This window comes from Streptomyces sp. CA-250714, from assembly GCF_050936705.1.
Lineage (GTDB): Bacteria > Actinomycetota > Actinomycetes > Streptomycetales > Streptomycetaceae > Streptomyces.
Genome location: NZ_JBNJMI010000002.1, coordinates 2152751 through 2265052 on the forward strand (window position 1 = coordinate 2152751; position 112302 = coordinate 2265052).

General features: G+C 72.0%; 106 protein-coding genes, 1 other RNA gene and 1 pseudogene (2 of these 108 only partly in view). 54 read left to right on the forward strand and 54 right to left on the reverse strand.

Annotation, left to right across the window (positions count from 1 at the left end):
* The 9 genes from ACQEU8_RS28490 to ACQEU8_RS28530 all read left to right on the forward strand — a co-directional run.
* Positions 1–558 carry the 3' portion of a GNAT family N-acetyltransferase gene (locus ACQEU8_RS28490; RefSeq protein ID WP_433106048.1) on the forward strand. 195 nt of this gene lie to the left of the window's left edge, so only the last 558 of its 753 coding nucleotides appear in the window; its start codon lies off the left edge, out of view; it ends in the stop codon at positions 556–558.
* A complete protein-coding gene (locus ACQEU8_RS28495; RefSeq protein WP_433106050.1) occupies positions 555–1352 on the forward strand; it encodes a lysophospholipid acyltransferase family protein in 798 nt (265 codons plus the stop codon). Before ACQEU8_RS28490 ends, ACQEU8_RS28495 begins: the two co-directional genes overlap by 4 nt.
* 60 nt (positions 1353–1412) lie before the next feature.
* On the forward strand, positions 1413–2501 hold the full coding sequence (locus ACQEU8_RS28500) for a substrate-binding domain-containing protein (RefSeq protein ID WP_433106052.1): 1089 nt from the start codon (positions 1413–1415) through the stop codon (positions 2499–2501).
* Between the two features lie 250 nt (positions 2502–2751).
* On the forward strand, positions 2752–4095 hold the full coding sequence (locus tag ACQEU8_RS28505; protein WP_433106054.1) for an ABC transporter substrate-binding protein: 1344 nt from the start codon (positions 2752–2754) through the stop codon (positions 4093–4095).
* Positions 4092–5105 (forward strand): carbohydrate ABC transporter permease, encoded by a 1014-nt coding sequence (locus ACQEU8_RS28510; RefSeq protein ID WP_433106056.1) that lies wholly within the window; start codon positions 4092–4094, stop codon positions 5103–5105. The genes ACQEU8_RS28505 and ACQEU8_RS28510 overlap by 4 nt, the downstream gene beginning before the upstream one ends.
* Positions 5105–5971: a carbohydrate ABC transporter permease gene (locus ACQEU8_RS28515; RefSeq protein WP_433106058.1), complete on the forward strand. Its 867-nt coding sequence runs from the start codon at positions 5105–5107 to the stop codon at positions 5969–5971. The genes ACQEU8_RS28510 and ACQEU8_RS28515 overlap by 1 nt, the downstream gene beginning before the upstream one ends.
* Positions 5972–6009: 38 nt before the next feature.
* Positions 6010–7020, forward strand: coding sequence for a hydroxyacid dehydrogenase (locus tag ACQEU8_RS28520; protein WP_433106060.1), 1011 nt, complete (start codon positions 6010–6012; stop codon positions 7018–7020).
* On the forward strand, positions 7017–8936 hold the full coding sequence (locus ACQEU8_RS28525) for a DUF2264 domain-containing protein (protein ID WP_433106062.1): 1920 nt from the start codon (positions 7017–7019) through the stop codon (positions 8934–8936). Before ACQEU8_RS28520 ends, ACQEU8_RS28525 begins: the two co-directional genes overlap by 4 nt.
* 62 nt (positions 8937–8998) lie before the next feature.
* Entirely contained in the window at positions 8999–10270 is a 1272-nt protein-coding gene (locus tag ACQEU8_RS28530) for an MFS transporter (protein ID WP_433106064.1), read from the forward strand.
* Between the two features lie 12 nt (positions 10271–10282).
* Here the strand turns inward: ACQEU8_RS28530 and ACQEU8_RS28535 are convergent, their stop codons facing one another.
* The gene (locus ACQEU8_RS28535) at positions 10283–10510 is read right to left on the reverse strand and encodes a hypothetical protein (protein ID WP_433106066.1); all 228 of its coding nucleotides are present in this window, start codon (positions 10508–10510) and stop codon (positions 10283–10285) included.
* Positions 10511–10655: 145 nt separating this feature from the next.
* On the opposite strand from ACQEU8_RS28535, the gene map reads away from it, so the two are divergent.
* Positions 10656–11513, forward strand: coding sequence for a type I methionyl aminopeptidase (gene map / locus ACQEU8_RS28540; protein ID WP_433106068.1), 858 nt, complete (start codon positions 10656–10658; stop codon positions 11511–11513).
* A gap of 123 nt (positions 11514–11636) precedes the next feature.
* A complete protein-coding gene (locus ACQEU8_RS28545) occupies positions 11637–12335 on the forward strand; it encodes a heme oxygenase (biliverdin-producing) (RefSeq protein ID WP_433106070.1) in 699 nt (232 codons plus the stop codon).
* Positions 12336–12359: 24 nt separating this feature from the next.
* Here the strand turns inward: ACQEU8_RS28545 and ACQEU8_RS28550 are convergent, their stop codons facing one another.
* From ACQEU8_RS28550 to ACQEU8_RS28560, 3 genes are read right to left on the reverse strand one after another with little or no spacing between them, the layout of a single operon-like run.
* Complete coding sequence (locus ACQEU8_RS28550; protein ID WP_433106072.1) at positions 12360–12911, reverse strand: hypothetical protein; 552 nt, start codon at positions 12909–12911, stop codon at positions 12360–12362.
* Positions 12908–15079: a hypothetical protein gene (locus ACQEU8_RS28555; protein WP_433106074.1), complete on the reverse strand. Its 2172-nt coding sequence runs from the start codon at positions 15077–15079 to the stop codon at positions 12908–12910. Before ACQEU8_RS28555 ends, ACQEU8_RS28550 begins: the two co-directional genes overlap by 4 nt.
* 26 nt (positions 15080–15105) lie before the next feature.
* Entirely contained in the window at positions 15106–15597 is a 492-nt protein-coding gene (locus ACQEU8_RS28560) for a hypothetical protein (protein ID WP_433106076.1), read from the reverse strand.
* Between the two features lie 235 nt (positions 15598–15832).
* Between ACQEU8_RS28560 and ACQEU8_RS28565 the strand changes: the two genes are divergently transcribed.
* Positions 15833–17026, forward strand: coding sequence for an RtcB family protein (locus tag ACQEU8_RS28565; protein WP_433106078.1), 1194 nt, complete (start codon positions 15833–15835; stop codon positions 17024–17026).
* 158 nt (positions 17027–17184) lie between these two features.
* Here the strand turns inward: ACQEU8_RS28565 and ACQEU8_RS28570 are convergent, their stop codons facing one another.
* Positions 17185–17547: a MerR family transcriptional regulator gene (locus tag ACQEU8_RS28570; protein WP_433106080.1), complete on the reverse strand. Its 363-nt coding sequence runs from the start codon at positions 17545–17547 to the stop codon at positions 17185–17187.
* Between the two features lie 62 nt (positions 17548–17609).
* Positions 17610–18383 carry an SDR family NAD(P)-dependent oxidoreductase gene (locus tag ACQEU8_RS28575; protein ID WP_433106082.1) on the reverse strand — a complete coding sequence of 258 codons (774 nt, stop codon included), beginning with the start codon at positions 18381–18383 and terminating at the stop codon, positions 17610–17612.
* Between the two features lie 413 nt (positions 18384–18796).
* Here ACQEU8_RS28575 and ACQEU8_RS28580 point away from each other — a divergent pair, with 413 nt between their 5' ends.
* Positions 18797–20275 carry a sugar transferase gene (locus ACQEU8_RS28580; protein WP_433108791.1) on the forward strand — a complete coding sequence of 493 codons (1479 nt, stop codon included), beginning with the start codon at positions 18797–18799 and terminating at the stop codon, positions 20273–20275.
* A 110-nt stretch (positions 20276–20385) separates the two neighbouring features.
* On the opposite strand, the gene ACQEU8_RS28585 is transcribed toward ACQEU8_RS28580, so the two are convergent.
* Entirely contained in the window at positions 20386–21375 is a 990-nt protein-coding gene (locus tag ACQEU8_RS28585; RefSeq protein ID WP_433106084.1) for a GDP-L-fucose synthase family protein, read from the reverse strand.
* Positions 21376–21503: 128 nt separating this feature from the next.
* On the opposite strand from ACQEU8_RS28585, the gene gmd reads away from it, so the two are divergent.
* The 4 genes from gmd to ACQEU8_RS28605 all read left to right on the forward strand — a co-directional run bounded on the left by gmd (position 21504) and on the right by ACQEU8_RS28605 (position 26171).
* Positions 21504–22520: a GDP-mannose 4,6-dehydratase gene (gene gmd, locus ACQEU8_RS28590; RefSeq protein ID WP_433106086.1), complete on the forward strand. Its 1017-nt coding sequence runs from the start codon at positions 21504–21506 to the stop codon at positions 22518–22520.
* Positions 22521–22694: 174 nt separating this feature from the next.
* On the forward strand, positions 22695–24779 hold the full coding sequence (locus ACQEU8_RS28595) for a CBM96 family carbohydrate-binding protein (RefSeq protein ID WP_433106088.1): 2085 nt from the start codon (positions 22695–22697) through the stop codon (positions 24777–24779).
* Positions 24776–25267 carry a hypothetical protein gene (locus ACQEU8_RS28600; protein WP_433106090.1) on the forward strand — a complete coding sequence of 164 codons (492 nt, stop codon included), beginning with the start codon at positions 24776–24778 and terminating at the stop codon, positions 25265–25267. The genes ACQEU8_RS28595 and ACQEU8_RS28600 overlap by 4 nt, the downstream gene beginning before the upstream one ends.
* A 55-nt stretch (positions 25268–25322) precedes the next feature.
* The gene (locus tag ACQEU8_RS28605) at positions 25323–26171 is read left to right on the forward strand and encodes a glycosyltransferase family 2 protein (RefSeq protein WP_433106092.1); all 849 of its coding nucleotides are present in this window, start codon (positions 25323–25325) and stop codon (positions 26169–26171) included.
* On the opposite strand, the gene ACQEU8_RS28610 is transcribed toward ACQEU8_RS28605, so the two are convergent.
* Positions 26128–27330, reverse strand: a complete 1203-nt coding sequence (locus ACQEU8_RS28610; protein ID WP_433106094.1) for a glycosyltransferase — start codon at positions 27328–27330, stop codon at positions 26128–26130. The two genes, ACQEU8_RS28605 and ACQEU8_RS28610, sit on opposite strands and share 44 nt — an antisense overlap.
* 222 nt (positions 27331–27552) lie before the next feature.
* Here ACQEU8_RS28610 and ACQEU8_RS28615 point away from each other — a divergent pair, with 222 nt between their 5' ends.
* On the forward strand, positions 27553–29076 hold the full coding sequence (locus ACQEU8_RS28615; RefSeq protein ID WP_433106096.1) for an O-antigen polymerase: 1524 nt from the start codon (positions 27553–27555) through the stop codon (positions 29074–29076).
* A gap of 14 nt (positions 29077–29090) precedes the next feature.
* Here ACQEU8_RS28615 and ACQEU8_RS28620 read toward each other — a convergent pair whose 3' ends face one another.
* From ACQEU8_RS28620 to ACQEU8_RS28630, 3 genes are all read right to left on the reverse strand, one after another.
* Positions 29091–30392: a hypothetical protein gene (locus ACQEU8_RS28620; RefSeq protein WP_433106098.1), complete on the reverse strand. Its 1302-nt coding sequence runs from the start codon at positions 30390–30392 to the stop codon at positions 29091–29093.
* A gap of 231 nt (positions 30393–30623) precedes the next feature.
* The gene (locus tag ACQEU8_RS28625) at positions 30624–32312 is read right to left on the reverse strand and encodes a lipopolysaccharide biosynthesis protein (protein WP_433106100.1); all 1689 of its coding nucleotides are present in this window, start codon (positions 32310–32312) and stop codon (positions 30624–30626) included.
* Positions 32309–33667 carry a glycosyltransferase family 4 protein gene (locus ACQEU8_RS28630; RefSeq protein WP_433106102.1) on the reverse strand — a complete coding sequence of 453 codons (1359 nt, stop codon included), beginning with the start codon at positions 33665–33667 and terminating at the stop codon, positions 32309–32311. Before ACQEU8_RS28630 ends, ACQEU8_RS28625 begins: the two co-directional genes overlap by 4 nt.
* A gap of 171 nt (positions 33668–33838) precedes the next feature.
* Here ACQEU8_RS28630 and ACQEU8_RS28635 point away from each other — a divergent pair, with 171 nt between their 5' ends.
* On the forward strand, positions 33839–34321 hold the full coding sequence (locus tag ACQEU8_RS28635; RefSeq protein WP_433106104.1) for an adenylyltransferase/cytidyltransferase family protein: 483 nt from the start codon (positions 33839–33841) through the stop codon (positions 34319–34321).
* Here the strand turns inward: ACQEU8_RS28635 and ACQEU8_RS28640 are convergent.
* Positions 34281–35030: a CDP-alcohol phosphatidyltransferase family protein gene (locus ACQEU8_RS28640; RefSeq protein ID WP_433106106.1), complete on the reverse strand. Its 750-nt coding sequence runs from the start codon at positions 35028–35030 to the stop codon at positions 34281–34283. The two genes, ACQEU8_RS28635 and ACQEU8_RS28640, sit on opposite strands and share 41 nt — an antisense overlap.
* A 122-nt stretch (positions 35031–35152) precedes the next feature.
* Here ACQEU8_RS28640 and ACQEU8_RS28645 point away from each other — a divergent pair, with 122 nt between their 5' ends.
* Positions 35153–36151, forward strand: a complete 999-nt coding sequence (locus ACQEU8_RS28645; RefSeq protein ID WP_433106108.1) for a hypothetical protein — start codon at positions 35153–35155, stop codon at positions 36149–36151.
* A gap of 149 nt (positions 36152–36300) precedes the next feature.
* Here ACQEU8_RS28645 and ACQEU8_RS28650 read toward each other — a convergent pair whose 3' ends face one another.
* Positions 36301–37155, reverse strand: coding sequence for a bifunctional DNA primase/polymerase (locus ACQEU8_RS28650; protein WP_433106110.1), 855 nt, complete (start codon positions 37153–37155; stop codon positions 36301–36303).
* Between the two features lie 242 nt (positions 37156–37397).
* On the opposite strand from ACQEU8_RS28650, the gene ACQEU8_RS28655 reads away from it, so the two are divergent.
* Complete coding sequence (locus ACQEU8_RS28655; protein WP_433106112.1) at positions 37398–38282, forward strand: glycerophosphodiester phosphodiesterase; 885 nt, start codon at positions 37398–37400, stop codon at positions 38280–38282.
* A 68-nt stretch (positions 38283–38350) separates the two neighbouring features.
* Here the strand turns inward: ACQEU8_RS28655 and ACQEU8_RS28660 are convergent, their stop codons facing one another.
* Complete coding sequence (locus tag ACQEU8_RS28660) at positions 38351–38956, reverse strand: TetR/AcrR family transcriptional regulator (RefSeq protein ID WP_433106114.1); 606 nt, start codon at positions 38954–38956, stop codon at positions 38351–38353.
* Positions 38957–39135: 179 nt separating this feature from the next.
* On the opposite strand from ACQEU8_RS28660, the gene ACQEU8_RS28665 reads away from it, so the two are divergent.
* Both ACQEU8_RS28665 and ddaH read left to right on the forward strand, forming a co-directional pair.
* Entirely contained in the window at positions 39136–39309 is a 174-nt protein-coding gene (locus ACQEU8_RS28665; protein ID WP_433106116.1) for a DUF6243 family protein, read from the forward strand.
* Positions 39310–39420: 111 nt separating this feature from the next.
* Positions 39421–40227 (forward strand): dimethylargininase, encoded by an 807-nt coding sequence (gene ddaH / locus ACQEU8_RS28670; RefSeq protein WP_433106118.1) that lies wholly within the window; start codon positions 39421–39423, stop codon positions 40225–40227.
* A gap of 325 nt (positions 40228–40552) precedes the next feature.
* Here ddaH and ACQEU8_RS28675 read toward each other — a convergent pair whose 3' ends face one another.
* From ACQEU8_RS28675 to ACQEU8_RS28685, 3 genes are read right to left on the reverse strand one after another with little or no spacing between them, the layout of a single operon-like run.
* Entirely contained in the window at positions 40553–41548 is a 996-nt protein-coding gene (locus tag ACQEU8_RS28675) for a small ribosomal subunit Rsm22 family protein (RefSeq protein ID WP_433106120.1), read from the reverse strand.
* Positions 41549–41591: 43 nt separating this feature from the next.
* Positions 41592–42764, reverse strand: a complete 1173-nt coding sequence (locus ACQEU8_RS28680) for a serine hydrolase domain-containing protein (RefSeq protein ID WP_433106122.1) — start codon at positions 42762–42764, stop codon at positions 41592–41594.
* On the reverse strand, positions 42746–44059 hold the full coding sequence (locus ACQEU8_RS28685) for a Bcr/CflA family multidrug efflux MFS transporter (protein WP_433106124.1): 1314 nt from the start codon (positions 44057–44059) through the stop codon (positions 42746–42748). Before ACQEU8_RS28685 ends, ACQEU8_RS28680 begins: the two co-directional genes overlap by 19 nt.
* Positions 44060–44215: 156 nt before the next feature.
* On the opposite strand from ACQEU8_RS28685, the gene ACQEU8_RS28690 reads away from it, so the two are divergent.
* Positions 44216–45091 carry an SDR family oxidoreductase gene (locus ACQEU8_RS28690; RefSeq protein WP_433106126.1) on the forward strand — a complete coding sequence of 292 codons (876 nt, stop codon included), beginning with the start codon at positions 44216–44218 and terminating at the stop codon, positions 45089–45091.
* 138 nt (positions 45092–45229) lie between these two features.
* Positions 45230–45648, forward strand: an RNA gene (gene rnpB / locus ACQEU8_RS28695) — RNase P RNA component class A.
* A gap of 173 nt (positions 45649–45821) precedes the next feature.
* On the opposite strand, the gene ACQEU8_RS28700 is transcribed toward rnpB, so the two are convergent.
* The 5 genes from ACQEU8_RS28700 to ACQEU8_RS28720 all read right to left on the reverse strand — a co-directional run bounded on the left by ACQEU8_RS28700 (position 45822) and on the right by ACQEU8_RS28720 (position 49715).
* Positions 45822–46463, reverse strand: coding sequence for a GNAT family N-acetyltransferase (locus tag ACQEU8_RS28700; RefSeq protein WP_433106128.1), 642 nt, complete (start codon positions 46461–46463; stop codon positions 45822–45824).
* A gap of 142 nt (positions 46464–46605) precedes the next feature.
* A complete protein-coding gene (locus ACQEU8_RS28705; protein WP_433106130.1) occupies positions 46606–47160 on the reverse strand; it encodes a hypothetical protein in 555 nt (184 codons plus the stop codon).
* A 301-nt stretch (positions 47161–47461) separates the two neighbouring features.
* Positions 47462–47869, reverse strand: a complete 408-nt coding sequence (locus tag ACQEU8_RS28710) for a nitroreductase/quinone reductase family protein (RefSeq protein ID WP_433106132.1) — start codon at positions 47867–47869, stop codon at positions 47462–47464.
* Positions 47870–48012: 143 nt separating this feature from the next.
* Positions 48013–48867, reverse strand: coding sequence for a 23S ribosomal RNA methyltransferase Erm (erm, locus tag ACQEU8_RS28715; RefSeq protein ID WP_433106134.1), 855 nt, complete (start codon positions 48865–48867; stop codon positions 48013–48015).
* 338 nt (positions 48868–49205) lie between these two features.
* Positions 49206–49715, reverse strand: a complete 510-nt coding sequence (locus ACQEU8_RS28720; RefSeq protein ID WP_433106136.1) for a hypothetical protein — start codon at positions 49713–49715, stop codon at positions 49206–49208.
* A gap of 195 nt (positions 49716–49910) precedes the next feature.
* On the opposite strand from ACQEU8_RS28720, the gene ACQEU8_RS28725 reads away from it, so the two are divergent.
* The 3 genes from ACQEU8_RS28725 to ACQEU8_RS28735 all read left to right on the forward strand — a co-directional run bounded on the left by ACQEU8_RS28725 (position 49911) and on the right by ACQEU8_RS28735 (position 52361).
* Complete coding sequence (locus ACQEU8_RS28725; protein ID WP_433106138.1) at positions 49911–50114, forward strand: hypothetical protein; 204 nt, start codon at positions 49911–49913, stop codon at positions 50112–50114.
* 237 nt (positions 50115–50351) lie between these two features.
* Positions 50352–51650, forward strand: a complete 1299-nt coding sequence (locus tag ACQEU8_RS28730) for a radical SAM protein (protein WP_433108793.1) — start codon at positions 50352–50354, stop codon at positions 51648–51650.
* A 99-nt stretch (positions 51651–51749) separates the two neighbouring features.
* On the forward strand, positions 51750–52361 hold the full coding sequence (locus tag ACQEU8_RS28735) for a dihydrofolate reductase family protein (protein WP_433106140.1): 612 nt from the start codon (positions 51750–51752) through the stop codon (positions 52359–52361).
* An 8-nt stretch (positions 52362–52369) separates the two neighbouring features.
* On the opposite strand, the gene ACQEU8_RS28740 is transcribed toward ACQEU8_RS28735, so the two are convergent.
* A complete protein-coding gene (locus ACQEU8_RS28740) occupies positions 52370–52879 on the reverse strand; it encodes a DinB family protein (protein ID WP_433106142.1) in 510 nt (169 codons plus the stop codon).
* Between the two features lie 90 nt (positions 52880–52969).
* Positions 52970–53539 carry a Uma2 family endonuclease gene (locus ACQEU8_RS28745; RefSeq protein WP_433108795.1) on the reverse strand — a complete coding sequence of 190 codons (570 nt, stop codon included), beginning with the start codon at positions 53537–53539 and terminating at the stop codon, positions 52970–52972.
* A gap of 308 nt (positions 53540–53847) precedes the next feature.
* On the opposite strand from ACQEU8_RS28745, the gene ACQEU8_RS28750 reads away from it, so the two are divergent.
* The 4 genes from ACQEU8_RS28750 to ACQEU8_RS28765 all read left to right on the forward strand — a co-directional run bounded on the left by ACQEU8_RS28750 (position 53848) and on the right by ACQEU8_RS28765 (position 57459).
* Positions 53848–55311 carry an FAD-binding oxidoreductase gene (locus ACQEU8_RS28750; protein ID WP_433106144.1) on the forward strand — a complete coding sequence of 488 codons (1464 nt, stop codon included), beginning with the start codon at positions 53848–53850 and terminating at the stop codon, positions 55309–55311.
* 106 nt (positions 55312–55417) lie between these two features.
* The gene (yaaA, locus tag ACQEU8_RS28755) at positions 55418–56215 is read left to right on the forward strand and encodes a peroxide stress protein YaaA (RefSeq protein ID WP_433106146.1); all 798 of its coding nucleotides are present in this window, start codon (positions 55418–55420) and stop codon (positions 56213–56215) included.
* A 77-nt stretch (positions 56216–56292) separates the two neighbouring features.
* Entirely contained in the window at positions 56293–56925 is a 633-nt protein-coding gene (gene eda, locus ACQEU8_RS28760) for a bifunctional 4-hydroxy-2-oxoglutarate aldolase/2-dehydro-3-deoxy-phosphogluconate aldolase (RefSeq protein ID WP_433106148.1), read from the forward strand.
* Between the two features lie 9 nt (positions 56926–56934).
* Positions 56935–57459, forward strand: a complete 525-nt coding sequence (locus ACQEU8_RS28765) for a hypothetical protein (protein ID WP_433106150.1) — start codon at positions 56935–56937, stop codon at positions 57457–57459.
* A gap of 53 nt (positions 57460–57512) precedes the next feature.
* Here the strand turns inward: ACQEU8_RS28765 and ACQEU8_RS28770 are convergent, their stop codons facing one another.
* The 3 genes from ACQEU8_RS28770 to ACQEU8_RS28780 all read right to left on the reverse strand — a co-directional run bounded on the left by ACQEU8_RS28770 (position 57513) and on the right by ACQEU8_RS28780 (position 60494).
* Positions 57513–58712, reverse strand: coding sequence for a bifunctional RNase H/acid phosphatase (locus ACQEU8_RS28770; RefSeq protein WP_433106152.1), 1200 nt, complete (start codon positions 58710–58712; stop codon positions 57513–57515).
* Between the two features lie 112 nt (positions 58713–58824).
* On the reverse strand, positions 58825–59568 hold the full coding sequence (locus ACQEU8_RS28775; protein WP_433108797.1) for a zinc ribbon domain-containing protein: 744 nt from the start codon (positions 59566–59568) through the stop codon (positions 58825–58827).
* A complete protein-coding gene (locus ACQEU8_RS28780) occupies positions 59565–60494 on the reverse strand; it encodes a Nif3-like dinuclear metal center hexameric protein (protein WP_433106154.1) in 930 nt (309 codons plus the stop codon). The genes ACQEU8_RS28775 and ACQEU8_RS28780 overlap by 4 nt, the downstream gene beginning before the upstream one ends.
* Positions 60495–60720: 226 nt before the next feature.
* Between ACQEU8_RS28780 and ACQEU8_RS28785 the strand changes: the two genes are divergently transcribed.
* Positions 60721–62193 carry a hypothetical protein gene (locus ACQEU8_RS28785; protein ID WP_433106156.1) on the forward strand — a complete coding sequence of 491 codons (1473 nt, stop codon included), beginning with the start codon at positions 60721–60723 and terminating at the stop codon, positions 62191–62193.
* A gap of 351 nt (positions 62194–62544) precedes the next feature.
* On the opposite strand, the gene ACQEU8_RS28790 is transcribed toward ACQEU8_RS28785, so the two are convergent.
* The 7 genes from ACQEU8_RS28790 to ACQEU8_RS28820 all read right to left on the reverse strand — a co-directional run bounded on the left by ACQEU8_RS28790 (position 62545) and on the right by ACQEU8_RS28820 (position 72137).
* Positions 62545–63489, reverse strand: a complete 945-nt coding sequence (locus ACQEU8_RS28790) for a 3-oxoacyl-ACP reductase (protein ID WP_433106158.1) — start codon at positions 63487–63489, stop codon at positions 62545–62547.
* A gap of 52 nt (positions 63490–63541) precedes the next feature.
* Complete coding sequence (locus ACQEU8_RS28795; RefSeq protein WP_433106160.1) at positions 63542–64624, reverse strand: Zn-dependent alcohol dehydrogenase; 1083 nt, start codon at positions 64622–64624, stop codon at positions 63542–63544.
* A gap of 68 nt (positions 64625–64692) precedes the next feature.
* Positions 64693–65550: a MaoC/PaaZ C-terminal domain-containing protein gene (locus tag ACQEU8_RS28800; RefSeq protein ID WP_433106162.1), complete on the reverse strand. Its 858-nt coding sequence runs from the start codon at positions 65548–65550 to the stop codon at positions 64693–64695.
* A gap of 335 nt (positions 65551–65885) precedes the next feature.
* On the reverse strand, positions 65886–67322 hold the full coding sequence (locus ACQEU8_RS28805) for an MFS transporter (RefSeq protein ID WP_433106164.1): 1437 nt from the start codon (positions 67320–67322) through the stop codon (positions 65886–65888).
* Positions 67323–67396: 74 nt separating this feature from the next.
* The gene (locus tag ACQEU8_RS28810; RefSeq protein WP_433106166.1) at positions 67397–69604 is read right to left on the reverse strand and encodes an acyl-CoA dehydrogenase; all 2208 of its coding nucleotides are present in this window, start codon (positions 69602–69604) and stop codon (positions 67397–67399) included.
* Between the two features lie 62 nt (positions 69605–69666).
* On the reverse strand, positions 69667–70947 hold the full coding sequence (locus tag ACQEU8_RS28815; protein WP_433106168.1) for a hypothetical protein: 1281 nt from the start codon (positions 70945–70947) through the stop codon (positions 69667–69669).
* Positions 70948–70976: 29 nt separating this feature from the next.
* Positions 70977–72137 carry a hypothetical protein gene (locus tag ACQEU8_RS28820; RefSeq protein WP_433106170.1) on the reverse strand — a complete coding sequence of 387 codons (1161 nt, stop codon included), beginning with the start codon at positions 72135–72137 and terminating at the stop codon, positions 70977–70979.
* A gap of 153 nt (positions 72138–72290) precedes the next feature.
* Here ACQEU8_RS28820 and ACQEU8_RS28825 point away from each other — a divergent pair, with 153 nt between their 5' ends.
* The 4 genes from ACQEU8_RS28825 (at position 72291) to ACQEU8_RS28840 (ending at position 76049) form a co-directional block, all read left to right on the forward strand.
* Entirely contained in the window at positions 72291–72926 is a 636-nt protein-coding gene (locus ACQEU8_RS28825) for a class I SAM-dependent methyltransferase (RefSeq protein WP_433106172.1), read from the forward strand.
* Between the two features lie 112 nt (positions 72927–73038).
* Positions 73039–73923: an N-acetylmuramoyl-L-alanine amidase gene (locus ACQEU8_RS28830; RefSeq protein WP_433108798.1), complete on the forward strand. Its 885-nt coding sequence runs from the start codon at positions 73039–73041 to the stop codon at positions 73921–73923.
* 121 nt (positions 73924–74044) lie between these two features.
* Complete coding sequence (locus ACQEU8_RS28835) at positions 74045–74917, forward strand: DUF5336 domain-containing protein (RefSeq protein WP_433106174.1); 873 nt, start codon at positions 74045–74047, stop codon at positions 74915–74917.
* Positions 74918–75041: 124 nt separating this feature from the next.
* On the forward strand, positions 75042–76049 hold the full coding sequence (locus ACQEU8_RS28840) for an LLM class F420-dependent oxidoreductase (protein ID WP_433106176.1): 1008 nt from the start codon (positions 75042–75044) through the stop codon (positions 76047–76049).
* A 197-nt stretch (positions 76050–76246) separates the two neighbouring features.
* Here ACQEU8_RS28840 and ACQEU8_RS28845 read toward each other — a convergent pair whose 3' ends face one another.
* The 6 genes from ACQEU8_RS28845 to ACQEU8_RS28870 form a co-directional block, all read right to left on the reverse strand.
* Complete coding sequence (locus tag ACQEU8_RS28845) at positions 76247–77227, reverse strand: protein-L-isoaspartate O-methyltransferase family protein (protein WP_433106178.1); 981 nt, start codon at positions 77225–77227, stop codon at positions 76247–76249.
* An 18-nt stretch (positions 77228–77245) separates the two neighbouring features.
* Positions 77246–77665 (reverse strand): lasso peptide biosynthesis B2 protein, encoded by a 420-nt coding sequence (locus tag ACQEU8_RS28850; protein WP_433106180.1) that lies wholly within the window; start codon positions 77663–77665, stop codon positions 77246–77248.
* Positions 77662–77973 (reverse strand): PqqD family protein, encoded by a 312-nt coding sequence (locus ACQEU8_RS28855; RefSeq protein WP_433106182.1) that lies wholly within the window; start codon positions 77971–77973, stop codon positions 77662–77664. The genes ACQEU8_RS28850 and ACQEU8_RS28855 overlap by 4 nt, the downstream gene beginning before the upstream one ends.
* Positions 77960–79741 (reverse strand): albusnodin/ikarugamycin family macrolactam cyclase, encoded by a 1782-nt coding sequence (locus ACQEU8_RS28860; protein WP_433106184.1) that lies wholly within the window; start codon positions 79739–79741, stop codon positions 77960–77962. The genes ACQEU8_RS28855 and ACQEU8_RS28860 overlap by 14 nt, the downstream gene beginning before the upstream one ends.
* 63 nt (positions 79742–79804) lie before the next feature.
* Positions 79805–79942 (reverse strand): hypothetical protein, encoded by a 138-nt coding sequence (locus tag ACQEU8_RS28865; RefSeq protein ID WP_433106186.1) that lies wholly within the window; start codon positions 79940–79942, stop codon positions 79805–79807.
* 108 nt (positions 79943–80050) lie between these two features.
* Positions 80051–80473: an ATP-binding protein gene (locus tag ACQEU8_RS28870; protein ID WP_433106188.1), complete on the reverse strand. Its 423-nt coding sequence runs from the start codon at positions 80471–80473 to the stop codon at positions 80051–80053.
* Between the two features lie 229 nt (positions 80474–80702).
* On the opposite strand from ACQEU8_RS28870, the gene ACQEU8_RS28875 reads away from it, so the two are divergent.
* Together ACQEU8_RS28875 and ACQEU8_RS28880 are read left to right on the forward strand one after the other, a co-directional pair.
* Positions 80703–81980: a helix-turn-helix domain-containing protein gene (locus ACQEU8_RS28875; RefSeq protein ID WP_433106190.1), complete on the forward strand. Its 1278-nt coding sequence runs from the start codon at positions 80703–80705 to the stop codon at positions 81978–81980.
* A complete protein-coding gene (locus ACQEU8_RS28880; RefSeq protein ID WP_433106192.1) occupies positions 81938–82531 on the forward strand; it encodes a GNAT family N-acetyltransferase in 594 nt (197 codons plus the stop codon). The genes ACQEU8_RS28875 and ACQEU8_RS28880 overlap by 43 nt, the downstream gene beginning before the upstream one ends.
* Positions 82532–82572: 41 nt before the next feature.
* Here ACQEU8_RS28880 and ACQEU8_RS28885 read toward each other — a convergent pair whose 3' ends face one another.
* From ACQEU8_RS28885 to ACQEU8_RS28895, 3 genes are read right to left on the reverse strand one after another with little or no spacing between them, the layout of a single operon-like run.
* On the reverse strand, positions 82573–83640 hold the full coding sequence (locus tag ACQEU8_RS28885; protein ID WP_433106194.1) for a prenyltransferase/squalene oxidase repeat-containing protein: 1068 nt from the start codon (positions 83638–83640) through the stop codon (positions 82573–82575).
* The gene (locus tag ACQEU8_RS28890; protein WP_433106196.1) at positions 83637–84416 is read right to left on the reverse strand and encodes a methyltransferase domain-containing protein; all 780 of its coding nucleotides are present in this window, start codon (positions 84414–84416) and stop codon (positions 83637–83639) included. The genes ACQEU8_RS28885 and ACQEU8_RS28890 overlap by 4 nt, the downstream gene beginning before the upstream one ends.
* A 58-nt stretch (positions 84417–84474) precedes the next feature.
* Positions 84475–85839 (reverse strand): glycosyltransferase family 4 protein, encoded by a 1365-nt coding sequence (locus ACQEU8_RS28895; protein WP_433106198.1) that lies wholly within the window; start codon positions 85837–85839, stop codon positions 84475–84477.
* A 263-nt stretch (positions 85840–86102) separates the two neighbouring features.
* On the opposite strand from ACQEU8_RS28895, the gene ACQEU8_RS28900 reads away from it, so the two are divergent.
* Positions 86103–86882 (forward strand): TetR family transcriptional regulator, encoded by a 780-nt coding sequence (locus ACQEU8_RS28900; protein WP_433106200.1) that lies wholly within the window; start codon positions 86103–86105, stop codon positions 86880–86882.
* Between the two features lie 138 nt (positions 86883–87020).
* On the opposite strand, the gene ACQEU8_RS28905 is transcribed toward ACQEU8_RS28900, so the two are convergent.
* Positions 87021–87995, reverse strand: a complete 975-nt coding sequence (locus ACQEU8_RS28905) for an ArsR family transcriptional regulator (protein ID WP_433106202.1) — start codon at positions 87993–87995, stop codon at positions 87021–87023.
* Positions 87996–88042: 47 nt separating this feature from the next.
* On the opposite strand from ACQEU8_RS28905, the gene ACQEU8_RS28910 reads away from it, so the two are divergent.
* Positions 88043–88669 carry an isochorismatase family protein gene (locus tag ACQEU8_RS28910; protein WP_433106204.1) on the forward strand — a complete coding sequence of 209 codons (627 nt, stop codon included), beginning with the start codon at positions 88043–88045 and terminating at the stop codon, positions 88667–88669.
* Between the two features lie 79 nt (positions 88670–88748).
* On the opposite strand, the gene ACQEU8_RS28915 is transcribed toward ACQEU8_RS28910, so the two are convergent.
* The 4 genes from ACQEU8_RS28915 to ACQEU8_RS28930 are packed head-to-tail and all read right to left on the reverse strand — an operon-like array spanning position 88749 to position 91865.
* Positions 88749–89327 (reverse strand): suppressor of fused domain protein, encoded by a 579-nt coding sequence (locus ACQEU8_RS28915; protein WP_433106206.1) that lies wholly within the window; start codon positions 89325–89327, stop codon positions 88749–88751.
* A 23-nt stretch (positions 89328–89350) separates the two neighbouring features.
* Entirely contained in the window at positions 89351–90235 is an 885-nt protein-coding gene (locus ACQEU8_RS28920) for a biotin-dependent carboxyltransferase family protein (RefSeq protein ID WP_433106208.1), read from the reverse strand.
* Complete coding sequence (locus ACQEU8_RS28925) at positions 90235–91044, reverse strand: 5-oxoprolinase subunit B family protein (protein ID WP_433108800.1); 810 nt, start codon at positions 91042–91044, stop codon at positions 90235–90237. The genes ACQEU8_RS28920 and ACQEU8_RS28925 overlap by 1 nt, the downstream gene beginning before the upstream one ends.
* 41 nt (positions 91045–91085) lie before the next feature.
* Positions 91086–91865: a LamB/YcsF family protein gene (locus tag ACQEU8_RS28930; RefSeq protein ID WP_433106210.1), complete on the reverse strand. Its 780-nt coding sequence runs from the start codon at positions 91863–91865 to the stop codon at positions 91086–91088.
* A 124-nt stretch (positions 91866–91989) separates the two neighbouring features.
* Between ACQEU8_RS28930 and ACQEU8_RS28935 the strand changes: the two genes are divergently transcribed.
* From ACQEU8_RS28935 to ACQEU8_RS28960, 6 genes and pseudogenes are all read left to right on the forward strand, one after another.
* A complete protein-coding gene (locus ACQEU8_RS28935; protein ID WP_433106212.1) occupies positions 91990–92694 on the forward strand; it encodes a GntR family transcriptional regulator in 705 nt (234 codons plus the stop codon).
* Between the two features lie 99 nt (positions 92695–92793).
* Positions 92794–93585, forward strand: coding sequence for a DUF969 domain-containing protein (locus ACQEU8_RS28940; protein WP_433106214.1), 792 nt, complete (start codon positions 92794–92796; stop codon positions 93583–93585).
* Positions 93582–94550, forward strand: a complete 969-nt coding sequence (locus ACQEU8_RS28945; RefSeq protein ID WP_433106216.1) for a DUF979 domain-containing protein — start codon at positions 93582–93584, stop codon at positions 94548–94550. Before ACQEU8_RS28940 ends, ACQEU8_RS28945 begins: the two co-directional genes overlap by 4 nt.
* Before the next feature lie 68 nt (positions 94551–94618).
* On the forward strand, positions 94619–95353 hold the full coding sequence (pcp, locus tag ACQEU8_RS28950; protein ID WP_433106218.1) for a pyroglutamyl-peptidase I: 735 nt from the start codon (positions 94619–94621) through the stop codon (positions 95351–95353).
* A gap of 419 nt (positions 95354–95772) precedes the next feature.
* Positions 95773–96273: pseudogene (locus ACQEU8_RS28955) on the forward strand (DUF2891 family protein); the annotation flags it as partial.
* A 63-nt stretch (positions 96274–96336) separates the two neighbouring features.
* Entirely contained in the window at positions 96337–97353 is a 1017-nt protein-coding gene (locus ACQEU8_RS28960; RefSeq protein WP_433108802.1) for a DUF2891 family protein, read from the forward strand.
* Positions 97354–97411: 58 nt separating this feature from the next.
* Here the strand turns inward: ACQEU8_RS28960 and ACQEU8_RS28965 are convergent, their stop codons facing one another.
* The 6 genes from ACQEU8_RS28965 to ACQEU8_RS28990 form a co-directional block, all read right to left on the reverse strand.
* Positions 97412–98362 carry an LLM class flavin-dependent oxidoreductase gene (locus ACQEU8_RS28965; protein WP_433106220.1) on the reverse strand — a complete coding sequence of 317 codons (951 nt, stop codon included), beginning with the start codon at positions 98360–98362 and terminating at the stop codon, positions 97412–97414.
* 139 nt (positions 98363–98501) lie between these two features.
* Complete coding sequence (locus ACQEU8_RS28970; protein WP_433106222.1) at positions 98502–98915, reverse strand: hypothetical protein; 414 nt, start codon at positions 98913–98915, stop codon at positions 98502–98504.
* 60 nt (positions 98916–98975) lie between these two features.
* Positions 98976–99287, reverse strand: a complete 312-nt coding sequence (locus ACQEU8_RS28975) for a hypothetical protein (protein WP_433106224.1) — start codon at positions 99285–99287, stop codon at positions 98976–98978.
* 487 nt (positions 99288–99774) lie between these two features.
* On the reverse strand, positions 99775–101322 hold the full coding sequence (locus tag ACQEU8_RS28980; protein WP_433106226.1) for a helix-turn-helix domain-containing protein: 1548 nt from the start codon (positions 101320–101322) through the stop codon (positions 99775–99777).
* Positions 101323–101496: 174 nt separating this feature from the next.
* Positions 101497–101730, reverse strand: a complete 234-nt coding sequence (locus ACQEU8_RS28985; RefSeq protein ID WP_433106228.1) for a ferredoxin — start codon at positions 101728–101730, stop codon at positions 101497–101499.
* A gap of 81 nt (positions 101731–101811) precedes the next feature.
* A complete protein-coding gene (locus ACQEU8_RS28990) occupies positions 101812–103329 on the reverse strand; it encodes an aldehyde dehydrogenase (RefSeq protein WP_433106230.1) in 1518 nt (505 codons plus the stop codon).
* A 169-nt stretch (positions 103330–103498) separates the two neighbouring features.
* On the opposite strand from ACQEU8_RS28990, the gene ACQEU8_RS28995 reads away from it, so the two are divergent.
* The 7 genes from ACQEU8_RS28995 to ACQEU8_RS29025 form a co-directional block, all read left to right on the forward strand.
* Positions 103499–104572 carry an MBL fold metallo-hydrolase gene (locus ACQEU8_RS28995; RefSeq protein ID WP_433106232.1) on the forward strand — a complete coding sequence of 358 codons (1074 nt, stop codon included), beginning with the start codon at positions 103499–103501 and terminating at the stop codon, positions 104570–104572.
* A gap of 413 nt (positions 104573–104985) precedes the next feature.
* The gene (locus ACQEU8_RS29000) at positions 104986–106380 is read left to right on the forward strand and encodes a prenyltransferase/squalene oxidase repeat-containing protein (RefSeq protein ID WP_433106234.1); all 1395 of its coding nucleotides are present in this window, start codon (positions 104986–104988) and stop codon (positions 106378–106380) included.
* Positions 106381–106448: 68 nt separating this feature from the next.
* Complete coding sequence (locus ACQEU8_RS29005; RefSeq protein WP_433106236.1) at positions 106449–107216, forward strand: SCO2322 family protein; 768 nt, start codon at positions 106449–106451, stop codon at positions 107214–107216.
* A 3-nt stretch (positions 107217–107219) separates the two neighbouring features.
* Positions 107220–108683 carry a CbiQ family ECF transporter T component gene (locus tag ACQEU8_RS29010; RefSeq protein WP_433106238.1) on the forward strand — a complete coding sequence of 488 codons (1464 nt, stop codon included), beginning with the start codon at positions 107220–107222 and terminating at the stop codon, positions 108681–108683.
* A complete protein-coding gene (locus ACQEU8_RS29015; protein ID WP_433106240.1) occupies positions 108680–110383 on the forward strand; it encodes an ABC transporter ATP-binding protein in 1704 nt (567 codons plus the stop codon). Before ACQEU8_RS29010 ends, ACQEU8_RS29015 begins: the two co-directional genes overlap by 4 nt.
* The gene (locus ACQEU8_RS29020; protein ID WP_433106242.1) at positions 110380–111252 is read left to right on the forward strand and encodes an ECF transporter S component; all 873 of its coding nucleotides are present in this window, start codon (positions 110380–110382) and stop codon (positions 111250–111252) included. Before ACQEU8_RS29015 ends, ACQEU8_RS29020 begins: the two co-directional genes overlap by 4 nt.
* A 517-nt stretch (positions 111253–111769) precedes the next feature.
* Positions 111770–112302 carry the 5' portion of a TetR/AcrR family transcriptional regulator gene (locus ACQEU8_RS29025; RefSeq protein ID WP_433106244.1) on the forward strand. It continues 43 nt past the right edge of the window, so only the first 533 of its 576 coding nucleotides appear in the window; its start codon is at positions 111770–111772; its stop codon lies beyond the right edge, outside the window.

A 112302-nucleotide genomic window follows, 5' to 3' on the forward strand; every position in this document is an offset into this window, starting at 1 on the left:
ACCCTGACCGGCGACGTCGTCGGAACCTACCGCCTCCTGCCTCCGGGACGGGTCGAGCGCTCGTACTCGGACGCCGAGTTCGAGCTGAGCGCGCTGGACGGTATCCGCCCGTCGCTGATCGAGGCGGGACGCTCGTGCGTGCACCCCGACCACCGCTCCGGGGCCGTGATCAACCTGATGTGGTCGGCACTCGCCCGCTATGTGCTCCTCTCGGGGCACCGCTACCTCGCGGGCTGTGCGTCGGTGCCCCTGGCCGACGGCGGCCGGGCGGCGGCGAGCGTGTGGTCGCTGTGTGCAGCGCGGCACACGCCGCCTGACGGTATGGCGGTATCCCCCAGGCGCCCGTGGGTCCCGACGGCGCACGCGACGGCCGGGCCCGCGGCCGCGTCGTACGCCCAGCTTCCGCCGCTGCTTCGCGGATATCTGCGGCTGGGTGCCTGGGTGTGCGGTCCGCCCGCCCACGACCCGGACTTCGGCGTCGCGGACTTCTTCGTCGTCCTCGACATGGAAAACCTCGACGACCGCTACTACCGCTACTTCCTCGGCGAGTCGCGGTGAGCGCCTGGATGGTCTCCTCGCCCTGCACAGCAGCGTGCGCCGGGCACCGGCTGCCGCCGGTCGCCGCGGTTGTCCGGGCGCGCCGGTACGCGGCTGTGGCCCGCGCGCTGACCCGCGGACTGGCAACGGGCCGGCGGCTGGCACGGGGGGAGGTGCTGCGCGCCCACGCCGGCGCGATGATCCGCGCGCTCGGACTGGAACTGGAGGCGTCGACGTCCGCCTTCAGCCGGCCATATGACCCCGACGGGCCGGGATCGCTGATCGTCTCGGACCACATCTCCTGGCTCGACGCCATCGCCCTGTTCGCGGTGGAACCGGCGACCGCGCTCGCCAAGCGGGAGGTGGCGCAGTGGCCGCTGTTCGGCGCACTGGCCGCGCGTGCAGGCGTGCAGTTCATCGACCGGGACCGGTTGCGCGGCCTTCCCGGCGCCGTGGCGCAGGTGGCGGCAACTCTGCGGAGCGGACGCTCGGTCGTGGTCTTTCCGCAGGGGACGACCTGGTGCACCGAGTCCGGCAGCGGTTTCCGGCGTGCGATGTTCCAGGCCGCGATCGACTCGGGCGCCCCCGTCCTGCCGGTGACGGTCAGCTACCGGCAGCGGGGCCTGCCCAGCACCGTGGCGGCGTTCCTCGGCGAGGACACCTTCCCCTCTTCCCTGCACCGGGTGATCAGTGCCCGGGATCTGGCCGTGCGCGTCACGGCCCATCCAGCGCTGCGCCCCCTCCCCGACCGCCGCGCGCTCGCCGCCCTGGCCCAGGCGACGATCCGCGGCACGGAGACACCCGCGCATCTGTGAAACGCGCGGCGCGAGTTTCCGTATCGTAGGGAGAAACGGTCAAACGAAAGGGATACCGCCGTGCGTGAGGGGGCCGCTGGAAGGCGGGAGAGGGTGCTGGAGGCGGTCCGTACGAGGGGCGAGGTGCGGGTGGCGCAGCTGGCCGCCGAGCTGGATGTTTCCGTGGTCACCCTGCGGCGGGACGTGGAAGAGCTGGCGCGACTGGGGCAGTTGCGGCGGGGACACGGGGTGGCGCGCTCCCTGTCGCCGGTGCCCGCGCAGCGCGACGCCTCGGGGCCGGCCGTGGGGCTGATCGTTCCGGAGAACCACTCGTATCTTTTCGAGGCGGTGCGCGGCGCCCGTACCGCACTGGAGGCGGCCGGCGTGCGGATGGCCCTGCACATCGCCCCGCACCAGCCCGGTGCGGAACAGGCGATGGCCCAGCAGGCGGTGCAGCAGGGGGTGAGCGGACTGCTCGTCTCGCCGCGCTGGCACACCGCCGACTCCGCCGCGCGGGACGAGGAGTGGCTGGCCGAACTCGCCGTGCCCGCCGTCCTGATGGAGCGCCGCCCGGCGCCCGGCTCGCCGCTGCACGCCCACGACTCGGTCCGCAGCGACCACTGGTACGGCGCCCATCTGGCGGTGGACCACCTGGTGTCGCTGGGGCACCGCCGTATCGTGCTGGCGGCGCGGGACGACAGCCCCACAGGGCGCACACTGCGCGCGGCGTTCGCGCAGATCGCGGGCGAGCGCGAGGAGGTGGCCCGGTGGGCGGTGGTGCTCAGCGCGGGACCCGGCGACGGTGCGGAGCGCCCTGCGTCGCTGGTCGATCTGCCCGCGGTGCTGCGTGAGCACGGGGCGACGGCCGCCGTGCTGCACGCGGACGTGGACGCGTTGATGCTGGTGCAGCAGTTGCGCGAGCAGGGTGTACGGGTGCCGGAGGACTGCTCGGTGGTGGCGTACGACGATGTGGTGGCGGCGCTGGGAAGTCCGCCGCTGACGGCTGTCGCGCCGCCGAAGGAGGAGATCGGCCGGGCGGCTGCCGAGCTGCTGCTGCGCCGGCTGCACCACCCGCGGGGTGCGGCGCCGGAGGCGGTACGGCGGATCGAGCTGTTGCCCGAGCTGAAGGTGCGGGGGTCCACGGCCCGGGTCGCCGCGGCCGGCGGATGAGGGCCGGCCGGGGGATGAGCGCCGGTCGGCGGATGAGGACCGCCCGGTGGATGAGGGCCGCCCGGCGGTGGTTCCCGGGGGCGTGAGCTGCCTCTGCGGGCGGACAACTCCCGGTTTCCGGGCGGGGTCAACTCCCGGGCTCGCACGATCGTTTGACCGCTTTATTTTCCCCTGATCGATCCATTGACCCTCTTCGTTCGAGCGATCAGGATGCGGATGTCCCCCTCCTCCCGCGAAGGAGGCATCCACCGTGCACGGCCGCCGTATTCCACGGTTCACCCGCACCGCGCTGACCGCTCTCGCCGCCCTCCCCCTGCTGCTGACCGCCGCCTGCACCGGCGGCGGCACGGCCACCGGAGCGGACGCGGCGGGCGAGGGCCCCGTCCACATCACCTTCTGGTCCGCGCTGCGCGGCAGCCAGGAAGTGGTGGACGCCTACAACAAGAGCCAGCGCCGCGTCCACGTCGACTTCCAGCAGATCCCCGCCGGCAACCAGGGCGGGTACGCCAAGCTGAGCAACGCGGCCCGGGCCGGCAACGCGCCCGACGTCGCCACCCTCGAATACCCGCAGGTCCCCGGCTTCGCCATCGACGGGGTGGCCCGCGACATCACGCCCCTGGTCAGCGAGCGGCTGCGGAAGAAGCTGCTGCCGCAGGCGCTGGCCCTGACCACGTTCGAGGGGCGCACGTTCAGCGTGCCGCTGGACGTGGAGCCGATGGTCTTCCTCTACCGGCGCGATCTGTTCGCCAAGCACGGCATCGAAGTGCCGCGCACCTGGTCCCAGTTCGAGAAGGCGGCGCGGCAGATCAAGCGCGCGGCGCCCGGCTCGCGGATCGCCACCTTCCCCACCGACGGCGGCACCCAACTGGCGGCCTGGGCCTGGCAGGCGGGTGCGCGGTGGTTCGACACCAGGGAGGGGACCTGGACCGTCTCCATGACGGACAAGCCCACCCGGAAGGTGGCCGCCTACTGGCAGCGGCTGATCGACGAGAAGCTGGTCTTCCTCAACCCCGTGGACACCCAGGCCGGTTCGGCGCAGGTCGGCAGGGGCGAGGTGTTCGGCAAGCTGGCCGGCGCCTGGGACGCGGGCGGGACGATGTCCGCCCAGCCGGGCCAGAAGGGCAAATGGCGGGTGGCCCCGATGCCCCAGTGGGACCCGGAACGTCCGCGCGTCGGCACCCACGGCGGCTCCACGTTCGCCGTCACCAAGGACAGCCGGCACCCGAAGGAGGCCATGGACTTCATCGAGTGGCAGGTCTCCAGCCCCGAAGCCCTCAAGGCCCGGCTGTCCAGCGGCATCAGCAGCCAGTACCCGGCCGCCACCGGGCTGGTCCGGGTCGCCCGGACGGAGATGGACACCAGCTACTTCGCCGGGCAGGACATCTACCAGCTGTTCCGGCGCGAGGCCCGCCACATCTCGGGGCAGTGGAAGTGGGGCCCGCGGATGACGGCCACCCTCAAGACGGTCCAGGACCGGGTGGCCCGCGTCGGTGCGGGGGAGGACACCGTGCTCGGCGCGCTGCGCGCCGGCCAGCGCGCGACGATGCCCGACCTGGAGTCCCTCGGGCTGAACGCACGGGAGGGGTCACGATGAGCGCGACCGCCGTTCCGGGAACCGGTACGGAGACGGCCGTCGGCGCCGACAGCCGCCCGGCCGCCGCCCCGGAGAGCCGGGCGCGGCGCACTGCGCGGCGGCGCCGGCTGGGGGCGTGCGCGGCGCTGATGACGCCGTTCTTCGTGCTGCTGGTCGTCGTCTTCCTGGTGCCGGTGTGCGGTGCGCTGTGGCTCAGCTTCTTCAGCGACGACCACCCCGGGCTCGGATTCGGTCCCGAGCGCACCGTCTTCGCCGGGCTGCGCAGCTACCGGGCCGTACTGTCCGACCCCACGTTCCTCGCGGGCCTGGGTACGACCGCGCTCTACTGTCTCGTCTACATCCCGCTGATGGTGCTGCTGGCGCTCGCGCTGGCGCTGCTGTTGGACTCGGGCGCGGTGCGGCTGCGGCGCACCGCGCAGCTGGCGCTGTTCCTGCCGCACGCGGTGCCCGGCATCATCGCCGCCGTCATCTGGCTGTATCTGTACACGCCTGGACTCAGCCCGGTCGTCGAGGCGCTGAGCAAGGCCGACATCACGGTCGACTTCCTCGGCGTGGACACCGTCCTGCCGTCCATCGTGAACATCGCGCTGTGGAGCAACCTCGGCTACAACACCGTCATCTTCTACGCCGCGCTCCAGGCCGTGCCGCGTGAGCTGACGGAGGCGGCGCTGGTGGACGGCGCCGGACCGGTCCGTACCGCACTGGGGATCAAGGTGCCGCTGGTGCGTGCTTCGGGTGTGATGGTCGCGATGTTCACGCTGATCTGGTCGCTCCAGCTGTTCACCGAACCGATGCTGATCAGCCAGGCGACGCAGGTGGTCGGCAGCCGCTACACGCCGAACATGTACATCTACGACGCCGCCTTCAACCGGAACAACTACGGCCTGGCAGCCGCCGCCTCGGTGGTACTGCTGGCCGTCACCGTCGCGCTGTCGTACGGGCTGAGCCGGTGGAGCAACCGTACGGGGACGGGCGGCGGGGGCGGCGGCGCGGCACAGGAGGGTTCTTGATGAGCACCCAGGTTTCCCCGCGTGCGGCGCGGCCGCGGCTGCTGGGGCGGACCGCCGTCAACGCCGTCGTCGGCCTGTCCGTCCTCTACACCCTGCTGCCGGTGCTGTGGCTGCTGCTGGCCGCCGCCAAGAACCGGGACGCGCTCTTCCGCAGCGACGTGCTCTCAGCGGGCGACTTCTCCCTCGCCGACAACCTCTCCGCGCTCTTCGCCATGGAGGACGGCGTCTACGGGCGCTGGTACGTCAACAGCCTGCTGTACGCGGTGCTGGGCGCGGCGCTGGGCTCCATGATCAGCGTCGCGTGCGGCTACGCCTTCGACAAGTACCGCTTCCGCGGCAAGGAGAAGCTGTTCGGGCTGGTGCTGGCCGGCGTCATGGTGCCGCCCACCGTGCTGGCGCTCCCGCTGTATCTGATGGCGTCGAAGGTGGGGGTGGTCAACACCTTCTGGTCGGTGTTCGTCCCCGTGCTGTTCAACCCCTTCGGGGTGTATCTGGGGCGGGTCTTCAGCCAGGGATACGTTCCCGACGAGGTGCTGGAGGCGGCCCGGGTGGACGGCGCGGGCGAGCTGGCGTCCTATTTCCGGGTCGCGTTGCGGATGCTGGGGCCCGGTGTGGTGACGGTATTCCTGTTCCAGCTCACCGCCATCTGGAACAACTTCTTCCTGCCCATGGTGATGCTGTCCGATCACTCGCTCTTCCCGGTGAGCCTCGGGCTCTACGTCTGGAACAGCTCAGCCGTGGTGACGCCCGACTACTACCCCGTCGTCATAACGGGCTCCCTGCTGGCCGTCCTCCCCCTGATCGCCGCCTTCGTACTGCTCCAGCGCTACTGGAAGTCCGGCCTCACGGCGGGCAGCGTCAAATGAACCCGTGTCCGTAAGCTCACCGACATCCCAGGAGCAGAATGCCCGGCACCAAACCAGTCGCCGCCCTCGCCATGGACGAGAGGGCGGCGGGGGCCGTACTGAAGCCCGCCGTCCGGCACCGGCTCGGCGAGGTGGTGGACCTCGCCGAGCCCGTGCTGACCGACTTCACCACGGACACGGCCCGCAGGGTGCTCCCTGCGGTGGAGCTCCTGATCACCGGCTGGGGCTGCCCCCCGCTGGACGCCGAAGTGCTCGCGCACGCCCCGAAGTTGCGTGCCGTGGCGCACACGGCGGGCAGCGTCCGTGGCCACCTCACCCCGGCGTGCTGGGCCCGCGGGATCGAGGTCTCCACGGCGGCGGCGGCGAACGCGGCACCTGTCGCCGAGTACACGCTCGCCATGATCCTGCTGGCGAACAAGCAGGTGCTGCCCGCGGCCCGCGCCTACCGCGCACAGCGCGACCGTGCCGACTGGCTCTTCCCCGACCCGGCGCTGGGGAACTACCGCCGCACCGTGGGCATTCTGAGCGCCTCCCTCGTCGGCCGCCGCGTCATCGAGCTGCTGCGCCCGCACGATCTGCGTGTCCTCCTCTACGACCCGTACGTCGGCGAAGCCGAGGCGGCGGCGCTCGGCGCGGCCAAGGCGGAGCCGGCCGAACTGTTCGCGGCGTCCGACGTGGTCAGCGTGCACACCCCACTGCTGCCCGCGACCCGCGGACTGGTGAGCGGTGAACTCCTCGGTCTGCTGCGGGACGGCGCAACGCTGATCAACACCGCGCGCGGCGCGGTCGTCGACCAGGAGGCGCTCACCAGGGAACTGCTCAGCGGCCGTATCCGCGCCGTACTGGATGTCACCGAGCCCGAGGTGCTGCCCCCGGACCATCCGCTGTGGGAGTGCGACAACACGCTGCTCACCCCGCACCTGGCCGGCTCGCAGGGCAACGAGCTGGACCGGCTGGCGGAATCGGCCCTCCAGGAGGTGCGCCGCTGGGCGGCCGGCGAGGGCTTCGCGCACCCCGTGAGCCCCGACCGGAAGGAGCTTCTGGCGTGACAGCGCAACCAACCGGCGCGCCCGGCATACTCGGCCTGCCGCCGCTCGACCACTCCCTCAGCCCCCGTACCGGCTACACCCGCGCCCACTGGGAGGCCGCGGCGGATGGACTGGTGCGGGCCGCGTGGCGGTGGGCCACCCCGCGGGGGGCGCTGCTGGATCTGCCGGGCCGGCCCTCCCGTTCCGGCACGCGCTCGGACGGGCTCGAGGGCTACGCCCGTACGTTCCTGGCGGCTGCCTTCCGCACCGCGGGCGGGGACGGCGCCGACCCCGCGGGGCTGCTGGAGCGCTACGCCGAGGGCCTGGCGGCGGGCACCCGTACCCCGGGCCGGGACGACACCGAGTCATGGCCGCTGATCCTCGACCACACCACGGCGGGCCAGCCGATGGTGGAGGCAGCGTCGGTCGCGCTGGGGCTGCGGCTGACCAGGCCGTGGCTGTGGGACCGGCTGGACGACGCCACCCGGGACCGGGCCGAGGAGTGGCTGCGGGGCGCGCTGCGGCACACCCCGGCGCCGAACAACTGGTATCTGTTCCCGCTCTGTGTCGCCGGGTTCCTGGAGTCGGCGGGGCGCGGCGACGCGGAGACGGGTGCGGCGATCGCACGGGGGCTGGAGCTGCTGGAGGGCTGGTGGCGCGGCGAGGGCTGGTACGCGGACGGTGACGGCCGCGCCTTCGACCACTACAACGGCTGGGCGCTGCACCTGTATCCGCTGCTGCACGCCCATCTCGCGGGCGACGAGGCGCTGCTGGCCCGCTACGGTCCGCGGCTGCGCGACCATCTGTCGAGCTTCGCGCTGATGTTCGGCGGCGACGGCGCCCCGCTGCACTTCGGCCGCTCCCTCACCTACCGCTTCGCCGCCTGCGCCGCCGTCGGGCTCGGCGCGCTGACCGGGAACACGCCGCTGGCCCCCGGTGTCTCCCGGCGGCTGCTGAGCGGCGCGCTGCGCTACTTCCTCGACCGGGGCGCGGTCGACGCCGACGGGCTGCTGACCCTGGGCTGGCACGGCCCGCACGACGCGACGTTGCAGACGTACTCGGGTCCGGCGTCCCCGTACTGGGCGTCGAAGGGGTTCGTGGCGCTGCTCGTACCGCCCGGCGATCCGCTGTGGACGGCGACCGAGGAGGCCGCGCCGAGCGAGGGCGCCGACCGGGCACTGGCGGTGGCGGCACCGGGGCTGCTCCTCCAGTCGACCGGCAGCGACGGGCTGGTCCGGCTGCACAACCACGGCAGCGACACCGTACGGCCCTGGCAGGGCGAGGTGTTCGAGGAGGAGGACCCGCTGTACGCGCGCTTCGCGTACTCCACAGCGACGGGCCCGACAGCCCGCGACAACCCGCCCGACAACCATCTGGCGCTCCGCCTCCCGGCGGGTCCCGGCGCGTGGAGCGTACGGCGGCGGGTCCATCCGCTGGGCGCCGCATCGGCTGCGGACGGGGAGTGGGGCTGGGCGGCGTCCTGGCACCGGCCCGCCTTCCCGGCCGACGTACCGGCGCCGCCGTCCCTGCGGGTGGAGAGCGTGACGGTGGTACGCGGCCGCTGGGAGGTACGGGCGCACCGGGTGGTGGGCGCACCCGCCGGCACCCGGGTACGGCTGACGGGCTGGGCGGCCGACGAACCGCTGGCCACGGATCTGCTCCCCCTGCACGGTCTTACGCCCGCCGCCCCGCTGCGGGCCCCGCACGGGACCGCGTACACGCGGTGGGTGCGGATGCCGGTGGTGGAGGGAGAGGTGAGCGGTACGGGGCTTTGTGTGGCGGCGGCCGCGCTGGGCGACAGCGCGGGGAGCGCTGCCGCACCACGGGCTTCCGTGGCCGGAGGGGCGGAGAGCCTGGAGATCGCGTGGGGCGACGGCGGGGGGCGGGTGCGGGTCGGCTTCGATCCGCTGACGGTCGAGGAGGCCGGGACCGGCTGAGGGTTGCGAGCGGGCGAAATCCGGTTGCTGCCCCTCATGCAGGGCCGGAAGGATGCCCCCTCGTGCTTCCGGACCTCTCCCCTTGGCGGGAGTCACGCGACTTCCGCACCCTGTGGACCGCGGGCCTGATCACCACCTTCGGCAGCTTCCTCACGTTCGTCGCGCTGCCCCTCCAGGTGAAGGAGCTGACGGGCTCCGCGGCCGCGGTGGGTGCGCTGGGGGCCGTGGAGCTGGTGCCGCTGATCGTGTTCGGGCTGTACGGCGGGGCGCTCGCCGACGCCTTCGACCGGCGCACCCTGATCCTGGGCAGCGAGGCCGCGCTGGGCGCCGTGGCGCTGGGGCTGCTGCTCAACACGCTGCTACCGCACCCGATGGTGTGGCCGCTGTACGTCGCGGCGGCGCTCAGCAGCGCGCTGACCGGTGTGCAGCGGCCCGCGCTGGACGCGGTGCTGCCCCGGATCGTCGCGCATACGCAGCTCAGCGCGGCGGCGGCGCTCAACTCGCTGCGCTGGCAGGTGGGCGGCGTCGCCGGACCCGCGGTCGCGGGCATCCTGATCGCCTACGCGGGGCTCGCGACCGCGTACGCCATCGATCTGGCGACGTATGTGCTGTCTCTGCTGCTGGCGCTGCGGCTGGCCCCCTCGCCGCCCGCGCACGACGCGGCGAAGCCGTCGCTGCGCGGGATCTGGGAGGGCGCGCGGTACGCGTGGGGCCGCAAGGACCTGCTGGGCACGTACACGGTGGACATCGTCGCGATGCTGTTCGCGTTCCCGATCGCGCTCTTCCCGTTCCTGGCCGCCCAGTTGGACGCCCAGTGGTCGCTGGGGCTGATGTACGCGGCGCTGCCGTTCGGCTCGATGCTGGTGAGCGCGACCAGCGGCTGGACGTCGCGGGTGCACCGGCACGGGCTCGCCGTGCTGCTGGCCGCCGCGGGCTGGGGCGCGGCGATGACGGTGGCGGGGGTGGTGCGGAACGTGTGGCTGGTGCTGCTCTTCCTCGTCCTCTCCGGCGCCTTCGACATGATCAGCGGAATCTTCCGCTCGACGATGTGGAACCAGACCATCCCGGACGAGCTGCGCGGCAGGCTCGCCGGGATCGAGCTGCTGTCCTTCTCGGCGGGCCCGCAGCTGGGACAGGTCCGCTCGGGCTCGGTGGCCTCGCTCACATCCGTCCGCGCATCCGTGTGGTCCGGCGGGCTGGCGTGCGTGGCGGGCGTGGCGCTGCTGGCCGCGGCCCTGCCGAAGCTGCTGGCGTACGACGCCCGCACCAGCGAGCACGCCCGGGCGGTACGGGCTGCCAGGGAGGGTGCGCCGTCGCCGGACGGGGAGGCGTGAGCCCGCGCCGACTCAGCCGCGCCCCGCGTTGCCTCCCTTGTCGTGCCAGCGCGGGTCGTTCTCCCACTCCGAGGTGCGCTCCCGCGCGGTCTCCAGCGCCTGGGCCGCCTCCTCGCGGCTGGCGTACGGACCCATCCGGTTCTTGCCCGGCGACTGCGGGCCCTCCTCGACGGTGCCGGTCTCGACGTTGAAGAACCACTCTCCGGGCTTGCCGACCGTCTTGCGCTTGAACAGAGCCATACGGTCATGATCCCGCACCGGCACACCGTGCGCAGCCCCGCGGAGGCGCACAGCCGCAAGCGGCCCGGCGGCGGGCCCGGCAGCGGTCCCCGGTGGTCCGACCGCGGCCGGAGCGGAGCCGGCGGCCCGGATTAGACTCGCTGACATGTCTGGCCAGTCACTCCTCGTCCCCGGCACGCTCTCCCCGCCCCGCGCCGTGCCCGCCTCGATCCCGCGTCCCGAGTACGTCGGCAAGCCCGCGCCCACCCCCTATGACGGGCCCGAGGTGCAGGACGCCGAGACGGTGGAGAAGATGCGCGTCGCCGGGCGTATCGCCGCCCGCGCCATGGAAGAGGCGGCCAAGCACATCGCCCCGGGCGTCACCACGGACAAGCTGGACGAGGTGGCGCACGAGTACATGATCGACCACGGCGCCTACCCCTCCACGCTGGGCTACCGGCAGTTCCCCAAGTCGCTGTGCACCTCCATCAACGAGGTGATCTGCCACGGCATCCCCGACTCCACGGTGCTGCGCGACGGCGACATCGTGAACCTGGATGTGACCGCGTACCTCGACGGCGTGCACGGCGACAACAACGCCACCTATCTGTGCGGGGACGTGGACGAGGAGTCGCGGCTGCTGGTGGAGCGGACCCGCGAGGCGCTGCACCGCGCGATCAAGGCCGTCAAGCCGGGCCGCCAGCTCAACATCGTCGGCCGGGTCATCGAGTCGTACGCGAAACGGTTCGGCTACGGCGTGGTGCGCGACTTCACCGGGCACGGCATCAACAGCTCGTTCCACTCCGGACTGATCGTCCCGCACTACGACGATCCGCGCGCCACCACCGTGATGCGGCCCGGGATGACCTTCACCATCGAGCCGATGCTGACGCTGGGCACCTACGAGTGGGACATGTGGGAGGACGGCTGGACGGTCGTCACCAAGGACCGCAAGCGCACGGCGCAGTTCGAGCACACGCTGGTGGTGACGGAGTCGGGCGCGGAGATCCTGACGCTTCCCTAGCGGCCCGGCGGGGTACAGGTTTTCCGACAGGGTGTCGGCAACTGCTTGACTTAGGTAAGCCTAAGTAGCAGGATCGCACTGTGTCGGAGCCCCGCACCTCGCTGTCGTTTTTGGGAGCCAGCCTTGCCGTCCGCCGCATCGCACTCGCAGGACACCTCGCACGACACCCCGACGGACTTCTCCACACTCATCCGCACCGCGTCCCAGGAGCAGCACACCGAGGCCGAGAACTCCTCCTTCATGAGCGAGATGCTCGGCGGCAGGCTCGGTGTGGAGGCCTACACCCGCTACACCGAGCAGCTCTGGTTCATCTACGGCGCACTGGAAGGCGCCGCCGGTGAGCTGGCCCAGGACCCGGTGGCGGGCCCCTTCGTACGCGGTGAGCTCTTCCGGCTGCCCGCGCTGGAACGGGACCTGACCCATCTGCACGGCGACGCGGCCGGCTGGCGCGAGGGCCTCACCCCGCTGCCCGCCACCGCCGCGTACGCGGCACGTATCGCCGAGCTCGCCCGCAGCTGGCCCGGCGGCTATGTCGCCCACCACTACACCCGCTACCTCGGCGACCTCTCCGGCGGCCAGATCATCCGCGGCACCGCCGAGAAGACCTGGGGCTTCGCACGCAAGGGCGACGGGGTCAGGTTCTACGTCTTCGACGCCATCGACAACCCCGCCGCCTTCAAACGCGAGTACCGCGCCCTGCTGGACGCCCTGCCCTGCGACGAGTTGGAAAAGCGCCGCATCGTGGACGAGTGCAAGCACGCTTTCGCTCTGAACACCGCCGTCTTCCGCGAGCTGGGCGCCCAGTTCCGGCTCAGCGCGTAACCCCGCCGGGGGCTGCCCGCAGCGCTACTTGGTGCAGCCCTCCTTCTTTTTCCGGCCGTCGACGAACGCCTTCGCGAAACGCAGGGTGTTGCGGCGGGTGACCTCGGTGCCCTGCTCGCCCTTGGAGAACGAGAAGCGGAAGGACAGCGAGTCGGCCCGGTCGGTGCCGCAGGGGGTGGACAGGTGGAGGTCGTTGTCCCCTTGCACCGCCCAGTGTGTGCCCGCGATGTGCACGCTCTTCGCGTGCTTCAGGGACTCGGACTTCAGGGACACCTGCTTGTCCTCAGCGGTGAGCGGCTTGTCGAGCCGGGTGATGTCGACCTGCACGGCGATGGGCCCGTCCACCACGTTCACCTGGCAGTCGGCCAACGAGCCGTCCTCACCGACCGGCCGCAGTGACTGGTGCAGCTTCTCCCCGTCCGGGAGCAGCGGTTCCAGCACCTTCTGCGGCACACGCACACCGCAGATCTCGCGAGGCACGGCGTAGTCCCGGCCGTCGGTGGAACAGCCGGCCACGAGGAGGAGGGCAATGCCGGGAACGACCGCCGCCAGCCCCCGGCGGCACTTGGTGGTCACTGGTCTCCCGAGTCCTCGCGGGCGTTGGCCTTGCCGTCGTTGGCCGCCGAGTCGATCCTGTCCCAGAGGCCGTGGTCCGGCGAGAAGCCCGTACGGCCATCGGCCCAGTGGGCGTTGGTGTCGTACCACTCGTTCTTGAGCGCCTCCATCCGCGCCTTCTGGACGTCGGCCACCTGCTTGTTGTCCCCGGTCGCCTGGTCCGTGATGCGGGCGGTCTCGTCCTCGACCAGCGCCTTGCTGACGGCGAACGCCGCGCGGTCCACATGGCTGCCGCCCCAGGGCAGGAAAGAGGCGGCTGTCCCGACCACCAGGTAGCCGCCCATGCCTTTGGCGCCCCAGCCGGCGTCCTTGAGGTCGGCCGCCTTCTGATCGCCGATGGCCTGGTAGCGGGCCTCCTCCAGGAAGCCGACGGTGCGCCCGGTGCGGTTGAGGCTGTCCTCGGGGGCCTCCTTCTCGGAGTGGATGTCGTGCACCATCGCGCCGTTCATGGCCTCGTTGAGCACCTGATAGCTGGCCGGGTCGCGGGAGATCTGCTTGGAGACCTCCAGCAGGTGATCCCGGTCGAGCACCTGCTCCTCGGGGGAACCGCCCATCGTCATGTGGGTGTCCGTGCCGTGGTTGCCGAGCAACTTGGCCATGTCGTCGCGGAGTTCGACGGGCATGTCGTCCTTCTGGCCGGCGAGCCGTTCCAGTGCGCCGTCCAGTACGTCGTCGTGCGCCTGGGTGTGCTTCACATAGGTGGCCGCGGGGTCGTCCGGGTTCATTCCGCTGCCCGCCGCGAGCAGGGCGTCGCCCAGCGCCTCGCGGGAGGGGAGCCTGACGCCGTCGTCTGGGCCCATGCTGTCGGGCTGCTCCTCGTCGAACCACGTACGGCCGCCGTTGTCCATGTCCTTGAGGAAGTAGTCGGCCCTGCCGGGGTCGTTGAAGAACGCCGTGGACGCGTCCGGATTGTGGCTGAGCGCCTTGAAGTAGCCGGTCATCGGGTCGGCGCCGGTCGCCTTGCTCCCGGGGTCGAGATCGGTGTACTGACCCACCAGGCCCCAGGCGGAGGGCGCGTCCGGCTTGCTCTTCTCGAACTTGTACATGGCGTCGCCGTACCGGCCGAGAAAGCCCTGGTCGAACTCGCCCTTGCCCATCAGACTGCTCATGATCTGGAAGCCGTACGGCTTGGCCAAGGGGCCCAGGCCCTCATGGCCGAACTGCTTGGTGCCCGCCGCGATGACCTCGTTCTCCCACTGCTGCATCGCGGGCGTCTGCTGGCGGGTCGCGTTGCCCAGGGTCATGCTCAAGTTGCCCTGGACATGGTCGAGCAGGACGGCACGTGCGCCCTCGGGGGTGTCGCCGTGGCCGGGGTCGGCGAGGTCGCGCCAGAACTGGAGGGTGCCCTCGCCACCCATCCTGGTCGCGAACGTCTCGGTGAAGCCGGAGTTGTCCCGCTGGTCCCGCAGCACGTCGTTGAAGCGTTCGAGCTCCTTGTCGTCCAGTTCCCAGACCTTGACGTCGCCGTCCTTGAACCGCTTCGCCCAGTACTCCGCGTCCACCTTGCCCTGGCGTTTGTCGGCGCCCTTGACGCTGTCGGCGGCCGCGCCGGAGAAGTCGTACTTGCGCTTGGCGATGGCCCGCAGTTCGCGGGCGACGATGCGGTCGGTCTCCCCGGCGTTCCACAGCACCCGCTCGACGCGCTTCTCCGCGGCGTCGATCTGGGCCTGGGTCGGCGGCTTGATGTCGGCGTCGCCGGCGACCGCCGGCGGAGGCACGGACGCGGTGCCGCCCCCCTTGTCGTTGATGTAGATGTTGTCCTTGGCGACCTCGGTGACGATCTTCTCCAGATCGCTCTTGTGATCGGTGAACGCCTTGTGGGCCGACTTCAGCAGCCCCAGGACGTCCTGCGCCTCCTCGAGCAGTTCCCCGAACTGCCTGGCGGTCTTGGTGACGAACCGCCCGGTCGCTTCGGCGTTCTCGCCCTTCCAGTCCGCCTTGGTCACCGCCGACTGGAAGTCGAGGGCCGTCGTGGCCGGGGCGTCCTTGCCCGCGCCGCCCTCGCCGCTGCCGTCGCGCAGGTTGCGCAGCCGCTCGACCAGTTCCGTCCAGTCGGTGATCGCGGTGTCCAGCTTGCCGAGCCGCAGATCCCTCAGCTGTGCGACGGTCATCTTCTGCGTTTCCGCCATGGTGACGTCCCCCGTCCGTTGAACGCTTACTTGATCTGGTCGTCGAGCTTCGCGATGGACGACATGGCGGTCGTGACCTTCTCCTCGTCCCTGCCGTGAGCGCCCTTGGTGAACTCCAGGTGGTCGGAGATCTGGCCGCAGGCATCCTGGAGCGTCTTGAGCTTGGTGTCCCAGGCGTCCTTGAGTTCGGTGAGTGCCGCGCCCATGTCCAGCCCGTCGCCGGTCAGCGAGGCGGCGGCCTCGGTCGTCGAGGTGCGGGCGTGTCTGCCGTCGGTGGTGAGCTGCCGCCGCAACCCGAACGCCATGTTCCCCAGCTTGCCCAGTTCGTCGTCGTGCACGACGAGATCCACGTTGCCGCCGGAACCATCTCCCGGATGACCGCCCCCGGTCGGATGGCCCCCTGTTGGGTGCCCTCCGGTCGGATGCCCTCCGGTCGGGTCCCCGTTGAGCTGCATCCGGGTCGCGTCGGTCTCCGGTGCGGCGTTCGCCTTCGCCTGCTCCCACTCGGTGAAAGTCACATCTGACACCCCGTTCCGTTTCGTGGACGGCGAAAACATTCAACGTAGGTGTCTGCTCGATGTGCAGCAACCGGCGTACGGGATGTGCGCAGCGAAAATCCTTTGCTCCGCTGGGTGTGCCCCTGCGCACAATGAGCTGCGGGGAAGCGCCGTCACGGGGGCGGGCTTCCAGGGCCCTGGCGGCTCTGTTCATCTAGTTGCTGTTGCCCGCTTGATACGGGGGAGTTGGACTGTCATGACGTACGTGGAGATGCCCGGGGCCCGGGTGCCGATCCGGATGTGGACGGATCCCGGCTCGGTGGAGGACGCGGCGCTGCGGCAGCTCCAGAACGTGGCGACGCTTCCGTGGATCAAGGGCCTCGCGGTGATGCCCGATGTGCACTACGGCAAGGGCGCGACCGTCGGTTCCGTCATCGCGATGCACGGCGCGGTCTGCCCGGCGGCCGTGGGGGTGGACATCGGGTGCGGGATGTCGGCGGTGCGCACGTCGCTGACGGCCAACGACCTGCCGGGGGACCTCTCGCGGCTGCGCTCGAAGATCGAGCAGGCCATTCCGGTGGGCCGCGGTATGCACGACGAGCCGGTGGAGCCCGGCGATGTGCACGGGCTGCCGACCTCGGGGTGGGACGACTTCTGGGCGCGCTTCGGCGGCGTCGCCGAGTCCGTACGGTTCCGGCAGGAGCGGGCCACCAAGCAGATGGGCACGCTGGGCGGCGGCAACCACTTCATCGAGGTGTGCCTGGACACCACGGACCAGGTGTGGCTGATGCTGCACTCCGGTTCGCGGAACATCGGCAAGGAGCTCGCGGACTTCCACATCGGCGAGGCGCAGAAGCTCCCGCACAACCAGGGCCTGGTCGACCGCGACCTCGCGGTCTTCGTCAAGGACACCCCGCAGATGGCGGCCTACCGGCACGACCTGTTCTGGGCGCAGGAGTACGCCAAGTACAACCGGGCGCTGATGATGGGGCTGCTCAAGGACGTGGTCCGCAAGGAGTTCAAGAAGGCGAAGCCGGTCTTCGAGGAGACCATCTCCTGCCACCACAACTACGTGGCGGAGGAGAGCTACGACGGGATGGACCTGCTCGTCACCCGCAAGGGCGCGATCCGCGCGGGCGGCGGCGAGTTCGGCATCATCCCGGGCTCGATGGGCACCGGCTCGTACATCGTCAAGGGCCTCGGCAACGCGGCCTCGTTCAACTCCGCCTCGCACGGCGCGGGCCGGCGCATGAGCCGGAACGCGGCGAAGCGGCGGTTCTCCGAGCAGGATCTCGTGGAGCAGACGCGCGGGGTGGAGTGCCGCAAGGACGCGGGCGTGGTGGATGAGATACCCGGCGCCTACAAGCCGATCGAGCGCGTCATCGATCAGCAGCGGGATCTGGTGGAGGTCGTCGCCAAGCTGCGGCAGGTCGTGTGTGTGAAGGGCTGACCGGGGCCCGGCAGGCGGAGCAGGGGCCCCTTGGGGGAGGGGGTCTCATCGGGGGTGACCGGCGATGAGGTGACTCATCGCCGGTCCTGCTCCATGCCGCGCCCCAGCCGTCGGCACCTGGGTGGGTGCCCACCTTCCCGAACGGGCAAGTCCACGGCTCAGGCCACTGTCCGCACGGTCGCCCTGCGCAGCGCGTCGCGCAGCCGGTCGCGGGCCTCGGTCTGGGCGGCGATCCGGGCCTCCAGGACGGCGAGCCGTTCCTGGGCGATGCGCAGGCCCTCGGCGGAGGGCGGGACGGTGGCCATGTCACCGTCCAGGCAGGCGGCGAAGAAGCCGATGTCCTCCAGGGTCAGCCCGGCGTCGAGGAGATAGCGGATGTTGCGGACGCGGACCTCGGCAGCGGCGTCGTAGACGCGGTAGCCGTTCGGTGTCCGCCGCGAGGTGAGCAGGCCCGCCTGCTCGTAGTGCCTCAGGGCCCGTGCCGTCGTCCCCGTCCGCTGTGCCAGCTGGCCGATCCGCATGCTGCCGCCACCTCCCGGAGGGAGTGTAATCACGGCAGGCAGGGCGGCAGATACGGCTGTCGTCATGCCAGCACCGCTCCCCCGTCGACCGGCAGCACGGTGCCGGTGACGAACGACGCCTCGGGCGCGGCCAGCGAGACGATGGCCCAGGCCACTTCCTCGGGCCGGCCGATGCGGCCCAGCGGGGTGTGGGCGATCTGCCACTCGCGGATCGCCCGGAGCTGCTCGGGGCCGAGGCCGCGGTGCTCGCCGATGGGGGTGTCGATGGCGCCGGGCGCGACGGCGGCCACCCGGATGCCGTGCGGCGCCAGGTCCACGGCCCAGCTACGGGTGAGCAGTTCGAGCGCGGTCTTGGTGGCGGCGTACAGGGAGTTGCCCGGCCAGGCGCGCTGGCCGATGGACGTACTGACGTTGACGATGACGCCGCCCGCGGGGGCCTGCTGGAGGGCGGGGAGCGCGGCCTGGGTCAGCAGGACGGGCGCGGTGAGGTTGGTGGCCAGCTGGGTGTCGATGCTTTCGCGGGTGTAGTCGCCCAGGCTCTCCGCGCAGACGATGCCGGCGTTGTTGACGAGTACGTCGAGCCGTCCGGTCGCCTCCAGCGCGGCAACCACGATGCGCTCGGGTGCGTCCTCCTCCGTGACGTCGGCGGCGAACGGGGTGATGGCGCCGGCGCCGGGTTCCGCCGCGGTCTCCTGGAGCGGTGCGGTACGGCGGCCGACGGCGAGGACATGCGCTCCTTGCGCGGCGAAAGCACGCGCCGTGGCCCGGCCGATGCCGGTTCCGGCACCGGTGACGACGACGGTACGGGGCTGCGGCGCGGTGGTGATTTCGGTCATGCCCGCATCGTCGGACCCTGCCGCCAACGTCAAGGTCAAGCCGGGCCCGCCCGGGGCCTTGGGGAGGCCGGGAAATGGGCCTGAACGAGGGCACGGGCAGGGCCGGACAGGGTCCGACCAGGCCCGGAGGCGCACCGGAGAGGCACCGTTCTCCGCTGGGGATCCTGCGCGGTGAATCACCCGGAATCTACGCGCGCTGCCCGACAACCCCCACCGCACTCTCCGCACTTCTCATGGGGAAGTGAACGCCTGGGCACGCAGAGTGCTCATATGGCTTAAGGTCTGGGAAGTCGAGCGCATCTCCACAAAAGGGGCGGGGTCAGATGCGCCGTGGGGGTTCCGCGTACCTGGGGGGGTTCATGCGGCGCGACTCTGCGTTCGTGTCCGAGGTGGGGAGACCGGCCGGGCCGGGGATGGGAAGAGGCGGCAGAATCAGGAGGGGGAACAGGGGTGGCGGCCCGGAGCGGTCCGGCGCAGCCGACATCAGGGACAAGTCCCGTTGGTACCGGCCCGTGGCACTGGCCGTCGACACCGTCGGCATCGCGCTTCCGGTGGCGTTCTTCTTCCACGAGGCCGAACAGCCGCACGCCGGCATGGCCGCCGCGACGGCCACGCTCAGCTGGTTAGGCGTACTGGCCGGGCACCGGCGGTACGGGCAGCGCTGGCTCGGTGAGACGCGCGGCGTGCTGACCACCCTGCACGACTGGCTGACGCTGCTCGGGCTGCTCGCCGTCGTCCGCGTACTGACGGGTGAGCACTCACCACCCGCCCTCGCGCTGCTCGCCCTCGCGCCGGCGCCGCTGCTCACCACGGCCTGCCGGTCACTGACATACCGTCATCTGGCGGGCCAGCGCCGCGAGGCGCACGCCGTGCAGCGGGCGCTGGTGGTCGGCGAGGGCAGCGCCGTGGACCGGGTGGTGGAGCAGCTGGCCAGCCGGACCGACCATCCGTACGTCGTCATCGGCGCCGTCCCGGTCGGCCCGACCGCCAACCGCAGCGGCGTCCCCGAGGCCGGGCAGCTGGCGGCCGCACCGCACGGACCGGACAGCGGCGGCACGGACGGGGCCGCGGTGGTGGCCGCGGCACGGCTGCACGCCGCCGACACCGTGCTGGTGGCTCCCGGCTCACTGCTGTGCGGCGAACGGCTGCGCACGCTGACCTGGGCGGTGCAGGACGCGGGGCTGCCGCTGGTGATCTCCTCCGGGCTGGCCGACGTGGCACTGCGCCGGGTACGCCCGTCCACCGCCGCCGGGCTGCATCTGCTGCATGTGGACCCGCCACTGCGACGGGGCCCGCAGCTCGCCCTCAAGGCGGCGCTGGACCGGACGAGCGCCGCGCTGGGACTGGTGCTGCTCGCGCCGCTGTTCGCGCTGATCGCGCTGGTGATACGGCTCGACTCGGCCGGGCCCGCGTTCTATCGGCAGACCCGCATCGGCCATCGCGGGGCGCCCTTCACCATGTGGAAGTTCCGCTCCATGGCCGTCGACGCCGACCGGCTGCGGCCCCAACTCGCCGCCGCGAACGAGGTGGACGGCCCGCTGTTCAAGATGCGGGCCGACCCCCGGATCACCCGGGTGGGCCGCGTGCTGCGGCGTACGTCCCTGGACGAACTGCCGCAGTTGCTGAACGTTGTGCGCGGCGAGATGTCACTGGTGGGCCCGCGGCCCCCACTGCCGGAGGAGGTGGCCGCGTACGGGGCAACTGCGTTGCGGCGGCTGCTGGTCAAGCCGGGGCTGACCGGACCGTGGCAGGTGAGCGGGCGGTCGGACCTGTCCTGGGACGAGAGCTTGGCGCTGGATTTGCGGTACGCGGACAACTGGTCGCTCACCACTGATCTGGACCTGCTGGCCCGCACCGTGCGGGCCGTGGTCGACGGGCGGGGGGCGTACTGATGTCCTCCCGGACCCGGCATGAGGGGCGCGCCCCGAAGGGGCGCGGGGAACTGCGCGAGCAACCACAGCTCACCCGCAGCCTGCGGACGTCAGACAGGGGCACCCCCGCATCAGGACCGCAGCCACCACTCGTACGTCGAGCGGATACCCTCCCGCAAAGCGATCTCCGGGCGGAAGCCCAGCCCGAACAGCCGGGAGACGTCCAGAAGTTTCCGCGGCGTACCGTCGGGACGACTGGCGTCCCACTCGATGCCGCCGCCGTAACCGACCACGTCGGACACCGTGCCGGCGAGCGCCGCAATCGTCAGGTCCTCGCCGCAGCCGACGTTGACCGGCATCGCATCGTCGTACTCGCGCAGCAACAGCAGACAGGCCCGCGCCAAGTCGTCGACGTGCAGAAACTCGCGGCGCGGTGTGCCGCTCCCCCACAGCACCACCCGCTCGGCCCCGTCCCGCTTCGCCTCATGGAAGCGGCGGACGAGCGCCGGGAGGACGTGCGAGGTCTCCAGGTCGAAGTTGTCGCCGGGGCCGTAGAGATTGGTCGGCATGGCCGAGATGTACGAGGCGCCGTACTGCTCGCGGTAGGCGCGGATCTGGGTGATGCCCGCGATCTTCGCCAGCGCGTACGGCTCGTTCGTCGGCTCCAGGGCGCCGGTGAGCAGGGCCTCTTCGGTGATCGGCTGCGGCGCGTGCTTGGGGTAGATGCAGGACGAGCCCAGGAACAGCAGCCGGGGCACGCCCGCGGCGTGCGCACCCGCTATGACGCTGAGCTGGATGCGCAGATTGTCCTCCAGGAACGGCACGGGCTGCGTCTTGTTCGCCATGATCCCGCCGACCTTGGCCGCCGCCAGCACCACCGCGTCCGGCCGCACCTCGCGCAGCCAGCGTTCGGTGCGGTCCGCGTCGCGCAGGTCGAGCGCCGTGCGGTCGCGGGTCAGCACCTCGTACCCCTCGGCCGCCAGCCGACGGGTCACGGCGGAGCCCACCAGTCCGCGGTGGCCCGCGACGAAGACTCGGGCGGCGGGCGGCAACAGGGCACCCGAGGCGCCCGACGGGGCTGGGATGCGGGCGGACTCGGCGGTGTGCGGCTTCGGCGTCATGCTGCCGGATTCTGCCAGCAGAAACCCCAGTTCGGGGAGATAGCCGACAAAGAGAACGTAACGACCAGGCCGCCCCGTGCAGGGGCGGCGGACAACTCCACCCTCAACCTCCACCAGGACGGCGGCACATGGCCAAGAGCGCACTGATCACCGGAATCACCGGCCAGGACGGGTCGTATCTGACCGAGTTCCTGCTCGCCAAGGGCTATACGGTGCACGGCCTGCTACGCCGTTCCTCGTCCTTCAACACCGGCCGCATAGACCACCTGTACGAGGACCCGCACGACGAGGGCCGCTCCCTGGTGCTGCACCACGCCGACCTCGCCGACGGCGTCGCGCTCGTCAATCTGCTGCGCGATCTGCGGCCCGACGAGGTCTACAACCTCGGCGCCCAGTCCCATGTACGGGTCTCCTTCGACTCCCCCCTCTACACCGGGGACGTGACCGGGATGGGCACCATGCGGTTACTGGAGGCGATCCGGGCCAGCGGCATCGACACCCGTATCTACCAGGCGTCGTCCTCGGAGATGTTCGGTGCGGCCCCGCCCCCGCAGCACGAGGCGACCCCGTTCCATCCGCGCAGCCCCTACGGCTGCGCGAAGGTCTTCAGCTACTGGTCGACGGTCAACTACCGGGAGGCCTACGACCTGTTCGCGGTGAACGGCATCCTGTTCAACCACGAGTCCCCGCGGCGCGGTGAGACCTTCGTGACCCGCAAGATCACCCGCGCCGTCGCCCGCATCCGGGCCGGACTCCAACAGCACCTGTACCTGGGCAACCTGGACGCCGTACGCGACTGGGGTTACGCGCCCGAGTACGTCGAGGCGATGTGGCTGATGCTGCAGGCCGACGCACCCGACGACTACGTCGTCGCCACCGGGGTCGCGACGACGGTGCGGGAGTTCCTGCACGAAGCCTTCCGGGCCGGCGGGCTGGACTGGCAGGAGCACGTCCGCTTCGACCCCAAGTACCAGCGGCCCACCGAGGTCGACGCGCTGATCGGCGACGCCGCGAAGGCGGAGGCCCGGCTGGGCTGGAAACCGCGGGTCATGTGGGGTGAGTTGGCCCGGATCATGGTCGAGGCCGACATCTCCGCACTTGACGCGGAGCTCTCTGGCGCGGCGGTGCGCGTTGACCGCGGCTGACGGCCCAAGCTTCGCGGGGTGGGGCACCCCGAAGGGGCGCGGGGAACTGCTCCCCCAGCCTCCGGCCGGGAGGTGCCCCCAAAGCCACGACGTAGCCGCAGCCCGCAATCGTCGGACAGGGCCACCCCCTCACCGAAAAGAACAGACGCGGCACAACCCAATGGGGGACAGCAAATGAAACGCAGCAAAAGCCGCAAGGCGGCAACCGCGACAGCGGTCATGGCGCTGGCCGCAACAGCCCTGGCGGGCCCCGCCCTCACCGAGCGCGGCGCCCAGCAGGCGCAAGCCCTCACGGCGCCGGTGGCGATGACGGCGGATGACTTACCGACATGGCAGACGAACGGCGTCGTATGGGCAATGGCCCAGTCCGACGGCGTCGTCTTCGCGGGCGGCACCTTCTCCGCCATCCGCCCGCCCGGCGCGGATCCGGGCACCGGCGAGCGGCAGGCCGTCAACTTCGCGGCGTTCGACGCGGCGACGGGCGCACCCACCGACTGCCGGCTCAATTTCACGGTGGGCAGCGGCGCGGCCACCGTACGGGCGCTGACGGTCTCCCCGGACGGCAACACCCTCTACGCGGGCGGCAACTTCGCCGCCGTCAACGGCACCCACGTCAGCCGGGTGGCCGCCATCGACATCGCGACGTGCAAGGTGAAGCCGGAGTTCAACGTGTCGGTGTCCGCCACCGTGCACGCGCTCGCCGCCACCGACGACACCGTCTATCTGGGCGGGGACTTCACCTCGGTGGAGGGCCAGAGCCGTGGCAGGTTCGCCGCGCTGAGCACCGGCGGCGAGCTGCGGTCCTGGAAGGCGGACGCGGACCTGACGGGACGCGCCGTGGAGGTCACCCCGGACGGTCGGAGTGTGGTGCTCGGCGGCGACTTCGCCCGGGTGCGGGGTACGGACTCGCACGCGCTGGCCGTCGTCGACTCCGCGTCGGGCGCACTCAAACGCGCCTACGGGCGCACCTTCGTGCCCCGTAACTCCGTGGTCAAGAGCCTGCATGTGGACGAGACCGGGATCTACACCGCCAACGAGGGCACGGGCGGCGGGGTGTTCGACGGGCGGATCGCACTGGATCTGGACGACTTCAACCAGCGCTGGCGGGACACCTGTCTGGGCGCCACCCAGGACGTGACCGTCTACAAGGGCGTCCTCTACAGCAGCTCGCACGCGCACAACTGCTCCAGCATGGGGCAGTTCGGGGAGCTGTACGAGCGCCAGCATCTGCTGGCCGAGTCGGTGGACGACCCGACACCGCTGCTGTCGTGGTTCCCCGACACCGACGACGGCCCGGCGAACGTGGAGCAGGTGGGGCCCCGCGCCATGGTGGTCTCCGCCAGCGGCGGCAGGGACTACATGTGGGTGGGCGGCTCGTTCTCCCGGATCTCCAGCAACGGCAACAAGCCGCAGCAGGGCCTGGTGCGGTTCGCCAACGGACCCGACACCCGGGATCCGACCGTCCCCGAAGGCGTGAACGCGGCCAACGTCCTCAGCGGCGTAAGAGTGACCTGGCCGGCCAGCACCGATCTGGACGACCGCGCGCTCACCTACCGCATCTACCGCAACGGCGCGTCCGAGCCGGTGGGCACCGTCCGGGCCAACTCCACCTTCTGGGACCGGCCCACGGTCAGCTTCACCGACACCACCGTCAAGCCCGGTACGGACTACACCTACCGGATCACCGCCAGTGACGCGGACGACACCAACACCAGCGCCCGCTCGGCAGGCGCGACGGTACGGACACCGGGGACGCCGACGGAGACGACGGTGGAGCGGGAGGCGACCGCCGACGCGTATGTGAACGGCTCCTCGGCCACCTCCACCTACGGCAGCCACCAGCAGCTGGCCGTACGCGGCTCGTCCCCGTACGAGAGCTACCTGCGCTTCAGTGTGCCGGCGCCGCCCAGCGGCATGGTGCTGGACGACGCCAAGCTGACGGTCACCACCAGCGCCGACAGCTATGCGCCGAGCAGCGACACGGTCAGCGTCCGCCCGGTCACCGGCTCCTGGTCGGAGTCCGGGGTGACCTACGCCCAGCGGCCCTCACTGGGCCCGACGACGCTGGGCTCGCTGGGCGGCGCGGCGGAACCGGGCACGGCCTACGACATCCCGCTCAGCAAGAGCGCCGTCGGGGACGCGGCGGGTGACAGCCTCGATCTGGCGCTCACCAGCGCGGGCAGCGACAGCATGTGGCTGCTGGCGCGCGAGTCCGGGGGCACCGGCCCCAAGCTCACGCTGACCTACCGGAAGCCGTGAGCGTCCGTAAGGCCGCAGCAGCCGCGGTGGCCGCCCTCGTGGCGGCCACCCTGGCGCTGACGGCCGGCTGCGGCGCGGGTGGGGACAAGCAGGACCGGGCGGAGGAGAGCGACCACGGCGGACGGCCCCGCGCGAGCGCCCCCGCGGCGCAGGACAAGGAGCCGCCGCCCTCGCAGGGCGGCCGTGCACGGCAGCCGAAGGACGAGGCCACACCGAAGGTGCCCCGCGCCGAACTCACCCCGGCCACCGGTTCGTTCACCAAGAAGGAGAAGAAGTACCTGGTCGGCCGGGTGCCCGAGGGCCTGGAGCCGGCCACCGTGCTGGAAGCGGGCCGCACCGCCTGTGCACGGCTGCGTACGACGGCAGAGGCGAGCCGCAAGGACGCGATCAGCGCGCTGAAGGCCGGCGAGATCGACAACGCCGAGCCGGCGGTCGAGCACCTGTGCCCGAAGTTCAAGCCGCTGCTGGAGGCGGCGGGCAAGAAGTAGCGCCGAGAAGTGCCGCCCGAAGTGAAGTGACAGCCCGACCCAGGAGAGAACCCTCGTGCAGAAACTGCCCGTCGTCGTCGCGATACCGACCAAGAACGAGGCCGAGAACATCGCCACGACCGTACGCTCCGTGATCGATCACTTCGCACACGTCGTCGTGGTCGACTCGGACAGCACGGACGACACCCGCGCACTCGCCAAGGCCGAGGGCGCCGAAGTGCTGCCCTACACCTGGGACGGCGGGTATCCGAAGAAGAAGCAGTGGTGCCTGGAGCACGTACACCCGGAGATCGACTGGGTCTTCTTCCTCGACGGCGACGAAACGCCCAGCCCGGAGCTGCTGGCCGAGATACGGCACATCTTCAGCCCGCCGCCCGGGCACACGGTGCGCCCCGCCGCCTTCGACATCCCGCTCGGCTACTGGTTCGCGGGGCGCAGGCTCCGGCACGGGTACACCATCGTCAAGCGGGTGCTGCTGGACCGCACCCGCTGCCGCTTCCCCGAACCGGACGATCTGGCCGCACCCGGCATGGGCGAGCAGGAGGGCCACTACCAGCCGCTGGCCGACCCGGTGGTCCGCCTGCACTCCCCCATCGAACACCAGGACCTGGATCCGGTACGCACCTGGTTCGAGCGGCACAACCGCTACTCGGACTGGGAAGCCTGGCTGGAGCGGCACCCGGCCGTACGGGAGCAGATCCGGCAGGCCAAGACCCGGCAGGGCCGCCTCTTCCACCGGGCGCCGCTCAAGCCGCTGGTCTCCTTCGCCTACGCCTACGGCTGGAAACGGGGCTTCCTCGACGGCCGCGCCGGGCTCGACTACGCGCTGGCCATGAGCTTCTACCGCTGGCAGATCGGCCTCAAGGCACGCGAGTTGGCGTCGGTCGGGAGGGACGAGCACTGACCCGTTCCCGCACCGTCGCGTATATGTTCCGCAAGGTGTCCACCACCGCGTCCAGTGTGAAACTCTCCTGCGCCAGCCGCCAGGCCGCCCGCGAGGCGGCGGCGTTGGCCGCCGGGTCCAGCAGCTCCAGCACCGCCCGGCCGACCCGCGCCGCGTTCTCCGGGTCGGCCGGCGCACTGTCCACCAGCCGTCCGGCCCCGGCAGCTGCCACATCCGGCGCCAGTCCGCTGGTGCGGGTGACGACGACGGGCAGCCCCACCGACAGCGCCTCCAGCACGGAGACGGAGAAGGCGTCCTTGATGGACGGCAGCACATATACGTCGCCGGCGCGCAGCCGCTCGATGACGCCGGCGTGGTCGAGCGCGCCGATGTACTCCAGCGCGTGCCCGACCCCCAGCGAACGGGCCAGCGCCAGCATCTCGCCGGCCAGCGCACCGGTGTCCGGACCGGCCATCACGAACCGGGCTTCGGGGCACTTGTCCAGCACCGTCGGTATCGCCCCGACGAAGTCCTGCGGGCGCTTGCCCTCCTGTACGCGGGCGCAGTACAGCACGGTGGGCGGCCGCCCCGGCTCCCTGACGGTGTCCCGCATAGGCTGCGGAGCGACCCCGTTGACCAGCCGGTACGCCGGTCCCATCGGCTCCGGCGCCACCACCGCCTCGGTCAACTCCCGCTCCCCGGACGTGAGATGGAGCACCGCGTCGGCCCTCTTCAGCACCCAGCGCAGGCCCAGCACATCCACCGCCTTCGCCACCCGCTTCTCGGTCGGGTCGATCATGCCGTGCGTCTGCAGCACGAGCGGGCGGCCCATCCGAGCCGCCAACAGTGCGACGGGGAGGGTGACCAGATCCCGCATGAGATGGACGTGCACGACGTCCGCGGAGCGCAGCATCCGGGGAGCCGTCGCCAGGAGGGCGGCGGACGTGATGCCGCTGACCTCGAAACGCGGCAGCACATGCCGGGCCTGGAACAGCCGGGCCGGAACACCGTCCACCACCCGCGGCAGCGCCTCCCCCTCCGGGAACCCGTCCCCCAGCGCCACCAGGGCCGCCCGGTCGCCCTTCGCCCGTAACCCCCGGCACAGATTGAGCGCGACCCTGGTCGGACCACCGAAATCGTGCGTGGGCGTGTGCAACGTGACGATGTGCAGCGCCTTCAATTGGGCCCCCTCTGTGGATACTTACGGAGACATTAGCTGTTTTTTCCGCAGAGAGGACATGCGCCCCGAAGGGGCGCGGGGCTGTTTTCATGTGCGGCTCCGCCGCGTGGGCGCGCCGGCCATGGGGGCACCTCCCTGCTCGAAGAGCTTGGGGGAGCGCCCGCAGTCCGCGACGCCCAAACAGAGGCACCCCCTCCCCGGAACAAGGGAGGGGGCCGAGACATGAGCGCGGCCACCGAACGACCCGCGGCGGCATTCCCACGCGCCGTACTGTCAAGGGCCCTCGCAATCCCTCTCGTCGCCGCGCTGGTAGCCGTGCTGCCCGCGACGGTCGCGACACAGCCGGGCCCGGGCCCACACGACGCCGCGTACTGGCTCCAGTTGGCGACTTGCGCATACGCGGGCACCCGCCTGGCGGCAATGGTGCTGACCCCGCACCGCCGCCTCATCCAGGGCGCCTTCTGGCTGTTCTGCTACATCGCGATGGGCATCGCCCCGCTGGCGCAGACGGTGCTGGACAGCACGCCGACGCCGGTGGTCGGCCCGCGGTCCGACACCGTACTGGCATCGGCGCTGGTGCTGGCGGGCATCGTCGCGTTCGACGTGGGGGCGCTACTGGCCCGCCACCGGCCGCCGCTGCGCAGCCGGATGTACGACCGTCACCGGCCCGCGGCGATCGTGCACCCGCGGCGGCTGTATGTGCTGTGCGTGCTGGCGCTGGCGGGCAGCGGGCTGCTGGTGGCCAAGCTGGGCGGCCCCGGGGTCTTCTTCAGCAACCGGCAGGAGATCAGCGAGTCCATCGAGGGCGCGGCCGGCGCGGCGAGCGCGGAGGCGGCCTCGCAGGCGGGCTCCGCGTTCCTGCGCGGGTTCGGCACCGTGCCCGCGCTGCTGGCGCTGCTGTTCCTCACCCGCTGGCTGGTGGTCTCCAGGGCGGCGCGGCGCAGGCCGCTGGTGCCGGTGCTGTGGCTGGCGATGCTGGCGCTCAACGTCGTCGTCAACAACCCGGTTTCGAACCCGAGATACTGGTTTTTGACGGTGCTGTTCTCGCTGCTGTTCACCGCGTTCCCGCGTAGCCCGGTGATGTACCGGGCCGCGCTGGCGACAGGGGTGGCGGTGGCGCTGGTGGTGTTCCCGTTCGCGGACCGGTTCCGCTACGAGGAGGGCACCGACCGGCCCCAGCAGTCGACGGGTTCGATCCTGGAACCGCTGACGATGAAGGACTACGACCAGACGGGCATGCTCGCCAACACGGTCACGTTCGTCGACTCCGGCGAGGGCCACAGTTACGGCCGCAATCTGACCGGCACCGCACTGTTCTTCGTGCCGCGCTCTATGTGGACCGGCAAGCCGCACGACCCGGGCACCCGGGTGGGCGAGTGGATGGGCATGCCGTATCCGAACCTCTCCTCCCCGCTGTGGGCGGAGCTGTGGCTGGACTTCGGCCCGCTGGGCATGGCACTCGGGTTCGCCGCCGTCGGCTACGGCGCAGCGCGCGCGGACCGGCGCTATGCGCGGCGTACGGCGCAGGAGGCTGCCGCCGGGCCGCCGGGGAGGGAGAGCCCGCGGGACCGGGCGGGTCCTGGCAGCGTCGCCGCTGTGGCAGTGCCGCTCATCGCCGGTTACAGCTTCATCCTGCTGCGGGGTTCGTTGCTCCAGGGGATGGGGCGGGTGGCGATCGCGGTTCTGTGTCTCGCGCTCGTCACGACGTTTCGGCAAAGCCGGGAGGGCCGCAGCTCGGGGCGTTAGGGGGACGCGCCCCGTCAGGGGCGCGGGGAACTGCGCGACCAGCCACAACGCGCCCGCAGTCTGCGGACAACAGGCAGGGGCACCCCCTCGTCAGGACCGGGGTGGGACCGCAACAGCCGGACCGCCCGCACCCAGCTGGCCGTGCCCTTCGCCGCCGAGCCAAGACACAGCCCCCACGCCGCGCCGAGCACCCCGCCCAGCGCGTAACCGCCCAGTAGACAGCCGACGGACACGAGGGAGAACACGAGCTGGATCGGCAACGTCGTCCGCGGCCGCAGCACCCGCAGGGTCAGCAGACCGCAGGTGCCGAGCGCCATCGCCGCGTACTGACTGCCGGTGGCCGGCAGCAACCCCGCCGCCGACGCCCAGGTGTCACCGAGCAGCGCCCGCCCGTACCCGTCCGGCAGCAGCACCAGCACGGTGGTCCACGCCACCGCCACCGCGGCCAGCACTCCCCCGGCGGCGCCCGCCGCACGGGCAGCACGGCGCGGCTCCCCGACGCGGTTGAGGAGCGGAGGGCCGAACCCGGTGGCCGCGTTGAACAGCACGTTCATCGGCCCGTAGAGAGTGGTGGCCCCGCGCAGCGCGCCCACCGCCAGCGGGTTGGCGATCAACCCCAGCCCGATGATAGCCAGTTGACTGCCCGCGTTGCCGACGCCGAACTCGACGGCGAACCTGCGGCCCAGATGGTCCCGGCGCAGATAGCGGCCCGGGTCCTGGCCGGCGCCCCGGGTGTGCCGCCGCAGCAGCCACAGCGCCACCGCCAGGGCGGGCAGCGCGGACAGGCCCCAGGCCAGCAGGAGCCTGGGCGCCCCGGCACCGGGCGGCTGCACGGCCAGCGCGGGCAGTACGGCGGCCAGCCGTAACACGTCCGCGGCCAGGGCGTGCTGGGGCCGCTGAAGGATGGAGAAGGCGTAGCGGGTGGTCTCCTGCGTCAGCGCGAGCGGCAGCACCAGCGCGAGGGCCGCCAGCGCGGCGGCCGTTGTTCCGCCGGTCGCCCACAGCACGAGAGCGGCGGGGGCGCCGAGCGCGGCCGCCGCCAGTGCGGTGAACACCACCGCGGAACGGCACGCCCTCGCGACGGTTCGCCCCTCACCCGGCTCGTCCTTCTCCAGGACGAGGGCCTGGCCGACGTAGGCGACGGTGAGGCCGAGCAGGACGGTGAAGACCGTGTAGACGAGGGAGAACGTGGCGAACGCGTGCACGTCCGATCGCCGTGCGGCGACGATCAGCACGGCGATGTTCGTCCCTGCGGATACGCCTTGGTCGGCGATGGAACATATGAGGGCCGAGCGGGTTCCTTGCCGCCGCGCCATGGGTTGTCTCCGTGTTCCGGCAGGGGGTGCCCCTGTCCGTGGTTCGCGGACTGCAGCTTCGTTGTGGCTGATCGCGCAGTTCCCCGCGCCCCTGACGGGGCGCGTGTCCCCTGCGGAGCTTGGGCAGTCTGCTCCCCCAGCCTCCGGCCGGGAGGTACCCCCAAGGCGCAGGGTGGGCAAGCGCAGCCCCCATGCGGGGTAAGCCGGACGGGAGGGCCCAGCCAATGGCGCTCAGCGGACCATGACGCGCAGGGCGGCGCCCTCCCGCGCGGGGCCTCCCCGGTCGGGTGGGGCCGGAGGGCCCGAGGGTGCGGGGCGCCGTTTGGGCTCACCGCCAGAACCCTCCGCATGGAGCAGCGCCCCCAGCACACACCCTCCCGCGCCGACCACCAACTCCCGTACCCGCGCCAGATCGTCCCGCCGTACCTCCCGCGGATCGCAGACGATCAGCACACAGTCGACGCGATCGATCAGCGCTATCGCGTCGGCGTACGACAGCACGGCGGGCGCGAGCACGATGAGCACGGAGTCGCGGTCGTCGGCGTGCCCGATGAGCTGGGTGACGGCGGACGAGGTGAGCGCGCGCGGCACTTTGCTGACGCGGTGTCCCGGCACCAGGTCGAAGACGCCGGACTCGCCCGCGTCGATGGGCACTCGGTGTCCGGTGGGCCAGCCAATGGTGCCGTGGCCGGGGGCGCGGGCCCATCCGGGCTGAACGCCGTCGGCCTGCTGGAGCCGTTCGGTGAGGGAGGGAGTGCGCAGGTCTGCCTCCAGCAGCAGCACTTCCTTGCCCATCTCGGCGAACGAGGCCGACAGGTTGACGGAGGCGGCCAGCGCCGTGCCGATGCTGCCGCGCGGCGGGACGACGAGGACGCGGCGGCGCCGCGCGAACGTCTCGTCGTAGGCGAGCCGGAAGGCGACCGAGCGGTACTCCTCGGCGAGCCGGCCGTCGGCGAGCAGCGAGCGGGAGGGCGAGCGCCGTTCGGGACGCTTCCCGCTGCCGCGCCGCCCGTGCGGCAAGGTGCCCAGTACGGGCGCGTGCAGGGCGCGTACGACATCGCCCGGCGTGCGGACGGCGGGGTCGAAGACGAGCCGTACCCAGGCGGCGAGCAGGCCGAGGCCGACGCCGACGGCCGCGCCGAGGCCCAGCATCAGCGGCAGCCCCGGCCCGGCGGGCGCGGCGGGCGGGGTGGCCTTGGTGACGACGCGGCCCGGAGTGGTGTCCTCCGCGCGCAGATCGCTGATGCTGCCGTTGATCTCGGCGATGCGGTTGACGACGGAGGAGTGCGCCGAGAGCGTGCCGTCGAGTGCGCCTTGCTTGCCGGAGGAGGCGATCTCCTCGGCGAGCCGGTCGCGTTCCTTGAGGAGCGGGGCGCGCTGCTTCTCGTAGGACGAGACCATGCTGGTGACGCGGTTGGTGGCGTCCTTCTCGCGGTTGTCGAGGTAGGCCGTGGCGAAGGCGTTGGCGCTGCGCGCCGCGGTGCGGGGGCTGGGCGCGGTGTAGGCGAAGCGCAGCATGCGGGTCTCGGGCGGGTTGGTGACCTGGAGGTCGGCCGCGAGCCGCTGGGGGCCGGTGTCGGTGTGCAGTGCGCGGGCAGCACGTTCGGCGACGACGGTGCTGAGCGCGGTGCGCCGCTCGGAGCCCATGCTGATCTCGCCGGGGGCCGTCTTCTCGCCGCTGCTGCTGTCGATGGGCAGCGGGCGGACGGTGACCTCGGTGGTGGCGGTGTAGGAGTCCGCGCCGCGTACCCCGAGCCAGCCGCCGCCCAGGACACCCAGCACGATGCCGAGTGCGATCAGCCAGCGGTAGCGCAGCAGTTGGCGGAACTGGTCGCGGAGCAGATCGGGTTCGTCGTACGCGGGAACGTGGCCGCCCGGACCGCGTTCGGCACCGGCGGGGGGTGCGCCGCGATCGCTCATGCCGTACCGCCCTGCTGCCGTGCCGCACCTGGCGCCGCGCCCGGCAAGCCGGTGCGGCGGAGCAGCGGCCATGCGCGGGGCACCGTCCGGTGGGACCGGGGGGCGGGGGCCAGCGTGAGGGCTTCGTCCAGCAGCGCCGTCAGCCGGCCCAGTGCCGCTTTACGGCCCAGGTGCCCGGTGGCGTATGCCTGCCCCGCGGCGCCGAGTGCCGCGGCGTGCATCGGGTCGGCGGCGAGTCTGCGGAGCGCGGCGGCGAGCGCCGCGGGGTCCTCGGGCGGGACCAGGAGCCCGGCGCCGGAGCGGCGCACTTCCCCCGCGGTGCCGCCGTCCGCGGCGACGGAGGCGATGACGGGGCGGCCCGCGGCGAAGTAGGAGGTGAGCTTGGAGGGGACGCTCATGTCCAGCACGGAGGCGCGCTGGGTGACGGCCAGTATGTCGGCGGCGGCCAGCACGTCGGGGAAGTCGCCCTCGGCGGCGGGCGGCAGCAGTTCGGCGCCGGGCAGCGGCGCGGCCAGCTCGGCGAGGTGCGGGCGCTGGTTGCCGTCGCCCATCAGGACGATGCGCAACCGTTCCTCCCGGAGCAGCCCGGCGGCCTCGATCAGCACCTCCAGGCCCTGTTTGAGGCCCATGTTGCCGGAGTGCAGCACGACCGTCTCGTCCTGCCGCCAGCCGAGCCGGGCCCGGGTCTCCTCCCGTGGCCGGGAAGGGGCGGCGATATGCGTCCAGTTGGGGACGGTACGGATCCGGGAGGCGGGCACGCCCATGGCGGCGACGCGGTCGGTGAAGCTCTCGTGGATGACGCCGACGAGGGTGGCCGCCGCCAGCACCCGGCGCTCGACGGAGCCGGCGAGCGCGGCCGCGCGGTCACCGCCCCGGATGCCGCTCTGTGCCGCCGCCGCGCCCATCAGGTCCTGCACAACGGGTACGAACGGCACGCCGGCCGTACGGGCCAGCCGCGCGCCCAGCACCCCGCCCGCGAGGCTCGGTAACTGCGCGACGACCGCGTCCGGCCGCCCGCCCAGGCGGGGCGGTACCAGCAGCCCGTGGGCGAGGATCGACGCCTCGTACAGCGCCCGGCGCCCGGCGGTCTGCCGGGGCGGGACGGTGTGTCTGCGGCGGTGCACCCGTACTCCGGCGCGCAGTTCGGTCGCCCGCCAGAAGCCCCGGTAGGCCGGGTCCGTACGCCAGGCGGGGTAGTGCGGCATTCCGGCCAGGACGTGCACGTCCCAGTCGGGCTGTGCGGCCCAGTGCTCGGCGAGCTGCGCGGCATAGGGCCCTATGCCCGCCTGCTCGGGTGCGTAGTTGGTCGATACGAGCACCACCCGGCGTCCGGGCACGCCGTCGCCGTTCACCATGAATCCCCCCACTGGTCCGCCCCTCGTTCCCCTCGGGCAGCGTAACGCCTGTCGTGCACGCTTTCGCCAACGTGTCCCAGTTTCTTGCGGGTTGTGGTTGCATGCAGCGATGTACGGCGGCCGGGGAGGGCCGCCGTGCATCCAATGGCTCTCGCCCTGGGGGGAATTCGCATGACCCACACCGTCGGCTACGCGCCCGGTGCCTACGACCTGTTCCACGTCGGCCATCTGAACCTGCTGCGGCACGCCCGCTCCCGGTGCGACTACCTGGTCGCGGGCGTCGTCTCGGACGAGATGGCCGAGCGCGCCAAGGGCAGCCCGCCGGTGATACCGCTGGTCGAGCGGCTGCAGATCGTCCGCAGCATCCGCTTCGTGGACGCGGCGTTCGTGGAGACGGTGCCGGACAAGCTGGAGACGTGGCAACAGGTCAGATTCGATGTGCTGTTCAAGGGGGACGACTGGCGCGGTACGCCCAAGGGCGAGAAGCTGGAGGCGGATTTCCGTACCGTCGGCGTAGAGGTCGTCTACTTCCCATACACCATGCATACGTCCAGCACTCAGCTGCGGCGTGCGCTGGACGTGCTCGCCGCACCGTCGGGGCCTGCGGAGTCCGTCACCCCTGAGGTGGGGCGGACAGCTCCCGGAACCATTTGACGGCGAACGCCACGAGGAAGAGCACGTAGCAGGCGAACAGGACGGTGTACCCGGCACGGAACAGCACCGGGGCGCCCAGCAGCAGGAAGACGGCGCAGAAGACGCCGTAGTCGACGGGCAGCAGGGCGAGGGCACGCAGCGGTGAGGGGGGCCGGGAGGGGGTGCTGCCGGCGGACTGCCGGGGGCGGAGCTTGTCGGTGAGCAGACCGCCGAAGAAGATCAGCACCGCCACGAGCTGGAAGCCCAGCGGCAGCAGCAGCCAGCCCTCGCCGGGCAGTTCGGCGAAGCGGTGGAAGGAGATCAGTACGGCCGAGTGCAGCGCGGTGATCTTGGCGCAGTCCACGACGTGGTCCAGCCACTCCCCCGCCGGGCTGCCGCCGCCCCGCAGCCGCGCCAGCTGCCCGTCGGCGGAGTCCAGCGCGAAGCCGATGACGAGCGCGGCGTACACGCACAGCCCCAGCGTCCACGACGGCCGTACCAGCGCCACGGCCGCCACCCCGGCGAAGCTGAACACCGCGCTCGCCAGCGTCACCTGGTTCGGGCCGAGCCCGGCCCGGTGGGCGGCAGCGGCGAACACCCGGCCGAGCGGCCGGTTGACGTACCGCGAGTAGAGCGAGACCCCCTTGGCCGTCTTCTGCGCGGCCCGTAACCGCCGCAGCGCCGTGCCGAATGCCGCGGGTTCCGTGTCCCGTGCCGTGGTGCCGGCCATGCGTCCCCCTGATCGTCCTGGAGCGATCGTGCTGCCGCGCATACTGTGCCAGGCAGCACAAGCGCGCCAGACCGCGCAGGGTAGGGTGCCGTTCGCCGACAGCACCGGGAGGGTGGGAACACGTGAAGGGGTCGAGGGCCGGCAAGAAGTCCCCGCGCATACCGTTGGCGGCGGCCGTGACCGCCGGGGCGCTGCTCGTCTCGCTCACGGGCTGTGTGACCGTGCACGGCGAGAGCGCCGTGGTCCCCGCGTTGAGCAAGGCGGAGGCGGCGAAGGTCCTGGAGACCTTCGTGGCGAAGAACAACCGCGCCAATACCGCATACGACGCCCGGCTCAACGCCACCATCGAGTCGGGCGCGCTCGGCGCCATCGACCAGGCGGGCCTCAAGTCCCGTAAAGAGGTCGACCCCAAGGGCAACCCCGACTACCGGCCGCTGAAGCTGACCGACACCCGCTATCTGATCCCCGAGCAGGCCGGCTGGCCCAAGTTCTTCGTCACCGACTCCAAGAGCAACCGCAAGGGGCAGGGCCGCTGGCTCTTCGTCTTCCAGCGGGACCGGGCCGACGGGCCGTGGAAGGCGTCGTACCTCTCGGTCGTCGACCCCGACGAGATCCCGCGGTTCGCCCGCGACAAGGACGGCCATGTGAAGGCCGTGCCGGTGGGCGGCGCCTCGGGGCTGACCGTGGCGCCGGACCAGCTGAGCAAGCGCTACACCCGCTACCTCCAGGAGGGATCGGGCGACGACTTCACCTCGGGGCCGCACACGAGCCGGATGCGCGAGCAGCGCGAGAAGGCGCTCAAGCGCACCAACGTGCGCAACGAGTTCGCGGACCAGGCCGCGCAGCCGCCGCAGTACGCCCCGTTCGGGCTGCGCACCAAGGACGGCGGGGCGCTGGTGTTCTTCGCCTCGCACCACCACCACAAGCAGACACTGCCGCGCGGCTACCACCCGCAGATCAAGGATCCGCTCGTCAAGGCGCTGATGACGGGTACGCCGAAACAGTCGGTGACCTTCGAGCGGGTCTCGGAACAGGCGGTCCGCGTCCCGAGCAAGCGCACCCAGGGCAAGGTCACCTTCCTGAGCCGCATCGAGGGCTTGACCGCAGCACGGGGCAGCTGACGCCGGTCCGGCGGATCTTGGCCGGTTCCGTGGTGCCCCTTCGGGGCGCGTCGCCCCTGCGAAGCTTGGGCAGTCTGCGCCAGGGGCGCAGGGTGGGCAAGCGCAGCCCCCGACGCCGGGGACAGCGCCGCGACCGCCCCGGCCGAGTTTCAGCGCACCGGCCAGGGTGCGGCCTCTTCGCGGCCCTCCCCCGTCATGGCGTACTCCGCGCAGGCGTCGGTGAGGGTTTCCAGGAGGGTGAGGGGTTCGGGGAGGGGGCTTCCCGGGTGCGGGGGGCACAGCCAGCTGACGCCCTCGCTCGCGTCGGGGAGGCGGGACGGGGGCAGCAGGACATAGCTGCCCCGGCAGTGCCAGCGCAGCCCGGGATGCTCCTCCATCGTCTCGGGATGGCTGTCCAACTCGCAGGGCCACCACTCGTCCTCGTCCTCTGGCGTGCCCCGGGTCTTGGTGAAGAACAGCATCCGGTCCCCGCCCAGCAGGGCGACGGGCCCCAGCACCGGCTCGGCGCCGGGGTCGGCGGCCGCGTCCTGCTCCTCCAGCCTGGCCAGCGCCGCGTACCCCGCCTCGGCGGGCACGTCCAGCACATCGTGGGCGCGGCCGGTGGCGGTGATGAAGTTGGCCTCCGGTTCGGCGTGCAGCCAGCGCTCGATCTGGGCGCGGTCGGTGGTGGCCTGGGTCTGCCAGGCGAAGGAGACGGGGTGCCTGCCGGGGGTGGGACAGCCGATCCGTACGCACGAGCAGCCGTACCCGGACGGGTGGGCGGCGGGGGCCAGCGGAAATCCGGCCTCGGCGGCCGTGAGCAGGAGGGCTTCGCGGTCCCTGGCCGCTTCCGCGGCCTCGGCGGCCGGCTGGCCGCCCCGCCCGCCCCAGCGCCGTCCCCCGGAGCCACGGGCCGAGGCTGTCCGTGCCTCGGACCGGTCACCGGGCCGCTCGGCGCCCGCGCGCTCGGTGGCGCGCTCGGCCCGTCGGCGCAGCCATTGGGCGATCCTGCTCTCGCGTTCCATCTACCGCCTCACTCCGCGACCGAGAACCATGAACTCCGAGGGTACGCAGCCCTGCGGCGCGCTGAGGGGGAATCCACGGATCACGGATGTCTCTCCTCTATCCTGCGCTCCCCCGCCGGCGATCCGTAACCCGGGGTCGGGCGCGTCACTCCTGAGTGCCACCCGCCCGGACGCCTTGTCCGGCGCATCGCCCCACTCGCACCTAGCTTGGGGCTATGGTCACAAAGGCGGTTTTTGTCCCAATGATCCCGATGATCGCCCTGACCCTCGCCACGGCACCGGCCGCCCCGGCCGCACCGGCGGGTGCGGCCAGCCGTGCAGGTCCGTCGGTCGCCGAACTGGCGGCGCCTCCGGGCCGAAGGGCGACGGAGGTCTCCCGTGGGGGCGTACCCCGGGGTGTCCGGCTCTCCGGCACCACCATCACGGCGCACCGGGGCGGCGCCCTGGAAGTCCCGGAGAACAGCATGCAGGGGTTGATCGCGACCCAGCAGCGCGGCTACGCCCGCGTTCTGGACGCCGACATCCGCCGACTGCGCGACGGCACGCTGGTGGCGATGCACGACGCGACACTCGACCGCACCACGAACAAGAGCGGCCCGGTCGGCGCGCTGGACTGGAAGGCGTGGCAGAAGGTGCGGCTCACCCCACAGCGCAGCCTGCCGGGACAGTGGCGGCGCGAGCGGCCCCCGGCCGTACGCGAGATCCTCGACCGCTTCGGCGGCGACACCCTCCTGATGCTGGAGCTGAAGGACCCGGAGGGCCTGTCCCGGCTCGCCCGGCTCATCCGCGACCGGCATCTGACCCGCTCCGTCCTGGTGGAGTCCAACGACCCGAAGGTGGCGGCCAGAGCCCACAAGCTGGGGCTGCTGACCGCCGTATGGCGCTCGGCACACCAACTGGCGTACGACCGGCCGAAGCGCTGGAAGGAGTACGTGACGATGCTCAGCGTCGACCAGCGGGCGGCCAAGCGGCACGTCCGCAAGGCCGTACGTTCGGGCATCACCTATGTGTGGTCGCACACCGTCAACACCCGCGCGACCCGCGACCGGATGCTGAGGATGGGCTGCGACGGCATCGTCACCGACCGGCCGGGCAGCCTGGCGTTCACGGGCGCGGAGCAGCTGTAGCCGGGGTCCGCCGTAGCCGGGGACCTGTGCGGAGCCGTCACCCGGGGACGGGCGCGCCGGGCCGGCGCTCAGCGCGGGGCGAGGGCGCGCAGGACCAGCTCGACCAGCCGGTCGCAGAACTCGTGCGTCAGCGGCCCCGTACGGTTGAGCCAGCGCTGCTGGAAGGGGCCGAGCAGCAGCTCGACGGCGAGGTCCAGATCCACATCGGGATCGATCTGCCCGGCCTCCTGCCCCGCGCGCAGTCGTTCGACGTACACCTTCAGGCCCGGCTCGCTGAGCCGGGTGACGAACTGGTCGGCCAGCGCCGGGTCGGCCGCGGCTGCGACGGCCAGCGCCCGGTAGGGCGCCTCGAACGCGGCGTCGGAGAACTCGTCGGCGGTGGCGCGCAGCACCGTCTTCAGATCGGCCTCGATGTCGCCGGTGTCGGGGATGCCGCTCTCGTAGTCCTGGTCGTGCACGACGTCGGTGAAGGCGTCGAGCAGCACCGCCGCCTTGGACGGCCACCAGCGGTAGATCGTCTGCTTGCCGACCCCCGCCCGGGCGGCGATCGCCTCGATGGTCAGCTTCGGATAACCGACCTCGCCGACCAGCTCCATGCTGGCCTTGAGAATCGCCTTACGGGAGCGCTCGCTGCGGCGGGAGGCGTCGGGGTTCTTCGCGGTCGTGGGTGACATGCCATGAATCTAGCAGCGCACTGAGACGAGACGAACCGTCTTGACAAGACGATACGTCTCGCGGCATCCTCGGGGACGTCACAGCGAGACGCAACGTCTCGGGCTGCGGCGTCACGTACGCCATGGACCCGTGAACTCACGGCCTCCATGGCCCCGGCATTCAGGAAGAGGAGACGCTCATGAGCAAGGGACGCGGCGGAAAGATGCTCGGCGTCGGCGGCACCCGCGCACACCTGTCCCGCAAGCAACTGCGGGGCGGCGGCGGAGCCGGCGGACACGGCCCGGGCGGCGGCACGGACCCGCTCGCCCAGAAGCGCGAACTGCTGCGCAGGCTGCGGGAGTCACGCCAGTAGGGCGGGACCTCCTGTGCGGTCCCGCGCACTTGACCGGCAATCCATACAGACAGGCTCCTCAGGGAGCACTATGGGCGCACCGCATCACGCACGTTCCCTGAGGAGCCTGAGATGTACGCAACCCGTCGCTATCTGATGTGTCCTCCGGCCCACTTCCGCGTCACGTACTCCATCAACCCCTGGATGGACCCCGGCAAGCCCGTGGACCTCCCGCTCGCACTCGCCCAGTGGGAAGCCCTCCGCGACCGCTACCTGGCGCTCGGCCACACCGTCGAGATCCTCGACCCGGTCCCTGGACTGCCCGACATGGTCTACGCCGCCAATGGCGCCACCGTCGTCGACGGCAGAGTGCTCGGCGCCCGGTTCGCCCACCCCGAACGCGCCGGGGAGGCGGCGGCACACCGCGAGTGGTACCGCGCGCACGGCTTCACCGACGTCACCGAGCCCGTCCACATCAACGAGGGCGAAGGCGACTTCGCCGTCACCTCCTCGTGGCTGCTGGCCGGCCGCGGGTTCCGCAGCAGCCCGCTCTCGCACGGCGAGGCCCAGGAGTTCTTCGGCCGCCCCGTCATCGGCCTCGACCTGGTCGACCCGCGCTACTACCACCTCGACACGGCCCTGTGCGTACTGGACGCCGAGACGGACGATTTGATGTACCACCCCGCCGCCTTCTCCCCCGGCAGCCAGGCCGTACTCGCACGGATGTTCCCCGACGCGCTGCTCGCGGAGGAGTCCGACGCCCTCGCCCTCGGCCTCAACGCCGTCAGCGACGGCCACCATGTGTTCCTCCCCGAAGCCGCCACCGGCCTCTTCGCCCCCCTGCGGGCCCGCGGCTACGAGCCCGTCCCCGTCGACCTCACGGAGCTGCTGAAGGGCGGCGGCAGCGTCAAATGCGTCACCGCGGAGCTGCGGTTGTAAGAGCTGGACGTGGTGGTTGCGGCCGTCCTGGGTGCCGCCGGACCCTCGCCGCGGTGGTTGCGCACCGCTGCGGCGGACAGGGTTTCCCGGGGGCTACCGCCCCCGGGCCCCCAAGGCGGCAGGCGGCAGGCGGCAGGCGGATGCTCGGCGCTCCGCCCACCCGTGCTTCGCGGGGCAACGGGTGGGCGGGTGGGTGAAAAGGACCGCGGCCACGACGGCGGGACAGCCGACGGACCCCCACCAACACGTCGCGGGATCAAGGGTGGGCGGGCGGGTGAAGAGGACGGCGGGACAGACGGCGGACCCGCACCGGCACGTTGCGGACTCAGGGGTGGGCGGGCGGGAAAGGCGCGCCCCACACAGCCTTGCGCGCAGCGCGATACGCGGAGCCCTCCCGCTTGGTGACGGGACGGCGCCGCAAGCCGCCCTCGCCCTCGCCCTCGCAGAGATCCAGCAGCACCTGCCCCTTCCGCAGCTGCGGCTTCCGTACGATGCGCGCCGCGGCAGGCGCACCCCCGACTGCGTCGCGCACCGCCACCACGTAGCTGAACTTCTCGTCCTCGTACGGCAGCTCACCGCCCTTGACCCGCCGGTGCAGCGAGGACCGGGCGACCCGCACGGCGAAGTGGCACCAGTCCTGCCCGGCCACGATCGGGCAGGCCGCGTCGTGCGGGCAGGGCGCGAGCACCCGCAGCCCCGCGGCGATCAGCGCGTCCCGGCCCTCCCGGATCCGCAGATAGCCGTCCGGCGTACCGGGCTCCACCAGCACCACGGCACCCCGCGCGGCACGCGCCGCCGCTGCCACGACGGCGCGCCGGTCCTCGTCCGCGAGCTCCCCCAGCACATAGGAGACCGTCACCAGATCCGCGGGCTCCCATTCCGGCGCCGTACCGCCGCGCAGCGACGCGCGGCGCCAGTCGGCCTCACCCAGCGCGTCCACCCCCGCCGCCAGCCGGCGGCCGAGGGCCAGCGCGGACTCCGCCCAGTCCAGGACGACAGTCGCGGGTGCCGGATTCCACACCTGTGCCGCTGCCCACACGGCGGCGCCCGTGCCGCCGCCCACGTCCAGCTGGCTGGCCGGCGTCCAGTCCGGGGCGCCCTCGGCCAGCGCGTCCAGCGCGGCGGAGGCCGCGGCGAAGGTGGCGGGCATCCGGTAGGCGGCGTACGCGGCAGCGTCGGCGCCGTCCCGCAGTACGGGGGCGCCGGTGGGGGTCTCGCCCCGGTAGTGGGCGATCAGCCGCTCGACGGCGGCCGACGCCTGCCGCGCGGGCAGCCCGTCCAGCGCTGCGGCGAGCGCGCCGCGCAGTTCTTGCTCGATCACTTCAACAGTGTAGGAAAAGGCGGACAGCGCACCGGCCGGGTGCTCACAGCACGGCCCGGGCCAGCTGAGTGGCCGCGGCGGCGCGGGGGCGGCTGTCGGCGGGGCGACGTACCGGGTGGACGGTATTGGCGAGCAGCACCAGGAAGGTGTCGGTCACCGGGTCGAGCACCAGGCTGGTGCCGGTGAAGCCGGTGTGCCCGGCGGCGCGGGAGCCCGGCCCGGCCAGCTCGCCCATGAACCAGGCGGCGCCGGTCTGGAAGCCGAGCCCGGGCGGACCGAGGAGTTCCGCCACCGAGGAGGGCGCCAGTATCCGGGCGGGCCCGTAGGCACCGCCCGCGAGCAGGGTGCGGCACAGGACGGCCAGGTCGCGCGCTGTGGAGAAGAGCCCGGCGTGCCCGGCCACACCGCCCATGGCGTAGGCGTTCTCGTCATGGACGCGGCCGTGGATCAGTCCGCGGTTGACCTTGGCCCAGGGCTTGCGCTGGTCCTCCGTGGCGGCGATACGGGGCCGCCAGGAGCGGGGCGGGTTGAAGCGGGTGCGGTCCATTCCGAGCGGTGTGGTGATGCCGTCCCGTACGAGCGCGTCCAGCGGCTGTCCCGTGGTGTGCCACAGCACGCTTTGGAGCAGCAGCAGATTGAGGTCGGAGTACAGGTGCGCGGAGCCCGGCTCGGCCAGCGGCTTCTCGGCCCACAGCAGGGCGAGGTGCTCGGCGGTGTTGTACTCGTAGAACGGCAGCTCGGCGCGCAGCCCGGAGGTGTGGGTGAGCAGCTGGCGGACGGTGATGCCGTGGTCGGTGACCAGTCCGGCGCGCGGGTCGGCGTAGTGCACGACGGGCGCGTCGAGGTCGAGGGCGCCACGCTCGACCTGCTGGAGGGCTGCGACGGCGGTGAACAGCTTGGTGAGCGAGGCGAGGTCGAAGACCGTGTCCACCCGCATCGGCAGCCACTTCTCCCGCGGCAGCTCGACCGGCTGCCCCGCCTCGGGGTCCCAGGCGGCGTACCGCAGCGCCCACCCGGTGGCGTGCTCCAGCGCGATGTTCGGACCGCGCCCGGCCAGCACGACGGCACCGGCGCACCAGCCCGTGCCGGGCAGTGCGTCGGTCTCGTCCGCCAGCGCGGCCAGCCGGCCGCTGTCGAGCCCGGCCTTCCGCTGGAAGCGGCGCCGTGCCTCGGCACCGTCCAGGGAGGCCACGCTCCTCAGTCGCGTACGCGCCATGGACGGCAGAGTGTCACGAAGGCCAGCGCGGCGAGTGCTACGGCACTGAGCTGGACGAGCGCCATGGGCACGGCGGTCTGCTCCCCCGCGACGCCGACCAGCGGGGAGGCGACGGCGCCGACGAGGAACTGCGAGGTGCCCAGCAGCGCCGAGGCGGAGCCGGCCGCGTGCGGAGTGCGCATCAGGGCCTGGGAGTTGGCGTTCGGCATGATCAGGCCCATGCCGGACATCATGACGCACAGCCCGGTGGCCAGCGGCGCCAGGCCGACGTGCCCGAAGACGCCGGTCGTCATCAGCAGCAGCGCCACGGTGGCGGCGCCCGACATGCACAGCCCGAAGGCCAGCACCCGGTCCAGGGACACGCGGCCGACCAGCACCTTCCCGTTGAGCTGCCCGCAGGCGACCAGCCCGATGGAGTTGACCATGAACAGCAGGCTGAAGGTCTGCGGTGAGGCGCCGTAGATCTCCTGGACGACGAACGGCGAGGCCGCCACATAGGAGAAGAGCGCGGCGAAGGCGAGGCTGGAGGCGACCAGATAGCCGGTGAAGACGCGGTCGGCGAGCAGTCCGCGCATGGTGCGCAGCGCGTCGGGCAGCCCGCCCTTGTGCCGCCGCTCGGCCGGCAGCGTCTCGGGCAGCTTGCGCAGGACGACGAGGACGAGCAGCAAGCCGATCCCGGCCAGGATGCAGAAGACGCCCCGCCAGTCGGTGAAGCGCAGCACCTGGCCGCCGATGACCGGCGCGAGCACCGGGGCCACGCCGGAGATCAGCATGAGGGTGGAGAAGAACCGGGCCATCGCCAGCCCGTCGTACATGTCGCGGACGACGGCGCGCGCTATCACCACCCCGGCGGCGCCCGCGAGGCCCTGGGCGAGCCGGAAGACAGTGAGGGTGGCGGCGGTGGGCGCCAGCGCACAGGCGATGCTCGCGACGATGTAGCAGGCCATGCCGATCAGGAGCGGTCTGCGCCGTCCGAAGCGGTCGCTCATCGGCCCGGCGACGAGCTGACCGACGGCCAGCCCGATCAGACAGGCCGTCAGAGTGAGCTGCGCGCTTGCGGCCGGGATGTGCAGCGCTTCACTGACCTCCGGGAGGGCCGGGAGGTACATGTCGATGGAGAGGGGCGGGAGCGCGGTCAGCCCGCCGAGGATGAGGGTGAGCAGCAGCCCGGCGCGGCGCCGCCGGGTCAACGAGGGTGCGGGGGCGGCGGATTCCGCGGCGGGTTGCAGATGTTGCGGGGGGTCGGCAGGCACGGCGGATGCGGCGGCCGGTTGCTGGGGGCCGGGCTTGGTCATGCACCTCTCCAGGAGATTGTCATGGGCCCGAACATTCTCCCAGTAATTCCGGGAACGGCCCACACGTTTGTTCCCCCGCCGGCTGTCCACGATGGCCGCCGGCGCTCCGGCGACGACGGTTCCCGGCCACCCGCGAACCGCACGTACGCTGCGCTCATGACGCAGCAGAACCACGAGGAACACGGGCACCACGCCGGTACGACGGGCAGGGCGGATACGACGGATGCGACCGGCGCGACCGGCCCGCGCGAGGCCAGGGCCGCGGGCGGAGGAGCAGCGTCGGCCCGGGTCCCCGGGACCGCGGTGGTGACCGGCGCCGGCTCCGGCATCGGCCGCGCCGTCGCCCTCACCCTCGCCGACGCGGGCTGGACGGTCGTCCTGGCGGGCCGCCGCCAGGAGACGCTTGAGCAGACAGCGCAGCTCGCCGGGGGCGCCGCCACCCGGTGCGTCCCCACGGACGTCACGGACCCGGCCGCGGTCTCCGCGCTGTTCGACGCCGTACGCGAGCACGAGGGCCGGCTGGATCTGCTGTTCAACAACGCGGGCACGTTCGGCCCCGCCGTACCGCTGGAGGACCTCTCCTTCGAGGACTGGCGCGGCGTCGTGGACGTCAATCTGCACGGCGCCTTCCTCTGCGCCCAGTCCGCGTTCCGGCTGATGCGGGACCAGCGGCCGCAGGGTGGCCGCATCATCAACAACGGCTCCATCTCGGCCCACACCCCGCGGCCCGGCTCGATCGCCTACACCGCCACCAAGCACGCGGTGACGGGCCTCACCAAGTCCCTCTCCCTGGACGGCCGCCGGTACGACATCGCCTGCGGCCAGATCGACATCGGCAACGCCGCCACCGAGATGACCGCGGCCATGCCCCAGGGCGTCCCCCAGGCGGACGGCAGCCGCGCGCCGGAACCCACCATGGACGCCGAGGACGTGGCCCGCACCGTGCTGCACATGGCGTCCCTCCCGTTGGAGGCCAACGTCCAGTTCGCGACGGTACTGGCGACGAAGATGCCGTACATCGGACGGGGCTGAGCCCGGGATCACGCGCTCCGGGCACCGTCCCGGCCGTGGCCCTCGGCGACCCGCGCGGTGCCGCTCGGCCGATCTCGGCCTCACCCTGGGACCGGCCGGTCGGCGCCCGGCCGCCGGGTACGATGGCCGCACGGCGGACGAGCCGGCCGGGCGGTCGCGTCGAGGGTGTTTACGCACTCTCGCCGAGGAACGTCCGGGCTCCACAGGGCAGGATGGTGGGTAACGCCCACCCGGGGTGACCCGCGGGACAGTGCCACAGAAAGCAAACCGCCGGGGCTGTGCTCTCGAAAGAGGGCGGTCCTCGGTAAGGGTGAAACGGTGGTGTAAGAGACCACCAGCGCCCAGGGTGACCTGGGCGGCTCGGTAAACCCCATCCGGAGCAAGGTCAAGAGGGGCCGCGGTCGCGGCCCTGCGCGGACGACCGAGGGCGGCCCGCCCGAGTCCGCGGGTAGACCGCAGGAGGCCGGTGGCAACACCGGTCCTAGATGGATGACCGCCACCCCGGCAGCCGCAAGGCCACCGGGTGACAGAACCCGGCGTACAGGCCGACTCGTCCGTCGAAAGGGCCCCTGACCAGCAATTTTGCTGGTCAGGGGCCCTTTCGATATGAGAGCAGCCATGGCAGGCGGCCAGCAGACGGGCGCCCGGCGCGGTCCTGCGCCTGCCGGCCGACCTCGGCCGGCTCGCCCGGGCAGCGGCTGCCGACCGGCCCGACCCGACGCGGCGCCGGTCACACGCCGAACAGCGTCCGGCAGGCGTCCAGGCCGGTGATCCGCACCGGAGTCGTACGGTGCCGCTCCCAGCCCTCGCGCTCCAGCCGCACCCGCTGCAGGACGCGCGCCTTGCCCTGGACGGCCATGTGCAGCATCCCGTCGTGCTGGTAGCCCAGACGGCGCGACACCCCCAGCGAGGCTGCGTTGTCGGTCATCGCCGAGCTGGTCACCGAGTGGGCCCCCAGACCCTCGAAGGCCAGATGCGCGACCGCGGCCCGCATCTCGGTGCCGATGCCCTTGCCCTGGTGGGCCAGGCCCAGCCAGGAGCCGGTGTCGGCCTCCCGGGTGACGGCGAAGTCGAGGCCCATGAGGTCCTGTCGGCCCACCACCCTGCCCTCGTACAGCACCGCCAGGCTCAACGCCCACTCGTCCGGGCTCCAGTTCGCGATGGTGGACAGGACGTGCTGGAAGGTGGACCGGCCCCGCTCCAGCGGCGGGGCGTCGGTCCACGGCGTCGTGAACGGCATGGCAGCCGGGTCGTGCACCCCCTCCGCAGCCACCGCCGCCAACTCCTCCAGCAGCGGGAGGTCTGGGAGGCGCAGCTCCAGCCGGGGCGTGGTGATCCTCAACCCGTACAGGGGCCAGAAAGTCGAGTCCATGACGCGATGCTGCCGATGCGCTGCCCGTGAGTCGAACCGTTTATACGCGTCGCCCCGCTCGGCTGTACGCGTCGCGCCGCTCGGTCCGGCCGTGCGGGGTGGGCGAGGCCGGAGTGGCGAGTGATCCGGAATTGAGCAGCCATCAAGGTAGCCATTGCAGCGCCTTGTCCTGACCGATGGTCGTCCCCGGGCTGGTCGTCTTTCCCGTGGTGGTGCTGACGGCCAGGCGCATACGGCCCTTGGGCAGGGCGTCCGGCACGAGCGCCGTGAACGTCACCGCGGCGGACTTGCCGGCCCGGATGGTCGCATCGTCGTCGGCATCCACGACGCTGGGGCTCAGGCGGAAGAAGCACACGCCCGACCGGTTCGCGGCATTGCCGGCAGTGACACCCGACAAACGCCATGTCAGCTGACGGCAGTTCTTGGTGCCGCGGGCTTTTCCGGCCGGGACAGCTCGTTTCACAGCGGTCTGCGGGGCCGTCACGCTGAGGTGATCTCCCAGCTTCAGGATGCTGGGGTATCTGGGCGCGGGCCGGTCCTCCAGCAGATTGTGCAGTCTGCCCCGCACCACGATGTAGGTGGTGCCCGGATCCGCCGGTTCGTCGGGTTCGGCGGAATCCCCCGTCGGGTTGAGGGACGCTCCGGTCACGCTGAACCGATAGCGAAACCCCTCGGAGGTGGTGAGCTCGACGTTCACCGCCGGCTTCTTGGCCGTGGACGCGGGTTTGCCGTCCGATTCCTGGCCACTGCTCTCCGCGCTCTGCCCGCAGCCCTGAATGAGCAGGGATCCGCAGACAGCGAGCAGTACCACGGAACGATGCACATGTCCTCGGCTGCTACCCGCCATCTGCCCCCCTCGCCGGTGAGGGGGGAACCCCTGCCCGACGCCCGCGGGCTGCGGGTTGCTCCCCCTGCTGTGCTTGGGCAGTCTGCTCCAGGGGTGCAGGGTGGGCAAGCACAGCCCTCATGCCTGGCACGCAAGATCCGCCGGATACGCCCTAGTCGTCGAGGTCGACGCGGATGGTCAGGAGCTGGGTTCCCACCGCGCGGACCACGGCGCTGTTGGCCCGGGGCAGGGTGGTGAGGCGGGCGATCGGGTCGTCGTCGGGGAGCGGGTGGGCCGTGCCGGTGTGCCAGCGGCCGGACAGGCGGACGCGGACGCGCGGGTCCGCCTGGAGGTTGCGGACGTACTGGGATCTGGTGCCGTGCTCGGACACCAGCCAGAACTGCTGCCCTTGGCGACGCCCGCCGACCGGGGTGCGGCGCGGCTGCCCGGAGACGCGGCCGGTGGTCTCCAGGAGGATCTGGCCCGGCAGCCGGCGGGTGAGGGGGTTGACCACCGAACGCTGAAGCGCCGTGATGGCCCGGAACTTCCACCCGCCATTGCGGTCCGGCACGCCTGTCATTCCGTCCTCCGTACGCTGAGCGGCCCCGCCGCGCTGTCGGCGGGGCCTTCCGTCCACACGCAGCCAGCATGATGGTTACGGATGAGCAGAGTCTGGCACCAGGCACTGACAACGGCCGCCGCCCGCCGGACCGAGACCGGAGATCACCGGGGCGCCGGGCGCTCCGCGAGATGGAACAGCTCCGCCCACTGCGCTGCCGTCAGCGACTTGGGCAGTGCGCCCGGCCGGATGCCCTGGCCGCGCAGCCAGTCCAGGACCCGGCCCTGGGAGGGGCGGGCTCCGCGCCCGCGGCCGCGTTCGGATTCCCGTACGGCCAGCGGGACGATCTCGGCGAGGCCCCGGCCAGGGCCGGTGAAGACGCGGTGGACGAAGTCCTGGTAGCGGTGCCGTTCGTGGGCCGCCAGCAGCGGCTCGGCACGGCGGGTGATCGTCATCAGCCCGCCGTCCACCCCGGGCCGCGGCCGGAAGGCCGTCGCCGGTACGCGCTGGACCAGCCGGAAGTCGTACCAGGGCCACCACTGCGCCGTCATCATCGTCGCGCCGCCCACCCCGGCCCGGCGCCGTGCGACCTCCCACTGGACGAGGAGCACCGCGTCGGTCCAGCCGGGCGCGTGCAGGATGCGGCGGAGCATGGCGGTGGTGCGGTGGAACGGGAGGTTGCCGGCGAGGACGTGCGGGCTCCGCGGCGCCTTCCAGCGCAGGAAGTCGGCATCCAGGACAGTGGTCGAGGCAGCCGTACGCCGGCGGAGGCGGTCCGCCGTACGAGCGTCGGCCTCCAGGACGGTCAACGGCCTGCCGAGCCGCTGCAACGGCAGCGTCAGCGCGCCGTCACCGCCGCCGATCTCGACGACGGGGCCTTCGGTACGGGCGACGAGGGAGACGAAGGTACTGATCGTCGCGGGGTCGATGAGGAAGTTCTGGCCGAGTTCGTGCCGGCCTTCGTGGTGGCGGGTCCGGTGGTGCCGGGCCTCGTGGTGTCGGGTGCTGTGCCTGGGCAACGGGTTCTCCGCGGCTTCGTGGGGAAGCCGGGCAGCACGAAGGGCCGCCCGGCGCTGACGCGCTGAAGCGGCGGGGGTCTCCCGAATGCGTCGGAGAGTGGCCGCCGCTAGGGGCGGCGGATCCGCGTGATGGCGCAGCACGCGGCGCAGGTGCAGGCCGCGCAGGCGCAGGAACAGGCCGACATGGAAGCGCACTGTAGGTGCTGTCCCCGGGGGCGCCAACCGGATTTCGGGGCGCCGCGGCACACGGGGAGGGGGCGCGGACATACAGGAAGGGCGCGGCTCCCACGTAGGCCGCGCCCTTCGCCTGACTGCGGCTGCCCGGAGGCAGCCGGCCATCACATGACGGGCAGGTGCCCGCCCATGGGCCGCATGTTGTCGTGCATGCCGCCCATGGGGCCCATCCCGTTCATCCGGCCCTGGTCGGCCATACCGCTCTGGTCGCTCTGGCCACCCTGCTCGGCCATACCGCCCTGGCCACCCTGCTCGGCCGTTCCACCTTGACCACCCTGGTCGGCCATGCCGCCCTGGTCACTCTGGCCGCCCTGGCCGCCCTGGTCGGCCATGCCCTGGCCGCCCTGGTTGGGCGCCTGGCCCTGCTGCTGCGGCCTGGTGTGCTGCTGGCCCGCGGGAGGTACGGCGCCCTGGTCAGCTGCCGGGTCGTCCATGGCGCCCTGGTTGTTCTGGGGCTGCTGCGGCTGCTGGGCCTGCTGCGGCTGCTGACCCTGCGAGGGGCCGTGGTCGCCACGGCCGTGCTGGTGCTCGGGGCATGCGGCGGCGGATCCCGCAGCGGCGAGGATCGCGGTGGCGGACAGTGCGACGGCTGCGAGGGCTGTGCGCTTGAGCATGGGGGGTGCCTTTCTCGGATTGCCCCGGTGGGCCTGGTGGACCACCGAACACGTGCGGGCTGCCCCGGTCGCGTCCCGGTCATTCGGAACATAACCGCACTTCACTCGATGGCCCGTCACCCGGACGGAAACCCCGCACCGCCCGCATCACCCTGCACAGGTGCAGACCGTTGGCCACAGTTGCACGCTGGAGATATGACCCCACCGATAGTCGTGCACCCTCCGTCCGGCACCAGCGGACGGAAAGTGACCGCTCACACCGAAAGCCTCGGGTTCGCGCACCGGCCCGAGGACGTCGTCGAGTTCCTGCGCCGTGCCGGTCTCGACCCCGCCGACATCCAGCTCGACGATCCCAACCTCATCGAGTGGCGGGGCGGCGGCCCCGACGTGTGGCAGTAGCGTCCAGCCCGGCATGCCGGGCCAGACGTACGGAACAAGAGGCAGGTGTGTGGCTCTTTCGGGCGCGGGAGTACCGTCGGGTGTGCCCCCGGGCCGCGAAGTGAGGAGCTTGATCACACCATGCCGCCAACGCCGACTCCCCTGCCGATGCCGTCCCCCGTACCGTCGGGGCGTCGTGGGCTGGGCCAGCGGGATCCCAAGGAAGCGGCCGACCGGACCGCACTGATCGAGGACCTGATGGAGCGCTTCCCGCACATTCCGCGGGAGGCCGTGCTGAAGGAGGACCTGCTTCGGGGCGGGATGGCCTTCGACGACTCGGCGCTCAGCGACACCGCCGACAAGGCGACGGGCGAGATCAAGCCGAAGTCGTACTTCATCTTCTCCTTCGACCACCGCACCCTCCCCGAACTGGGCGAGGCGGCGCTGCGGCGGCCGCCGGAGGAGATCGTCCTGACGGGCGGCCCGTACGACCTGAGCCGCACCGTGGTCTCCGTACGGGTGAACCCGAGCTCGCCGTACCGCGTACGGGCCGGTGAGGACGGCTCGCTCGGCCTCTATCTGGACGGGCGGCGGATCGCGGACGTCGGTCTGCCGCCGATGCCGGACTACTACCGGCACACGCTCGCCAACGGCAAGTCCGTGATGGAGGTGGCCCCCACCATCCAGTGGGGCTACCTGATCTATCTGACGGTCTTCCGGGTGTGCCAGTACTTCGGCGCCAAGGAGGAGTGCCAGTACTGCGACATCAACCACAACTGGCGCCAGCACAAGGCCGCGGGGCGTCCGTACACCGGGGTGAAGCCGGTCGAGGAGGTGCTGGAGGCGCTCCAGATCATCTCCGACCACGACACCCTCGGCGCCTCCAGCGCCTACACCCTCACCGGTGGCTCGATCACCTCGCAGGTGCAGGGCAAGGACGAGGCGGACTTCTACGGGCAGTACGCCAAGGCCATCGAGGAGCGCTTCCCCGGCCGCTGGACCGGCAAGGTCGTGGCGCAGGCGCTGCCCAAGGAGGACGTCCAGCGCTTCCACGACTACGGCATCCGCATCTACCACCCCAACTTCGAGGTGTGGGACAAGCGGCTGTTCGAGCTGTACTGCCCCGGCAAGGAGCGCTATGTCGGCCGCGAGGAGTGGCACCGCCGGATCCTCGACTCGGCGGAGGTCTTCGGCCCGCGGAACGTGATCCCGAACTTCGTCGCCGGGGTGGAGATGGCCGCGCCGTTCGGCTTCGGCTCGGTGGACGAGGCCATCGCCTCCACCACCGAGGGGCTGGACTTCTTCATGTCCCACGGCATCACCCCGCGCTTCACCACCTGGTGCCCCGAGCCGACGACGCCGCTGGGCAAGTCGAACCCGCAGGGCGCGCCGCTGGAGTACCACATCCGGCTGCTGGACGCCTACCGTGCGGCGATGCAGCGGCACGGGCTGTCCTCGCCGCCCGGATACGGTCCCGCCGGCGCGGGCCGCGCGGTCTTCTCCGTCAGCTCGTTCATGGACACGCTGCCGGCGGAGGAAGGCGCGCCGGTCGGGTAACCGGGCGGGTCCGCCGCCGATGAGTTCTCCTGAGGGCTCCGGTCTCTTCTCACGGGAGGGGCCGGAGCCCTTTCCGTATGAGGAGCCGAGGAGACCATCATGGCGAAGCTGACACTGACCACCTTCCTGTCACTCGACGGTGTGATGCAGGCACCCGGCGGCCCCGAGGAGGATCCGCGTGACGGTTTCGACCTCGGCGGCTGGGTGGTGCCCTACGTCGACGAGGGCATGATGAACCACATCAGCACCTGGTTCGGACGCGCGGGTTCCTTCCTGCTGGGGCGGCGCACCTACGAGATCTTCGCGGCGTACTGGCCGCAGATCAGCGACGAGGAGGACCCGGTGGTCGCCCGCCGGCTGAACGCGCTGCCCAAGTACGTCGCCTCGACCACGCTGGAGCACGCCGACTGGCAGGGCACCACGGTGCTCGGCGGCGACGTGGTGGACGCCGTACGCGAGCTGAAGCAGCAGCCGGGGGACGAGCTGCAGATCCACGGCAGCGGCATGCTGGCCAGGGCGCTGATGGCGCACGACCTGATCGACGAGTACCGACTGCTGGTCTACCCGGTGGTCCTGGGCAAGGGCCACCGCCTCTTCGCGGAGGGCGCCGTGCCCACAGCGCTGCACCTGGAGGCCACCGACGCGCTTCCCTCGGGCGTCACGATGCAGACCTACACCCCGGCCGGGCGCCCGACGTTCGGGTCGTTCTGAGGAGTCGCTCAGCGGCCGGTGGCGCCGTCGGTCTGTTCGCGGAGGATGTCGGCGTGGCCCGCGTGCCGCCCGGTCTCCTCGATCATGTGGACGAGAATCCAGCGCATCGTGGGCGGTTCGGCGTCACGCAAGTGGCGTGCGGCCCGGCGGCCGAGGTCGTCGCAGCCGGCGATGATCTCGTCCGACTCGCGGATCGCCTCCTGGTACGCGGCGATCAGCGAGGCGCCGGTCTCGCCCGGCGCGGGCGGCTCGTCGTCGTCCAGCCGCTCGTCGCGTCCGGCGTACACATAGCTGAACCAGTTGCGCTCCACCCGGGTCAGATGCCTGACCAGCCCCAGCAGGCTGGTGCCGGAGGGGACGCCAGGGGCGAGGCCCACTTCGTCGGTGAGGCCGGCCGCCTTGGCGATCACCGCCTCCCGCAGATAGCCCAGGAACGCCGTCAGGGTCTCCTTCTCGCCGCCCGCCACATCGGGGGGCCGTACATCGCCGCGTGCGGAAAATCCGGTCACATCAGTCATGCCGCCGACTGTAACCAGAATTGGCTGGCGGGGGTGCGGTGGTGCTGGTTGGCTTCCGGGGTGACCGCCACCCCGGAAGTCCCTGTCCCGCTAGGCGAAGTCGGTTGTCTCCAGCGTCATGGAGAACGGCGCGGGGATCTCGATCTCCTTGCCGAAGGGCATGGTGACGACCTGTTGGTAGTCGTCGCCATCGGGTTCGCTGAAGAGGGTCACGGCACCTCGTTCCCGGTCGATGAGGAGATAGAGGGGGACCCCAGCGAGCGCGTAGCAGTGGCGTTTGGCGTCCCGGTCGCGCTCAGGACGAGTCGAGGTCACCTCGGCCACCATCGCTACTTCATCGCAGGGCATCCATGGTTCAGCTCCTCGGAAGAGGCGGCGGCTCCTTGGTGCCCAGGTGCCATCCGGGATCACGTAATTCTTCGGGCATCGCCCTCCACGCCCAAGCTTGAGCCCCTTGTTCCCGGAGAAATCCATGGTGGTCGAGGACTTCTCCATCACCTGCATCATCAGGGTGCTGAGGTAGTCCTCATGGTCCCCGTCCGGCGGTGGCGTCACGACGATCTCCCCCTCGATGAGCTCCGCCCGGTAGCCCTCAGGCGTATCCAGTGCCAGGAAGCTCTCCAGCAGTTGCTCTTCCTGCGAGAGCGGCTCGTGTGCCATGGCTGTCATGTCACACCCTTTCGTTGGTCGCCATCAGTTTCGGCTGCCGCACGCGTCGGCGCCGGGGGACGGATCGCCCTTCACTCGATCGTGGCACACAATGCGCAACGAGGGCGCTCACCGCACGGAACCGCGTTACCCGCACATCCGTCCCCTTCCACGGCGGAGTCGATCTCCGTCGACGACCAGTGGGACCAGCGGAAAAGCAGGGGGCGGCGGAAGTGGCCGGTACAGCGGGGACGACGCGGCGTGGGCTGTTGCGGGGCGGGGTTGCCGCCGGGATCGCGGTGGCAGCCGGGGGGACGTGGATGACGGGACGCAGCGCGTACGCGGGGGACGGGACGAACGCGGCGTGGACGGCGTTGGGCAAGGGGCTGGACGGGACGCTGCTGCGGCCCGGGGACCGGGACTTCACGGCGGCCCGCAAGCTGTTCAACCCGCGGTTCGACGCCGTACGCCCCGCCGCGGTGGCGTACTGCGCCGGGCCCGGTGACATAGCCGAGTGCCTCTCCTTCGCGCGCCGGCACGAGATACCGGTGGCCGTGCGCAGCGGGGGGCACTCGTACGCGGGCTGGTCCAGCGGCAAGGGCCGACTCATCATCGACGTCCAGAAGATGGCGCAGGTCAAGGCGTCGGGCCGGAGTGCAACGGTGGGGGCGGGGGCCAAACTCATCGACGTATACGCCGGGTTGGCGGCGCACAAGCGGACGATACCGGCGGGCTCCTGTCCCACTGTCGGGGTCTCGGGGCTCACGCTGGGCGGCGGGATCGGCGTCGTCGCCCGCGCCTACGGGCTGACGTGCGACAGCCTGACCGGTGCCACGGTCGTCACCGCCGACGGCAAGCTGCGCAAGGTGAACGGGGAGAAGGACGGCGATCTGTTCTGGGCGCTGCGCGGCGGGGGAGGCGGCAACTTCGGCGTCGTCACCTCGCTGGACTTCCAGACCCATGTGGCGCCCACCTGCCAGACGTTCTTCCTCTCCTGGCCCTGGTCGCGGGCCGCGGCCGTGCTGCGCGAATGGCAGCGGTGGGCGCCGGTGGCGCCCGAGGAGATCTGGGCCAACCTTCATCTGTCGGCACCGGTCGGCGGCCGTCCGGGCAGTGTGCGGGTCGGCGGGCTGTCGCTGGGGGCGCGCCGGGAGCTGGAGAACCAGCTCGACCGGCTGGCGGACCGCATCGGTACGCCGGCCTCGGATGTGTCGGTGCGGCGGCACTCGTACATGGACGCGATGAAGGTGATGGGCGGGGTCTCCGGCTGGACGCTCGCCCAGGCGCATCAGCGGGGCACGCTGCCGGGCCGTACGAAGCGGGGGAAGGTGGCCCGCGAGTCGTACGCCGCACGCTCCGACTTCTACACCCGCTCCCTGCCGGCCGCCGGGATGCGGGCTCTGCTGGAGAGGGTCGAGCGGCTGTCCGCGCTGCGGGGCGGCGGAGCCGGAAGTGTCGCGCTCGACGCGCTGGGCGGCGCCGCGAACCGGCCGCGGCCGGATGCGACGGCGTTCGTGCACCGGAACGCCCGCTTCCTGGCGCAGTACATCATCTCCTGGCCGGGCGCCGCCGGCCCCAAGACGGTGGCGGGGCACCGCGGCTGGCTCGACGGCACCCATGTGGCGATGCGCCGGTGGGCCAGCGGCTTCGCCTACCAGAACTACCCCGACCCCGCGCTGCGCGACTGGCGGCACGCGTACTACGGCAGCAACGCCGAGCGGCTGGCCAAGGTCAAGGCGGTATACGACCCGGACCGGGTCTTCACCTTCCCGCACGCCGTGTGAGTGCCCCGGGCCGGTGCCCGGCACTTGGGCCCGTACGCTGGCAGGCGCCCTGCCGCCGTACTCCCCCGGTCGTTGGCCGGGAGGTGCCCAGAGAAGGAGAAGTGCCGTGCTCGTGCTGTTGCCGCCGTCCGAGGGGAAGGCCGAGGGCGGCAAGGGCCGCCCGCTGGACCTGGACGCCCTGTCGCTCCCGGGGCTGACGCGGGCGCGGGAGACGGTGCTGGAGGAGCTGGTGACGCTCTGCCGCGCGGACGAGGAGAAGGCACGCGAAGTGCTGGGGCTCAGCGAGGGGCTGCGCGGCGAGGTCGCCAAGAACGCCCGGCTGCGGACGGCGCCGACGCTGCCGGCGGGCGAGCTCTACACCGGGGTGCTGTACGACGCGCTGGGCCTGGCCACCCTCGATCCGGCCGCCAAGCGGCGCGCCGCCCGCTCGCTGCTGGTGTTCTCCGCGCTGTGGGGCGCGGTCGGGATCAAGGACCGGATCCCCTCCTACCGGCTCTCGGGCGGCGTGAAGCTGCCGGGCACCGGCGCGCTGGGCCGGTTCTGGCGTGACCCGCTGGAGTCGGTGCTGCCCGAGGCGGCGGGCGGCGGTCTGGTGCTGGATCTGCGTTCGTCGGCGTACGCGAACATGTGGAAGCCCAAGGGCGAGCTCGCACGGCGCACCGCCACCGTGCGGGTGTTGCAGTCGCGCTTGGTGGACGGGGTGGAGAAGCGGTCGGTCGTCAGTCACTTCAACAAGGCGACCAAGGGCCGCATCGTTCGGGCGCTGCTGGAGGCGGGCGCGGCGCCGAAGACCCCGGCGCAGCTGGCCGGGGCGCTGCGCGAGCTGGGGTACGTCGTGGAAGGTGCGGAGGGCGAGGCCGGGCCGCGGGCCACGGCGCTGGATGTGGTGGTGACGGAGCTTTAGGGCCGCCTTTTGTGAGAGCCATTGCGCATGATGCAACGGATGTTGCGTGCAGTGCGGCTCGCGGGCACGATACGGGCATGACTCCCGCGCCCTCCGTGCTCGACCTCGCCCCCGTCATCCCGGTCGTCGTGCTGGAGGACGCGGCGGACGCCGTACCGCTCGCCCGGGCGCTGGTCGCGGGCGGGCTGCCCGCGATCGAGGTGACGCTGCGCACCGCGGCGGCACCGGAGGCGATCCGCGCCATCGCGGACGCCGTACCCGAGGCGGTCGTCGGCGCGGGCACGGTGCTCGGTCCGGAGAGCGTGCGTACTGCCGTGGCGGCCGGGGCGCGGTTCCTCGTCAGCCCCGGCTGGACGGACCCGCTGCTGGACGCCATGCGCGCGTCCGGGGTGCCGTTCCTGCCCGGCGTCTCGACGGTGTCGGAGGTCATGGCGCTGCTGGAGCGCGGCGTCACGGAGATGAAGTTCTTCCCCGCTGAGGCGGCGGGTGGCGTCGGCTGGCTGAAGTCGCTGGCCTCACCCCTCCCCCAGGCGCGTTTCTGCCCCACCGGCGGGGTGACGGCGGCCAACGCGGCCGGCTATCTGGCACTGCCCAACGTCGGCTGCGTCGGCGGCACCTGGATGCTGCCCGCCGACGCGCTCGCGGCCAAGGACTGGGAGCGGGTACGGGCGCTGGCCGCCGAGGCGTCGGGGGCGCGCCCCACCGGGTAGGTTGCGGCCATGGCAACTCACGAGGCTCACGGGGGACCTGGGGCGATATGCCCCGCGTGTGGCGGTGCGAGCGCCCGCCCGGTCTCCGAGGCACGCGCCGGTAAGGGCGCCATGCGCAAGGATCTGCTGACCCGGCTGGCACCGGGCCCGGAGAAGTCGGGCGACGGCTGGATGCACTTTCTGGAGGGCATGGTCCTCACCGGTATCGGCATCGCCCTCGCCTACACCGGCAAGGAGCAGGACAAGCCGCTGTATCTCGCGGGCGGGATCGCGCTGGCGGTGCTGTGTTTCGTCGGCACGATCGCCGTCGTCCGCGGCGACCGGCGCGAACGCAGGGCGGAGTCCGCCGGTTCGGGGCGCGCCGCGCGGGTGTGGGACCCCGCGTTCTACTGCTACGGCTGCGAATCGGTCTTCTGCCCCGGCGGGGTGCCCTGGCAAGGGGTGCTGACGCCGGAGCAGTTCAAGAAGTTCGTATGGACGGAGGGGGGTTACGCGGACCAGTTGACGGGCTCCGCGAAGGAGGCTCGTCTCTGACTGGGGGGGGACGCTCCCTCTCTTTTCCGCCGCCTCTCGCGAAGAGCCAGGTCCTACCGCAGATGCCCCGTGTCGTTGAGGAGGCGCAGGGAGGCGTTGCCGTCGGCGTAGTAGGCGACGGCGGACAGTGAGGCGGCGGAGAGTTCCATGCGGAAGAGGGACTCGGGCGGGGCGCCGAGGGCGAGCCGTACCAGGGTCTTGACCGGTGTCACATGGGTGACGAGCAGCACGGTGCGACCCGCGTACCGGGCCAGGAGTTTGTCGCGGGTCACAGCGACCCGTCGGGCGACCTCTTCGAAGGACTCGCCACCCCCGGTGGGGCGCGCGGTGGGAGAGGCCAGCCATGCCTCGAGGTCCTCCGCGTGGCGCTCGCGGACCTCCGCGAAGGTCAAGCCCTCCCAGGCGCCGAAGTCGGTCTCGCGCAGCCCCTCGTCGGTGCGGACGCTCAGTCCGAGGCGGTCCGCGACGGTGGCGGCCGTCTCCTGGCAGCGGCGCAGCGGTGAGGAGACCACGGCCTGGACGGTGCCCCGGGCCGCGAGCGACTCGGCGACGGCGGCGGCCTGCCGCCGCCCCACCGCGGAGAGTTCCGGATCGGAGCCGCCGCTGCCGGAGAACCGCTTCTCAGGCGTGAGCGGCGTCTCGCCGTGCCGGAGCAGTACGAACGTGGTGGGGGTGCCGAGGTCGGGCCCCCAGCCGACCCGGACGGCGGGCGCGGTGGGGCCGGGGTCGGTCGCGGCTGCGGGCTCCGCGACCGCGGGCTCCGCGGCCGGCGTGCCCGGCGCGGCGTCCAGCTCGGCGCGGGACGCGCCGGCGTCCCAGCGTTCACCGCGTTTGCCGGCGTCCATCGCCTCGTTGGCGAGCCGGTCGGCGTGCTTGTTCTTCTCGCGCGGGATCCACTCGTAGCTGACGGCGTCCGGCGGGAAGACGGCCGCGGCCTCCATGGCGAGCGGGCGCATATCGGGGTGCTTGATCTTCCAGCGGCCCGACATCTGCTCGACGACGAGCTTGGAGTCCATCCGCACCAGCACCGCGGCGTTCGCGTCGAGCTCGTAGGCGGCGCGCAGCCCGGCCAGCAGCCCCCGGTACTCGGCGACGTTGTTGGTGGCCCTGCCGATGAACTCGGCGGTCTCCCGGAGGGTTTCACCGGAGGCGGCGTCCTTCACGACGGCGCCGTATCCGGCCGGACCCGGGTTGCCCCGCGAACCGCCGTCCGCCTCGACGACGAAGGTACGGCGCGCCTGCGCTCCGCTCACAGCATTTCTCCGTTCGCTTCTCCGCTCACGCGGCAGCGTGCAGGCATCGTCGCTGTGTGCACCCCGGCAGCCGCATGCGCTCCCCCAGCCTTCGGCCGGGGGTGCCCCCAGCTCACAGACCGGACTCCGGGGTGCGCACCAGGATGCGGCGGCAGTTCTCGCAGCGCACCACGGCGTCGGCGGGTGCCTCCCGCACCTCGTTGACCTCGGTGATGTTCAGCTCCAGGCGGCAGCCCTCGCAGCGGCGCTGGTAGAGCTTGGCCGCGCCGACCCCGCCCTCGCGCTCGCGGATCTTGTCGTAGAGCTTGAGCAGTTCGGCGGGGACGGCGCCGGCGATGGTCTCGCGCTCCTTGCGGACGCTGCCCAGCTCGGCGTCGATCTCGGCCAGCGCGGCGTCCCGGCGGGCGGTGGCGTCCTGGACCTTGGCGCCGACGGACTCGACGCGCTCGCCCAGTTCGGCCGCGCGCTCGGCGGCGGACTCGCGGCGCTCCATGACCTCCAGTACGACGTCCTCGAGGTCGCTCTGGCGCTTGGCGAGGGAGGCGATCTCGCTCTGCAGGTTCGCCAGGTCCTTGGGGTTGCTGACGGCGCCGGAGTCGAGGCGCTGCTGGTCGCGGGCCGCGCGCTGGCGGACCTGGTCGACGTCCGCTTCCGCCTTGGTCTGTTCGCGGGCGGTGTCGCTCTCCTCGGTCTGCGCTGCCACGAGCAGGTCGCGGAGCTGGGCGAGGTCGGCCTCCAGCCGCTGGATCTCCTCGTGCTCGGGCAGGGTCTTGCGCTTGTGCGCGAGCTGCGTCAGGCGCGTGTCGAGGGCCTGGACGTCGAGCAGGCGGATCTGATCGGCGGGCGCGGCGTTCAGTTGGGGGCTCCCGGGGTGAGGTCGTTGTCGGTCAGTGCGGTCTGCTGGGCGGTGGCCTGCTGTGACAGCGGTGAGGCCTGGGGCAGCGAGGGGGCGTGCGCGGTCCACGGGTCGGTGACGGTACGCGAGACCTCGGTGCGCAGGTCCCAGCCCTTGCGTTCAGCGACGGCGTCGAGTTGCGCCGCCGCCTGCTCGCACCAGGGCCATTCGGTGGCGAAGTGCGCGGCGTCCAGGAGGGCGAGCGGGGAGTGCTCGCGGGCCTCGGAGGCGGGGTGGTGGCGCAGGTCGGCGGTGAGGTAGGCGTCGACGCCCGCTTCCCGTACGACGTCGAAGAGGCTGTCGCCCGAGCCGCCGCACACGGCGACCGTCCGCACCGTCATGGCCGGGTCGCCCGCAGCGCGGATGCCCTGTGCCGTGACGGGCAGCGAGGCGGCGGCCTGCTCGACGAAGTCGCCGAGCGGCAGCGGGCGCTCCAGCTCGCAGATCCGGCCCAGGCCGCGCCGTCCGCCGGGGTCGGTGGCATCCGGCACCAGGGGGCGCAGCACGCGCAGCCCGAGCGCCGAGGCGAGCGCGTCGGAGACGCCGGGGTCGGCGGAGTCGGCGTTGGTGTGGGCGACGTGCAGCGCGACACCGTTTCTGATCAGCGTGTGCACCACGCGGCCCTTGAAGGTGTCGGCGGCGACCGTGGTGGTGCCGCGCAGATAGAGCGGATGGTGGGTGACCAGGAGCTCGGCGCCCTTGCTGACGGCCTCGTCGGCGACCTGCTGCACGGGGTCGACGGCGAACAGTACGCGGCTGACGCGCGCCTGCGGGTCGGCCGGATCACCGCAGACGGTGCCGACGGCGTCCCACTGCTCGGCGCGGTCGCGCGGCCACAGGGTGTCGAGCGCGGCGATGACTTCGGAGAGTGTGGGCTGTGCTGGCACGGGGCAAGGCTACCTGTCCCCGGCCGCGGCGCCCCCAGCCCGGTCGGCGCCCGCCGGAGCCCTCCGGCGGTGGGCCCGCGGCAGGCCCGGGGAGGCCGTCAGCACACTTCTCTGCGCCCGCGCAGGCGAACGCCGAATTCGGTCACCCGTACGCGTGAAGCGGTTCAACTCTCGTTGTTCGACTGCGAGTACGACACCTAGTTTCGTCACCGGAGGTGATCGAGGCATGACTGCGAGTGTCGCCAGGGTCATGAACGAGAGCTTCACGGTCGCGGCGGACGGCTCGTATGCCGCCAGGCTCACCACACGGGCCGGCACGGAGCTCTGGTACCCGGAGCGCTGGACGCTCGGCGGCCCGGAGCCGTACGCGGTACCGCTGCCCGTGGAACAGCCCGAGGACGCCGACAGCAGTGTGCTGCCGTTCGCGGACGGGCGGGTGCTGATCGCCCGCCGGGCGCAGGGACGTTACTCCATGGCGCTGCTCTACCCCTCCGGACCGGAGACCGGTGAGCGGCGGCTGGGCACCGTGGAGACGGACGCGCTGCGGCTGCTGCCCCCGGCGCCCTGCGGGATGCGCGCCTACGCACTGGCCGAGGAGCAGGACGGCCGCGCCACCGGCGTCTGGCTGGTGGCCGACGGCTCCTCCCGCCCGCCCGCGCGGGTCGCGCTGCTGAGCGGCCGGTGCTCGGGCGGCGCCTGGCTGGACCCGGAGGGACGGCTGCTCGCCCTCGACACCACGGGGCCGGACGGCGAGGGCCCCACCAAGACGGTCGCGGTGGACCTCGGCGCGGGCGGCGAGGTCTCACCGCTGCTGGAGATCACCGAGGACAGCGACGACCGGCTGCTGCTCGCCGACCCGGACAGCGGCCTGCTGCTCGTCCGCTCGAACGCGCCGGGCGAGGAGCGGCTGGGCTGGGGTGTGCTGGGCAGCCACCGCCCGGTCCGGTTCCCCGAGGCACTGCACCCCAAGGACACCCGGCTCACCCCGATCGCCGTACAGCCGGGGCAGACGCTGCTGCCCGAACGGTGCGGAGTGGCGCTGCGCGTCGACGCCACGCTGGGGGTGCCCGCCGGATCGCCCGCGCTCGGGGTGGGCACCTGGCTCGCCGTATGGCGGCCCGGGCTGCGGGAGTTGCGGCACCTCGCGAGCCCGCCCGGGTGGCTCACGGGGCACGGCATGTGGACGGCTGGGGGCGAACTCTGCGTCCCGTACTCGACGGCGCACAACCCGTGCGGGCTGGCACGGATGCGGACACCGCTGCCGGAGGGTGAGGACACGGGGGCGCCGGCGCCGACGCCCGTGGTCGCGGCGTCGCCCGGGCCCACCCCTTCGCCCGGGCCCGCGAGGAGGGAGACGGCGGTTGCCGCACCGCCGAGCACGCCGCCGGAATCGCGGCTGAGCGCACCGCCGAGTCCGCCATCCGAATCGCGGCCGAGCGCACCGCCGGGTCCGCCGCCGGGTGCGGCTCCGCGTACGACGCCGAGGGCGGTCGAGCCGCCGGAGGCGACGGCTCCGGCCTGCGGTGACGTCACGGCTCTACAACATCACGATCACGGAGTACCGCCCTCCGGACTGTTGGGTTCCATGGTGCGCAGAAGGGTTTCCGCAGGCGGCGAAGGGTCGTTCGGGGCCGCGGGTGAATCGGTTCCGAAACCGGTGCCCCTCCAGCAGTCCCCGTTGACCAGCGGAACGGCGTAATCAGCAGGTGAAACGGTCTGAAGGGTGTCGGACCTGATCGATAAACTCCGCGGGTACGACGGCAGCAAGAGATTGACGGAGTGACATCACGATGTCCGACACCCAGACCGAGACGCCCAGCACCACGCAGACGGCCGGCGAGGGGACTCACCGGGGGAAGCACAGGGGGGAAGCCGCCGCACACGAGGAACAGACCGTACCGGCACGGGGCCGCCACCGCCGCCCGGAGCCGGCGCAGTAGCCGACGGCGAGCCGCCTTCGGCCCGCATCGAGCCGAACAGCGAGCGGAGCCAACAGCTCGCGGCGCAGCCCCGGCAGTCCAGTCAGCGGCGGCCGGGGCTGCGCCGTGTGTCAGCCCTTCTTGAGGCCGAGCACCTCGCCCGCGGCGAAGGTCTCCTGCGGGGAGCGCTCGGCGAAGAACGGGGTCAGCCGCTCGTCCAGCTCCTCGACGGTGAACGCTTCCTTCGCGGTGTCGAACTTCGCGGCCACCTTGGGCCGTTCCAGCAGTGCCACCATGCCGCCGTGCACCACCAGCAGCTGCCCGTTGATCCGGGCCGCCGCCGGGGAGGCCAGATAGCCCACCAGTGGGGAGACGTGTGCGGGCGCCAGCGGATCGAGCCCGTTCGCCGGTACTTCGAGCCCCTCGAAGACGTCCTCGGTCATCCTGGTGCGCGCGCGGGGGCAGATGGCGTTCACCGTCACCCCGTACTTGGCCAGCGCGTTCGCCGTAGACGTCGTCAGGCCGACGATGCCGCCCTTGGCCGCCGCGTAGTTGGGCTGTCCGGCGGAGCCCGCCAGGAAGGCCTCGGACGAGGTGTTGACGATCCGCCCGTAGACCGGCCCGCCCGCCGTCTTGGACGCCTCGCGCCAGTGCGCGGCGGCGAAGTGGGTGGTGTTGAAGTGGCCCTTGAGGTGGACGCGGATGACGGTGTCCCACTCGTCCTCGCTCATCGAGAAGACCATCCGGTCCCGCAGGATGCCCGCGTTGTTGACCAGGATCTCCAGCGAGCCGTAGGTCTCCAGCGCGAACTGGACCAGGCCGCGGGCCTGCGCGAAGTCGGCGACGTCCCCCCGGTGCGCGACGGCCTCGCCACCGGCCGCGCGGATCTCGGCGGCAACCTCCTCGGCGGGCGCCGCCGACGCCTCGCCGCTGCCGTCCCTGCCGGCTACGCCGAAGTCGTTGACGACGACGCGTGCGCCCAGCCGCGCCAGCTCCAGCGCCTCGGCGCGGCCCAGACCGCGCCCCGCACCGGTGACGATCGCGGTCCTGCCCTGCAAACAGCCCTGCTCAGACATGCGGGTCCTCTCGCGGTGACGGTCACGGTGCCGGGGACGGTGACGGTTCGCGCTACAGCGAGATGCTGGTGCGGAGCGCCTCCCCGGTGCGCATCTGGTCGATGGCCTCATTGATCTGGCCCAGCTGCACCCGGTGGGTGATCAGTCCCTCCAGATCGATCCGCCCGGCCCGCCACAGCGCCACCGCGCGGTCGTAGGAACGCAGCACGTCGCCGCCGCCGTAGAGGGAGGGGAGGATGCGCTTCTCGTCGAAGAACAACTCGAACATATTGAACTGGAGCTGGTCGTCCATGGCGCCCGCGCCCACCACGCACAGCGTGCCGCCGCGCCGGGTGGCCTCGTAGGCGGTGCGCGCGGTCGCCGATCTGCCGACGACCTCGAAGACGTGGTCGAACCCCTCGTCGGCGGTGATCCGGCGCTTGGCATCGGCGAGTTCGTCGGGGGCGACCGCCTCTGTCGCACCGAACCGCAGGGCGGCCTCGCGGCGCCCGGCAACCGGGTCGACGGCCACGATCTGCGCGGCACCGCAGGCACGTGCTCCCTGGAGCGCGCTGATGCCGACGCCGCCGCAGCCGATGACGGCCACCGACGAACCGGCCTCCACGCGTGCGGTGTTGAAGACCGCGCCCAGGCCTGTGGTGACGCCGCAGCCGATGAGCGCGGCGATCTCGAACGGTACGTCGTCGGGGACGGGCACCGCGCAGGGTGCGTCGAGGACGACCTCCTCCGCGAAGGTCCCGGTGCCGGCGAAGCCGAACACCTCGCTGTCGCCGCTGGTACGGCGGAAGTTGGGAGTGCCCGCGTTCAGGAACCCCGTCAGGCACAGATGGCTCTGGCCGCGGCGGCAGGCGGGGCAGCTGTTGCAGGCGGGCAGCCAGCACACCACGACGCGGTCCCCCTGCTTGAGGTGGGTGACTCCGTCGCCCACCTCCACCACTTCGCCCGCGCCTTCATGTCCGGGGACGAACGGGGCCGGTTGCGGGAGCACTCCGCTCATCGCGGAGAGGTCGGAGTGGCACAGTCCCGTCGCCCTGATGCGGACCCGCACCTTGCCGGGGCCGAATCCGGCCGGTTCGATGTCGTCCACGACCTCGAGCTTTTCCTGGCCGGTCTCTTGCAGTACCGCTGCGCGCACGTCGGCTCCCTTCGGAAGCGCTGATCGGTGAGTGCGGTGCGTTGCCCTGTGCGGGTGGGCCGAGCAATTTATGCGTGCGTCACCACGCCGTCCCCCAGCACCACCGCGTCCTCCCTCTCCACCGCGGTCGCCGTCAGCTGGAGGCGGCCGTCGTCGAGGCGCCAGGCCCGCACCCGCAGGGTCTCGCCGGGGTAGACGACCCCGGCGAACCGCACCGCGTACGACGAGACCCGCGCGACGTCCCCGCCGAGTACGCCGTCCACCACGGCCTTCAGCGCCATCCCGTACGAGCACAGGCCGTGCAGGATGGGCCGGTCGAAGCCGGCGAGCCGGGCGAACTCGGGGTCGGCGTGCAGCGGGTTCCAGTCGCCGGAGAGGCGGTAGAGCAGTGCCTGCTCCTCGCGGATGGGCCGGTCGGCGACGAAGTCGGGCTGCCGGTCGGGCAGTTCCAGCCGCCCGGAGGGCCCGCGTTTGCCGCCGAAGCCGCCTTCGCCGCGGACGAAGATCTGGGCTTCACTGGTCCACAGCGGGCCGTCCTCGTCGGCGACGTCCGTACGGAGCACGAGGATCGCGGCCTTGCCCTTGTCGTAGATGTCGGCGACGCGGGCGGTGGCGGTGGCGTGTCCGTCGACGGGGATCGGACGGTGCAGCTCGATGGACTGGGTGCCGTGCAGTACGGCGGCCAGGTCGATCTCGATGCCGGGTGCGGCGAGCCCGCCGACCACTCCCATGCCGGCGCCCGCGACGGTGGCGAACGACGGGAGGACGTGCAGCTTGTTCTCCAGCGTGTAGCGCAGCTCGGCCGGGTCGGTGGCGGGCACGCCCGCGCCGAGTCCGAGGTGGTAGAGCTGGATGTCCTTGTGGCCCCAGGAGATCTCGGTGCTGCGGGGCTCGGCCGCGAGGGCCTTCGCTGCGTCGATGGGCATCGGGGGCTGGGCTCCTTGTTCCTCGGGGCGGGGTTCCTCGGGGCGGGGTGGCGGAAGACCCTGGCCCGGCCGTCCGCACCGTCGGCCGGGCCAGGGCCGCCTGGGGCCGGCCCTGGCCGTGAATGAAACACGTTCTAGGCTGCGCCGCGGCTCCCTGTATAACGCAGAGCTCCCGACAAGGGAAGAGCTGATGCGGCGTCAGCTTTTAAGGGGGCCGCGCCCCGAAGGGGCGCGAGGAACTGCGCGAACGGCCACAACGGTGCTGGCAGCCTGCGGACGACCGGCCAGGGGCACCCCCTGCCCAGCACAGCCGGAGGGAGTTCAGGACCCGCCGGTCACGCTTGCTCCCTCACCGTGCGCGGCAACGCGACAAGCATGAACAGCACGCACGCGCCGAGCAGTACGGCACCCGCATAAAAGGCCATGCCGTATCCCGCGGCCAGCGAGGCAGGGTCCTCGGCGCCGTCGGTGCGGGCGGCGGCCACCGTGGAGAGGACCGCAAGGCCGAGCGCGCCGCCCATCGTGCGGCCGGTGCCGAACAGCCCGGACAGCAGGCCCGCTTCGCCCGGGTCGTCGGTCGCGGTGGCGATGGTGGCCAGCGGCGTCGCGGCCAGCCCGGCGCCGAGCGCCATCAGCACGCCGGGGCCCAGGAGCGTCGTCACATAGGCGCCGTCGGCCCCCATGGAGCCCTGCCACAGATAGCCAAGCCCCGCCATGGCGGCGCCGGTGACAGCGAGATAGCGGTCGCCCATCCGCGCCATCAGGAACGGCGCGATCTTGGAGCCGAGGACGATGGTCAGCGAGTGCGGGATCAGCGCGAAGCCCGCCTGGAGCGGGGTGTAGTGCAGCACGTTCTGGGTGTAGAGGGACAGGAAGTACCACATGGCGAACATCGCCAGCCCGTTGATGAAGATGGCGACGTTCGCCGAGGAGACGGCGCGGCTGCGGAACAGCCGCAGCGGCACCAGCGGTTCACGCGAGCGGGCCTCCACGGCGACGAACAGCGCGAGCATCGCCAGCCCGCCGCCCAGCGGACCCAGCGCGCTGGGCGCTGTCCAGCCCGCGCTGTCCGTCCGTACGATGCCGTACGCCACGGCGCCCAGGCCCAGCGTCACCAGCAGGGCGCCGGGCACATCCAGGCGCCGTACCGACTCCTCGCGGCTCTCCGTCAGCCACACGGCCGCCGCCACCAGCACGAGTACGCCCACGGGTACGTTGATCAGCAGCACCCAGCGCCAGGAGAACGCGTCGGTGAGCACCCCGCCCACCAGCCCGCCCGCGGCACCGCCGCCCGCGCCGACCGCCGACCAGGTGGCTATCGCCTTCGTACGGGCCGGGCCCTCCGGTACGGATGTCGTCAGCAGGGTGAGGGTGGCCGGTGCCAGGATCGCGGCGCCCATGCCCTGGATGCCGCGGGCCGCCAGCAGCTGCCAGGGCTCCTGCGCGAGTCCGCCCGCCAGGCTCGCGGCGGTGAACAGCGCCAGCCCCGCCAGGAAGACCCTCTTGCGCCCGAACAGGTCGGCGGCCCTGCCGCCGAGCAGCATCAGCCCGGAGAACGTGAGGGTGTAGGCGTTGACCACCCATTGCAGACCGGTCTCCGAGAGGGAGAGGGTGGCGCGCATCGAGGGCAGGGCGACGTTGACGACGGAGACGTCGAGCACGACGAGGAACTGGCCGGCACACGCGGCCAGTACGACCGCCCACAGGCGGGGGGTCCTGGCGGCGGAGCCGGATATGGAGCGGGAGCTCTCGGGCTGGGCGGTCTGCGGCATGCGCGTAGTGTGACACCTGTAGGGGCCATGTCAGCGACGCGGCAGCGTGACCACCGGACACGGGGCGGCCCGGCTCAGATGAGGGGGCGGGGCTCCGGGTCGCGGGGCAGGCCGAGCAGGCGTTCGGCCACCACGTTGAGCTGGATCTGGGTGGTGCCGCCGGCGATGGTCAGACACCGGGACATCAGGAAGCCGTGCACCGCCTGTTCGCCCGCGCCTTCCCGCACCGCGCCCTGCGGGCCCAGCAGTTCGAGGGCGAGCTCGGCGACCTTCTGCTGGTGCGGGGTCTGGATCAGCTTGCGGATGCTGGCACCGGCGCCCGGGTCGAGCCCTTCGACGCGCTGGAGGGTGGTGCGCAGCGAGATGCAGGTCAGCGCGTGCGCCTCGGCGGCCAGCGCGCCGACCCGTTCGCGCACCGCGTCGTCCGTGGCCACCGACGCCTGGATCAGCGCTTCGAGGCCGGTGCCGAAGGTGAGCTGGTCGGCCATGTGGACGCGCTCGTTGCCCAGGGTGTGCCGGGCCACCCGCCAGCCGTCGTTCACCTCGCCGACCACGGCGTCGGCGGGCAGCAGTACATCGTCGAACCAGACCTCGGCGAACAGCGAGTCCCCGGTCATCTCCGTCAGCGGGCTCACCTCGATGCCCGGGGTGTGCTTCATGTCGACGAGGAAGAACGTCAGCCCCTCGTGCTTGGGCGCGTCCGGGTCCGTACGGGCCAGCAGGATGCCCCAGTCCGCCCACTGCGCCGCCGACGTCCACACCTTCTGCCCGTTGACGCGCCAGCCGCCGTCCGGGGTGCGTTCGGCGCGGGTGCGCAGCGACGCCAGATCGGAGCCGGCGCCCGGCTCGGAGAAGAGCTGGCACCACAGCACATCGCCGCGGAGTGTCGGGAGCAGGTGCCGGGCACGCTGCGCTTCGGTGCCGTAGGTGATGAGGGAGGGCACCACCCAGGTGGCGATGCCCAGATCGCTCACCTTCACCCCGGCCTCCTCCAGCTCGCGATGCACGGCCAGTTGGTGTACGGGGCCCGCGCCGAGTCCGTACGGCTCGGGCAGGTGCGGGGAGGCGTAGCCGGTGGCCGCCAGTGTGCGGCGGGCCGCGGCCGGGTCCTGGCCGCGCGCGGGGGCGACGGCCTCGCGGGCCGCGGCGCGGTACGCCTCAGCGTCGGGCGGCAGCTCCATCCGCACCTCGCGGCGCGCGTCCCCGCGGGCGAGCCGGGCGGCACGCAGCCGGTGCGCGGTGCCGGTGCCGAGCAACTGCCGCGCCACAACGGCCCGGCGCAGATACAGATGGGCGTCGTGCTCCCAGGTGAAGCCGACGCCGCCGAGGATCTGCACACAGTCCTTGGCGCAGCTGTACGCCGCCTCCAGCGCCGCGGAGGCGGCGAGGGCCGCCGTCAGGCCGCGTACCGGCGCGGTGGCCGCCGCTTCGCGGGCCGCGCGCGCCGCGTCCCAGGTGAGGGCGCGGGCCTGCTCGACGCGGACCAGCATGTCGGCACACAGGTGCTTGACGGCCTGGAACTGCCCGATGGGCCGCCCGAACTGCTCACGGGTCCTCGCGTACTCGGTGGCCGTCTCCAGCGCCCAGGCAGCCACCCCGCAGGCCTCGGCGGACAGCAGTACGCAGGCCAGGTCGTGCACGCGCTCGCTGTCGTGGGGCAGTGCGCGGCCGGCCGGGACCCGCACCCGGTGGGCGGTGACCTCGGCCGTGGGACGCAGCGGGTCGGTGCTCTGGTGCGCGCGGATGTCGAGCGCGGCGGCGTCGACGGCGCACCACAGGGGGGCGGCCCCGGTCCGGTCGGCGGCGAGGAGGAGCAGGTCGGCCTGGGCGCCGCCGAGGACGGGCGGCGCGGTGCCGTCCAGGGTCCACGAGCCGTCCTCGCCCTCCCTCGCGGTGAGGGAGCCGGTGGCGAGGGCAACGGCGCCGATCCGCTCACCCGTGGCGAGGGCGCCGACCAGCTCGCGCCCGGCGCCTGCCACGTGCAGGAGTTCCGCGGCGAGTACGTGCGGCAGATACGGGCCCGGGAGCGCGGCGTGGCCGGTCTCCTCCAGTACGACGGCCAGGTCGAGCAGCGAGCCGTCCGCGCCGCCGTCCGCCTCGGGCAGCTGGAGCCCGCACAGCCCCTGCCCGGCGAGGCCGTCCCAGTATCCGGGCCGGCCCTGCACCGGCGGCGCCTCCAGGAGCTTCCGCCGCTCCTCGGCCGGTACGGCACGCGCCATCCAGCCCCGTACGGAGTCGGCCAACTCCCGCTGTTCCTGCGTGATCCCGATGCCCGTTCCCATGCGGGCACACTAGAACACGTTCCAGTGGGAGGGAAGGGACGGGGGCAGCAGCGGAACTTGCGTCACCAGGCCGTCTTGGGGCCTGTCACCTTCACCTTTCCGCAGCCGATCCGCTTCGCCTCGGCCGCGACGTAGGAGGGCAGCAACTCGGCCGTCGGCGAGTGCTTCTCGAAGGTGTCCTCCTGCTGAATCAGAAAGGCGACGGGTCCTGTCTGGCAGGTGGCGACGTAGGCGCTCAGATCGCCGGAGACCCGGCCGTAGCCGTCACCGGCGAACCGCACAGGACCGTCGTAGGCCAGCGGCGTGACGAAGTTCGCCAGGCGGGGGTCCTCGATGGTGGTGAACCGGGTCCCGTCCGTGGTGAAGTACCGGCCGTACTCGCACGAGTGCGCCGGGCCCGAGAGATCGGTGCTGGACCGCACCGCGTTGCGGGAGTCCTTCGAGCCGCCCAGCCATGAGGGCAGCCGCACGCCCTTCAGCCCGCACAGCTCGGCCTCACCGTGCTTCTCGGGGGTCCGGGTCCTGGTCAGCGGGGCCAGCTTGTCGGGCTCGGGGTAGCGCCCCTGGCAGCCCTTCTCGGACAGGACGCCGTTGGTCAGCTCCACGACGGCATCGGCCAGCGCCGCCCGGTACTTCCGCGACTCGCCGGGGTCGTCCTCATACGGGTTGAGCGAGCCGGAGGAGAGCGAGACCACCGCGGGCGGATCGTCCTCGCCGCCCCCCTCACAGCTCTCGGGCAGTGCCACCCACGCCCGGGAGTCGGAGACCATGCCCGGGATGTCGCGGCCCAGTGGCGCCATCGTCGGCGAGAGGAACTCACGCGTCCACTCGCGCACGCCCCGGCCCTTGTACCGGTCGAGTTGCTGGACCTCGGCCGAGATCTCCCACTTGAGCTGGTCGTCCTCCCACCGCTGGAGCCGGCACTCGGTGCTGTACCGGCCGACGTCGCCGGTGCTTTGCAGGGGCAGTTCCTTCGCCCGTATCTCCCCGTCCGAGAAGAGGCGGTCCACGGTGCCGGAGGACAGCGAGTCCCAGCACACGTCCCCGGGGAAGAAGGGCAGCTCCCCCGCGCGCCATGCCATGGTTCCGCCGGCCAGCAGCGCCCCGACGACGGCGCCGACGACGGCGACCCCGGGCTTGCCGCGGACGAGGCGGCGCAGCCGGCCGCGCGGGGAGGGGGCCGGCTTCTCGGCCGGGGCGGTCTTCTCGGCCAGGGCCTTCTCAGCAGGGTCCGGCTTCTCGGCCGGGGCCGACTTCTCCGCCCGGGCCTTCTCCGCCGGGTCCGGCTCCGGGCTCTCCGAGTTCGGGCCATCGGTGGTAGGCCGGCGCTCCTCCTCCGGCATGTGATCCCTCTCCCTGTGCTGGTCTTCGCTCATGAGGTGGGGGCCACCGCGGGGCAGCCGATGCGGTCGGCGACGGAGTTGGCCGTGGCGGCGAAAACGCGGCGCGTATCGGGCTCGGCCCGGTCCGCCAAGAAGCTGTCGAGGCGCAGATAGAAGACGGTGGGCTTGCCGTGGCAGTCGGCGGTCAGCAGCGCCTGCCCGGCACCGACCTCGCCCTTCCCGCGCCAGCCCTTGCCCTTGGGTGTGCCGTGTGACAGGCCGGTGAACAGTGCGGCGAGCCGGGGCTGGGAGGTCATCACGAACTGCCCGGCGGTGACGGGGTTCCCGAGCTCCGTCCTGTCGTCCACCGAGCAGGTCTGGAGCTGGTCCGTGACGGGACCGGTACGGGCCTCGTATTGGTCGTCGTAGTCGAGTTCGAACCGGAAGCCGGGGATCCGGCACAGCGGGCTCCGCCAGCCGCCGAGGTCGTTGCCCCTGCCCGGTTCGGGAAGCGGCAGGGTGACCGCGAACGGCTTCTCCGGCGCGCACCCCGCCTGCTGGGCGGCCGTGTTCACCAGGGACATCAGCGGGTCGGGCGTGCTGCCGGATCCGCTGGGGAACGACGTGCCCTCGACGGTCACCACGGTGGGCCGCCCATCAGCGGTGTCGCACTTCGGCGGGAGGACGAAGAGGGACCGTTCGCGGCCCATCAGGCCGGGCAGACCGTGCGGCAGCGGCTGCATCCCCGCGTCGAGGTGGTCGGTCAGCCATACGTGCCGCTCACCGGCATCGCGCGGTACGGGGCCGACCTCCACGGCGACCCGCGGATCGTCATCGGCCGGGAGAGAGCCGGAGGTTGTACTGCCGTCGCCATACCCGTCCGCGGAGTCCGTGGCGCTGTCGTCCTGCTTCTCCTTCAGCGTCACCGAGCAGTTGGCGCGCTTGCCCTTGCGGGGCGGCGCCGACTGCTCGCTCGTGCGCTCGTACCCGTCGGTGTCCTCCGCGAGGAAGTCCGGGACGTTCTCGCCGTCGTCCTCGTGCCAGGCGCCCCAGCAGAAACTCTGCCGGGCGAAGGGCCCGGTGTCGGTGGCCCAGGTGGTGCCCACTCCGGCGCCGGCCAGTACGGCGAGGCCCAGCAGCACCGCGAGGGCCCTGCGGCGGCGCCGGTGCGCGGAGGCGGCGGGCGCCTCGGAGGTGTCGCTTCCCGTCACTCCACTCCCCCGTCGTCCCGTAGCAGTTCGGTGAGGGTACCTGCCACCCGTGTGGGGGACGGTGGTAGGGCAGCATGACAGCAGCCCACCGACCCCGGGTGAACAGCGGACCCGGCGTGCGCGAGCGCGCCGACGACAGCAGAGGAACGAACGATGAACCCTCCGGCCCCCGAGCCCAGTACGCTCGCCGCGTTCGAGGCGGCCAAGGGGTTCATGCCGCTGGACGAGGGGCTGGCGCTGTACGCGGCTGCCGCCGAGGCTGGCGGGCTCGGACTGCCGCTGCTGGAGGTCGGCACCTACTGCGGGCGCTCCACCCTGCTGCTGGCCGACGCGGCGCGGCTGACCGGGGTGACGGCGCTCACCGTCGACCACCACCGGGGCAGCGAGGAGCAGCAGCCGGGGTGGGAGTACCACGATCCGGAGGTCGTCGATCCGGTCGTGGGGAGGATGGACACGCTGCCCACCTTCCGCCGTACGCTGCACGCCGCAGGCCTGGAGGAGCACGTGGTCGCGCTGGTGGGCCGCTCGCCCCAGGTCGCGGCGGTGTGGGGGACACCGCTGGGGCTGGTGTTCATCGACGGCGGTCACACCGAGGAGCACGCCACCGCGGACTACGAGGGCTGGACGCCGCATCTGGCGCCGGGCGGGCTGCTGGTCATCCACGATGTCTTCCCCGACCCGGCGGACGGCGGCCAGGCCCCGCACCGCATCCACGAACGCGCGCTGGCCTCGGGCGACTACACCCCGGAAGCGGCCGCCGGATCGCTGCGGGTGCTGCGGCGTGGCTGACGATCCGGGCACCGGCCGCAGGCAGCGCGGGGCAGAGGCTCTAGCATCTAGGCCCGTGTCGTACGAATGCTTGGCGAAGCGGCGGCGGACGAGCCGGCGAGCAGCGGCCGCGATGGTCGCGGGAGCCGTGTGTCTGGGCACCGCCGGGTGCGGGGCGTTCGGTGGCGGTCACGACGGCGAGGGGGACAAGGGCGGCAAGCCGTCCCGCTCCTCCCCGGCCGCGGACGGCAAGGGCGGCGGTAAGAACGGCAACAAGGGCGACGATGAGAAGCACGGCGGCAACGGCGACCGTGACGGGCGGCAAGGGGCGCACAAGCCGCCCGAGTCGTCCCTGCGGGGCAAGGTGATCGTCGTTGACCCGGGCCACAATCCGCACAATCGCGACCAGCCAGGCAAGATTTCCCGGCCCGTCGATATCGGCACGGGAAAGAAGGAATGCGACACCACGGGCACCTCGACCAATTCCGGTTACGCGGAGGCCGAGTTCACTCTCGATCTGGCGCACCGTCTCCGTACACACCTACGGGAACGCGGGGCGACGGTGAAGTTCACACATGACGGCAAGGACCCGTACGGGCCGTGTGTGGACGAACGCGCGGAGAAAGGAAATCAGGCACAAGCGGACGCCGCCATTTCGCTCCACGCGGACGGCGCACCCAGCGGAAGCCGCGGTTTCCATGTGATTCTTCCCGCATCCGTGCACGAGGGCGCCGCCGACACCCGGCAGATCACGGGCCCCTCCCGGAAGCTGGGCACCGACCTGCGGGACGCCTACCGCAAGGCCACCGACGTGCCACCGGCCAACTACCTGGGCGATGGCAACGGTTTGGACACCAGGGACGATCTGGGCGGTCTCAACCTCAGCAAAGTTCCCAAAGTGTTCCTCGAATGCGGCAACATGCGTGACCCGGCCGATGCCGCGCTCCTCACATCGGCGAAGTGGCGCGAAAAGGCGGCGCGCGGTGTCGCGGACGGCATCACCGCATTCCTCACCTGAGAGGCGGGGAATCATGAAACCGACAGGCGAACCCCTCGGACCGGCCCGTAGTCTCATCCGTACGATGGGGTGCTCACCCCCGGCAGACCTCAACCATGACCAGACCGATTAAGGACCCCACGTGAACATCCGCTCGCTCACCCGAGGCGACGGCGCGGTGATAGGAGCAGCGGTGCTGCTGTTCATCGCTTCGTTCCTCGACTACTTCTCCGCAGGCGACTGCGGCGCGTATTGCGACAAGATCGATCTGCCCAACGCCTGGAACGCGGAGAAGCTCCCGCTCGTCCTGGCCACGATCTTCCTGCCGGGCATCCTCGGTGCCGGCCTGATCGCCGGCGGCCGCTTCCTGCCGGAGGGCCGTAAGTTCGGTGCCGTCTCGCTTCCGCAGGCCGGCGCGACCCTGATGGTGTTCTCGCTGTGGTCCGCGGTCTGGGGGATGGCGTCTGCTCCGGACGAGGCGGAGATGGGCGCCGGCGCCATCATCTCGCTGCTGGCCTCGCTGCTCGGCGCGGCCGCCGCGATGATCAGCCCGGTGGTTCCGGCCCTCGCGGCCCCGCTGGTGCCCGCGGGCGGCGGCGCCCCGGGCCCGTACGGCGGCCAGTACCCGCAGCAGGGCGGCGGCTACGGCTACCCGGGCGGCCCGCAGGGCGGCCAGCCGGGTCCCTACGGCGCCCAGCCCGGCCAGGGCGGCCCGCAGCCGTACGGGCAGCAGCCGGGTCAGCCGCAGCCGGGCCAGCCGGGCCCCGGCCAGTCCGCAGGCGGCCCGCAGGGCGCCACCGGTGGCGCCCCGGACCCGAACTTCCAGCCGTTCTGGTTCGCCGTCCCGATGGCCCGCCCGCTCTTCCCCGAGGACGGCTCGCCGCAGCCGATCGCCGAGCTGGCGCCTGGTACCTGGTACCTGGCCGTGGAGCAGCGCGGTCAGGCCCTGATCGCGCAGACCCAGGACGGGCGCCGCGGCGTCCTCCAGGACACCTCCAACATCCAGCGCGGCTGAGCCCCGGCGCAGCGCGCGACGCAGCGGCCCCTCGCCCTTCCGGGCGGGGGGCCGTTGCCGTACGCTGCCGGACCAGCGAGCTGACGGCCCGTCAGCTCAACGGCCGGTGGAGGGGAGGCGGCGGATGCGGCTCGGACTGGCGCTCGGCTACTGGGGGCGCGGCCCCGACGCCCGTCACCTCGAACTCGCCCGGCAGGCCGAGCAGCTGGGCTACCACTCGGTGTGGACGGCCGAATCGTGGGGCTCGGACGCGTTCACCGCGCTCACCTGGATCGCCGCGCACACCTCCCGGATCCGGCTGGGCACCGCCGTCGCACAGATGGCGGCGCGCACTCCGACCGCCACCGCAATGCACGCGCTCACCCTCGACCACCTCTCCGGCGGCCGGATGCTGCTCGGCCTCGGCCTGTCGGGCCCACAGGTGGTCGAGGGCTGGTACGGCCGCCCGTTCCCCGCCTCGCCGCTCACCCTGACCCGCGAGTACGTGGACGTCGTACGGCAAGTGCTCCGCCGCCAGGGGCCCGTACGGCTGGCCGGGCGCTACCACACGCATCCGTACGCCGGCCCGGACGGCACCGGCATGGGAAAGCCGCTCAAGCCGATCACGCACCCGCTGCGACCCGATCTGCCGGTACTGCTGGGCGCCGAGGGCCCCAAGAACGTCGCCCAGACCGCCCGGATCGCCGACGGCTGGCTCCCCCTGTACTGGTCGCCCTTCCGGACCTCGGTGTACGAGGCCGCGCTGGCCGAGGCCCCGCCCGGCTTCCTGGTCGCCCCCATGGCACAGGCCCGGCTCTGCGCCGACGTCACCGAGGGGCTGCTGCCGGTCAAGGCGATGCTCGGCTTCTACATCGGCGGCATGGGCCACGCCCGGCGCAACTTCCACGCCGAACTGATGGCCCGCATGGGATACGCGGAAGCGGCGGAACGGGTCCGTGAACTTTTCGCCGCGGGCCGACGCGAGGAGGCGGTACACGCCGTGCCCGACACCTTCGCCGACGAGATCTCCCTGATCGGCCCCCGCGAACGGATCGCGGAGCGCCTTGAACTGTGGCGCTCGGGCCCGGTAACCGACTTGCTGGTGACGGCCCCGGATCCGGGGACGCTACGGGTGCTGGCGGAGCTGATGTGAGGGGGATGCCCCGAAAGGGGGCGCGCCCCGAAGGGGCGCGGGGAACTGCGCGCCCAGCCACAACGGAGCCCCAGCCTGCCGACGACGGAGAGGGGCACCCCTGGTAGCAAAAGCGCCCGCGCAGCACTCAGCAGCAGTCGGGTTCCAGGCCGGTGGTGAGTTCGTCGGCGTGGAAGTATCCCAAGTGGCGGGCGGACTCACGTGTCCAGACGTACGGCCCAGGTGTCGCCGTCGCGGTCGGCGAAGGCACGGAGCTGATGGGTGCGGGGCGCACCCCGGCGTTCCCATTCGGCGGCGAGGGACTGGAGCATCGCACGGGCTGGGGAGACAGGGGCGTCGGAGATCAAGAGCTCGTCCGTGACCAGCGCGGCGTGCACTGCCCCGCCCGGGTTGCTGATACCGATGCCGACGCCCACACCTTGCGGCAGGGCGGCCTCCAGCAGTCCGTCCGCGCGGGTGGCCAGCAACCAGTTCTTGAAGTGGAAGTAGTCGTCTCCAGTGGCCGGGTTGGGCTCGGCGTAAGGATTGGAGGTGAGTGCGGACAGGAGCTGTTCGGCAGGCTTGCTACCCATGGCGGTGACGCTGGCGCCATCGTGTTCAGCGCGGGTGAGCTCCGTTACGGGACGCAGGGGGGCCATGGGGGTGTAGCCGCCGTGGTGGACCTCGATCCGGTCCGGCTGGGCCTTGTCGTCCACGGTCAGGCAGGCGATGGCGTAGGAGCCGGGAAGGTCACTGATGCGTACGCCGGTCAGCAGCTTGCCTCCGGGACGGAGCTGGGCCAGCCAGGCGTGCGGAATGGCGGGCGGAGTGGCGCCGACGAAGATGCCGTCATACGGAGCGCGTTCGGCGTGGCCAGGCATGCCGTCGCCGGTGATGACGGTGACGGGGAGCTGATGCTCGGCGAAGAGCCGGGCGGCGCGCTCGGCCAGCTCGGGGTTGTACTCCACGGCCGTGACATGGCCGGTCGGGCCGGCCAGGTGGGCGAGGAGGGCGCCGGAGTAGCCGGAGCCCACCCCGATCTCCAGCAGGTTCGCCCCGGGACGTGGGGCGAGCATGCGCACGTGGCGCCTGGTGACGTCGGCCGGGGTACACGGCCTGATGGCGCGCCCGTCCGGGCCGTGGAAGTCCTCGGTGGGGCAGGCTGCGATTGCGCGGGCCAAGGCGTCGTCATGAATCATGTCGAGGCGCTTTCGATGTCAGATACGGATGGTGACGTGGTACGGGCGGTCGGGGGTGTCCGGCTCGCCTACGGGCTGGTGGTCTGCTTCGACCCAGGCGTGGGAGGCGCACGGCATGAACCGGCAGCCTATGCACCAGTCCACGGCCCGGCCTCGTAGACCGGCCGCGAGAAACGCGGCCAGCGACAGCTCCAGGCACGCGGCGCGGCCGGGCAGGAAGCGGCTGGCCCAGTCCCGGGCGGAGACGATCCGCATCGCGGTGTCCCGGTCGGCTGGACGCGGGGCCAAGCACTTCACGGTGCGGGCAGCGGCAAGAGTCAGGCGCAGCGGTGCCAGACGTAGCAACGCGACGGCCACCAAGAGTGTGGCCAGCGCTGCGGCGCCGTCGAGCACGGGCGGACGAGGCGCGTCCGGAGGCTCGGCCATCGGGATGCTCACCGCCACCACCACCCGCGCTGCTCGCCGCAGGGCCGCAGCAGGCGGCGCTCCAGCAGCGTGCGGGTGAGCTGCCACATGTCGGCGCGTACTTGCTCGGGTGCGGCGCCATAGTGGTCGGCCACACGGTCGGCGGCTTCCTCCGGAGTAGCGCCGTCGGCCAAGTGCTGCCACCAACGGGCGCCCGACACGGTGAGGGCGTACCAGCGGCCACGCCCGCGAAGATCGAGCAGCATAGCGCCGTGGCCGGTCACGGTCGCCCGGACCGTGCTCGCCGGCCGAACTCGCTCGGGCAGATCAAGCGCGGGCACAAGCCACCTCCTGGGTTTGGTGGAGCTGGTGAAGCCACAGCTCTGTCGTCACCAGCGCTTCCAGCGCCATGAACCGGTCAGGCACTCCCGCGGCCATGCGCTCGAACGCGCTCAAGGCCAGGCCGGGTTCGATCCAGCCCTCCTGCGCCAGTCGGCCATGCTGGATCAGCTCGCGCACCACCTCGGCGTTGCGGTGCAGCCCGGTGTACGCGTTGCCGTCGTAGGAACCCTTGGTGCGGCGCCCGAGCAGCCAGCTGGGCACCAGGCCGTCCAACGCGGCACCCAGGAGTGGCTTTTGTACGTGGAGAGAGGCGCGGCAGGCGACAGGGACGGACATGGCCGCGCGCACCACCGCGTTGTCCAGGTACGGGGCCTGATGCGCAACGCCCAGGCCATGGGCCTGGTTTCGTAGCTCCGCCTCGTAGGTGCCGAACTCTCCCAGCTCTGACCAGGTCCGCCACCTGCTGGTGTCGGCCCGGGACAGGTGGCAATTCTCGGCGGCGCGCAGGGCGCGGTCAGCCAGTTCCAAGCGGGCGGGAGGGGTGAGCCAGGCAGCCAGTCCGGAAGGCATGCACCAGTGCAGCCGGGCACCCCGGGACAGGGCGGCGGGTGCGGGTCGACGCAGTTCGGCGGCCATCTGCCGCAGGGCGTCCGGAAGTCCGGTGCAGGAGAGGCGGACGGCGGCGGCGACAACGGCGTGCACAGGCAGATGACGCAGCCGAGCGCGGGCGAGGCAGTGTCGCCACAGCTCTCCTGTTCGGCGCTGCCGGGCCAGGTCGGCCAGGTAGTACGGCGGGACACTGAGCAGCGTGTCCGCGCCGGAGCCGGTCAGGTGGGCGTCGCTGCCGACGCAACGGCTCTGGTAGGCGTCGCGCATACGCCACCGCGCCGCGTCGGGGAACGGCTGATCGGTGTGCGGGGCGGCCATCACGTCCTCGAAGAACAGGCCGTCCGGGTCCTCGACCAGCTCATGGCGAAGCTCGGGGCACGCGGTGGCGGCGCGCAACGCGTAGGACAGATCATCGTTGCTGCTGGTCGGGTCGGCGTGAGTGACCGCGTGGACCGGGATGCCTTCCGCGCAGGCGAGCAGGGCCAGCGAAGTGGAATCAAGGCCGCCGGAGAAGTCGGCGGTCACATGCCCGGCGGACCGGGCACGGGCCGCGACCGCTTGCGTCAGCGCTGTACGCAGCTCATCCGCCGCCTGGTAGAAGGACGAGACCGGGCCGGGCATCGTCTCGTACGCAACGGTGCGCGACCGGCCCTCGCGGTCCACAAGAAGGGCGTGGCCGGCGGGCAGTCGCCGCACACCGTGGAACGCAGTGCCGTCGCCGCACACCTCCGGCACCGTGGGGCACACCATGCGGGCGGTCAGCGTCTGATAGTCGAGCTCAGAGTGCGCCGCCTGCGCCAGAGCTGTGGCCGAGGTGGACCACTCGGTACGTGACTTGTACGTCGCCAGGTAGACCGGGCGCGTCCCGGCCACGTCGGTCAGGACGGCGGTGCTGTGACCATCGTCGGCGATCGCCCAGTAGCTTCCGGGCCACTGGGTCAATTCGCGCCAGCGGCCTGCACGGATGGCGGCCAGGCCATGGTGCAGCTCCTCCTTGCCGGCGAAGCACGACCCGGCGACGGCCAGCCGCGTCCGGCCGGCTTCCACGGTCGTCCAGGTTGTGCCTGGTGCGCTGCCAACGAAGGCAGGTGCTTGATCTTCCGCCCACAGGGGGCGGCTGTTCGACGGTGCGGCGGTGGCGCTGCTGATGCTGAACACTGCGCTTCCCTTCGGTGGGAAGGGGCGGCGGGACCGCAGGGGACCCGCCGCCCCGGGGCCGTGCTACTCGAAGTAGCGCCCCTTGTCCTGGCTGTCCTCGGCGTACTTGCCGAGCGTGACGTCAGCGACCGTGTCGATCTCGATCAACACAGGCGCGACGTAACCTTCACGCTCGCGGGCGGGCTTTTCTGATGCCTCCATGCGCGGTAACACCTCCTTTCTCCTCGCTCGGTGGTGCGCTGCTTTCCCCCGCAGGAGTGCCGGGGAAGATCAGGTCCTCCGGCTCAGCCAGGCCAGAGGGAGGGCGGCTCAGCACGTGTCACCGGCTTTCAGCTCGGCCCAGACGCTTTTGCCCCAGCCGCCCTTGGGGTCGGTGCCCCAGCGAACGGTCAACGCCTCCACCAAGGCGAGGCCGCGCCCCTCAGCTGCGTCGTCGCGAGCGGCACGGCGCACTGGCTTGGCACGGCACTTGTCGACGACGTCGATTCGCACCAGGTCCGATTCGAGGCGCGTGACGGTGACCCGGATGGTGTGGCACGTGGTGTGCTGGACAGCGTTGGCCACCAGCTCGGTGACGACCAGCGTGCTGTCCCCCGCTATGGCGTGCAGCCCCCAGGCAGCCAGGGCGGTGTTCACCAGCACGCGGGCGGTTCGGGCGCTCTCCGCCTTGCGTGGCAGTGTCTCGGTGTATCCGGGATGCCCTGTGGAGCGGGCAATAGCGGTCACGGTCATCAGGGCCTCGTAGTTGTGTGCGGTGGTGTGGCCCGCCCGAGTACGGGGCGGGGCCGGTGTCCTCCCTCGCGTCGCCATTGCCGGATGGATGGCGTTGGCGACGTGTTCAGTCCAACGAGTCTTTGCCGATGGGCGGGAGGAAAAGTGGCCGCACCGTGCAATGCGTCCAACCGGAAATTTCCGGGGCGCGCGGTTCAGCGGCACGCGATGGCATGGCTACCTTGAGGTCGTGGAGGGCAACCAGATCCTCAAGCAGCGCATGGACGCACAGGGCTTCACGCAGACCGAGCTGGCCGAGGCCGTTAACGCTGATCTGCGGGCCGCTGGATATGAGGGCACTGTTAGTGACCGGACAGTGCGCAACTGGCTGACCGGAAAGACTCGCTGGCCGCATCAGCGGCAGCGGGCAGCCTTAGAGGCAGTATTCGGCTGCCCGGTCAACGAACTGGGCTTCGTTCCCCGAGAAGACTCCTCGTGTTCGGTACCGGAGGACCCTGTGCTTCGCCGCCGCTTCATAAGTGCAACCACCGGGGCGGCCATGGCCGCTGCCGGAACCGTCAGTACCGCCCCTGCCTACGCCGCCCAAGCCCGTATCGGAATGAGCGACGTGCAGCGGCTGCTGAGCAAGTTCGCTGTCCTGATCGCGAGCGACCACCGGCACGGCGGAAAGCGCACCATCGAGACGCAAGCTTCTGCCCTCGCGGGGGAAGCCCTCGCGCTTCAGGCACGCGGCAGCGCGAGTCAGCGCGTACGCGGCGCCCTGTACGGCTGCGCCGCTTCATTCACCTCCAGTGCGATGTGGGCGGCCATCGACGGGCGCCGCTTCGATGCCGCTCAACGCCACTTCGACCGGGCATCCAGCCTGGCCTCCATGTCAGGCGACCCCACCATCCAGTTCCGCATCTGGTCGCACGCCGGAAGCCTGTTCCGCCACATGGCCCGCCCTGCGGACGCTCTGGCCGCCAACGACGTGGCCCGCCGACTCCCCATCGCTCGCCGCGATCCGATGTTCGCTTCTCTCGGCCATGCCCGGCATGCCGCCATCCACGGTCTGACCGGGGAGAACCGCGCAGTACGCCAAGCCCTCGGCCACGCTCAGGATGCGCTTCAGCAGGCCGACCCCGGCGAGCAACGCCCGGTGTGGATGAACGCCTTCTACGACCAAGCAGAGCTGGAGAGCTTGGCCTTGGCCGCCTATCTGTCGCTCGCCGCCTACGAGGAGGCCGAAGCCCACGCTCACCGCAGCCTGGCTCTACTCCGTCCCGAGATGCAGCGCTCCCGGGCCATCACTACGGCCCGCCTGGCACACGCTCAGCTCGGCCAGGGCGACATTGAACCCGCTGTGGCCACCGCCATGTCCATCCCTGCCGACCCCGCAGGCCAGCACCCCCGCGTCACCACCATGCTGGACGACTTCGGTAACGCTCTGCGCATCACCGCCCCGTCCAGCGAGCCCGCCCGCACATGGGACCAGTACACCCGAGATTCCCGGAGGAGCCCGCAGTGACTGCTGACAGCATCGAGCTGCGTCACGCTACCGACATCGACACCGTGTGGGACACGCTCATCGAGGTGTACGCCGAGGTCCGCGCCGACCAGCTCCACCAGACGCACTACTCGGTGGAGCGGTACGGGGAGCGCCTGGCCCGGCACGGTTCCGAACCGGGCTGGGAGGCCGTCATCGGCTTCGATGGTGACGAACCCGTCGGCTATGCCTACGTCAACACCATCCAGCGAGATGACCGCTGGTGGCGGCGGATGTCCACACCGCTGCCGGAGGGATGCATCGAGCGATCCACCGTGGCACTGAAGGAGATCATGGTGCGCGTCCCGTGGCGGGGCACCGGAGCCGCCCGCCGCATCCACGACGAGCTGCTGTCAGGACGTCCGGAGGAGCAAGTCTCTCTTCTGGTGAACCCGTTGAACGGCAACGGCAAGGTCAAATCGCTGTACGAGACATGGGGATACAGGGAGGTCAGCACTCAGCAACCTTCGGTGGACGGCCCCGTCCTGACGGCCATGCTGCGTGCCATTCGCGAGCCTTCCCCGGTCGAGTAGCCGGCAGCCACTGACCATCCGCAAACACGCCCGCGCAGCGCTCAACAGCAGTCGGGGTCCAGCCCGGTCGGCAAATCGTCGCCGCCGAAAACTTGAACCGTCGCGTCGTCGCCCCCCAACGCCGCGACGGCCAACAAGAGCGCCGCCGCCGTCCAAGTCGTCCGCTCCTCGGGCCAGATGGCCTCGTCCTCGAAGACGTACCCCGTCCAGTACATGCCGTCCTCGGCGCGCAGATGCCGCATCCAGCGGAGGATGTCCAGCGCGTGGTCCGACTCGCCCGTCGCCCACAGGGCCAGCGCCAGCTCGGCGCTCTCGCCGCCGGTCACCCAGGGGTTGGGGGTGACGCACCGGACGCCGAGGCCGGGGACGACGAACCGGTCCCAGCCCTCCTCGATGCGCTCCTTGGCGGCGGGACCGCGCAGGGCCCCGCCGAGGATGGGGTAGTACCAGTCCATGGAGTAGCGGCTCTTGTCCAGGAACCGCTCGGGGTGCCGGCCGATGGCGTGGCCGAGCCAGCCGGCGGCCAGCTCCCAGTCGGGCTGCGGCTCCTCGCGCCGCTCGGCCAGCGCAAGCGCACACCGCAGGGCCTGATAGACGGACGAGGACCCGGTCAGCAGCGCCTCGGTGCAGGCGGTGCCGTCGGCGTCGCGCTTCCAGCCGATCTGGCCACCGGGCTGCTGGAGCCGCAGTACGAACTCGACGGCGGCCGAAACCATCGGCCACATCCGGTCGACGAAAGCGTCGTCGCCGGTGGACAGATAGTGGTGCCACACCCCGACGGCCGCGTACGCGCAGAAGTTCGTCTCGCGGGTGCGGTCGGTGGGCGCGGCCGCGTCCCCGTCGGCGTAGGCGGCGTACCAGGAGCCGTCGGGCAGCTGGTGGGCGGCCAGCCAGCGGTAGGCGGCCTCGGCGCGGTCGTGTTCGCCCGCGGCGTCCAGCGCCATGGCGGCCTCGACGTGGTCCCACGGGTCGAGATGGTGCCCGCGGAACCACGGTATGGCGCCGTCCTCGCGCTGCCCGGCCAGGATGCCCTCGACGGTCAGCCGGGCCTGCTCAGCGGTCAGCACGCCGGGCAGCACCAGCCGCTCGGTCCGCTCCGGGCTGGTCACTTGGCCGCCGCTGCGGACTCGCCGGCCGGGCTGACCGCATCGTCCAGCTCCGCGAGGCGCGGCAGATGCGGCTTCGTGGCGTAGGCGACGAAGCTCTTGCCGATCAGCGGGTCCAGGGCCCGTTCGGCGAGCCGGGTGGCCAGCGGGCGCTTCATGATGTCCCAGACGAGCAGCTTGTGGTAGGCGCGCACCGGGAGCGCCTTGTCGTTGTCGACGCCGAACGCGCACTTGAGCCACCAGTACGGGGCGTGCAGGCCGTGCGCGTGGTGGGTGCCGTAGGGGCGCAGCCCGGCCTCGCGCAGTTTGGCGAGCAGCTCGGTGGCGCGGTAGATGCGGATATGGCCGCCCTCGACCTCGTGGTAGGCGTCGCTCAGCGCCCAGCAGACCTTCTCCGGTCCATAGCGCGGCACGGTGACGGCGAGCCGGCCGCCCGGTTTGAGTACGCGCACCATCTCGGCGAGGACGCCCTTGTCGTCGTGGATGTGCTCCATGACCTCGGAGATGATGACGACGTCGAAGCTGTCGTCGGGGAAGGGCAGCGCGAGTGCGTCGCCCTCCATGGCGGTCGCGGTGGCGCCCTCGGGAGCCTCGCCCGCCTCGGCCATCGCCGCGAACCAGGTGGCGACCTCGCGGATCTCCTCCGCGTTCCGGTCCAGGGCGACCACGCGTGCGCCGCGCCGGTAGCACTCGAAGGCGTGCCGTCCCGCCCCGCAGCCCAGGTCGAGCACGCGATCGCCTGCGGCGAGCGGGAATCGGGAGAAGTCCACGGTCAGCACGGGGGATCAGCCTTCCACATGGTTTTCGAAGTGCGGGGCGGGGGTGCGGGACGGCCGGTCACCGGCTGTCGGCGGCTACGCGCACCGGCTCGGCGGGCGGCCGCACCACCGGCACCGGCGAGGTCGCACGGGAGGGGGCGCCCATGGCGGCGCGGTAGCACCCGACGGTGTCCACCGCCGCCCGCTCCCAGGTGAACTTCCGCAGCACGCGCTCCCGCCCGGCGGCACCGAGCCGGGCCCGCAACTCGGCGTCGCCCAGCAGCCGTACCAGCCCGGCGGCGAGCGCCCCCGCGTCACCGGGCGGCACCGCGAGACAGGTCTCGCCGTCCCGCCCGGCCACCTCCGGGATGGCGCCGCCGGTGGTGGCCAGCAGCGGGGTGCCCGTCGCCATCGCCTCGGCGGCGGGCAGCGAGAAGCCCTCGTACAGCGACGGTACGCAGGCGACCTGCGCCGAGCGGATCAGCGCGGCCAGCTCGGCGTCGCTGATGCCCTTGACGAACTCCACCGCGCCGGCCAGCCCGTGGGCCTCGATCGCGTCGGCGACCGGGCCTTCTTCGGGGCGTTTGCCGACGACGACCAGCTGGGCCTCGGGCCGCTCGGTGCGCGCCTTGGCCAGCGCCTCGATCAGGAACACCAGGCCCTTGAGGGGGACATCGGCGCTGGAGGTGGTGACGATACGGCCCGGCACCTCGGGCACGGCCGGGTCGGGTGCGAACAGCCGGGTGTCCGCGCCGATGGGCACCACATGGATGCGCTCGTGCGCCACCCCGAGATCGTCGGCGATCTCCTGCCGGGATGAGCCGGAGACGGTGACGACCGAGGGCAGGCGGCGGGCGACGCGGCGCTGCATCCGCGTGAAGCCGTACCAGCGGCGGACCGAGGCGCTCTGCCGCCAGCCGGTGGCCGCCTCCAGTTCCAGCCGGCGGTCGACGGTGATGGGGTGGTGGATCGTGGTCACCAGCGGCGCGCCGAGGGCGCGCGGGCCGCCGAGGAGGCCGTAGCCCAGCGTCTGGTTGTCGTGGATGACGTCGAACTCGCCGCGCCGTGCTGCCAGATGGCGGCGGGCGCGCAGCGAGAAGGTGAGCGGCTCGGGGAAGCCCCCGGTCCACATCGTGCCGACCTCCAGCAGGTCGACCCAGTCCCGGTACTCGTCCCGCCTCGGTGTGCGGAACGGGTCGGGCTGGCGGTAGAGATCGAGGCTGGGCAGCTCGGTGAGGGCGAGCCGGCCGGGCGCCCCGCCGTCGGGCAGTTCGTCCAGCACCGGGTACGGCTGGGCGCCGATGACCTCGACGCTGTGGCCGAGGCGGGCGAGTTCCCTGGACAGATGGCGTACGTAGACACCCTGGCCGCCGCAGAAGGGGTTGCCCTTGTACGTCAGCAGCGCGATGCGCAGCGGGCGGTCGGTTACGGCCTCTGCGGTCACTCGCGGCCCCCTTCGTCACTGCGTTCCGCCGGAGCGTAGCCGCTCGCGCTAACCTAGAACAAGTTTCAGGATTGACTTTCGGGAGGGACGGGCCCCGGCACCGGTGGCGCCGCGGACTCGTGCCCGGACTCCAGAATTTACCGGCCAGTCACTTCGGGCGAGCCGCCGGAGCAGGTGATTCGCGCCACCTCGGCGGCGCCTGCAACAATGCACGGCTCCCCACAGGGCTTCAAGAACGCCACGGAAACGGGACCAACAACGCGATGCCGACACCGCCGCAGCCCAAGCCCAAGCCCAGAGGCGGGACCGCACCTCTGCTGTCCGCGTCCTCCTCGCCCTCCTCGTCGTCCCCCTCGCCTTCGTCGTCCCGCTCGTCTTCGTCGTCCCGCTCGTCTTCGTCGTCCCGCTCGGCTTCCTCGCCGTCCTCCGCTGCCGGCTCGGCGTCTCCGCCGTCCCCGCCGCTGACCGAGCGGCAGGAGGCCCGGCGGCGCCGCATCCTGCACGCGAGCGCGCAGCTGGCGCGGCGGGGTGGTTTCGACGCGGTGCAGATGCGGGAGGTCGCCGAGTCCTCGAACGTGGCGCTCGGCACCCTCTACCGCTACTTCCCCTCCAAGGTGCATCTGCTGGTCGCCACCATGCAGGACCAGTTGCAGCACATGCACGAGACGCTGCACAAGCGGCCCCCCGAGGAGACGGAAGCGGCGGCGCGGGTCGCCAAGACCCTGATGCGCGCCTTCCGCGCGTTGCAGCGGGAGCCGCAGCTGGCGGACGCCATGGTGCGGGCCCTCAACTTCGCGGACCGCTCGGTCAGCCCGGAGGTGGACACCGTCTCCCGGCTCACCACGGCGATCATTCTGGACGCGATGGGATTGGAGGGCCCGCCCACCCCCGAGCAGCTCTCGGCCGTCCGCGTCATCGAGCACACCTGGCACTCGGCCCTGATCACCTGGCTCTCCGGCCGGGCCTCGATTGCGCAGGTGAAGATCGATATCGAGACCGTGTGCCAGTTGATCGACGTTACGCGGCCGTCGCCGCCGCGCTGATGGTTGGCCGGGGCCCGCTGGTGGGACCCTCGCGATATTTCGGGTAGGGGGTGCCCCTGCCTGCTATTCGCGGGCTGCGGGTGCTTTGTGGTTGCTCGCGCAGTTCCCCGCGCCCCTTCGGGGCGCGCGCAGCCTGCCTCAGGACGCGCAGAGCGAGTGCCCCAACTGTGAGCACTCGTAGAAGACTTCGCGCCCGCTGCGGTTGCGGGTGGTCAGGCCGCTTTCGTGGAGCACCTTGAGATGCTGGTTGACAGCGCCCGGCGTCATGGACAGCCGTCGCGCCAGGATGCTGGTGGTCGCGGCTTCGCTGAGGGCGACCAGGATCCGGGCGCGGGTGTGGCCGATGAGGGCGCTGAGCGCGTCCGGGGTGGGAACGACCCCCTGTGACCAGACCGTGCCGACACCGGGCGCCGGATATATCAGGTACGGCTGATACGGCTCGGCCATCACGGGCGTGTCCGGCCAGTGGAAGACGCTCGGTACGAGAACCATGCCGTCGCCGTCGAGAGGGCCGCTGCGCCGCCAGGCCCGGGTACGGACCCGCAGCCGGCCCTCGGCCCAGCTGATGTTCGGATGCAGGTCGTTGAACATCGCGCCGGCGCCGTCGCGGGCCAGCTGCCGGGACCGGCGCAGCACCTCCGACTCGAACAGCCCCCGGATCTGCGGCCAGAACTCCGCCAGCGCCACATCCCAGTACCGGCGCAGCTCGTCGGCCGCGCGGGCCACACCGGCGGCCGGATCGGCGAGGAACTCCCGGACGGGCGGAGTGTCGGCGCCGGGAACCCGGCTCGCCTCGCGGGCGGCCTCGTCCGGGTCCGCCGCGGCGACCAGCTCCAACTCGGCGTCGACGTCGGGCAGCGGGCGGGTCGGCGGCGGGGTCAGGAAGTCGGCGATGTACGGGCCGAGCGGCACCAGTGCGAGCAGCAGCCGTAGATCGAGTCCGGCGAGCCGGGGCCGGACGGCGTGGATCCACGGCAGATGCAGCCCGTGCCGGCCGGGATCCTGCAGCGTACGCAGGCTCGCCACCGCCTCGGACACCGGGGAGAACGCGAACCTCAGGCGGGCGAGGTCGGCGGAGGTGAAGTCGAACTCCGCATACGAGGATTCAGCCACAGCTGAAACATTTACGGAGCCGGGGTCCCCTGGTCAACCATCGCTCCATGACGAAGAACCGCTTCCACGAGTCCCTCACCACCGACAACGCCGCGCTCCTGCTGGTGGACCACCAGATCGGGCTGTTCACCGGCGTACGCGACATCAGCGTGGGCGAGCTCACGCACAACGTGACCTCTCTGGCCAAGGCCGCGCTCCGGCTGAACCTCCCCCTCGTCGTCACCACCACCGCGGCCGACAGCATGTGGGGACCCCTCATCCCCGAACTGCGCGCCGTACTGCAGGAAGGGGGCGTCGAGGTGATCGACCGGAGCACGGTCAACGCGTGGCACGACGACCGGGTCCGCAGTGCGATCGAGGCGACCGGGCGCGACAAGATCCTCATCGCCGGGGTCTCCGTCGAGGTCTGCGCCGCGTTTCCCGCGATTGCCGCGACCGCCGAGGGATACGGGGCCTATGTCGCCGTCGACGCCTCGGGCACGTTCTCCGCGACCAAGCGGGAGACGGGTTTGCTGCGGCTTCAGCAGGCGGGGGTGGTCGTGAGTGACTACGCCTCCCTCGTCGTCGAGATGCTCGCCGACAATGCGGATCCGCTCGCGCCGGGTGTGTATGCGGATTTGGATATGCCGTTCGCGGGTCTTGTGGGGCAGCTTGCGGCTGCTGCACGTCGCTAGTTGCGGATAGGGGGTACCCCTGCCGGACGCTCGCGGACTGCGGCTGCCCTGTGGTTGCTCGCGCAGTTCCCCGCGCCCCTTACGGGGTGGGTGCGCACACGTCGCGGGTGTCGAGGAGGTTGCTGAAGAAGGTCTCCGGGCGGGTGGTCAGGGCTTGTTGGCGTTCGGGGGCGGTGATCGGTACGGCGTTGAGGATCCGTACGGGGGCGGTGCCGGTCTCGATGACGGCGGGCTGACCGATCGTCCAGGGGCCGGCCAGGAAGACGCTGTGGCAGCCGGGGAAGGTGGGGATCTCGTCGGTGAAGCTGACGATTTCTCCCCAGCCCAGCGGCTCTCCGCGCGTCCAGGGGTACGCGGCCAGGTTCGCGAGCCGCATTGCGAGCTGCTGTTCGTCACCGGGAGCGAGGGGGCCGCGCCGGAAGAGGCGGAGTTCGGCGCGGCCGCCGTCCGCGTTCTCCGCACGGGGCGGCATGGCGTGGGCCGACATGCCGATCGTGGCGAACGTGGTGGTGGCGCCCTGCCCCGCCGCGTCGTAGAGCATCACGTCGAGCCGTTCGAGGGGCGGCGGGCCCTGGTCGAAGGTGATGCCGTCGCGTTCCTCTCCCCACTCGTCGCGCAGGGCACGGAAAACGTCACGGAGTATCGGGGGAGCTGACACGTCCGTGATCCTAGCCGGGCCGCTCAACGCCCCCGCCCCGACGGGGTGAAGCGGACGGGGGTGCCGGGGGCGGCCTGCGCCGCGGCGCTCAGCGCCTCGGGCGGGACGACGCCGATGACGGGGTAGCCGCCGGTCGTCGGATGGTCGGCGAGGAAGATCACGGGACGTCCTTCGGGCGGCACCTGTATCGCGCCCAGCGGCATCCCCTCGCTCGCCAACTCCCCCTCCCTGGCCCGGGCGAGGGCCGGGCCCTCCGTCCGCAGGCCGATCCGGTTGCTGGCGGCGGACACCCGGTAGGTACCGGTGACGAGCGTGCGCAGCCCCTCCGCGGTGAACCAGTCGTCCCGCGGCCCGAACCCGACGGGCAGGACGAGTTCACGCGGGGGCGCCAGCCAGGGCGCCGTGTCGGGCACGGTGCGGCCCGCCGGCGGGCACGCGGTCGGGGTGCCTAGCGGGCGCACCTCTCCGTCAGTCAGCGGTGCCGGGCCGAGTCCGGAGAGCAGATCGGTGGCGCGGCTGCCGAGCACCCGTTCGGCGTCGACTCCCCCGGCGAAACCCAGATAAGAGCGCACCCCATGGGTGGCGGCGCCCACGTCGAGTACCGCGCCGGCCCGCAGCCGCACCGGCTGCCCCCAGGGCGCAGGCCGCCCGTCGACCGTCACCGGGCAGGGCGCCCCGGTGACCACCGCGACGGTGGGGCCCAGCGCGCGGACCGTACAGCCGGTGAGGGTGGTCTCCAGCGTCGCCGCGGTCTCGGGGTTGCCGAGCAGCAGATTGGCCAGCCGGTGCGCGGCCAGGTCGAGCGCACCCGAGCGGGGCACGCCCAGGTGCGCGTATCCGGGGCGGCCCAGGTCCTGGACGGTGGTGAGCACACCGGCCCGTACGGCCTCGAGCCCGCCCTCGGCCATCACGGCCGCTCCCTTGCGGTCCGGGTCTCGTCGCCGCCGGACCCGGCCGGCCTGCCCAGACCGGCCGGTCGGTCCGGTTGGTCCGGTCGCTCCGGTCCGGCCAGACCGTCCGGTCGGTCAGGTGGATCCAGTCCGTCCCGCCCGTCCAGTCCGTCCAGTCCGTCCAGTCCGTCCGGTCCGTCCATGGGGACGAAGCGGACGCGGGTGCCGGGGGCCAGCAGGGCCGCCGGGGTGCGGTCGGTGTCCCACAGCACCGTCTCGGGCGCCGTCCCGATCAGCTGCCAGCCGCCGGGCGAGGAGCGCGGATAGACGCCGGTGTAGGCGCCGGCGAGCCCGACGGCACCGGCCGGGACCCGGGTGCGCGGGGTGGCGCGCCGGGGCACGTGGTACCGCTCGGCGAGCCCGGTCAGATAGCCGAAGCCGGGCGCGAAGCCGCAGAACGCGACGCGGAAGTCGGTGGCCGCGTGCCGACGGGCCACCTCCTGAGGAGTGACACCCCAGAGCGCGGCGACATCGGCGAGGTCGGGGCCGTCGTAGCGGACGGGTATCTCCACCGCGTCGTCGTTGCCCCCCGTCAGCTGCGGTACGTGCCAGCCGGGCAGCTCGGCGGCCAGCCGCCGCGCCGCGCCGCTGTCGGCGAACTCGTCGAGCAGCACGGTCCTGGCCCCGGGCACGATCTCGCGGACCGGCGGCAGGCTGCCGTCGGCCCGGCGGCGCAGCAGCTCGGCGTGGAGGGCCTCGGTCTCCTCGGCCGTCGGGAGCTCGACCAGCAGGCCCCGGGTTCCCACCGGCCGGACGACGGGCCGGATCACGGGTGGGGCGGGGGCGGCGGTCGGGTCGGCCGGGGTGCTCACGTGAAGGCCCGTACCTGTACGCCCGCCGTGGCCAGCTCCTCGCGCACCCGGCGGGCCAATTGGGCGGCGGCGGGAGTGTCGCCGTGCACGCACAGCGAGCGGGCTCCGGCCGGCAGCACGGTGCCGTCGGCCGCGACGATCTCGCCGTCCCTGGCCAGCCGCACCGACCGCTTGACCACGTGCTCGGGGTCGTGGAGCACGGCGCCCGGTTCGGAGCGCGGCAGCAGCGTGCCGTCGGGCCGGTAGGCGCGGTCGGCGAACGCCTCCTCGACGGTGGGCAGCCCGGCCTCCGCCGCGGCCGCCAGCAGCCGGGAGCCCGGCAGCCCGAGCACGGGCAGCGGCCCTCCGCCGCCGGTCGCGGCGCCGGACAGCCGTACGCCCGCCACGACGGCGGCGGCCTGCTCCTCGTCGTGCACGGCGCGGTTGTACAGGGCGCCGTGCGGTTTGACGTAGGCGACGGCCGAGCCTGCCGCGCGGGCGAACACCTCCAGGGCACCGATCTGGTACGCCACTTCGGCGGCCAGCTCGGCGGCGGGTACGTCCATGGCCCGGCGGCCGAAGCCGGCCAGGTCCCGGTAGGAGACCTGCGCGCCGATGCGGACGCCGCGCTCGACGGCCAGCTCGCAGACGCGGCGCATGGTGACGGGGTCGCCGGCGTGAAAGCCGCAGGCGACATTGGCGCTGGTGACCGAGGCGAGCAGGGCCTCGTCGTCGGTGAGCTGCCAGCGGCCGAAGCCCTCACCGAGGTCGGCGTTAAGGTCGATCTTCCGGTCCATCAGCAGCAACGTAAGCGATTGTTGAACAATCCGGCAAGGTCCCCGGCGAGCTCGTACTCCGCGGCCGTCGATCCCCTGCCGCAGCCGGGCCCGGCCGGCGCCCGCTCACCCAAGGGAGACCACGATGACCGCCGACCCGTCCGCCGCCCTCTCGGAGCTCGCCGCCGACCGGGGACTGCTCGGGCGCACGAGCACCGCCGAGCGTGTCGCGGCCATCCTGCGCGAGCGCATCGCCCAGGGCTCCTTCCCGCCCGGCACCCGGCTCTCCGAGGAGCGGATCTGCAGCGCCCTGGGGGTCTCGCGCAACACGTTGCGGGAGGCCTTCCGGCTGCTGACCCACGAACGGCTGCTCGTCCACCGGCTCAACAGGGGCACCTTCGTCCGCGTACTCACCGATACCGACATCCGCGACATCTACCGCGTACGACGCCTGGTCGAGTGCGCCGCCGTACGCGGGCTGGGTGAGCCGCCGTACGACGTGACGGAGGTGCGGGCAGCCGTCTCGGCGGGCGAGAAGGCCGCGGCCGACGGGCAGTGGCAGGAGTGCTCCACCGCGAACATCCGCTTCCACCAGGCGCTGGCCGCACTGGCCGGGAGCCCCCGCACCGACGAGATGATGCGCGGAGTACTGGCCGAACTGCGGCTCGCCTTCCACATCATGGGCGACCTGCGCCGCTTCCACGACCCGTATCTGGCCCGCAACCAGGAGATCACCCGCGCCCTGGAGGCGGGCGACGCGGCGGGTGCGGAGCGGCTGCTGGACGCCTATCTGGCGGACTCGCTGCGGCAGCTGCTGGACGCGTATCCGGAGGAAGCCGCCGACGAGTGAGCCCCCTCGGGGGTGCCCGGGAGTGAGATGCCTCACTCTTGTCGGATCGTTCAACAATCCCCTAGCCTCCCGAGGAATCGCTCACGGAAGGCGGACGACATGATCGTTCTCCTCGGCGTCCTCGTAGTGGTCCTCGGCTTCGCGACGCGCCGCAACCCCCTGCTCGTCGTCGGCGTGGCGGGGATCGTCACCGGACTGCTGGCCAAGCTCTCCCCCGTCGAGATCCTCCGGACCTTCGGCGAAAGCTTCGCGTCCAGCCGCTCGGTGACGATCTTCGCCATCACGCTGCCCGTCATCGGCCTGCTGGAGCGCAACGGCCTTCAGCAACAGGCCCGTACGCTCATCGGCAAGCTCGGCACCAAACTCACCACGGGGCGCTTTCTGACCCTGTATCTGCTGCTGCGACAGGTCACCGCCGCCGTGGGGCTCCAGACCATCGGCGGGCCCGCGCAGAGCGTCCGGCCCATGATCGCGCCGATGGCGGAAGCCGCCACCGAACGCCGGAACGGAGGGCGGCCGCTGCCCGAGAAGGTCCGCGAGAAGGTCCGCTCGCACGCCGCGGGCACCGACACCGTGGGGCTGTTCTTCGGTGAGGACTGCTTCTTGGCCATCGGCTCCATCCTGCTGATCACCGGCCTGGTCAACAGCACCTACGACACACACCTGGAACCGCTGCACCTCGCCTTGTGGGCGATACCCAGCGCCGTGTGCGCCTTCTTCATCCACGGCGGCCGGCTGCTGCGGCTGGACCGCACGCTGGAGCGCGAACTGGTCACCGCGAACGCGCAGCTGGCCGTCGAGCGGGAGGACGCGATGGGCCGTGGCGAGGGTGCGCTGGGCTCTGGCGAGGGCGCGCTGCGCCGTGGCGAGGAAGGCGGGGCCGCCAAGTGATCAAGTCCGAGTGGTTCTTCTGGCTCGTCGGCGCGGTCTTCCTCGCCATGGCGGCACAGATGGTCTTCGACCGCACCAATCCCAAACGGCACGGCACCGCCGCCTTCTGGGGTCTGCTGGGCCTGTGCTTCTTCTACAGCACCTGGGTCAACGAGAAGTCCCTGCCCGCCGAACCGCTGGGCGTGGCCGTCCTCGTCCTCATCTGCCTCGGCGGCTTCAACCTCACCGGCAAGGGCAAGCCCGACACCACCAGCGAGAGCGAACGCACCCGGCTCGCCACCCGCTTCGGCGGCAAGCTGTTCATCCCCGCGCTGACCATTCCGCTGATCGCCATGGTGTGCGCCGTACTCGCCGACAAGTGGACGATCGGCGGTGAGCCGCTGCTGGAGAAGGGCAGCGAGACCATCCTCGGCCTCGGCCTGGGCGCCATCGTGGCGCTGGGCGTGGGCATGTGGGTACTGCGTGAACGCCGGGCGAGCGTGCCGCTGCACGCCGGCCGCGGGCTGCTGGAGTCGATGGGCTGGGCGCTGCTGCTTCCCCAACTGCTGGCCGTACTCGGTGCGATATTCCAGGCCGCGGGCGTCGGCACCCAGGTGCGGAAGATCACCGAGTCGGTGCTGCCCGACGGGCAGAAGCTGGCCGCCGTGGCGCTGTACTGCGTCGGCATGGCCGTCTTCACCATGATCATGGGCAACGCCTTCGCGGCCTTCCCCGTCATGACCGCCGCCATCGGCTGGCCCGTGCTGATCGAGCAGATGAACGGCGACCCGTCCGCCGTGCTCGCCGTCGGCATGCTCGCCGGATTCTGCGGGACGCTGTGCACCCCGATGGCGGCCAACTTCAACCTCGTACCGGCGGCCCTGCTCGAACTGAAGGACCAGTACGGGCCGATCAAGGCCCAGGTGCCGACCGCCGGGGCCATGCTGGGCTGCAACATCCTCATCATCTATCTCTTCGCGTTCTAGGCGCCCGGGGGCGCCCGCTCGGTGAGCGGGCGCCCCCGTGTGCTGCTCACCGAGCGGAGCTCTTGCACATGTCTTCCGTGTCATCCGCGTCTTCCGGGTCTTCCGGGTCTTCCGCGTCTTCCCGGTCTTCCGGGGCTTCCGCGTCGTCCGTCAAGGTGCTGGTCACCGGGTTCGCGCCGTTCGACGGTGCGGAGGTCAACCCGTCCTGGCAGGCCGCCGAACTGCTCGCCGCCGAGCCCCCGGCCGGACTCGACATCAGCGCCGTACAGCTGAGCTGCGTCTTCGGTACGGCACTCGACGAACTGCGCGACGCGGTGCACGCCGCCGGGCCCGACCTGGAGTTGGTCGTCTGCCTGGGGCAGGCGGGCGGACGCCCCGACCTCACCGTCGAGCGGGTGGCCATCAACGTCGACGACGCCCGGATACCCGACAACGCCGGCCGGCAGCCCGTGGACGAACCCATCGTCCCCGGCGGCCCCGCCGCGTACTTCAGCACCCTGCCGATCAAGGCGTGCGTCGCTGCCGCCCGCGACGCCGGGATCCCCGCCTCCGTCTCCCAGACGGCCGGCACCTTCGTGTGCAACCACGTCTTCTACGGCCTCGCCCACCTGCTCGCCACCGAACGGCCCGAAGTGCGGGGCGGCTTCGTCCACGTTCCGTACTCCCCGCACCAAGTGGCGAACCGCCACCCGGCGCCGCCCTCCCTCTCCGTCCCCGACGCCGTACGCGGCCTCACCGCCCTCCTGACCACTGCCGCGCACACCACCGTTGATCTGCGCGAAGCGGGAGGGGCGACACATTGAGTACGGGATCGGATGCGGGGGGCGCTGAGAGGGCTGCGGGGGTCGCGAGGGCTGCGGAGAACGCGGGGGCCGCGGAGGTGGCGGGGGTCGGGGAGACGGCACGGGCCGCGAGGGGCGCAGGGGAGACCGGGGAGGCGGCGAGGGCCGCTGGCGCCGCGAGGGCCGCGGACGTGGCGGGGGCCGGGGAGGCGGTGAGGGCTGCGGGGACCGCGGGGACGGCTGGTGCCGCGAGAGCCGGGGAGACCGCGGCAGCTGCGGATGGGGCGGGGGCCGCGGGGACGGCTGGCGGCGCGGGGGCTGCGGAGACTGCGGGGGCCGCGGATGTATCGAGGGCAGCGGAGGCGGCGGACGCGGCGAAGGCTGCGGAGATGGCGGGGGCGGCGAAGGTGCCGGCGCCTGGAGGGGAGGCGCCGGCACCGATGCCGGACGGGGGCGGGGCGGCCGCAGGAGGGGGCACGGGGGTGGCGGGCGCGGAGGCGCTGGCGGAGCGCGCCGGGCGGTTCGCCGAGGTGGCCCTCGCCAACATCACCCGCGAGTACCCGAACGCTCCCGCCCATCTGCTCGCCGGCCCCGAAGAACTCGTCCCGCCACGTGTACTCCATCCCGCGTTCTACGGCGCCTACGACTGGCACTCGTCCGTCCATATGCACTGGCTGCTCCTGCGGCTGTTGCGGATCGCCTGGCGCGGCGAGGACCCGGGCGGGCCCGGGGCGGTTGGCCAGGGATCGGTTGGGCACGCGGCAGCGGGGCGTGCGGCGTCGGAGCACTCGGCGGTGTGGGCGGCAGTGGTCAACGCGCTGAACTCCCATCTCACCCCCGAGGCCCTCGCGGTCGAGACCGCCTACCTCCGCGCCCATCCCTCCTTCGAGCGCCCCTACGGCTGGGCCTGGCTACTGGCGCTCGCTGGAGAGAGCACTGCTCTGCTTTCGGAGCTGGAGGGGGATGGAGCGGCGCTCGCGAGGGAGAGCGGTGCTCTCGCCGGGGTGGGAGCGGGGCTCGCGGGAGAGAGCAGTGCACCGGACTCGGAGCATGCGGCGGAGAGAGCGGGGTTCGCGAGCGAGAGCGGTGCTCTCGCCGGGGAGGGAGCGGCGCTCACCGGGGAGAGCACTGCTCCGGATCCAGAGCGCACGGCCGAGAGAGCAGGGCCCGCAAACGAGAGCAGCGCTCGCGCCAGGGAGGGAGCGGCGCTCACAGGGCAGAGCACTGCCCCCGACCCGGAGCGCGCGGCGAAGAAGGCGGCGCCCGCCCACGAGAGCAGCGCTCTCGCCAGCGATGGAGCGGCGCTCACCCGAGAGAGCACTGCTCCGGATCCAGAGCGCACGGCCGAGAAAGCAGCGCCCGCAAACGAGAGCAGCGCTCTCGAAATGGTGCGGCAGTGGCGGGCCGCATTGGCACCCGCGGCCGAGGTGGTCGGCGAACTGGTGCTGGCGTGGCTGCCGAAGGCGACCTATCCCATACGGCACGGTACGCACGCGAACAGCGCCTTCGCGCTGGGGCTCATCCTGGACAGCGCCGAACGCGCGGGCCAGCGGCGGCTGGTGGGGCCGACGGCGGCGAAGATACGCGAGTGGTACGTCCCCGACCACGGTGCCGCCACCCGGTGGGAGCCGTCCGGGCAGGACTTTCTCTCGCCGTTGCTCTGCGAGGCGGACGCGGTGCGGCGGGTGCTGCCGCAGGGGGAGTTCGCCGGGTGGCTGGAGCGGTTCCTGCCGGAGCTGAACAGTGCCGGCGGAGGGGAGTTCCTCCCGCCACCGCGGATCTCGGATCCGGCCGATCCGCAGCTGGGGCATCTGCTCGGTCTCTGTCTGAGCCGGGTCGTCGCCCTGCGCGGTATCGCCGACGCGCTCCCGTCCGGCGACCCGCGCGTAGCCACCCTCACCGTGGCGGCCGAGGCCAATCTGGCGGCGGGGCTGCCGGCGACCACATCGGGCGACTTCACCACGGATCACTGGCTCGCGACGTTCGCCACACTCGCCCTCGGCAGCGGGGTCACTGCCTGACAGTGTTCACCGCCTCGCAGTAGGCGCACCGGCAAGCCGGCGAGCGGCGCCGAGAGGTTCAGCTCAGCAGCGGGCGGACCTCCTGGGCGGCGAAGCGGACGAACGCCTCCGGGTCGGGTTCGTCCGCCGTGGGCTGGAGGATGACGGTGTCGGCGCCGGCCTCGATGGCCTGGCCGACCGCCTCGGCCACCGTCGCGGCGTCGCCCGCGACGCCGGGTCCGGTGGCGGGGTCGTGGCCCTCGCGGGCAAGTTCGGCCCGGAGCCTGGCGGCGGCGTCGGGGCCGGTGGCGGTGTTGAGGTAGTGGACGACCTCATGGTCGTCGGTGCGGCCGGCCGTCGCACGCCCCTCGTCGATGAGCTGCCGCGCGCGGCGGATGCCCGCGAGGGAGGTGTTGGCGTCGAGCACCGTACCGTCGGCCGCCTCGCCGCTGAGCCGTAGTGAACGCGGCCCGCGGGCGCCCGCGAACACCGCCGTGTCCGGAGCCGCAGCCGATGCGAGGTCCGTCCCGGCGGCCCGGGCGGCGTCCGTCTCAGGGGTCCGGGCGGGCGGCCAGTCCAGGGCGACGCCGTCCAGCCGCACGTACCGGCCCTCGACCGTGACCCGCTCGCCGCGCAGCAACGCCCGCATGGCGTTCAGGTGTTCGCGCAGCAGGGTGACCGGCGAGTCGGCGCGTGCGCCGACCTGGCCCATCCAGTCCTGTACGCCGTGGCCGAGCCCCACCGCGAACCGGCCGGGGAAGAGGCGGCGCAGGGTGGCGGTCTCCATGGTGGTCAGCGCGACGTTGCGCAGCGGGACGGGCAGCAGTCCGACGCCCACCCGCAGCCGCTCGCTCCAGGCGAGGGCGGCGGCGGCCGTGGCGATGCCGCTCTCCAGGAAGCAGTCCTCCCACAGCCACAGTTGTTCCAGCCCGGCCTCGTCGGCGGCACGGACGACGCTTCGCAGACGTTCGGGGGGCAGTTGGGGCCGGAAGACCGCACCGAGAGCACCGACAGCACCAAAAGATGTCATACGGCTGTTCCTATCCCGCCGTACGCGCTCTCGGCAACGGGATACCGGCCCCAGCGGCGGCGGGACGGTGCCCCCCGTACACCGCCCCGCCACTCAACTGGGAGAGGCCGTCCCGGCCTCGGCGTCGGGCAACAGCCGGTCAGCCCGCCCCGGCCCGCCACTTCCGCGAGTTGCAGAAGCGGTCGTCACTGGGTTCGGGCTTGTCGTGGTCCAGGCAGATCCGGAATGTGTACGTCTTGTTCTCGTTGAGGTTCCACGGCGACCCGTCGGCGGCGCCTTTGGTGAGGCAGGTTCCACTTCCGCCGGCGGCCATCACGTAGCGGTAGCTGCCGTCGGGGTTGATGACGTAACCGACCGCGCGCCAGCCGTCCTCCTGCTCGTCGCAGACCTCCACCACGTCACCGTTCCGGGTGAAAGTGAGTTTGCCGCCGGGGCGGTCGTCGGTGGTGTTCACTTTGTGGTCCGCGGCATGGGCACTGGTGGCCATGGCCAAGGAGGTCGCCAGTGCGGCAACGGCGACACCGGCGGTCTGAAACGTACGCTTGAGAATCATGGTTTCCCCCCATTCGAATACCGGGTTCCCGACTGGAACTGCGCGTGTTGTTACGGTTTTTCACCGGTAAAGTTTGTAGGCGTTGATCACACCCTGCTTGCCGTCGCCGTATTGCTTTGTCTCGGTGACGACGATGAAGCGGTATTCCGGATTGCACTCCTCGAACCACTCGCTCTTGTACGTCTTGCTCGTACCTGCGCGATCCACGTCGTCCGGATTCTGCAGCGTGGTACCGATCATTCCGTCCCACCAGGCGTCCCAGCGGTTCTTCGCGTCAAGTTTCCGTTTGCCCCAACCACCGGTGTCCGGGTCCCATCGTCCGCACCTCAGGGGCATGGTGCTCTCTTGCTCGACGCCGTTATAGGTCTTCACCCGATGCCCCTGTGTCTCACCCGCGCATGGGCCGCCCTTGCCCTCGTCCGCCCCCTCTGAAGGAGCGTCGGGCTGGTTGTCGTCCGGCCGATGGAGCTCGTCGGGATATGTGCGCCCCGCTACCGTCAGCGGACCCGGCCCCTCCCGAGGGTCGGGACCCGGCCAGACATTTGCCGAGTCCTGAGGCCGACCTTCCTGGGCGAAGGCGGGGTCGACGGCCCCCGTCGCCGCAAGTAACGTGGCAGTGAAGGCAATTACGGTGAATGACTTGCCGGCTCGGCCACCGGCAGCCGCAGCCGCAGTCGCGGTGCCGCGTAATGCAACCGTTCTGTGTTTCATGCAGAATTCCCCCTTGACCGTCGACCTCAATTGCCCAGTCTGTTCGGCGCTGTTGCAGAGAAGGTCCGTCAGAAAGACCGTAGAAGACGACGTGGCCCACGGCCAATGTGCACGGTGCTCAACTCCTGGGCCTATTTGTGCACGGTGCTCAGACGGTCCGGAGGGCGGTGATGTGGAGGGCGTGGACGACATCGTGGATTCCGCCGCCCGTGGTCAGCAGATCACGGCCGAGCCGGGCTTCGGCGGTGCGCAGGTGGGCCCGTACGGTGTTGCGGCTGATGCCGATACTCCGGGCGGCCTGCTGGGCGTCGGTGTTGGCGTCGATCCAGGCCTGCAAGGTGCGGCGCTGCGGGTCGTGCAGCGGCCTAAGGAACGTTCGGGCCCAGGCGCCCGCGCGTTCGCCGCGCAGCAAGTCGTCCAGGGCCGGGGGCGGCTGATTCTCGTCCGGTTCGGGGGTGGTGGCGCCGCTGGTGAGGGCGAGGGCCAGGTGGACGGCGGCGCGGGAGCGGACATCGGACAGGTCCAGGCCCAGGGCCTGTTCGGCGCGAGTGATGTGCGCGGTGACTGTGTTGCGGCTGAGGTCGAGCAGACGGGCCACAGCCGCACGGGGCATGCCCATGAGAAAGCGGGTGATGTTGACGGTGGTCGTCGGGAGGGAGTCCAGCGGGCGCAGTAGGACACGGGCCCAGGTGAGAGCGGCGCGGCGGGGCAGGAGACCGTCCAGCGGCGTCTGCCCCTGGTAGAAGGCCACTCGGCCGGACGAGGTGCGGGCGGCGGCCAGGGCGTGCGCGGCCTGGCTGTAGGCCCCGGCTGTCGCGTCGAGCGGATGCGGGGCGCTGACACCCAGCGCATAGCCGGGGTTGTCCCGAACCAGACGGCGCAGCGCTTCGCCCCGGCCGCCGACCCGGCCGCCAGGACCGTCCGCGTCCCGGCCGCCGGGGCTGTCCGCGTCCCGATCGTCGGCGTGGTCGGCATCGTCGGCGTCGTCGGCGACGAGACAGATCAGGTGCTCCTTGAAGACGGGGCACTGCACCATCAGGTCCCGGCCGTGGTAGCCGGAGGGATCCTGATGGGCCCGCTCGACCCGGTCGCGGTCGGCCGGCGGGCAGTGCAGCAGATGGACCCGTAGCCGGTCGGCCTCCAGCAGCGGTGGAACGGCACCGGTTGTCATACGGCGGGCCAGTACTGGCTCTCCCGCCAGCAGCGCCGAGAGCACCGCGAACCGCAACTGGCGTGCCTTGTACTGGAAGGCACGCCAGGTCCGTTCGCCGTTCTTGCCGTGGCGCAGGAGTGTGATGACGCTGCCCGCGTGCGAGATCAGCGCCACCGCCTCCGGGCTCGGCGCCGACCGGGCGGCAGCCACCAGCAGCAGGCGTGACTCGGGCGTACCGAGGGCTTCGCAGTGCACGTGCCACGCGTCGATCTGGGTGGCGGCCGCGGCCAGCTGCCCGCCGGATAATCGCGTGAGCAGCGTGGCGAGCGGACGCAGAATCTGCTCCGGAAAGCCCGCGGTGGACGACCACAGCGTGGCGGCGTCGTCCTCGACCAGCCCGACGTGTGCGCCGGTCTGCCGGTGCAGCCGGCCCAGGATGTCCCGCAGATTCGGTTCGGTTCCGCGGGATGCCTGACGTCTCACCTCACGCAGCAATCCGTCGAGTCCTCGGGCGTACCAGCGCTCATCCGCCACGTCCACCACGGCCCCCAGCCCTCCGTGTGAGCTCCCCTGCCTGCCTTCACCATTGCGCCCCGGCTGCGAAGCGCTGTCCAGCTCCACTGCGGACTTCCGCGTCCACTTCGGACTTCCGCGTCCACTTCGAACTTCGTCCGCTTCGGACTTCCGCGGTACGTACGGCAATTGGCAGGCGCGGCGTCACTCCTCCGGTGGGAACACCGGCTCGCCCGTACTGGCGAGGGTGATGGAAATGGCCTCGGCGGGGCAGGTCTCGGCGGCGGCCAGTACCTCTTCACAGGGTTCGCGGTCGGGGCTGACGGGGTGGGACTGGCGGGCGGCGTCCAGCCGGAACTCCTCCGGCGCGCCGCCCACACACATCCCCGAGCCGATGCACAGTTCCCGGTCCACCTCGACGTGCCAGCGGTCAGCCATCGGCGCTTCGTCTCCTCCTGGTTGACTCTCCCGGTTGCCTCTCCCGATTGTCACTCCCTGTCGCCTCTCCCGCAGGCGGACTCAGGCGTCCGCGGGCAGGTGGATCATCTTGTGCTCCAGATACTCGGCGTATCCCTCGGGGCCGAACTCGCGGCCGATGCCGGAGTTCTTGTAGCCGCCGAACGGGCCGAACATGTCGAGGCTGAAGGTGTTGACGGAGTAGGTACCGGTGCGGACGCGGCGGGCGACATCGATGCCGTGTTCGGTGTCGGCGGTCCATACGCTGCCGGAGAGGCCGTAGTCGGAGTCGTTGGCGATGCCGACCGCCTGTTCTTCGTCGTCGTACGGCAGCAGACAGATGACGGGGCCGAAGATCTCCTCGCGGGCGATGCGCATGGAGTTGTCGACGTCGCCGAAGAGGGTGGGTTCGACATACCAGCCGGTCGGCATGTACTCCGGCCTACCCCCGCCCGCGAGGACCTTGGCGCCCTCCTCCTGGCCGAGGGCGATGTAGTCGAGGGAGCGGCGACGCTGGCGTTCGGCGACCAGGGGGCCCACCTCGGTGGCCGGGTCGAGCGGGTCGCCGACGGTCAGCGCGTCGGCGGCGGCCTTGAAGCGCTCGGCGATCTCGTCGTAGTGGCTGCGCGGCGCGAGGATCCGGGTCTGGGCCACGCACGCCTGGCCGTTGATCATCCAGGCGAACGGGGTGATGCCGGCGACGGCCGCGTCCAGGTCGGCGTCGGGCAGGATGACGGCGGCCGACTTGCCGCCCAACTCCAGGGTGACCCGCGTCAGATTGCGCGCTGCCACCTCCATGACCCGCTTGCCAGCGGCCACCGAGCCGGTGAAGGACACCTTGTCGACGCCCGGGTGCCCGACCAGGTACTCGCTCACCTCGCGGTCGGCCGGCAGGATCGACAGCACGCCCGGGGGCAGCCCGGCCTCGTCGGCGATCTCGGCCAGCAGATAGGCGTCCAGCGGGGTCTCCGGCGAGACCTTCAGGATCGCCGAGCAGCCGGACAGCAGCGCGGGCGCCAGCTTCGCCGCGGCGGTGAACTGGGGCACGTTCCACGGCACCACGGCCGCCACCACACCCACCGGCTCCCGGCGCACCAGCAGCGGGCCGAGCACCCCGGCCCTGCGTTCCTCGTACGGGAAGTCGGCGGCGATCTTGAGGGCGGCGTCCCACACCATCATCGCGGCGAGGGACTGGACCATGACGGCGGAGGTGTACGGGGTGCCGTTCTGTGCGCTGATGACCTTGGCGATCTCCTCGCTGCGCGCGGCGAACGCGTCCTTGATACGGGTGACGGTCTCGATCCGTTCGGCCAGCGGGCGCTGCGCCCATACGCCGGAGTCGAAGGACTCGCGGGCGGCGCGTACGGCGCGGTCGACGTCCTCCCGTGCGGCGTGCGGGACGCGGCCGATGGGCTGCTCGGTGTGCGGCGAGACCACCTCGATGGCCTCGTTGCCGGCCGGGTCGGTGAAGGTGCCGCCGATGTAGAGCTGCCGGTGCTCGGCGTACGCGATGCCGCCGCCGCTTCCGCCCGGGTCGGCAAGACCGCCAAGGCCGTTGGGGTTGCTGGGGGTGTCCGTCATGAGCGTGCCCTCCCTCTCCCGCCGGCCTTCGGCAGCCGCGGTGCTGTGACGCCCGACACTTTCCTGACAGCGCATCAGAACTAGTACCAGTTCTAGTTCTAGGGGACAATGCCTCTGCCGGACCGCCGGCCGTCACAACCGCGCACGGAACCCGGGGGAGCCGCCGCCCATGACGAACGGACCGAAGGCCGTCGACCACGGACCGCAGGTCACCGACCACGGGGGCGGGATCTGGAGCATCCCCGTACCCATCCCTGACAACCCCCTCGGACACACCCTCGTCCATGTGATCGAGACGGACGCGGGACCCGTGCTGGTCGACACCGGCTGGGACGACCCCGCCTCCTGGCAGACCCTCGCCGACGGGCTCGCCGCGTGCGGCACCTCCGTCGACGCACTGCACGGTGTGCTCGTCACCCACCACCACCCCGACCACCACGGCCTCTCGGCGCGGGTACGGGAGGAGTCGGGCGCCTGGATCGCCATGCACGCGGCGGACGCCGCCATCGTCCGCCGTACCCGCAGCTCGGACCGGGGCCAGTGGCTCGGCTACCTCGCCGAGAAGCTCGCGGCGGCCGGCGCCCCGGACACGCATACGGCACCGCTGCGCACGGCCCTCGCCGAAGGCCGCGGCGGCACACTGCCCGGGGCACGGGCCGTACTGCCCGACCGGGAGATAGAGCCCAACGAACTGCTCGCCCTGCCGGGCCGGCGGCTGCGCGCGGTCTGGACTCCGGGGCACACACCGGGACATGTATGCCTGCACCTGGAGGAGCAGCACCCCGGCGGCCCGGGCCGGGCAGGGCGGCTGTTCTCCGGCGATCACCTGCTGCCGACGATCAGTCCGCACATCGGCCTGTACGAGGACCCGGACAGCGACGAGATCACCGATCCGCTCGGCGACTATCTCGACTCCCTGGAGCGCGTCGCCAGGCTGCGGCCCGCCGAGGTACTGCCCGCGCATCAGTACGCGTTCCCGGATGCGCAGGCCCGCGTCGACGAGCTCACCGCTCACCATGCAGAGCGCCTCTCCGATCTGAGAGCGCTGCTCTCGGAGCGGGACCTCACCCCCTGGCAGCTCGCCGAGGCCATGCGCTGGAACCGCCCCTGGGAGGAGATCCCGTTCGGCTCCCGCAACATCGCCGTGGCCGAGGCCGAGGCCCATCTGCGCCACCTGGTCAAGCTCGGCCACGCCGAAGCCGTCCCCGGCAGCACCCCGGTCACCTACCGCGCCACCGACTGACACCCCGGACCGTGCCACCGGCTGACACCCCGGACGAAGCGGGACCGGCCCGACGGAACGGCCGGGTTGGCGGTCCGGCTACAGTGGCCGACAGCCAGACAACGCCTCCGACCGAGGGGAAGCCGGTGCGAATCCGGCGCTGACCCGCAACCGTGAGCGGTCCGCCACCTCGTCGCCGTACGTCGGCCGCGGTCGTATCCCGCGACCCGGCGCACGCGCACGAACGGCAGGCCGCGAGCCGGAGCACCCGGGCGGAGGTGGGCTCCTGTGGCCGAACCAGGCCACCGGCCCGTCGAGGTATACGGAGCCGAGCCCGGTGCGCCGCGGTGCGGGACGCGTCATCGCGAGTCCCGTCGGCGGGGCGGCCGTGCCCGGCTGCGGTCCGCTCCTTCCGTCACCGAAAGGCACTCGCAATGTCACCGCGCCGCCGCCGCGCCACGGTCCTCGCCGCCGCCACCGTGCTGTGCGCGACAGCCGCACCCGTGGCATCCGCCGCCCCGTCCCTGGCATCCGCCGCGCCCGCCACATCCGCGGCGCCCACCGCGACGGTCGCCGCACCCGCCGCGGCCGCCGCACCCGCCGTCGCCGCGAAGCCGGCCAAGCTGCCGGACGGTCTCTACGGGACGGCCGACCCGAAGTACGACGGCGTATGGCGGCAGTCGATGGCGCTGCTCGCGCTGGACGGCGCAGGCGCCGTACCCGCGAAGAAGGCCGTGGACTGGCTCGCCGAACAGCAGTGCGCCGACGGCTCGTTCACCGCGTACCGCGCCGAGGCCGGGAAGAAGTGCGACCCGGACGCCACCCCCTCCGACACCAACGCGACCGCCCTCGCCGTCCAGGCGCTGGCAGCCGTCGGCGGCCGCAGCGAGGTGGTGCGGGAGGCGGTGGAGTGGCTGACCTCGGTGCAGAACAAGGACGGCGGCTGGGGCAGCGCGCCGCGTGCCGCCTCGGACGCGAACTCCACCTCGCTGGTCATCGGCGCCCTGCACGCCGCGGGCAAGGACCCGTCAAAGGCAACCGCGCAGGGCGGCCAATCCCCCTACGACGCGCTGCTGTCCTTCCAGCTCAGCTGCGGCTCCAAGGGCATCGAGGACGCCCCGGGCCAGCAGGGCGCCTTCGCCTACCAGCAGGACAAGAAGGGCAGGCTCACCCCGAACAACGACGCCACCGCCGCCGCCTCGCTCGCCGCGCTGGGCGAGGGCGCACTGCCCGAACCGTTGGCGAAGGACTCCAAGGGCGCCGGGGACAAGCCGGTCGAGCCGCTGAAGTGCGCCTCGGGCAGCGAGAAGAGCGGAAAGGGCGTTCCGGGCGGACGCGAGGGAGCAGCGGACGCCGGCGCCGCGTATCTGGCCGCCACGCTGAAGAAGGAGGGCGGCCACTTCAGCTCGGTGACGCCCGGGGCCGACAAGGAGCAGCCCGACTACGCGAACACCGCGGACGCCGTGATCGCGCTGGCCGCGGGCGGCCACCGGAATCCGGCCACGTCCTCTCTGAACTGGCTCGCGAAGAACCTCGACAAGTGGGACAAGTCCAAGAACGATCCCGCCGCCATCAGCTCCCTCATGCTCGCCTCCCGCGCCGCAGGCGGTGACCCCACCGAGCTCGGCGGCACCAACCTCCTCTCCCGCCTCAACGACACCGGCCCGAAGCCCGCCAAGATGCCGGCCGACGACGCCGGCTCCTCGTCCTCCGACAAGAAGGACGACGGCGCCACCATCCCCGTCTGGGCCTTCGTCCTGGTTGGCCTCGCCGTCGGTGCCGGCTTCGGCATCCTGCTGAGCGGCCGCCGCAAGAGGCAGCAGTTGTGAGGGCCCGGGCACGACGGAGGTCTCCCCGGCTCGGAGTCCGCCGGGGAGTCCGGGGAACTGCGATAACCGTGCAGGCCGCCGTCCTCACCGCCCTGTTCCTGCTCCCGGGCACCACGGAGAACGCCTCCGCGACGGCAACCGCACCCGCACCCGCAACAACCGTCTCCGCAACCGCCGCCACATGGGCCGCCGCGCACCCGGCCGCCAACACCGACGGCTACCGCTACTGGTCGTTCTGGCACCGGAAGGAGGACGGTTCCTGGTCGTACGCCACCGAGGGGCCGGCCACCGAGCGCCCCGCGGACGGCGACACCCTGGGCTTCCGGTTCGCTCTGAGCGAGAACTCCCAGCAGGCCGACAAACCCCGCGGCGCCGTCACCTTCGCCGACGCCTGCGCCAAGACGACGCCCAAGGCGGGCAGCAAACGGGTCGCCGTCCGCATCGACTTCGGCACCCGCGCCGACGCCCCCGAGGGCGAACCCAAGTCCCCGCCCGCTCCCCATACCGGCTGCGCGCGCATACCGGCCAACGGCACCGCAGCCGACGCCCTCACCAAGGTCGCCACCCCGCTGCGCTACAACTCCCAAGCCCTGCTGTGCGCCATCGACCACTACCCCGCCAAGGGCTGCGGCGAGCAGGCAAAGGAGAACAGCAAGAGTGAGCAGCGCGACGGAAGCGGCTCGGGTGACGGACGAGGCGAGAGCGAAGGCGGCAAGGCCGGCAACGGCGGCCAGGACGACGGCATCTCGACGGGACTGGGCGTGACCGCGGGTGTCGCCGCCGTGGGCATCCTCGGCGCCGCGGCCCTCTGGCAGGCGCGCCGCCGAAGGCACTGACCGATGCACCGCTCCACACCGAGAGCACTGCTCACAAAGCGGACGGGCGCGACAGTGGCGGCCGGGCCGGCGCACCGCTCTCTCCCGAGAGCACCGCTCACCAAGGGGACGGGCGGGGCAGCCGGAGCCGGGCCAGCACACCGCTCCCTCCCGAGAGCACTGCTCACAAAGCGAACGGGCGCGGCAGCCAGAGCCAGGCCGGCACGCCGCTCTCTTCCGAGAGCACCGCTCTCCACCCGCAGCACCGCTCTCCACCCGGGCGCCTGGTGGCTGTGGGCCCTGGGCCTGGCCACCGCCGCCTCCCGCACCACCAACCCCCTCCTCCTCGCCCTGCTGATCGTGGTGGCGGGCTATGTCGTCGCCGTACGCCGCACCGACGCCCCCTGGGCCCGCTCCTACACCGCGTTCCTCAAGCTGGGCATCCTCGTACTCGCCATCCGCCTCGTCTTCGCGTTCTTCCTCGGCTCCCCCATCCCCGGCAGCCATGTGCTCGCCGAACTGCCCGAGGTGCCGCTGCCCGAGTGGGCACGCGGGGTGCGGATCGGCGGGCGGGTCACGGCGGAGGGCATGGTCTTCGCGCTGTACGACGGGCTCAAACTGGCGACCCTGCTGGTCTGCGTCGGCGCCGCCAACGCGCTCGCCAACCCGGCCCGGCTGCTCAAGTCGCTGCCCGGCGCCCTGTACGAGGCCGGCGTCGCGGTGGTGGTGGCGATGACGTTCGCCCCCAACCTCGTCGCCGACGTACGACGGCTACGGGCGGCGCGCCGGCTGCGGGGGCGCGACGACCGCGGGCTGCGCGGCGTGCTCCAGGTCGGACTGCCGGTGCTGGAGGGCGCGTTGGAGCGCTCGGTGGCGCTCGCGGCGGCGATGGATGCACGCGGTTACGGCCGTACGGCACAGGTACCGGCCGCCGTACGGCGCACCACCACCGCGCTGACCCTCGGCGGACTGCTCGGCGTCTGCACGGGCACCTACGGTCTGTTGGCCGCCGAAGGTGCGGGATTCGGCCTGCCCGTACTGCTGACGGGGCTGGCCCTCGCCCTGGCCGGGCTGTGGCTGGGCGGCAAACGAGCGGCCCGCACCCGTTACCGCCCCGACCGCTGGGGGGCACGCGCCTGGCTGGTCTCGGCATCCGGTGCCGCCGTCGCCGCCCTGATGATCGTGGCCGCCGACGCACTTCCCGAACCGCTGAACCCCCCGGCCGTCCCGCTCGCCGCGCCCCAACTGCCCCTCTGGCCCGGCGCCGCCGTCCTCCTCGGCCTCCTCCCCGCAGTCCTCGCCCCCGCCCCGAACTCCCGTGAATCCAGCGGCGGCACACCGGGAACACCTGGCGCGCCGTCCAGCCCGGCCGCGTCCGGCGAACTCCTCCGCACCGCCGGGAGGACAACGCACGAGGAGGGTGTGCCCCGGCCCCGTTCCGCGCGGGCGCTCCGAGGCCGACAGCACGACGAGGAGAGCCCACAGTGATCACCTTCGACCAGGTCACCGTCGTCCACGACGGCGCGGCCGCCCCAGCCCTCCCCGTGGTGGGCGCCCATATCCCGGAGGGCGAACTGTGCCTGCTCATCGGACCGAGCGGCGCTGGCAAGTCCACCCTGCTGGGCACCGTCCCGGGCCTGGTCCCGCACTTCACCGGCGGCACCCTGCACGGCCGGGTGACCGTGGCGGGCCGCGACACCCGTACCCACAAGCCCCGCGAACTCGCCGACATCGTCGGCACCGTGGGCCAGGACCCGCTCGCCCACTTTGTCACCGACACCGTCGAGGACGAACTGGCCTACGGCATGGAGTCCTTGGGCCTTCCCCCGGGCACCATGCGCCGCCGTGTGGAGGAGACCCTCGATCTGCTCGGCCTCAACGAACTACGTGACCGCCCCATCGCCTCCCTCTCCGGCGGCCAGCAACAGCGCGTGGCCATCGGCTCCGTACTCACCCCGCACCCGAAGGTGCTCATACTCGACGAACCCACCTCCGCGCTCGACCCGCCCGCCGCCGAAGAGGTACTGGCCGTCCTCCAACGGCTGGTCCACGACCTGGGCACCACCGTCCTGATGGCCGAGCACCGACTGGAGCGCGTGGTGCAGTACGCGGACAAGGTGCTGCTCCTGGCGCCCGACGGCGCCCGCTCCGAACCGGACGCCCCGTCCCGCCCCGGCACGGCCCGGCTCGGGGCGGCAAGGCTCGGCACGGCACGGCTCGGGGACCCCGCCGACCTGCTGGCGGTCTCGCCCGTGCGGCCACCCGTGGTGGAGTTGGGGGAACTGGCCGGGTGGGACCCACTCCCGCTCTCCGTGCGGGACGCCCGCCGCCGGGCCGCCCCACTCCGCGAACGCCTGGCCACCCGCCTCTCCCCCGCGGCCACCCCCGGCACCCCGCAGCCCTCCGGTGGGGCCCCGCGGTCACTCCCCCGGGACGCGGCGCCGCTCGCCGAGGTTTCCCGGCTCACCCTCGTCCGCGACCGGGTCACCGCCCTGCACGATGTGTCCCTCTCGCTGCACGCCGGGGAGATCGTGGCGCTCATGGGGCGCAACGGTGCAGGGAAATCCACCCTGTTGAACACCCTCGTCGGGATGCACCGGCCCACCTCCGGCCAGGTCACCGTCGGCGGAAGGGCACCGCACCGTACGCGCCCGGCCGAGCTGCTGCGGCACGCCGGTCTCGTCCCGCAGGAGCCGCGCGATCTGCTCTACGCGGACACCGTCGCCCATGAGTGCCGGACCGCCGAGGCCGACGCGGATGCCGCGCCCGGCACCTGCCGTGCACTGGTCTCCCGGCTGCTTCCGGATATCCCTGACACCACTCACCCCCGCGATCTGTCGGAGGGCCAACGGCTGGCCCTCGCCCTGTCGATCATCCTGACGGCCCGGCCACCGCTGTTGCTGTTGGACGAGCCCACCCGAGGACTGGACTACGCCGCCAAGGCGCGGCTGGTCACACTCCTGCGGGAACTGGCCGGCCAGGGCCACGCCATCGTGTTGGCCACCCACGATGTCGAGCTCGTGGCCGAGTTGGCACACCGCGTCGTCATCCTCGCCCAAGGCGAGACCGTGGCCGACGGTCCCACAGACGAGGTCGTCACCTCCTCACCCGCGTACGCCCCGCAGGTTTCCAAGATCCTCGCTCCCCAGCCCTGGCTGACCGTCAGCCAGGTGAGGGAGGCGCTGTGATTCCCCGTTCTACCGGCGGAACGGCCGAGGTAGCCTCAACGGCCCCGGCGGTGCGGGCGGTTCGGCTGGGGCCGAAGTCCGTTGCCGCGCTGGCTCTTACCAGCGCCACGGGTGTGGTCGCGTTCGCCTGGCCCCTGCTGGCCGAGCGGACCTCCGGGCTGGCGCACTCGCAGGACGCGCCCTGGCTCTTCGCCGCGCTGCTCCCCCTTCTACTTGCCGTCGCCGTGGCGACCGTCTCCGAGACCGGACTGGATGCCAAGGCCGTGGCCATGCTGGGCGTGCTGGCCGCGGCCGGTGCCGCGCTGCGGCCGCTGGGCGCGGGGACCGCGGGTCTGGAGCCGATGTTCTTCCTGATGGTGCTCTCCGGCCGGGTGCTGGGGCCGGGCTTCGGATTCGTGCTGGGTGCCGTCTCGATGTTCGCCGGGGCCCTGCTCACCGGTGGAGTGGGCCCGTGGATGCCCTTCCAGATGCTCACCATGGGCTGGGTTTCCATGGGAGCCGGTCTGCTACCCGCGCCCGCCACGTTGCGGGGTCGGCGTGAACTTCTCCTCCTTGCCGTCTACGGGGCTGTCTCCGCACTGCTCTACGGCTTGATCATGAATCTTCAGGGCTGGCCGTACATCGGGGGCCTCGGCTCCGGCATCTCGTTCGTGCCGGGTGACCCCCTCCGGGAAAATCTGGCCCGATACGGTGCCTATGTGCTGGCCACCTCCCTCGGCTGGGACGTGCCGCGAGCGCTGCTCACCGTGGTGCTGACACTGACGCTGGGCGGTACGGTGCTGCGCGCACTGCGCCGGGCCACCCGGCGTGCGGCCTTCGGCGCCTCGCCGGTGTTCACGGACGGTGGTCATGAGGGCGCCGGGAAGTAAGGCTCCCGTGTTCCTGCCCGACCCCGACGGGCAGGAACACGGGCCCTAGGGCGAGCCCTTCCGTATGCGCGGACTCGCGGCTTCTCTCCCGAACCGCACCGGGTGCACCGACTCGTGTCGGCTCCGGGTGCTCCGGGACGATTCAGTGATCAGTCGCGGGCGCCGGCGCTGGGTCGGCCGGATATCTGCTCCGCGTACGACGCTGTGCGCCGAGGGGTCGGCGCGTGAAGTGGCCTGCAGCCGACGGTGAATGCCGTCGAGTACGGCGCATGCGGCGAAGCTGCTGACGTGGCGTGTGCGCCGACGACGACCGGGACTGCGAGCAGCCCGGTCCTCGCCAGCTCGCCCAAGCCTGTCCTTTGCCGCAGTGTCTGCTCGGTCACGCTTGAGCCCCCCGTTCGATCCCCGTTGTCGACCGGAGAACGCTCGTTCTCCGGTCGAGTAAGACTGTATCGTAGAGAACGACGGTTCTCAAGACCAGAGGGGAACAACGGGGAGACGGGGAGAACGGGGAAGCATGGACAGCGAAGCCACGACCGAGGCTCGCATTCTCAGCGCGGCGGACGCGCTCTTCTACGAGTACGGCGTGCACGCCGTGGGCATGGACCGGATCCGCGACGCCTCCGGCGTCTCGCTGAAGAAGATCTACAAGTGCTTCCCGTCCAAGGGCGTCCTGGTGGAAGCGTATCTGCGGCGCCGCGACCGGTGGGCGCGTACCGCGCTCGAGGAGCGGGTGGCCCGCCACACCGATCCCGAGGAGCGGGTGCTGGCGGTCTTCGACTGGCTCTACGACTGGGTCGACGGGCCGGACTTCCACGGCTGCGCGTTCATCAACGCCTTCGGCGAACTGGGCGCGGACTCCCAGGGGGTGGTCGACGCCGTACGCGACCACAAGGCCGCGGTCCGCAACTACCTCCGCGACCTCGCGCATGAGACCGGCGCCGCGGAACCGGATTGGCTCGCCTCCCAGTTGGCCGTGCTGCTCGACGGGGCGATGAGCAATGCCTCCATCACCGACTCGCCTACGCCGGCGCGGCATGCGCGGTCCGC

Coding starts and splice junctions, on each gene's coding strand:
- ACQEU8_RS28510 (WP_433106056.1), top strand. CDS start 4,092: ATGAGCGCGACCGCCGTTCCGGGAACCGGTACGGAGACGGCCGTCGGC.
- ACQEU8_RS28515 (WP_433106058.1), top strand. CDS start 5,105: ATGAGCACCCAGGTTTCCCCGCGTGCGGCGCGGCCGCGGCTGCTGGGG.
- ACQEU8_RS28520 (WP_433106060.1), top strand. CDS start 6,010: ATGCCCGGCACCAAACCAGTCGCCGCCCTCGCCATGGACGAGAGGGCG.
- ACQEU8_RS28535 (WP_433106066.1), bottom strand. CDS start 10,510: ATGGCTCTGTTCAAGCGCAAGACGGTCGGCAAGCCCGGAGAGTGGTTC.
- map (WP_433106068.1), top strand. CDS start 10,656: ATGTCTGGCCAGTCACTCCTCGTCCCCGGCACGCTCTCCCCGCCCCGC.
- ACQEU8_RS28555 (WP_433106074.1), bottom strand. CDS start 15,079: ATGGCGGAAACGCAGAAGATGACCGTCGCACAGCTGAGGGATCTGCGG.
- ACQEU8_RS28565 (WP_433106078.1), top strand. CDS start 15,833: ATGACGTACGTGGAGATGCCCGGGGCCCGGGTGCCGATCCGGATGTGG.
- ACQEU8_RS28570 (WP_433106080.1), bottom strand. CDS start 17,547: ATGCGGATCGGCCAGCTGGCACAGCGGACGGGGACGACGGCACGGGCC.
- ACQEU8_RS28575 (WP_433106082.1), bottom strand. CDS start 18,383: ATGACCGAAATCACCACCGCGCCGCAGCCCCGTACCGTCGTCGTCACC.
- ACQEU8_RS28580 (WP_433108791.1), top strand. CDS start 18,797: ATGGGAAGAGGCGGCAGAATCAGGAGGGGGAACAGGGGTGGCGGCCCG.
- ACQEU8_RS28585 (WP_433106084.1), bottom strand. CDS start 21,375: ATGACGCCGAAGCCGCACACCGCCGAGTCCGCCCGCATCCCAGCCCCG.
- gmd (WP_433106086.1), top strand. CDS start 21,504: ATGGCCAAGAGCGCACTGATCACCGGAATCACCGGCCAGGACGGGTCG.
- ACQEU8_RS28595 (WP_433106088.1), top strand. CDS start 22,695: ATGAAACGCAGCAAAAGCCGCAAGGCGGCAACCGCGACAGCGGTCATG.
- ACQEU8_RS28615 (WP_433106096.1), top strand. CDS start 27,553: ATGAGCGCGGCCACCGAACGACCCGCGGCGGCATTCCCACGCGCCGTA.
- ACQEU8_RS28620 (WP_433106098.1), bottom strand. CDS start 30,392: ATGGCGCGGCGGCAAGGAACCCGCTCGGCCCTCATATGTTCCATCGCC.
- ACQEU8_RS28625 (WP_433106100.1), bottom strand. CDS start 32,312: ATGAGCGATCGCGGCGCACCCCCCGCCGGTGCCGAACGCGGTCCGGGC.
- ACQEU8_RS28630 (WP_433106102.1), bottom strand. CDS start 33,667: ATGGTGAACGGCGACGGCGTGCCCGGACGCCGGGTGGTGCTCGTATCG.
- ACQEU8_RS28635 (WP_433106104.1), top strand. CDS start 33,839: ATGACCCACACCGTCGGCTACGCGCCCGGTGCCTACGACCTGTTCCAC.
- ACQEU8_RS28640 (WP_433106106.1), bottom strand. CDS start 35,030: ATGGCCGGCACCACGGCACGGGACACGGAACCCGCGGCATTCGGCACG.
- ACQEU8_RS28650 (WP_433106110.1), bottom strand. CDS start 37,155: ATGGAACGCGAGAGCAGGATCGCCCAATGGCTGCGCCGACGGGCCGAG.
- ACQEU8_RS28655 (WP_433106112.1), top strand. CDS start 37,398: ATGATCCCGATGATCGCCCTGACCCTCGCCACGGCACCGGCCGCCCCG.
- ACQEU8_RS28660 (WP_433106114.1), bottom strand. CDS start 38,956: ATGTCACCCACGACCGCGAAGAACCCCGACGCCTCCCGCCGCAGCGAG.
- ACQEU8_RS28665 (WP_433106116.1), top strand. CDS start 39,136: ATGAGCAAGGGACGCGGCGGAAAGATGCTCGGCGTCGGCGGCACCCGC.
- ddaH (WP_433106118.1), top strand. CDS start 39,421: ATGTACGCAACCCGTCGCTATCTGATGTGTCCTCCGGCCCACTTCCGC.
- ACQEU8_RS28680 (WP_433106122.1), bottom strand. CDS start 42,764: ATGGCGCGTACGCGACTGAGGAGCGTGGCCTCCCTGGACGGTGCCGAG.
- ACQEU8_RS28685 (WP_433106124.1), bottom strand. CDS start 44,059: ATGACCAAGCCCGGCCCCCAGCAACCGGCCGCCGCATCCGCCGTGCCT.
- ACQEU8_RS28690 (WP_433106126.1), top strand. CDS start 44,216: ATGACGCAGCAGAACCACGAGGAACACGGGCACCACGCCGGTACGACG.
- ACQEU8_RS28700 (WP_433106128.1), bottom strand. CDS start 46,463: ATGGACTCGACTTTCTGGCCCCTGTACGGGTTGAGGATCACCACGCCC.
- ACQEU8_RS28710 (WP_433106132.1), bottom strand. CDS start 47,869: ATGACAGGCGTGCCGGACCGCAATGGCGGGTGGAAGTTCCGGGCCATC.
- ACQEU8_RS28720 (WP_433106136.1), bottom strand. CDS start 49,715: ATGCTCAAGCGCACAGCCCTCGCAGCCGTCGCACTGTCCGCCACCGCG.
- ACQEU8_RS28725 (WP_433106138.1), top strand. CDS start 49,911: ATGACCCCACCGATAGTCGTGCACCCTCCGTCCGGCACCAGCGGACGG.
- ACQEU8_RS28730 (WP_433108793.1), top strand. CDS start 50,352: ATGGAGCGCTTCCCGCACATTCCGCGGGAGGCCGTGCTGAAGGAGGAC.
- ACQEU8_RS28735 (WP_433106140.1), top strand. CDS start 51,750: ATGGCGAAGCTGACACTGACCACCTTCCTGTCACTCGACGGTGTGATG.
- ACQEU8_RS28740 (WP_433106142.1), bottom strand. CDS start 52,879: ATGACTGATGTGACCGGATTTTCCGCACGCGGCGATGTACGGCCCCCC.
- ACQEU8_RS28745 (WP_433108795.1), bottom strand. CDS start 53,539: ATGGCACACGAGCCGCTCTCGCAGGAAGAGCAACTGCTGGAGAGCTTC.
- ACQEU8_RS28750 (WP_433106144.1), top strand. CDS start 53,848: ATGACGGGACGCAGCGCGTACGCGGGGGACGGGACGAACGCGGCGTGG.
- eda (WP_433106148.1), top strand. CDS start 56,293: ATGACTCCCGCGCCCTCCGTGCTCGACCTCGCCCCCGTCATCCCGGTC.
- ACQEU8_RS28765 (WP_433106150.1), top strand. CDS start 56,935: ATGGCAACTCACGAGGCTCACGGGGGACCTGGGGCGATATGCCCCGCG.
- ACQEU8_RS28785 (WP_433106156.1), top strand. CDS start 60,721: ATGACTGCGAGTGTCGCCAGGGTCATGAACGAGAGCTTCACGGTCGCG.
- ACQEU8_RS28790 (WP_433106158.1), bottom strand. CDS start 63,489: ATGTCTGAGCAGGGCTGTTTGCAGGGCAGGACCGCGATCGTCACCGGT.
- ACQEU8_RS28800 (WP_433106162.1), bottom strand. CDS start 65,550: ATGCCCATCGACGCAGCGAAGGCCCTCGCGGCCGAGCCCCGCAGCACC.
- ACQEU8_RS28805 (WP_433106164.1), bottom strand. CDS start 67,322: ATGCCGCAGACCGCCCAGCCCGAGAGCTCCCGCTCCATATCCGGCTCC.
- ACQEU8_RS28810 (WP_433106166.1), bottom strand. CDS start 69,604: ATGGGAACGGGCATCGGGATCACGCAGGAACAGCGGGAGTTGGCCGAC.
- ACQEU8_RS28815 (WP_433106168.1), bottom strand. CDS start 70,947: ATGCCGGAGGAGGAGCGCCGGCCTACCACCGATGGCCCGAACTCGGAG.
- ACQEU8_RS28825 (WP_433106172.1), top strand. CDS start 72,291: ATGAACCCTCCGGCCCCCGAGCCCAGTACGCTCGCCGCGTTCGAGGCG.
- ACQEU8_RS28830 (WP_433108798.1), top strand. CDS start 73,039: ATGGTCGCGGGAGCCGTGTGTCTGGGCACCGCCGGGTGCGGGGCGTTC.
- ACQEU8_RS28840 (WP_433106176.1), top strand. CDS start 75,042: ATGCGGCTCGGACTGGCGCTCGGCTACTGGGGGCGCGGCCCCGACGCC.
- ACQEU8_RS28845 (WP_433106178.1), bottom strand. CDS start 77,227: ATGATTCATGACGACGCCTTGGCCCGCGCAATCGCAGCCTGCCCCACC.
- ACQEU8_RS28865 (WP_433106186.1), bottom strand. CDS start 79,942: ATGGAGGCATCAGAAAAGCCCGCCCGCGAGCGTGAAGGTTACGTCGCG.
- ACQEU8_RS28870 (WP_433106188.1), bottom strand. CDS start 80,473: ATGACCGTGACCGCTATTGCCCGCTCCACAGGGCATCCCGGATACACC.
- ACQEU8_RS28880 (WP_433106192.1), top strand. CDS start 81,938: ATGGGACCAGTACACCCGAGATTCCCGGAGGAGCCCGCAGTGACTGCT.
- ACQEU8_RS28900 (WP_433106200.1), top strand. CDS start 86,103: ATGCCGACACCGCCGCAGCCCAAGCCCAAGCCCAGAGGCGGGACCGCA.
- ACQEU8_RS28910 (WP_433106204.1), top strand. CDS start 88,043: ATGACGAAGAACCGCTTCCACGAGTCCCTCACCACCGACAACGCCGCG.
- ACQEU8_RS28920 (WP_433106208.1), bottom strand. CDS start 90,235: ATGGCCGAGGGCGGGCTCGAGGCCGTACGGGCCGGTGTGCTCACCACC.
- ACQEU8_RS28930 (WP_433106210.1), bottom strand. CDS start 91,865: ATGGACCGGAAGATCGACCTTAACGCCGACCTCGGTGAGGGCTTCGGC.
- ACQEU8_RS28935 (WP_433106212.1), top strand. CDS start 91,990: ATGACCGCCGACCCGTCCGCCGCCCTCTCGGAGCTCGCCGCCGACCGG.
- ACQEU8_RS28940 (WP_433106214.1), top strand. CDS start 92,794: ATGATCGTTCTCCTCGGCGTCCTCGTAGTGGTCCTCGGCTTCGCGACG.
- pcp (WP_433106218.1), top strand. CDS start 94,619: ATGTCTTCCGTGTCATCCGCGTCTTCCGGGTCTTCCGGGTCTTCCGCG.
- ACQEU8_RS28965 (WP_433106220.1), bottom strand. CDS start 98,362: ATGACATCTTTTGGTGCTGTCGGTGCTCTCGGTGCGGTCTTCCGGCCC.
- ACQEU8_RS28970 (WP_433106222.1), bottom strand. CDS start 98,915: ATGATTCTCAAGCGTACGTTTCAGACCGCCGGTGTCGCCGTTGCCGCA.
- ACQEU8_RS28985 (WP_433106228.1), bottom strand. CDS start 101,730: ATGGCTGACCGCTGGCACGTCGAGGTGGACCGGGAACTGTGCATCGGC.
- ACQEU8_RS28990 (WP_433106230.1), bottom strand. CDS start 103,329: ATGACGGACACCCCCAGCAACCCCAACGGCCTTGGCGGTCTTGCCGAC.
- ACQEU8_RS28995 (WP_433106232.1), top strand. CDS start 103,499: ATGACGAACGGACCGAAGGCCGTCGACCACGGACCGCAGGTCACCGAC.
- ACQEU8_RS29000 (WP_433106234.1), top strand. CDS start 104,986: ATGTCACCGCGCCGCCGCCGCGCCACGGTCCTCGCCGCCGCCACCGTG.
- ACQEU8_RS29010 (WP_433106238.1), top strand. CDS start 107,220: ATGCACCGCTCCACACCGAGAGCACTGCTCACAAAGCGGACGGGCGCG.